This is a genomic window from Mesorhizobium sp. 113-3-3, assembly GCF_016756495.1.
Taxonomy (GTDB): domain Bacteria; phylum Pseudomonadota; class Alphaproteobacteria; order Rhizobiales; family Rhizobiaceae; genus Mesorhizobium.
On the sequence record NZ_AP023243.1, the window covers coordinates 2370192 to 2479497 of the forward strand.

At 63.9% G+C, this 109306-nt stretch carries 118 protein-coding genes (2 of these 118 only partly in view); 54 read left to right on the top strand and 64 right to left on the bottom strand.

The window, feature by feature from the left end; translation table 11 throughout:
• The 5 genes from JG746_RS11465 to JG746_RS11485 form a co-directional block, all read right to left on the bottom strand.
• Positions 1-1037 carry the 5' portion of a M24 family metallopeptidase gene (locus JG746_RS11465; RefSeq protein WP_202358227.1) on the bottom strand. 115 nt of this gene lie to the left of the window's left edge, so the window shows 1037 of its 1152 coding nt (coding positions 1-1037); the start codon lies at positions 1035-1037; its stop codon lies off the left edge, out of view.
• Positions 1037-1831, bottom strand: coding sequence for a peptidoglycan editing factor PgeF (gene pgeF / locus JG746_RS11470; RefSeq protein WP_202358228.1), 795 nt, complete (start codon positions 1829-1831; stop codon positions 1037-1039). The genes JG746_RS11465 and pgeF overlap by 1 nt, the downstream gene beginning before the upstream one ends.
• Before the next feature lie 116 nt (positions 1832-1947).
• On the bottom strand, positions 1948-3036 hold the full coding sequence (locus JG746_RS11475; RefSeq protein WP_202358229.1) for a class I SAM-dependent methyltransferase: 1089 nt from the start codon (positions 3034-3036) through the stop codon (positions 1948-1950).
• Complete coding sequence (gene lgt, locus JG746_RS11480; RefSeq protein ID WP_202358230.1) at positions 3033-3893, bottom strand: prolipoprotein diacylglyceryl transferase; 861 nt, start codon at positions 3891-3893, stop codon at positions 3033-3035. The genes JG746_RS11475 and lgt overlap by 4 nt, the downstream gene beginning before the upstream one ends.
• 132 nt (positions 3894-4025) lie before the next feature.
• Positions 4026-4259: a BrnA antitoxin family protein gene (locus tag JG746_RS11485; RefSeq protein ID WP_202358231.1), complete on the bottom strand. Its 234-nt coding sequence runs from the start codon at positions 4257-4259 to the stop codon at positions 4026-4028.
• 215 nt (positions 4260-4474) lie between these two features.
• Here JG746_RS11485 and JG746_RS11490 point away from each other — a divergent pair, with 215 nt between their 5' ends.
• From JG746_RS11490 to JG746_RS11500, 3 genes are all read left to right on the top strand, one after another.
• The gene (locus tag JG746_RS11490; protein WP_202358232.1) at positions 4475-4777 is read left to right on the top strand and encodes an accessory factor UbiK family protein; all 303 of its coding nucleotides are present in this window, start codon (positions 4475-4477) and stop codon (positions 4775-4777) included.
• Between the two features lie 339 nt (positions 4778-5116).
• Positions 5117-5617, top strand: coding sequence for a YbjN domain-containing protein (locus JG746_RS11495; RefSeq protein ID WP_013893499.1), 501 nt, complete (start codon positions 5117-5119; stop codon positions 5615-5617).
• Between the two features lie 18 nt (positions 5618-5635).
• Entirely contained in the window at positions 5636-5995 is a 360-nt protein-coding gene (locus tag JG746_RS11500; protein ID WP_202358233.1) for a tRNA-binding protein, read from the top strand.
• Here the strand turns inward: JG746_RS11500 and JG746_RS11505 are convergent.
• The 4 genes from JG746_RS11505 to JG746_RS11520 all read right to left on the bottom strand — a co-directional run bounded on the left by JG746_RS11505 (position 5992) and on the right by JG746_RS11520 (position 9983).
• Positions 5992-7014, bottom strand: a complete 1023-nt coding sequence (locus JG746_RS11505) for a glycosyltransferase family 4 protein (protein ID WP_202358234.1) — start codon at positions 7012-7014, stop codon at positions 5992-5994. The genes JG746_RS11500 and JG746_RS11505 overlap by 4 nt on opposite strands.
• 208 nt (positions 7015-7222) lie before the next feature.
• On the bottom strand, positions 7223-8638 hold the full coding sequence (locus JG746_RS11510; protein WP_202358235.1) for an ATP-binding protein: 1416 nt from the start codon (positions 8636-8638) through the stop codon (positions 7223-7225).
• A gap of 105 nt (positions 8639-8743) precedes the next feature.
• On the bottom strand, positions 8744-9463 hold the full coding sequence (locus JG746_RS11515; protein ID WP_115142172.1) for a response regulator: 720 nt from the start codon (positions 9461-9463) through the stop codon (positions 8744-8746).
• Positions 9450-9983: a MarR family winged helix-turn-helix transcriptional regulator gene (locus tag JG746_RS11520; RefSeq protein WP_202358236.1), complete on the bottom strand. Its 534-nt coding sequence runs from the start codon at positions 9981-9983 to the stop codon at positions 9450-9452. The genes JG746_RS11515 and JG746_RS11520 overlap by 14 nt, the downstream gene beginning before the upstream one ends.
• Before the next feature lie 254 nt (positions 9984-10237).
• Here JG746_RS11520 and JG746_RS11525 point away from each other — a divergent pair, with 254 nt between their 5' ends.
• The 3 genes from JG746_RS11525 (at position 10238) to JG746_RS11535 (ending at position 12374) form a co-directional block, all read left to right on the top strand.
• The gene (locus tag JG746_RS11525; RefSeq protein WP_202358237.1) at positions 10238-11131 is read left to right on the top strand and encodes a branched-chain amino acid aminotransferase; all 894 of its coding nucleotides are present in this window, start codon (positions 10238-10240) and stop codon (positions 11129-11131) included.
• A 145-nt stretch (positions 11132-11276) separates the two neighbouring features.
• A complete protein-coding gene (locus JG746_RS11530) occupies positions 11277-11594 on the top strand; it encodes a hypothetical protein (protein ID WP_202359323.1) in 318 nt (105 codons plus the stop codon).
• Between the two features lie 141 nt (positions 11595-11735).
• On the top strand, positions 11736-12374 hold the full coding sequence (locus JG746_RS11535; RefSeq protein ID WP_202358238.1) for an MBL fold metallo-hydrolase: 639 nt from the start codon (positions 11736-11738) through the stop codon (positions 12372-12374).
• A 433-nt stretch (positions 12375-12807) separates the two neighbouring features.
• On the opposite strand, the gene JG746_RS11540 is transcribed toward JG746_RS11535, so the two are convergent.
• The 3 genes from JG746_RS11540 to JG746_RS11550 all read right to left on the bottom strand — a co-directional run bounded on the left by JG746_RS11540 (position 12808) and on the right by JG746_RS11550 (position 14180).
• The gene (locus JG746_RS11540; protein WP_202358239.1) at positions 12808-13251 is read right to left on the bottom strand and encodes a BA14K family protein; all 444 of its coding nucleotides are present in this window, start codon (positions 13249-13251) and stop codon (positions 12808-12810) included.
• Between the two features lie 187 nt (positions 13252-13438).
• Positions 13439-13651, bottom strand: coding sequence for a cold-shock protein (locus JG746_RS11545; protein WP_008877668.1), 213 nt, complete (start codon positions 13649-13651; stop codon positions 13439-13441).
• Between the two features lie 316 nt (positions 13652-13967).
• Entirely contained in the window at positions 13968-14180 is a 213-nt protein-coding gene (locus tag JG746_RS11550; RefSeq protein ID WP_006202520.1) for a cold-shock protein, read from the bottom strand.
• Between the two features lie 502 nt (positions 14181-14682).
• On the opposite strand from JG746_RS11550, the gene JG746_RS11555 reads away from it, so the two are divergent.
• Positions 14683-15111 carry a Kazal-type serine protease inhibitor family protein gene (locus tag JG746_RS11555; protein WP_202358240.1) on the top strand — a complete coding sequence of 143 codons (429 nt, stop codon included), beginning with the start codon at positions 14683-14685 and terminating at the stop codon, positions 15109-15111.
• Between the two features lie 43 nt (positions 15112-15154).
• On the opposite strand, the gene JG746_RS11560 is transcribed toward JG746_RS11555, so the two are convergent.
• From JG746_RS11560 to JG746_RS11580, 5 genes are all read right to left on the bottom strand, one after another.
• Positions 15155-15373, bottom strand: a complete 219-nt coding sequence (locus JG746_RS11560) for a hypothetical protein (RefSeq protein WP_202358241.1) — start codon at positions 15371-15373, stop codon at positions 15155-15157.
• A gap of 94 nt (positions 15374-15467) precedes the next feature.
• On the bottom strand, positions 15468-15605 hold the full coding sequence (locus JG746_RS11565; RefSeq protein ID WP_179298059.1) for a hypothetical protein: 138 nt from the start codon (positions 15603-15605) through the stop codon (positions 15468-15470).
• A gap of 43 nt (positions 15606-15648) precedes the next feature.
• Positions 15649-15912: a hypothetical protein gene (locus JG746_RS11570; protein WP_202358242.1), complete on the bottom strand. Its 264-nt coding sequence runs from the start codon at positions 15910-15912 to the stop codon at positions 15649-15651.
• The gene (locus JG746_RS11575) at positions 15909-16178 is read right to left on the bottom strand and encodes a hypothetical protein (RefSeq protein ID WP_202358243.1); all 270 of its coding nucleotides are present in this window, start codon (positions 16176-16178) and stop codon (positions 15909-15911) included. Before JG746_RS11575 ends, JG746_RS11570 begins: the two co-directional genes overlap by 4 nt.
• A 168-nt stretch (positions 16179-16346) precedes the next feature.
• Positions 16347-16553, bottom strand: coding sequence for a cold-shock protein (locus tag JG746_RS11580; protein ID WP_202358244.1), 207 nt, complete (start codon positions 16551-16553; stop codon positions 16347-16349).
• 328 nt (positions 16554-16881) lie between these two features.
• Between JG746_RS11580 and JG746_RS11585 the strand changes: the two genes are divergently transcribed.
• Together JG746_RS11585 and JG746_RS11590 are read left to right on the top strand one after the other, a co-directional pair.
• Positions 16882-17106: a hypothetical protein gene (locus JG746_RS11585; protein WP_202358245.1), complete on the top strand. Its 225-nt coding sequence runs from the start codon at positions 16882-16884 to the stop codon at positions 17104-17106.
• A gap of 185 nt (positions 17107-17291) precedes the next feature.
• Complete coding sequence (locus JG746_RS11590; protein ID WP_202358246.1) at positions 17292-18926, top strand: tetratricopeptide repeat-containing sulfotransferase family protein; 1635 nt, start codon at positions 17292-17294, stop codon at positions 18924-18926.
• An 80-nt stretch (positions 18927-19006) separates the two neighbouring features.
• Here the strand turns inward: JG746_RS11590 and JG746_RS11595 are convergent, their stop codons facing one another.
• The 3 genes from JG746_RS11595 to JG746_RS11605 form a co-directional block, all read right to left on the bottom strand.
• Entirely contained in the window at positions 19007-19576 is a 570-nt protein-coding gene (locus JG746_RS11595; RefSeq protein ID WP_202358247.1) for a dihydrofolate reductase family protein, read from the bottom strand.
• Between the two features lie 90 nt (positions 19577-19666).
• Positions 19667-20020, bottom strand: coding sequence for a DUF1428 domain-containing protein (locus tag JG746_RS11600; RefSeq protein ID WP_202358248.1), 354 nt, complete (start codon positions 20018-20020; stop codon positions 19667-19669).
• 94 nt (positions 20021-20114) lie between these two features.
• Entirely contained in the window at positions 20115-20537 is a 423-nt protein-coding gene (locus JG746_RS11605) for a VOC family protein (protein WP_202358249.1), read from the bottom strand.
• Between the two features lie 237 nt (positions 20538-20774).
• Between JG746_RS11605 and JG746_RS11610 the strand changes: the two genes are divergently transcribed.
• Positions 20775-21389: a glutathione S-transferase family protein gene (locus JG746_RS11610; protein WP_202358250.1), complete on the top strand. Its 615-nt coding sequence runs from the start codon at positions 20775-20777 to the stop codon at positions 21387-21389.
• A gap of 49 nt (positions 21390-21438) precedes the next feature.
• Here the strand turns inward: JG746_RS11610 and JG746_RS11615 are convergent, their stop codons facing one another.
• From JG746_RS11615 to JG746_RS11645, 7 genes are all read right to left on the bottom strand, one after another.
• On the bottom strand, positions 21439-21612 hold the full coding sequence (locus tag JG746_RS11615) for a hypothetical protein (protein ID WP_202358251.1): 174 nt from the start codon (positions 21610-21612) through the stop codon (positions 21439-21441).
• 124 nt (positions 21613-21736) lie between these two features.
• On the bottom strand, positions 21737-22045 hold the full coding sequence (locus JG746_RS11620) for a HigA family addiction module antitoxin (protein WP_202358252.1): 309 nt from the start codon (positions 22043-22045) through the stop codon (positions 21737-21739).
• A 27-nt stretch (positions 22046-22072) separates the two neighbouring features.
• Positions 22073-22351 (bottom strand): type II toxin-antitoxin system RelE/ParE family toxin, encoded by a 279-nt coding sequence (locus tag JG746_RS11625; RefSeq protein WP_202358253.1) that lies wholly within the window; start codon positions 22349-22351, stop codon positions 22073-22075.
• 85 nt (positions 22352-22436) lie between these two features.
• The gene (locus JG746_RS11630) at positions 22437-23963 is read right to left on the bottom strand and encodes an ABC-F family ATP-binding cassette domain-containing protein (RefSeq protein WP_202358254.1); all 1527 of its coding nucleotides are present in this window, start codon (positions 23961-23963) and stop codon (positions 22437-22439) included.
• Positions 23964-24210: 247 nt separating this feature from the next.
• The gene (locus tag JG746_RS11635) at positions 24211-25116 is read right to left on the bottom strand and encodes a DMT family transporter (RefSeq protein ID WP_202358255.1); all 906 of its coding nucleotides are present in this window, start codon (positions 25114-25116) and stop codon (positions 24211-24213) included.
• 266 nt (positions 25117-25382) lie between these two features.
• Entirely contained in the window at positions 25383-28553 is a 3171-nt protein-coding gene (gene uvrB / locus JG746_RS11640; RefSeq protein ID WP_244730748.1) for an excinuclease ABC subunit UvrB, read from the bottom strand.
• A 125-nt stretch (positions 28554-28678) separates the two neighbouring features.
• Positions 28679-30304: a DUF2778 domain-containing protein gene (locus tag JG746_RS11645; RefSeq protein ID WP_202358256.1), complete on the bottom strand. Its 1626-nt coding sequence runs from the start codon at positions 30302-30304 to the stop codon at positions 28679-28681.
• Positions 30305-30823: 519 nt separating this feature from the next.
• Here JG746_RS11645 and JG746_RS11650 point away from each other — a divergent pair.
• From JG746_RS11650 to JG746_RS11660, 3 genes are read left to right on the top strand one after another with little or no spacing between them, the layout of a single operon-like run.
• Positions 30824-31693: a protein-L-isoaspartate O-methyltransferase family protein gene (locus JG746_RS11650; protein WP_202358257.1), complete on the top strand. Its 870-nt coding sequence runs from the start codon at positions 30824-30826 to the stop codon at positions 31691-31693.
• Positions 31694-31717: 24 nt separating this feature from the next.
• Entirely contained in the window at positions 31718-34426 is a 2709-nt protein-coding gene (locus JG746_RS11655) for a hypothetical protein (RefSeq protein WP_202358258.1), read from the top strand.
• A complete protein-coding gene (locus tag JG746_RS11660; RefSeq protein ID WP_202358259.1) occupies positions 34426-35361 on the top strand; it encodes a hypothetical protein in 936 nt (311 codons plus the stop codon). Before JG746_RS11655 ends, JG746_RS11660 begins: the two co-directional genes overlap by 1 nt.
• A 12-nt stretch (positions 35362-35373) precedes the next feature.
• Here JG746_RS11660 and JG746_RS11665 read toward each other — a convergent pair whose 3' ends face one another.
• Positions 35374-36303: a LysR substrate-binding domain-containing protein gene (locus JG746_RS11665; protein ID WP_202358260.1), complete on the bottom strand. Its 930-nt coding sequence runs from the start codon at positions 36301-36303 to the stop codon at positions 35374-35376.
• Positions 36304-36403: 100 nt separating this feature from the next.
• Between JG746_RS11665 and JG746_RS11670 the strand changes: the two genes are divergently transcribed.
• Positions 36404-37609 carry a clavaminate synthase family protein gene (locus JG746_RS11670; protein WP_202358261.1) on the top strand — a complete coding sequence of 402 codons (1206 nt, stop codon included), beginning with the start codon at positions 36404-36406 and terminating at the stop codon, positions 37607-37609.
• Positions 37610-37787: 178 nt separating this feature from the next.
• On the opposite strand, the gene JG746_RS11675 is transcribed toward JG746_RS11670, so the two are convergent.
• Complete coding sequence (locus tag JG746_RS11675) at positions 37788-39044, bottom strand: hypothetical protein (protein ID WP_202358262.1); 1257 nt, start codon at positions 39042-39044, stop codon at positions 37788-37790.
• A gap of 162 nt (positions 39045-39206) precedes the next feature.
• On the opposite strand from JG746_RS11675, the gene JG746_RS11680 reads away from it, so the two are divergent.
• Positions 39207-40232 (top strand): CapA family protein, encoded by a 1026-nt coding sequence (locus tag JG746_RS11680; RefSeq protein ID WP_202358263.1) that lies wholly within the window; start codon positions 39207-39209, stop codon positions 40230-40232.
• 310 nt (positions 40233-40542) lie between these two features.
• A complete protein-coding gene (locus JG746_RS11685; RefSeq protein ID WP_244730750.1) occupies positions 40543-41511 on the top strand; it encodes a hypothetical protein in 969 nt (322 codons plus the stop codon).
• A 13-nt stretch (positions 41512-41524) separates the two neighbouring features.
• On the opposite strand, the gene JG746_RS11690 is transcribed toward JG746_RS11685, so the two are convergent.
• On the bottom strand, positions 41525-42019 hold the full coding sequence (locus tag JG746_RS11690) for a YegJ family protein (protein WP_202358264.1): 495 nt from the start codon (positions 42017-42019) through the stop codon (positions 41525-41527).
• Positions 42020-42460: 441 nt separating this feature from the next.
• Between JG746_RS11690 and JG746_RS11695 the strand changes: the two genes are divergently transcribed.
• The 3 genes from JG746_RS11695 to JG746_RS11705 all read left to right on the top strand — a co-directional run bounded on the left by JG746_RS11695 (position 42461) and on the right by JG746_RS11705 (position 45222).
• Positions 42461-42703, top strand: a complete 243-nt coding sequence (locus tag JG746_RS11695; RefSeq protein ID WP_027055085.1) for a DUF1344 domain-containing protein — start codon at positions 42461-42463, stop codon at positions 42701-42703.
• A 198-nt stretch (positions 42704-42901) separates the two neighbouring features.
• Complete coding sequence (locus JG746_RS11700; protein ID WP_202358265.1) at positions 42902-44524, top strand: FAD-binding oxidoreductase; 1623 nt, start codon at positions 42902-42904, stop codon at positions 44522-44524.
• A gap of 74 nt (positions 44525-44598) precedes the next feature.
• Complete coding sequence (locus JG746_RS11705) at positions 44599-45222, top strand: hypothetical protein (protein ID WP_202358266.1); 624 nt, start codon at positions 44599-44601, stop codon at positions 45220-45222.
• Between the two features lie 5 nt (positions 45223-45227).
• On the opposite strand, the gene JG746_RS11710 is transcribed toward JG746_RS11705, so the two are convergent.
• The 4 genes from JG746_RS11710 to JG746_RS11725 form a co-directional block, all read right to left on the bottom strand.
• A complete protein-coding gene (locus JG746_RS11710) occupies positions 45228-45749 on the bottom strand; it encodes a hypothetical protein (protein ID WP_202358267.1) in 522 nt (173 codons plus the stop codon).
• 163 nt (positions 45750-45912) lie between these two features.
• The gene (locus tag JG746_RS11715) at positions 45913-47043 is read right to left on the bottom strand and encodes a hypothetical protein (RefSeq protein WP_202358268.1); all 1131 of its coding nucleotides are present in this window, start codon (positions 47041-47043) and stop codon (positions 45913-45915) included.
• Between the two features lie 6 nt (positions 47044-47049).
• Positions 47050-47484, bottom strand: a complete 435-nt coding sequence (locus tag JG746_RS11720; RefSeq protein WP_095773570.1) for a DUF4383 domain-containing protein — start codon at positions 47482-47484, stop codon at positions 47050-47052.
• Positions 47485-48271: 787 nt separating this feature from the next.
• Positions 48272-48640, bottom strand: coding sequence for a nuclear transport factor 2 family protein (locus tag JG746_RS11725; RefSeq protein WP_202358269.1), 369 nt, complete (start codon positions 48638-48640; stop codon positions 48272-48274).
• Positions 48641-48804: 164 nt separating this feature from the next.
• Between JG746_RS11725 and JG746_RS11730 the strand changes: the two genes are divergently transcribed.
• Positions 48805-49683 (top strand): LysR family transcriptional regulator, encoded by an 879-nt coding sequence (locus JG746_RS11730; RefSeq protein WP_202358270.1) that lies wholly within the window; start codon positions 48805-48807, stop codon positions 49681-49683.
• Between the two features lie 127 nt (positions 49684-49810).
• Positions 49811-50749 carry a diacylglycerol/lipid kinase family protein gene (locus JG746_RS11735; protein ID WP_202358271.1) on the top strand — a complete coding sequence of 313 codons (939 nt, stop codon included), beginning with the start codon at positions 49811-49813 and terminating at the stop codon, positions 50747-50749.
• Positions 50750-50842: 93 nt separating this feature from the next.
• Here the strand turns inward: JG746_RS11735 and JG746_RS11740 are convergent, their stop codons facing one another.
• Genes JG746_RS11740 through JG746_RS11750 form a run of 3 tightly spaced genes read right to left on the bottom strand, consistent with a single transcriptional unit; the run spans position 50843 to position 54584 of the window.
• On the bottom strand, positions 50843-51760 hold the full coding sequence (locus tag JG746_RS11740) for an NAD(P)-dependent oxidoreductase (RefSeq protein ID WP_202358272.1): 918 nt from the start codon (positions 51758-51760) through the stop codon (positions 50843-50845).
• The gene (locus JG746_RS11745) at positions 51757-52971 is read right to left on the bottom strand and encodes a mandelate racemase/muconate lactonizing enzyme family protein (protein ID WP_202358273.1); all 1215 of its coding nucleotides are present in this window, start codon (positions 52969-52971) and stop codon (positions 51757-51759) included. Before JG746_RS11745 ends, JG746_RS11740 begins: the two co-directional genes overlap by 4 nt.
• Positions 52968-54584, bottom strand: coding sequence for a GMC family oxidoreductase (locus tag JG746_RS11750; protein ID WP_202358274.1), 1617 nt, complete (start codon positions 54582-54584; stop codon positions 52968-52970). The genes JG746_RS11745 and JG746_RS11750 overlap by 4 nt, the downstream gene beginning before the upstream one ends.
• Positions 54585-54798: 214 nt before the next feature.
• Between JG746_RS11750 and JG746_RS11755 the strand changes: the two genes are divergently transcribed.
• The 3 genes from JG746_RS11755 (at position 54799) to JG746_RS11765 (ending at position 56547) form a co-directional block, all read left to right on the top strand.
• Complete coding sequence (locus tag JG746_RS11755) at positions 54799-55740, top strand: phosphoribosylaminoimidazolesuccinocarboxamide synthase (protein ID WP_202358275.1); 942 nt, start codon at positions 54799-54801, stop codon at positions 55738-55740.
• A gap of 99 nt (positions 55741-55839) precedes the next feature.
• Positions 55840-56235, top strand: a complete 396-nt coding sequence (locus JG746_RS11760; RefSeq protein ID WP_095201826.1) for an acyl-CoA thioesterase — start codon at positions 55840-55842, stop codon at positions 56233-56235.
• Positions 56236-56364: 129 nt separating this feature from the next.
• A complete protein-coding gene (locus JG746_RS11765; protein ID WP_202358276.1) occupies positions 56365-56547 on the top strand; it encodes a hypothetical protein in 183 nt (60 codons plus the stop codon).
• 178 nt (positions 56548-56725) lie between these two features.
• Here JG746_RS11765 and JG746_RS11770 read toward each other — a convergent pair whose 3' ends face one another.
• Complete coding sequence (locus JG746_RS11770; protein ID WP_202358277.1) at positions 56726-57094, bottom strand: winged helix-turn-helix transcriptional regulator; 369 nt, start codon at positions 57092-57094, stop codon at positions 56726-56728.
• Between the two features lie 92 nt (positions 57095-57186).
• On the opposite strand from JG746_RS11770, the gene JG746_RS11775 reads away from it, so the two are divergent.
• Both JG746_RS11775 and JG746_RS11780 read left to right on the top strand, forming a co-directional pair.
• Positions 57187-57792, top strand: a complete 606-nt coding sequence (locus JG746_RS11775) for an NADPH-dependent FMN reductase (protein WP_202358278.1) — start codon at positions 57187-57189, stop codon at positions 57790-57792.
• Between the two features lie 482 nt (positions 57793-58274).
• Positions 58275-59429, top strand: a complete 1155-nt coding sequence (locus tag JG746_RS11780; RefSeq protein WP_202358279.1) for a sulfite oxidase — start codon at positions 58275-58277, stop codon at positions 59427-59429.
• Between the two features lie 110 nt (positions 59430-59539).
• Here the strand turns inward: JG746_RS11780 and JG746_RS11785 are convergent, their stop codons facing one another.
• Positions 59540-60349: an MBL fold metallo-hydrolase gene (locus JG746_RS11785; RefSeq protein WP_202358280.1), complete on the bottom strand. Its 810-nt coding sequence runs from the start codon at positions 60347-60349 to the stop codon at positions 59540-59542.
• Positions 60350-60417: 68 nt separating this feature from the next.
• A complete protein-coding gene (locus JG746_RS11790) occupies positions 60418-60825 on the bottom strand; it encodes a winged helix-turn-helix transcriptional regulator (RefSeq protein WP_244730752.1) in 408 nt (135 codons plus the stop codon).
• 97 nt (positions 60826-60922) lie between these two features.
• On the opposite strand from JG746_RS11790, the gene JG746_RS11795 reads away from it, so the two are divergent.
• Positions 60923-61903 carry a quinone oxidoreductase family protein gene (locus tag JG746_RS11795; protein ID WP_202358282.1) on the top strand — a complete coding sequence of 327 codons (981 nt, stop codon included), beginning with the start codon at positions 60923-60925 and terminating at the stop codon, positions 61901-61903.
• 5 nt (positions 61904-61908) lie between these two features.
• Here the strand turns inward: JG746_RS11795 and JG746_RS11800 are convergent, their stop codons facing one another.
• A complete protein-coding gene (locus JG746_RS11800; protein WP_202358283.1) occupies positions 61909-62589 on the bottom strand; it encodes a TetR/AcrR family transcriptional regulator in 681 nt (226 codons plus the stop codon).
• A 194-nt stretch (positions 62590-62783) separates the two neighbouring features.
• Here JG746_RS11800 and JG746_RS11805 point away from each other — a divergent pair, with 194 nt between their 5' ends.
• Both JG746_RS11805 and JG746_RS11810 read left to right on the top strand, forming a co-directional pair.
• Entirely contained in the window at positions 62784-63248 is a 465-nt protein-coding gene (locus JG746_RS11805; protein WP_202358284.1) for a RidA family protein, read from the top strand.
• A gap of 333 nt (positions 63249-63581) precedes the next feature.
• Positions 63582-64784 (top strand): glycosyltransferase, encoded by a 1203-nt coding sequence (locus tag JG746_RS11810; protein ID WP_274609326.1) that lies wholly within the window; start codon positions 63582-63584, stop codon positions 64782-64784.
• On the opposite strand, the gene JG746_RS11815 is transcribed toward JG746_RS11810, so the two are convergent.
• The 4 genes from JG746_RS11815 to JG746_RS11830 form a co-directional block, all read right to left on the bottom strand.
• Positions 64761-66035 (bottom strand): RNA polymerase sigma factor, encoded by a 1275-nt coding sequence (locus JG746_RS11815; RefSeq protein WP_202358286.1) that lies wholly within the window; start codon positions 66033-66035, stop codon positions 64761-64763. The genes JG746_RS11810 and JG746_RS11815 overlap by 24 nt on opposite strands.
• Positions 66032-66436: a YciI family protein gene (locus JG746_RS11820; protein ID WP_202358287.1), complete on the bottom strand. Its 405-nt coding sequence runs from the start codon at positions 66434-66436 to the stop codon at positions 66032-66034. Before JG746_RS11820 ends, JG746_RS11815 begins: the two co-directional genes overlap by 4 nt.
• A 149-nt stretch (positions 66437-66585) precedes the next feature.
• Entirely contained in the window at positions 66586-66951 is a 366-nt protein-coding gene (locus JG746_RS11825) for a DUF1048 domain-containing protein (protein ID WP_202358288.1), read from the bottom strand.
• A gap of 2 nt (positions 66952-66953) precedes the next feature.
• Entirely contained in the window at positions 66954-67283 is a 330-nt protein-coding gene (locus JG746_RS11830) for a PadR family transcriptional regulator (RefSeq protein WP_244730753.1), read from the bottom strand.
• 280 nt (positions 67284-67563) lie between these two features.
• Between JG746_RS11830 and JG746_RS11835 the strand changes: the two genes are divergently transcribed.
• The 4 genes from JG746_RS11835 to JG746_RS11850 all read left to right on the top strand — a co-directional run bounded on the left by JG746_RS11835 (position 67564) and on the right by JG746_RS11850 (position 73284).
• Positions 67564-68442: a DMT family transporter gene (locus JG746_RS11835; RefSeq protein ID WP_202359326.1), complete on the top strand. Its 879-nt coding sequence runs from the start codon at positions 67564-67566 to the stop codon at positions 68440-68442.
• Between the two features lie 250 nt (positions 68443-68692).
• The gene (locus JG746_RS11840; protein WP_202358290.1) at positions 68693-70180 is read left to right on the top strand and encodes a family 16 glycosylhydrolase; all 1488 of its coding nucleotides are present in this window, start codon (positions 68693-68695) and stop codon (positions 70178-70180) included.
• A 35-nt stretch (positions 70181-70215) separates the two neighbouring features.
• Entirely contained in the window at positions 70216-71961 is a 1746-nt protein-coding gene (locus JG746_RS11845; protein ID WP_202358291.1) for a type I secretion system permease/ATPase, read from the top strand.
• 3 nt (positions 71962-71964) lie between these two features.
• Complete coding sequence (locus tag JG746_RS11850; RefSeq protein WP_202358292.1) at positions 71965-73284, top strand: HlyD family type I secretion periplasmic adaptor subunit; 1320 nt, start codon at positions 71965-71967, stop codon at positions 73282-73284.
• Between the two features lie 34 nt (positions 73285-73318).
• Here the strand turns inward: JG746_RS11850 and JG746_RS11855 are convergent, their stop codons facing one another.
• Together JG746_RS11855 and JG746_RS11860 are read right to left on the bottom strand one after the other, a co-directional pair.
• Positions 73319-74629, bottom strand: a complete 1311-nt coding sequence (locus tag JG746_RS11855; RefSeq protein ID WP_202358293.1) for a hemolysin family protein — start codon at positions 74627-74629, stop codon at positions 73319-73321.
• Positions 74630-74890: 261 nt separating this feature from the next.
• Complete coding sequence (locus JG746_RS11860; protein WP_202358294.1) at positions 74891-75598, bottom strand: LssY C-terminal domain-containing protein; 708 nt, start codon at positions 75596-75598, stop codon at positions 74891-74893.
• 110 nt (positions 75599-75708) lie between these two features.
• Between JG746_RS11860 and JG746_RS11865 the strand changes: the two genes are divergently transcribed.
• Entirely contained in the window at positions 75709-76428 is a 720-nt protein-coding gene (locus JG746_RS11865) for a gamma-glutamylcyclotransferase (protein ID WP_202358295.1), read from the top strand.
• A gap of 7 nt (positions 76429-76435) precedes the next feature.
• On the opposite strand, the gene JG746_RS11870 is transcribed toward JG746_RS11865, so the two are convergent.
• From JG746_RS11870 to JG746_RS11880, 3 genes are all read right to left on the bottom strand, one after another.
• Entirely contained in the window at positions 76436-77242 is an 807-nt protein-coding gene (locus JG746_RS11870) for an extensin-like domain-containing protein (RefSeq protein ID WP_202358296.1), read from the bottom strand.
• 196 nt (positions 77243-77438) lie between these two features.
• Positions 77439-78452, bottom strand: a complete 1014-nt coding sequence (locus JG746_RS11875; protein WP_202359327.1) for an extensin-like domain-containing protein — start codon at positions 78450-78452, stop codon at positions 77439-77441.
• 199 nt (positions 78453-78651) lie between these two features.
• Positions 78652-79077, bottom strand: coding sequence for a DUF3775 domain-containing protein (locus tag JG746_RS11880; protein ID WP_202358297.1), 426 nt, complete (start codon positions 79075-79077; stop codon positions 78652-78654).
• A gap of 142 nt (positions 79078-79219) precedes the next feature.
• Here JG746_RS11880 and JG746_RS11885 point away from each other — a divergent pair, with 142 nt between their 5' ends.
• The gene (locus tag JG746_RS11885; RefSeq protein WP_202358298.1) at positions 79220-79756 is read left to right on the top strand and encodes a tetratricopeptide repeat protein; all 537 of its coding nucleotides are present in this window, start codon (positions 79220-79222) and stop codon (positions 79754-79756) included.
• Here the strand turns inward: JG746_RS11885 and JG746_RS11890 are convergent, their stop codons facing one another.
• Entirely contained in the window at positions 79757-80032 is a 276-nt protein-coding gene (locus JG746_RS11890) for a hypothetical protein (RefSeq protein ID WP_202358299.1), read from the bottom strand.
• Here JG746_RS11890 and greA point away from each other — a divergent pair.
• Positions 80031-80504, top strand: a complete 474-nt coding sequence (greA, locus tag JG746_RS11895) for a transcription elongation factor GreA (RefSeq protein WP_008877613.1) — start codon at positions 80031-80033, stop codon at positions 80502-80504. The two genes, JG746_RS11890 and greA, sit on opposite strands and share 2 nt — an antisense overlap.
• Before the next feature lie 320 nt (positions 80505-80824).
• Here greA and waaC read toward each other — a convergent pair whose 3' ends face one another.
• From waaC to rfaD, 3 genes are read right to left on the bottom strand one after another with little or no spacing between them, the layout of a single operon-like run.
• Positions 80825-81814 (bottom strand): lipopolysaccharide heptosyltransferase I, encoded by a 990-nt coding sequence (gene waaC, locus JG746_RS11900; protein WP_202358300.1) that lies wholly within the window; start codon positions 81812-81814, stop codon positions 80825-80827.
• Positions 81811-82818, bottom strand: a complete 1008-nt coding sequence (gene waaF, locus JG746_RS11905; protein ID WP_202358301.1) for a lipopolysaccharide heptosyltransferase II — start codon at positions 82816-82818, stop codon at positions 81811-81813. The genes waaC and waaF overlap by 4 nt, the downstream gene beginning before the upstream one ends.
• The gene (gene rfaD, locus JG746_RS11910) at positions 82791-83741 is read right to left on the bottom strand and encodes an ADP-glyceromanno-heptose 6-epimerase (protein ID WP_202358302.1); all 951 of its coding nucleotides are present in this window, start codon (positions 83739-83741) and stop codon (positions 82791-82793) included. The genes waaF and rfaD overlap by 28 nt, the downstream gene beginning before the upstream one ends.
• 143 nt (positions 83742-83884) lie before the next feature.
• Here rfaD and JG746_RS11915 point away from each other — a divergent pair, with 143 nt between their 5' ends.
• The 5 genes from JG746_RS11915 to gmhB all read left to right on the top strand — a co-directional run bounded on the left by JG746_RS11915 (position 83885) and on the right by gmhB (position 88028).
• On the top strand, positions 83885-84121 hold the full coding sequence (locus JG746_RS11915; protein WP_202358303.1) for a type II toxin-antitoxin system Phd/YefM family antitoxin: 237 nt from the start codon (positions 83885-83887) through the stop codon (positions 84119-84121).
• 446 nt (positions 84122-84567) lie between these two features.
• Positions 84568-85200: a LysE family translocator gene (locus JG746_RS11920; protein ID WP_202358304.1), complete on the top strand. Its 633-nt coding sequence runs from the start codon at positions 84568-84570 to the stop codon at positions 85198-85200.
• A gap of 111 nt (positions 85201-85311) precedes the next feature.
• Positions 85312-86802 carry a D-glycero-beta-D-manno-heptose-7-phosphate kinase gene (gene rfaE1, locus JG746_RS11925; RefSeq protein WP_202358305.1) on the top strand — a complete coding sequence of 497 codons (1491 nt, stop codon included), beginning with the start codon at positions 85312-85314 and terminating at the stop codon, positions 86800-86802.
• Positions 86803-86809: 7 nt separating this feature from the next.
• Positions 86810-87382, top strand: a complete 573-nt coding sequence (locus JG746_RS11930) for a D-sedoheptulose-7-phosphate isomerase (protein WP_202358306.1) — start codon at positions 86810-86812, stop codon at positions 87380-87382.
• Positions 87375-88028, top strand: a complete 654-nt coding sequence (gmhB, locus tag JG746_RS11935) for a D-glycero-beta-D-manno-heptose 1,7-bisphosphate 7-phosphatase (RefSeq protein WP_202358307.1) — start codon at positions 87375-87377, stop codon at positions 88026-88028. Before JG746_RS11930 ends, gmhB begins: the two co-directional genes overlap by 8 nt.
• Positions 88029-88043: 15 nt before the next feature.
• Here gmhB and JG746_RS11940 read toward each other — a convergent pair whose 3' ends face one another.
• Positions 88044-88832 (bottom strand): glycosyltransferase family 2 protein, encoded by a 789-nt coding sequence (locus JG746_RS11940; RefSeq protein WP_202358308.1) that lies wholly within the window; start codon positions 88830-88832, stop codon positions 88044-88046.
• Positions 88833-89078: 246 nt separating this feature from the next.
• Positions 89079-89558: an Lrp/AsnC family transcriptional regulator gene (locus JG746_RS11945; RefSeq protein WP_202358309.1), complete on the bottom strand. Its 480-nt coding sequence runs from the start codon at positions 89556-89558 to the stop codon at positions 89079-89081.
• Positions 89559-89805: 247 nt separating this feature from the next.
• Between JG746_RS11945 and trxB the strand changes: the two genes are divergently transcribed.
• Positions 89806-90780, top strand: coding sequence for a thioredoxin-disulfide reductase (gene trxB, locus JG746_RS11950; protein WP_202358310.1), 975 nt, complete (start codon positions 89806-89808; stop codon positions 90778-90780).
• A 90-nt stretch (positions 90781-90870) separates the two neighbouring features.
• Complete coding sequence (locus tag JG746_RS11955) at positions 90871-91767, top strand: LysR family transcriptional regulator (RefSeq protein ID WP_010911008.1); 897 nt, start codon at positions 90871-90873, stop codon at positions 91765-91767.
• Positions 91768-91804: 37 nt separating this feature from the next.
• Here JG746_RS11955 and JG746_RS11960 read toward each other — a convergent pair whose 3' ends face one another.
• The 3 genes from JG746_RS11960 to JG746_RS11970 all read right to left on the bottom strand — a co-directional run bounded on the left by JG746_RS11960 (position 91805) and on the right by JG746_RS11970 (position 96928).
• The gene (locus JG746_RS11960; RefSeq protein ID WP_202358311.1) at positions 91805-92305 is read right to left on the bottom strand and encodes a methyltransferase family protein; all 501 of its coding nucleotides are present in this window, start codon (positions 92303-92305) and stop codon (positions 91805-91807) included.
• An 842-nt stretch (positions 92306-93147) separates the two neighbouring features.
• The gene (locus JG746_RS11965) at positions 93148-95199 is read right to left on the bottom strand and encodes an elongation factor G (protein ID WP_202358312.1); all 2052 of its coding nucleotides are present in this window, start codon (positions 95197-95199) and stop codon (positions 93148-93150) included.
• A gap of 199 nt (positions 95200-95398) precedes the next feature.
• Positions 95399-96928 (bottom strand): putative bifunctional diguanylate cyclase/phosphodiesterase, encoded by a 1530-nt coding sequence (locus JG746_RS11970; RefSeq protein ID WP_202358313.1) that lies wholly within the window; start codon positions 96926-96928, stop codon positions 95399-95401.
• A gap of 246 nt (positions 96929-97174) precedes the next feature.
• Here JG746_RS11970 and JG746_RS11975 point away from each other — a divergent pair, with 246 nt between their 5' ends.
• On the top strand, positions 97175-97570 hold the full coding sequence (locus JG746_RS11975) for a (R)-mandelonitrile lyase (RefSeq protein ID WP_202358314.1): 396 nt from the start codon (positions 97175-97177) through the stop codon (positions 97568-97570).
• An 87-nt stretch (positions 97571-97657) separates the two neighbouring features.
• Positions 97658-99190 (top strand): MFS transporter, encoded by a 1533-nt coding sequence (locus JG746_RS11980; RefSeq protein ID WP_244730755.1) that lies wholly within the window; start codon positions 97658-97660, stop codon positions 99188-99190.
• A 70-nt stretch (positions 99191-99260) separates the two neighbouring features.
• On the opposite strand, the gene JG746_RS11985 is transcribed toward JG746_RS11980, so the two are convergent.
• Complete coding sequence (locus tag JG746_RS11985; protein WP_202359329.1) at positions 99261-100463, bottom strand: pyridoxal phosphate-dependent aminotransferase; 1203 nt, start codon at positions 100461-100463, stop codon at positions 99261-99263.
• Positions 100464-100682: 219 nt separating this feature from the next.
• On the opposite strand from JG746_RS11985, the gene JG746_RS11990 reads away from it, so the two are divergent.
• From JG746_RS11990 to JG746_RS12000, 3 genes are all read left to right on the top strand, one after another.
• The gene (locus tag JG746_RS11990) at positions 100683-101573 is read left to right on the top strand and encodes an EAL domain-containing protein (protein ID WP_202358315.1); all 891 of its coding nucleotides are present in this window, start codon (positions 100683-100685) and stop codon (positions 101571-101573) included.
• Entirely contained in the window at positions 101570-102418 is an 849-nt protein-coding gene (locus tag JG746_RS11995; RefSeq protein WP_202358316.1) for an EAL domain-containing protein, read from the top strand. Before JG746_RS11990 ends, JG746_RS11995 begins: the two co-directional genes overlap by 4 nt.
• Positions 102419-102840: 422 nt before the next feature.
• On the top strand, positions 102841-103449 hold the full coding sequence (locus JG746_RS12000; RefSeq protein ID WP_202358317.1) for a glutathione S-transferase family protein: 609 nt from the start codon (positions 102841-102843) through the stop codon (positions 103447-103449).
• A gap of 153 nt (positions 103450-103602) precedes the next feature.
• Here JG746_RS12000 and JG746_RS37750 read toward each other — a convergent pair whose 3' ends face one another.
• Positions 103603-103890, bottom strand: coding sequence for a hypothetical protein (locus tag JG746_RS37750; protein ID WP_342216546.1), 288 nt, complete (start codon positions 103888-103890; stop codon positions 103603-103605).
• A gap of 162 nt (positions 103891-104052) precedes the next feature.
• The gene (locus JG746_RS12010) at positions 104053-104265 is read right to left on the bottom strand and encodes a cold-shock protein (protein ID WP_010910991.1); all 213 of its coding nucleotides are present in this window, start codon (positions 104263-104265) and stop codon (positions 104053-104055) included.
• A gap of 273 nt (positions 104266-104538) precedes the next feature.
• On the opposite strand from JG746_RS12010, the gene JG746_RS12015 reads away from it, so the two are divergent.
• The gene (locus tag JG746_RS12015; RefSeq protein WP_202358318.1) at positions 104539-104868 is read left to right on the top strand and encodes a hypothetical protein; all 330 of its coding nucleotides are present in this window, start codon (positions 104539-104541) and stop codon (positions 104866-104868) included.
• A gap of 20 nt (positions 104869-104888) precedes the next feature.
• Here JG746_RS12015 and JG746_RS12020 read toward each other — a convergent pair whose 3' ends face one another.
• Positions 104889-105458 carry a methylated-DNA--[protein]-cysteine S-methyltransferase gene (locus JG746_RS12020; RefSeq protein WP_202358319.1) on the bottom strand — a complete coding sequence of 190 codons (570 nt, stop codon included), beginning with the start codon at positions 105456-105458 and terminating at the stop codon, positions 104889-104891.
• A 181-nt stretch (positions 105459-105639) separates the two neighbouring features.
• On the opposite strand from JG746_RS12020, the gene JG746_RS12025 reads away from it, so the two are divergent.
• Together JG746_RS12025 and JG746_RS12030 are read left to right on the top strand one after the other, a co-directional pair.
• Entirely contained in the window at positions 105640-106611 is a 972-nt protein-coding gene (locus JG746_RS12025; RefSeq protein WP_202358320.1) for a lytic transglycosylase domain-containing protein, read from the top strand.
• A gap of 5 nt (positions 106612-106616) precedes the next feature.
• A complete protein-coding gene (locus tag JG746_RS12030) occupies positions 106617-107105 on the top strand; it encodes a GNAT family N-acetyltransferase (protein WP_202358321.1) in 489 nt (162 codons plus the stop codon).
• Positions 107106-107121: 16 nt separating this feature from the next.
• Here the strand turns inward: JG746_RS12030 and JG746_RS12035 are convergent, their stop codons facing one another.
• Positions 107122-107460 (bottom strand): hypothetical protein, encoded by a 339-nt coding sequence (locus JG746_RS12035; RefSeq protein WP_202358322.1) that lies wholly within the window; start codon positions 107458-107460, stop codon positions 107122-107124.
• A 159-nt stretch (positions 107461-107619) separates the two neighbouring features.
• Here JG746_RS12035 and JG746_RS12040 point away from each other — a divergent pair, with 159 nt between their 5' ends.
• From JG746_RS12040 to JG746_RS12050, 3 genes are all read left to right on the top strand, one after another.
• Complete coding sequence (locus JG746_RS12040; protein WP_342216548.1) at positions 107620-108045, top strand: lysozyme inhibitor LprI family protein; 426 nt, start codon at positions 107620-107622, stop codon at positions 108043-108045.
• A 128-nt stretch (positions 108046-108173) separates the two neighbouring features.
• Positions 108174-108911, top strand: a complete 738-nt coding sequence (locus tag JG746_RS12045; RefSeq protein WP_202358323.1) for a DUF899 family protein — start codon at positions 108174-108176, stop codon at positions 108909-108911.
• Positions 108912-109241: 330 nt separating this feature from the next.
• On the top strand, positions 109242-109306 hold the 5' portion of the coding sequence (locus tag JG746_RS12050; RefSeq protein ID WP_202358324.1) for a cupin domain-containing protein. Its footprint extends 400 nt past the window's final position; 65 of the gene's 465 nt are visible here — the first part of the coding sequence; the start codon lies at positions 109242-109244; the stop codon falls past the right edge of the window.

A 109306-nucleotide genomic window follows, 5' to 3' on the forward strand; every position in this document is an offset into this window, starting at 1 on the left:
ATGTGGGCAAACAGCGTCATATGCGGCGCGATCGGCTCGGGATTGCCCTGGTAGAACATCGGCATGTCCATCCAGGACGGCGTGAAGCGGGCGCCGACGGAGTAGCCGCAGGCATTCAGCCGGTGCTTGGTCAGGCCGTGCGCCTCCATGGTGCGGGCATGCGCGTCGAAGACGTCGCCGAACGTGTTGCCCGGCGTCATCGCCTTTTCCACCGCGAGAAGGGCGGCGCGCGCGGCGTCGAACAGTTCCTGATGGCGCTTCGACACCTTGCCGGTCAGCACGGTGCGCATCATCGGCGCGTGGTAGTGATGGAAGACGCCGGCCCATTCGAGCGTCAGTTGGTCGTTCTTGGTGAGCTTGCGGCGGCCGGCCTTGTGGCGGCACAGCAGCGCGTCGACGCCCGAACCGATGATGAACTCGTTGGCCGGATAGTCGCCGCCGCCGGCAAAGACCGCGCCTTGCATGGCGGCAAGGATCAGGGCCTCGTCGCCGCCCTGCTTGATCAGCGGCAGCGCCGCGTCCAGCGCGTCGTCGGAAAGGTTGGCGGCCTTCTCGGCCTTCGCGATCTCGGCCGGGCTCTTGAACAGGCGCAGCCGGCCGACGATGCCGGAGGCATCGGCGATCTGGCCGAAGGTCTGCAGCTGCTCGTCCAGCCGGCGGCCATTAAAGGCGGTCAGGCCATGGGTGTCATATTCGACGCCAATGCGCGCGCCGAGCAGATCGAGGTCGTTGAGCAGATTGCGCAGGTCGACCGCCGGGTTGGCGCCGTTGCGGTCGGTCCACAGCACGATGTTGTCGATGATCGAGGTGTGGCGCGCCTGGCGCAGGTCGGCCGAGCGGGTCAGAAGCACCATCGAGCCGTCGGCCTTGACCACCAGGCACTGGAAGAAACAGAAGCCGAACGTGTCGTAGCCGGTCAGCCAGTACATGCTTTCCTGTGCGAACAGCAGGATGGCGTCGAGTTTCTTCTCGGCCATCTCGATCATCAGCCGGTCGCGTCGCGCGTCAAATTCCGATCGTTCAAAATGCAGCGCCATTATTCACTCTCCAAAACGATGGCCGAAACCTGCCGGCCGTAATCGGGTTCCCCACGGTGCGTGGTGCGCCGGTAGGAGTAAAACAAACCTTCCTCGGCATAGGTGCAGCGGCCGAGGCCTTCAGCGGTCACGCCGGCCCTGACGAGCCGGTCGACCGTGTACCGGTTGAGGTCGAACATGGCGTGGCCTGATGTGGCCGAGGGCGCGAAGTAGCCGATGTTTTCCGCGTCGGCCTCGACGAAACGGGCGACGAATTCCGGCCCGACCTCGTAATTGTCGGGGCCGATCGAGGGGCCGAGCACGGCGACGGTGTTTTCGCGCCGGGCGCCCAGGCTTTCCATGGCGGCAATTGTGTTTTCCAGCACGCCCGTAAAAGCGCCTTTCCAGCCGGCATGCGCTGCGCCGATGACGCGCGCCCCGGCATCGGCGAACAGAACCGGGCCGCAATCGGCGGTCGAGGCGCCGATGGCGATGCCCGGGCGGTCGGTGACGATGGCATCGGCCTTGGGCCGTTCGCCGGCAAAGGGTTCCCTGGCGACAATGACGTCGGGGGAGTGGACCTGCCAAGCGGTCAGCAGATGGCTTGCCGGCACGCCCATCCAGGCGGCGACACGGGCGCGATTCTCGGCCACCAGCGCCTTGTCGTCATCCGACCCGGTGCCGATGTTGAGGCCCTGGTAGATGCCCGTCGAGACGCCGCCCGTGCGGGTGAAATAGCCGTGGCGGATGCCTTGTGCCTGCGCCTTGTCCAGCAGCGGCGACCGAATGGGATCCGGTTTGGTCTGATTCAGCATGCGGGCGTTGTTGTCCGTGTGGTCGGTTTCGTCAAGAAAAAGTCCGGAAGCAAGGCGGCTGGCGGTTCGGCCGCTCTTTTGCCGGACGGGAGATTGGGAGGGGCAGCAGTGAAAAGTCAATCCGCCGTGGTGAAGGGCCGGATCGGCACACCGCGCGGCAGCACGGCAAGCACCTTGAACAGCTCGCCCATGGCTTGCGGCCCGGCAAGTCGTTCGACATCGCCTGATATCTTGTCGCGGGCCGCCTGGCCGGCATCGGCGCCAAGCCGGCCGGCACGCTCGAGAATGCCCATGCCGAGCAGGAAACTGCCTTGTGTCGACAGATGGACGTCGAGGCCATGCGCGCGCGCGACCGCGGCCAGGGCAGCGAAATCGACATGCGAGGTGAGATCAGCCTCGCCGGGATTGGCCAGCACATCTTCGTGATTGTGCTTGCGCAAGGCCTGCAGCGTGTCGCCGACACCCGGCCGGAGATGACCATAGTCGAGAAACAGCCCGGCGCCACTGTTTCGAGCTATGCGCTCGGCAATGGCCGCCATCAGGGCGGTGCGGGCCGGCGCCACCTCGACGATCGCGCCTTGCGGCGCTTCAGCCGCATCGACGGGCAGCAGCGTCGGGTCGACCGAGCCGGCGCCGGCGAAGAAACAAAGGACATTCTGGTCGTCGAGGCCGACCATGCGCTCGCGCCAGCTGGCGCCGGCGCGGACGAACTGACGAATCGGCACGGCGTCGAACAATTCGTTGCCGACGATGAGCAACGGCTGATCGGGCAAGGTCTCGATGGTCTCGTGCCAGCGAACCGCGAAGGGCGTCGCGCCGAGCGTCTGTTTCTGGGTCTCGGCCAGGCGCGGGCTGGTCTCGATCATGGCGAATGCAGCGCCATTGGCCAGGTCAGGAACGAGCCGCGACAGGGTGCGCAGCATGTCCTTCATCAGCGTGCCGCGGCCGGGGCCGATCTCGGCGATGGTGACCGGCACCGGCCGGCCGATCGCTGCCCAAGCCTGGTAGAGCCAGACGGCGACGAGTTCGCCGAACATCTGGCTGATCTCCGGCGCGGTGACGAAGTCGCCGGCGGCGCCGAAGGGTTCGCGTGTCGTGTAGTAGCCATCCGCGGGGTCGAACAGGCACATGGCCATGTATTCGTTGACGGGAAGGGGACCGAGCGCCTCGATCAGGTCGACGATGCGGGTCTTCAGCCGCGTCATGTCGCCTGCGGCTGCGCTTGCGTCACCGGCTTTGCCGTCGCCATCGCCCAGATGCCGGCCAGAACCATCGGCGTGGACAGGATCATGCCCATGGTCAGCCAGTTGGTGCCGAGGAGATAGCCGAGCTGCTGGTCGGGTTCACGGAAGAACTCGACGAAGATGCGCGACAGGCCATAGCCGCAGATGAAGGCGCCGCCGACGAAGCGCGGCGTCTTCAACTTGAGGCGCGAATGGGTGAGGATGCGCAGGACCAGGAACAGCACCAGGCCCTCGAGCAGGGCTTCGTAGAGCTGGCTCGGATGGCGGGTAAATGGCCCGCCATTGGGGAATTCGATCGCCCACGGCACGTCGGTCGGCCGGCCCCAAAGCTCGGAATTGATGAAGTTGGCGACGCGCACCAGGCCAAGCCCGACCGGCACGCCGGCGGCCACGACATCGAACAGCGACCAGGTGCGGATGCCGCGCTTGATGGAAAACAGCGTCATGGCGAGGATGACGCCGAGCAGGCCGCCATGGAACGACATGCCGCCTTGCCAGACCGCGAAGATATCGAGCGGGTGCTGGATGTAGCGCGCCAGGTCGTAGAACAGCACGTAGCCGGTGCGCCCGCCAAGGACCACGCCGATCGCCGCCCAGACGATGAAGTCGTCGAGGTCCTCCGGCTTCATCGGCAGGATGCCGTCGGGCCACAGTTTCGGATTGGCGGCGAGACGCTTGGCATACCACCAGGCAAACAGCTTGCCGACGATATAGCCGACGCCGTACCAGTGCACCGCCAGCGGCCCGATCTGGATGAGGATCGGGTTGATGTTGGGGAAGGGCAACGAGGCCAGCGGCAGCAGGAAATATTCGTTCAACGGGGAGCTCTCGGTTGCGGTCGCGTTCGGGCGCGGACCATGCGGCAGGGTTTTGGCAGGGTCAAGGCAAGGTGGTCGCCGTCAAGTGCCGCGACGAATCCACTGCGAGCCATCGCGCCGTGAATGGTGAGATCAGCCCTTGGCGGCCACCCACTGCCGCAATGCGTCGTTGATCCTGTCCTGCCAGCCGGGGCCGTCTTCCTGGAAATGATCGAGCACGGCGCGGTCGATCCGGATCGAGACAAGCTCGCGCACGTTCAGTGCGGTCGAGGCTTCGCGAACGGGCGCTGCCGGCTTCTTGACCGGCTTGAAGGCCGCTTCGGCGGCTTCGAACGGATTTGTCGGTCGGCGCGGGGGCGTTGCCATTGGGTGACCCTGATTGGAGCGTGCCGCAGCACTGCGTGATGGCCACACAGTAGGCGATTTGGCGTCCTCAAGTACAGCTTGGGACCATCTGAAAGCTTCGCATTGGCATGGCATCGCCATGCGCCATAGCAACGCAGAGGCCGCACCGGCCCTCAACGTTCTTGCATTCCTCGCCCCGCGCCACTACGTCATTTCGAGCAAAGCGAGGATTTGCCATGTCGACCGGACCGAACCGCATTCTCGATGAATTCGCCAAGCTGATGACCGACGCCGCCGGCGCCGCGCAGGGCGTGCGCCGCGAAGTCGAGACGGCCTTCAAGGGCCAGGCGGAGCGTATCCTCAATTCGATGGACGTGGTGCAGCGAGAGGAATTCGAGGCCGCGCGCGAGATGGCCGCCAAGGCCAGGGACGAGAATGCCAGGCTTGCCGCCCGCATCGAAGCGCTCGAGGCCAAGCTCGCAGAACTCGCCGGTGATGCCGCACCAGCGGCGGCGGCGAGGCCCCGCGCAAAAAAATAATCGTTAAACTTTTCCACATAGTCCGAGCCTGAAAATCGCTTTGCCGTGAATCGCTTAACGGCATTGCATGAATCTTTGTGACAGCGCCTTTCCACATGCGAATGACGCAGTGCGAAAAATTGGGCTGTTCACGCGACTCCCGATCAATAGACTGAATTTGTTGCATGATTCGAAGCAGGGTCATGCGGCCGGGCGGTGGGGTCCGGTCTGGGGTCTTTGCGTCGAGACGTAGTCTTTGGCGCGAAGTAAAGTCCTGGCCGTCCGAGTTCTAGATCAGATTGTTCGTCGTGTGTGCCCCGCGGAGCGTGAGGCGCTCCCCCTGAACACAGGAAGCATTCCATGGAACTTCTCGAACTCGAATTCTCCCGCGAAATCCATCCGGTGGATGTTATCGAGCAGGTGGCCCACAACAATGACTGGTCCTTCGAACGGGCCGGCGACGATGAAATCTCGATCTCGGTCGCCGGCAGCTGGACCGACTATCACGTCTCCTTCTCCTGGATGGAGGATTTCGAGGCTCTGCATCTGGCCTGCGCCTTCGATATCAAGGTGCCGGAGACCCGCGCGCTGGAAGTGATGCGGCTGTTGTCGCTGATCAACGAGCAGATGCTGTTCGGTCATTTCGACCTATGGGAGCAGGAAGGCGCGATCATGTTCCGCCAGTCGCTGCTACTGGCCGGCGGGGTCGAGCCGTCGAGCCAGCAGGTCGAGGTGCTTTTGTCCTCGGCGCTTGAGGCCTGCGAGTGCTATTTCCAGGCTTTCCAGTTCGTCGTCTGGTCGGGAACCTCGGCCAAGGACGCGCTGGCCGGCGTGCTGTTCGAGACCTACGGCAACGCCTAGAGCCTTGGTAATGTCGAAATGAGTTCGAGCAGCGAGCGCAAGCCCGAGATCAGTTTTGCCGATTTCGATCGTGTCGACATCCGCGCCGGCACGATCGTCGAGGTCGAACCGTTTCCACAGGCACGCAAGCCTGCCTTCAAGCTGAAGATCGATTTCGGACCCGACATCGGCATCAAGAAGTCGTCGGCGCAGATCACCAAATATTATACGCCGCAGACGCTGGTCGGCCGGCAGGTGTTCGCCGTGGTCAATTTTCCGCCACGCCAGATCGGCCCGTTCATGTCGGAAGTGCTGACGCTGGGCTTTCCCGACGAGGAGGGCGCCGTCGTGCTCGGAGCGATAGAGCGCAAGGTGCCGGACGGCGGCAGACTGTTTTAGGCCGCCAGCTTGCGCGTCCTGCCGAGCGCTTCCTCGACCGTGTCGAGGAACATTTCCGCGCAGGCTTTCCAGCTGTAGCGCATAGCGCGTTCTCGTGCCTGCGCGCGGTCGACCTCGAGGGCGGCGAGCGCGGCCTCGCGCAAATCATTCGAAACCGCACCGCCAAAACCATCGCCGACAATGTCGATCGGCCCGGTCACCGGATAGGCGGCGACCGGCGTGCCGCTGGCCAGCGCCTCGATGATGACGTTGCCGAAGGTGTCGGTGCAGCTGGGGAAGACGAAGACATCGGCCGAGGCGTAGATCTCGGCCAGTTCGTCATTGGGACGATGGCCGAGGAAATGCGCGTTGGGATAACGGGCCTTGAGCTTGGCCAGCTCCGGTCCCTCGCCGACGATCACCTTGCTGCCGGGCAAATCGAGGTCGAGGAAGGCGGAGAGGTTCTTCTCGATGGCGACGCGGCCGACGCAAAGGAAGACCGGGCCGGGGAAGCCAAGGTCCTTCCTCTTGTCCGGGCGGAAATGATCGGTGTCGACGCCGCGCGTCCAAGGCCTCAGCTTGTTGAAGCCGCGCGCCGAAAGGTCGTCGGCGAGCGACTGGGTGGCGACCAGCGTGCCCTGGCCGGAATTGTGGAAATCGCGCAGCCAGCGATAGGCCCAGCTTTCCGGCACCGGCAGGCGGGCGCTGAGATATTCGGGGAAGCGCGTGTGATAGCTGGTGGTGAACGGCCGGCCGGCATTGCGGCAATAGCGCCGCGCCATGATACCGAGCGGCCCCTCGGTGACGATGTGGATATGGTCGGCCTTGTAGCCGTCGATCAGGCGCGCGACATGGCCCGGCGTGGTCAGCGCCAGCCTGATGTCGGGGTAGGTCGGCAGGGGGAGCGTGCGAAAGATGTTGGGCGTCAGGAAATCCACCGCGACGTCGAAGGATTTCAGCGTTTCGGTGAGCCGCTCCAGCGTGTGGACGACGCCGTTGACTTGCGGGCGCCAGGCGTCGGTGACCATCAATATGCGCATGGCGGCCCTTTGCTGGAAAGGTCGACGGTTGCCTTGAAACGATGCCGGAACGGCGTCCAGCCGGCTGCCCGCGCTTCGCTCCAGCGCACCCGGGCGGGCACGGGATCGAAGTGGGGCGGCAAGGCCGAATCAACTGATGTCGCGCGTTTCATGCGCGCTCTTGATCATGATTTCATGACGCGCGGATGAAGCCTGGTATTTGGTCTGCCTAGGCCGGAACCTTGATCACCGCGCGCAGGCCGCCGAGCGGGCTGTCGTCGAGGGTGATGTCGCCGCCATGGCTGCGGGCGATGTCGCGGGCGATCGACAGGCCGAGCCCGGTGCCGCTGGCGTCGAGGTTGCGCGCTTCGTCGAGCCGCACGAAGGGCTTGAACACGTCCTCGCGCCTGTCGGCCGGAATGCCCGGACCGTTGTCGTCGACGGTGACCACTAGCGAGCCACGGCCGTGATTGGCGCTGACCTCCACCGTTTTGGCATAGCGGAAGGCGTTGCCGATGACGTTGGACAGCAGCCGGGCGAAGGCGTTCGGCCTGACATGCACCGTCGGATCGCCGGAAAGCGTCGTCGACAGCTTGCATTTGCGCAAGGCGGCTTCGTCGCCGAGCTTCTGGAAATAGGCTTCGAGATCGAAACGTCCCGGGTCCTCCGAGGCTTCGCCGCGGGCAAAGGCGAGATAGCCTTCCAGCATCGACTGCATGTCGTCGATGTCCTGGTTGAGCGCCGCCTTGGTCTCGGTCTTGCCGCCGGCCAGCGCCAGCTGCAGCTTGAAGCGGGTGAGGATGGTTCGGAGATCATGGCTGACGCCGGTCAGCATGGCGGTCCGCTGGTCGATCTGGCGCTCGATGCGCTCGCGCATCTGGATGAAGGCAAAGCCGGCGCGGCGAACCTCCTCGGCGCCGCGCGGGCGAAAATCGCGCGGCATCGGCCGGCCCTTGCCGAAGCTTTCTGCGGCCTCGGCAAGCGTCAGGATCGGCCGGATCTGGTTGCGCAGGAAGGGGATGGCGATCATCAGGAGCACCAGCGACGTGCCGACCATCCAGATCAGGAAGATGTGGGTGTTGGAGGCATAGGCCTGGCTGCGCCTCACGAAGACTCGCAGCACCTTGTTCTCGAGCTGGATGCGCACCTCGACGATGTTGGAATTGCCGACCGTGTCGATCCAGAACGGCCGGTTGATCTGGCGGGTGATCTCGGACGAGAGAACATCGTCGAGGATCGAGAAGAACGGTTTTGGACCGGGCGGCGGCAAGGGATCCGGCGGCAAGAGATCGACCTTCAGCTGCATGCGGTCCTGGGCGATGCGGATGATGTTGGCGTAGTCGGCGTCGTGCGGGTAGGTCTCGATCAGGTCGATGATGGCGGCGATGTCGCGCACGGTGGCCTGCGACAGGCGTTGCGTCACCGTTGCCCAATGGCGCTCCATGAAGACGAAGGCGACCACCGATTGCAGCAGGATCATCGGCGCGATGACGATGATCAGCGAGCGCGCATAAAGGCGCTTGGGCATGTAAAGTGAAACGAGACGCCAGAACCGGTTCCAGATGCGCGGCACCGCCTTGAGCATTCGCGTGGCGCGTGCGCTCAAGCCGTCAGGTCCCGGCCCTTCCAGTTCCGTCGTCGCCATTGGCTCTTTTCATCCGTGGGCTGCCCTAGACTCTTTGAAACATGACCTTCTCCGAAAACAGGTTGCCGCTTTTCGGGATCATGCTCTAGGGCCGCCGCCGGTATTCTATTCCACGCTGAGCCGATACCCAATACCGCGCACGGTCTGCAGCCAGACCGGGTTGGACGGATCGCGCTCGATCTTGCGGCGCAGGCGGTTGATCTGCACGTCGATGGTGCGCTCGCCGACCTCCGAATCGTCGCCGACCAGTTCGTGGCGCGGGATGGTCTCGCCGGCCCGCGCGGCAAAGATCGCCAGGATCTCCTGCTCGCGGTCGGTCAGCTTCAGCGCCTCGCCGCCGCGCTTCAGTTCGCGCCTGGCAATCTGGAACGTGTAGGGGCCGAAGACCAGCTGCTCGACCTTTGGCGTCGTCGCCGGGCCGCCGCGGCGCAGGATGTTGTTGATGCGCAGGATCAGCTCGCGCGGGTCGAAGGGTTTCGGCAGGTAGTCGTCGGCGCCGGCCTCGAGTCCTGAGATGCGGCTGTCGGTTTCCGACAGTGCGGTCAGCATCAGGATCGGCACGTTCTTTTCGGCGCGCAGCGACTTGGTGAGATCGACGCCGCTTTCGCCGGGCATCATGACATCGAGCACCAGCAGGTCGAAGTCGAGGCCGGCGAGCTTGCGCCTGGCCTCGCCGGCATTGCCGGCGACGGTGACGCGAAAGCCGTTTTCAGTCAGATACTGCTTGAGAAGATTGCGGATGCGGGTGTCGTCGTCGACCACAAGCAGATGCGGCGCGTCGTCGTCCGGTGCGGCCGCCTGATCGACCCTCTCAGTGCTCTCCATGGCTTTTTCCTGACATTTTTGCGGACCCAACGTCGATCTGAGCTCTCAGTTCCGGATTGACCATCGCTTCGAGGAAGCGTTCCACCAAGGTCCGTTCGGTGGCGCCGGAATCTTCCAATGCAGCACGGATGCGGCGTGACTGTGGCCGCGCCAGGGCGAGCGCCAGCGCCCGGCCCTTGGCAGTGGGATAGAGTTCGCGCTGGCGGCGGTCGCGCGGACCTTGCAATTGCACGACATGGTCGGTGTCGATCAGCTGCTTGAGCACGCGCGCCAGGCTCTGCTTGGTGATCTTCAGCACGTCGAGCAGTTCGGCGACCGTCAGGCCCGGCCGGCGGTTGACGAAATGCAGCACCCTGTGGTGGGCGCGGCCGAAGCCATAGTCGGCCAGGATCTGATCGGGATCGGAGGTGAAGTCGCGATAGGCAAAGAAGAACAGCTCGATGATGGCGAAGTCTATGCCGTCCTCGACTGACATCGCGGTCCTGATCGGTTTTCCGGCGGCTGGGCTTCGATCCGTCATCATTTCTCCATGGGAACGGGAGATTATGTCAGTACTATTGACGTAATTTCCCTGCAATGGTAATTTTTGACAAGCTTTTGGGCGGATTGCGAACGAAAAGGCAAGGCAGACCGGTTTTTCCGGAACTTCCTGAGTTTGCCAGAGCGCGATTATCCGCTTACGCTTCGCAACATCGGCCGGCGCGTCCAATCACGGCCAAAAAGAACACGCAACGACACCAAGGATATGCGGGCCTTGGCCCGCGGGAGGTTACCATGGCATCCGTTCCCTTCGATCAACTGGACGGCTTCATCTGGATGAATGGCGAATTCATTCCGTGGGGCGAGGCCAAGATCCATGTTCTGACGCACGGTCTGCACTACGCCAGCGCGGTCTTCGAGGGCGAGCGCGCCTATGGCGGCGAGATATTCAAGCTCAACGAGCACACCGAGCGCCTGCATGAATCGGCGCGCCTGCTCGGCTTCAAGATTCCGTATTCGGTCGCCGAATTGAACGATGCCTCGACCACGCTGCTGAAGAAGCAGGGTTTCCAGGATGCGTATGTGCGGCCGATCGCCTGGCGCGGCAGCGAGCAGATGGGCGTTTCGGCGCAGAACAACCGCATCAACGTCGCCATCGCCATCTGGCAGTGGCCGAGCTATTTCGATCCGGCGCAGAAGCTGAAGGGCATCCGCCTCGATGTCGCGGAATGGCGCCGGCCCGACCCGCGCACGGCGCCGTCGAAGTCGAAGGCCGCCGGCCTCTACATGATCTGCACCATGTCCAAGCATGCCGCCGAAGCAAAAGGCTATGCCGACGCCATGATGCTCGACTGGCGCGGCCAGGTCGCCGAAGCGACCGGCGCCAACATCTTCTTCGTCAAGGACGGCAAGATCCATACGCCCAAGCCCGATTGCTTCCTCGACGGCATCACCCGCCGCACGGTCATCGGGCTGGCCAAGGATCGTGGCCTGGACGTGATCGAACGCGCCATCCTGCCGGAAGAACTCGAAGGCTTCGAGCAATGCTTCCTGACCGGAACGGCGGCGGAAGTAACGCCGGTGTCGGAGATCGGCCCTTACCGATTCGAAGTCGGCGAAATCGCCAAGAACCTTATGAATGACTATTCTGTGGCCGTTCAGCCGAAGCATGCGATCGCCGCAGAATAACGATAGTCACAGCTTTTCGCGCAAGCAGGGGCGGTTTTCGAGCCGCCCCTTTTATTTCAGCGTTTCTGCATTTGACTTTCATCCAATTCGGCGTCTCATGATGGTGTCGGCCCGGGAGGCTGGCAGCTATGGAGGGACTAATCATATGGACATGAACACGCTTCTTCCGATCATTATACAGGTGATTACGGGTATCATCGGTGGTCAGGCGGTCGGTGTTGCGCTCAAGAACGCGGCGATGGGCCAGCTTCCCAAAATCCTGGGTGGCGCCATTGGCGGCGTCGGCGGCGCGGCGATCCTCGGCAGCCTGCTTGGCGGCGGCGCGGTCGATCCGGCGGCGGCCGCTGCAGCGACGAGCGGTCTCGGCAGTGCGCTCAACCTCAACAACATCGTCGGCGGCGCCGGCGGCGGCGCGATCCTGACCGGCATTATCGGCGCGGTCATGGACGCCATGAAGAAGTAAGCCTGACGGTCTCAGGTTCGTTCAAATGGGCGGCTTCGGCCGCCCATTTCCGTTTCTGGGGCGACTGTCTGTTCGTCTTTCGAGGGGTGGACGCCTTTCACTGGCGCCTCTACATCACCCCTGAACATCGAAAGGACGATCATGGGTCAGCTCAATGCCGGCATCGTGCCGGTCACACCGTTTCAGCAGAACTGCACCATCCTGTTCGACATGGACGACAAGCATGGCGTCGTCGTCGATCCGGGCGGCGACATCGACAAGGTGCTGGCGGTGCTGAAGGACAATGCGATCACGGCCGAGGCGATCTGGATCACGCACGGCCATATCGACCATGCTGGCGGCGCCATGGAACTGAAGGAGGCGCTGGGGATCGACATCATCGGCCCGCATGCGGCCGACAAGCCTTTGCTCGACAATCTGGAAAACCAGGGCAGGCGGTACGGCATCGAAGGCGCACGCAACTGCGTGCCCGACCGGTTCCTGACCGAAGGTGAGACCGTGTCGTTCGGCGGCCATGTGTTCGAGGTGCTGCATTGCCCCGGCCACGCGCCCGGCCACGTCGTCTATTACAACCGCGCGGCCAAGTTTGCCCATGTCGGGGACGTGCTGTTCCGTGGCTCGGTCGGCCGCACCGACCTGCCGGGCGGCGACCATGCGACGCTCATCGCCTCGATCAAGGACAAGCTCTTGCCGCTCGGCGACGATATCGGCTTCATCTGCGGCCACGGCCCCGGCGGCCGTTTTGGCGAGGAACGGCGGACCAACCCGTTTCTTGTTTAGAAATCCAGAGTTTAGGAATTCAGACGCAAACCAACTTGATCTGGTTTGATTTCGAAAGCCGGCGCTGCCCCTCATTGTCCTGCCGGACATTTCTCCCCGTCTAGGACGGGGAGAAAGACGCCTTCACTGAGGATTTCACCAAGCTCCAGCGTTGCAGAAGGGCGCGAGCATCGCGGTCGGTTCCATTCTCCCCGTCACTATACGGGGAGAAGGTGCCGGCAGGCGGATGAGGGGCGGCACGGACTTTGCAGACCTGGCAGATCCCACGTCAGAGCGCCCTGAATTCAAAATCGTAGAACTCAAAAAGCGCTGGCCTTGCGGTCAGCGCTCTTTGTTCTGGGGCAGGGAAGCCCTTAGCGCTTTCGCGCTTCGGCATTCTGTTTGGTGCAAGTCGTTATCCCAAAACCGCTGCGCACTTTTGGGCGACATGCACTCAGTTCGCCGTGCAGAAATGCTGCTCGCCGTCATTGCCGGTGAAGGTGCCGGTGCGGGAGTTGAAGGAGCGGTAGCGGTCCGAGCAGTATTCGTACCAGTCACGCGTCCACGGTTCTGCATAACGATCGGCATAGACCACACGCGGCTCCACATAGTAGCGGCGGACCGGCGCCGGGCGGACCCGCACGTCGCGATCGTAGTAGCCGTCATTGTAGTAACCGTCATCGTAGTAGCGGTTGGCGTCAGGCGGTGGCCGGTCATTGGCCAGCGCGCCACCGATCAGGGCGCCGGCGGCGAGGCCGAGCACGCCGGCGGCAATGGCGTCGCCATTGCCGTGGTGGCGGTGATGACGCCATTCATCGGCATTAGCGGTGGGCAGGGCCACGAGCATGGTGGCCGCCATGGCGGCGGACAGCACGGCTGTCTTGAAAATTCTGTTCATCTGGGTCTCCTTCGTACCGGGCCGTGCAGTTTTGCAGGGGATGCGGTCCGGCTTTACCCAAGACTAATATGCGACCGTGGCTGAACGGAGGCTGAACGGATTTCGACCTGTTGGCTAAGAGGGGCGCCAAGAACCTGGCTCTGATCGAGCTGGGCTGCCCCGCCGGAGCCGACAGTCTGAAGCCGGCTCAGCCGACGGACAGGTTGACGGCCTTAGGCCCCTTGCCGCGCTTGTCCGGCTCGGTGTCGAATGTTACTTTCTGCCCATCTTCGAGACCGGGAAGACCCGACGCCTGCACGGCCGAAATATGGACGAAGACATCCTTCGCGCCATCGTCCGGCGTGATGAAGCCGAAGCCTTTGGCATGGTTGAAGAATTTGACGGTGCCGGTCTGCGGCATGGGAAGCTCCTTTGATCCCATAAACTCCAGTCTCGGGCCGGCAAATGCCCGAGAGGAAATTTGTCCTTTATTTTAGCGTCATCGGCAAGAGAAAGTTTTGCGGGCACTTAAAGCGCCTTAAACCCTTGTTATGATGCATGTCATTGATCCGGAGCCGTATCCACTTCCGGGCGGCATGCATTCATGCTGCGCCGCGGGCATGAAAAAGGCGCGACGAAAATCGCCGCGCCTTTTCAAAATCTGTCTGCGTGCCCACAGGCTGGGCGAGCTTGGAACCCTCGTTCGCCCGCCGTCAGGGACGCGCGGCGCCGATGGCTCAGGCGGCGCGGAGGTTGACCGCCTTCGGGCCTTTGCCCATGCGGTCCGGCTCGACGTCGAAGGTGACCTTCTGGCCGTCGACGAGCGTGCGCAGGCCCGATGCCTCGATCGCGGAAATGTGGACGAACACGTCCTTGGCGCCGCCGTCGGGCGTGATGAAACCGAAGCCTTTGGTCGCGTTGAAGAATTTAACGGTGCCGGTCTGGGCCATTGGGGAAACTCCTTCACCCGTTCAGTCTTTGGTGGTCCTGCCCGCCACCTGGCGTCGAGGGCAGTTCCCGGTGGTTGCTTTCGGCAGTCATGCATTGGCGCATGGTCAAACCCCCCGCCGAAAAACGGGGCCGTCAGAGATTCACAGTATCGGGGAAAGGTCGTCCAAAACGTTCCGCTCTCCGGGTCGCAAATGCCCGAACACGGAATTTATCGCACGGAAACGTGAAGGTTGCAAGATAGCGCCGCGGGCCGCCACACTGGGCGCATCCCGACGCAAGAATCGACCGATCTGAGCGTCGACGGGCCGCAGATAGGCTTCGTTGCCGGGCCGGTCATTGACCCACGGATGTGGGCGCGCATAGGCCAGTATTGCCAGCGGACGCCCGGCCATGGCTGCAACCGTGGCTTCCGGGCGAAGGCAGTGCATCCGACAGCGGGTTGCATTTGACAGGGGAATGGCGAGGATCGCGATCGGGGATGGGATCGAGGGAGAAATCAGCATGAAATTCCTGGCGTCGGTTTTTTCGCGGCAAGGGTTTGCCGTCCTGTTCCTGTCGGCGCTTCTGGCCGCCTGCACCGTGGTCGTCGATGACGGGCCGGGTCCGCGCCCGCGCCCGCCGCGCCCCGAACCGGAATTCTGCACCAGGCAATACGAGCCCGTCTGCGCCCGGCGCGGCGGCGACCGCCAGACCTTCGCCAATGCCTGCCTTGCCGACCGTGCCGGCTACCGCATCGTGCGCGACGGCCCCTGCCGCGGTGACGGCGGTGGCGGTGGCGGTGGCGGTGGCGGTGGCGATGAAGAGCAGACGTTCTGCACCCGCGAATACGCGCCCGTCTGCGCCCGCCGGCATGGCGAGATGCGCAGCTTTCCCAATGCCTGCGAAGCCCGCGCCGCGGACTATCGCATCGTCGGCGATGGCCCGTGCTGAGGTATTTTCTTCTCCCCTCGTGAGGCGCTTGCGCGGGGGTTGCCTAGGCCGGATAGGCTCCATCGGCCGGCCCGGCATAGAGCTCGCTGCCGTCTTCGTCCGAGATGCGCACACGGTCGGGGATCTGCGGCATTGCGAGCGTGTGGAAGAGCGCGGCGGCTCCCTGAAGGGCGGCGCGTAGGGTCGGTGCTTCCAGCGACACCTTGTCGAGCGTTGCCTCCTCGGCGTCGCGTGACCGGTAGAACTCGATGACGAAGTTCAAGCACGCCTCCGTGGCAGGACTTGGCATGGGGCTGTTGTCAGTTACATCGCCTGCCAAAGCAGGGGGAGGGGCGCGCGAGGCGCCCCCAGAGCCGTCAGCCCTTGGACTTCGGCTTCAGGCCGCTCTCGGCCTGCTTGACCGACGAACCGAACGGCGAGGCGGGCTTGGCTACCACCTTGTCCTTCTTCGGCTTGCGCGCTTCGCGATTGCTTCGCTGTTGACCCTTGGACATCTTGTTTGCTCCTCGTATGGTTCTGTCTGGCGTTGCTGGGGTGTCAGGCCGGATTGTTGGCGACAACCGGATTGTCGGCCGGCTCCAGATTGTCTTCCGTGGTGACCCGCTCGTGGGTCTCCTGCTCGCTGCGGATACGGTATTGCGGCGAGCCGTCCTTGACCGGCAGCCTGCTCTTGATCTGGAACAGTTCCGCCGTCTTCTGGACGAGGCCGGTGCGGCTCTTCATGCGCACCGTCTGGCCGATGGCGAAAAGGTGCGAGGGTGTGTCGGTGCGCGGACGCGCATTCTGCTGGAAACGGATCATGCTGCATTCTCCCGGTCGCGCTTCAGCGCGGTTTCGAGTTCGAGGTGGTCTATGGCGACAAGCTGGCTGATCGCGGGGTTCTTCACCGCCCTTGCGGGAAGGTGGATGAAGGTAGCGACGCGGCGCCAGGCGACGCGTGACATGCCCTCGATCAACTCTTCATCATGGTCAATGTCGTAGTCGCCGGGCGGCAACGGTCCTTCCAGGCCTCCGAGCATGAAGGATGCCGCGAAATGGGCGATGGAATGGGTGGTGCGGTCCGGCATTGTCCTCGCCTTGGTTGGTTCACGCCTTGGGCGTCACGTAAGACAGCGGCCTGAACGCAAAAAAGCGGGGACGAGCCCCGCTTTTCTATTTCCGGCAATCGCTGGAAATAAGCCGCTTTCGAGAGCTGCCAGTACATCCGTGGTCAGCGTTCATCGAATTCGGCCGGATCAGATCAGTTGCAGATTGGCGGCGGACTCGCGGCCCTTGCCGTCACGCTCCAGGTCGAACTGCAGCTTCTGGCCTTCGGCGAGGCCGGGAAAGCCGGCGCGCTCCAACGCGCTGACATGGACGAATACGTCCTTGCCGCCATCGGCCGGCTGAATGAAGCCAAAACCCTTCTGGCCATTGTAGAATTTCACGATTCCGGTGTTCATATCTGTCTTTCGCGGATTGAAAAAATCGTCGCAGGGCCAATGTGCCGTGCGTCTGGTATCGACGATTTGGAATGATATTGGCGGGTCGAGAACCTCTGACGCCGCGAGATGCCAATTCTGGCCAAAACGATTTTCTTTATATAGATCGATTGAGCTCCATGTTCAAGGTGTTTCAAAAATCAATCCCGCTCTGACTGAAAAATAGATCGCTATATACGTTTAGATATTTCTGCTATGGTTTGCGCATATTTCCAAAAAAATCTTGAGAATGCGCTGGGGTATTTCCTCCGCGCCCATATTTTTATTTATCCTAGAAGGAGGAAAAAGCATGGTGTCCACAAGAGGCTCAAGAGGTAAGACCGTCGCGGTCAATCCGGTCATCAAGCCAATCGCCATTCACGCCATTGCCGTTGGCCCCAACGGCCAGCCGATGATCGTCAAGTCGGCGCGGCTGACCATCAGAAGCGACGAGGCGGCAAGGCGAACGATCTCCGATACCGATGGCACGGTGAGGCGGGCGAGGCAGGTCGCGGAGACCAACCGCTTGATCTGATCCTTGGCGTCGATGGAAAGGGCGCGGAACCACGCCGAGACTTGAACCTGCCGCGCCAATGGCCTAGATCGCGGCAGGCGGACAAACACGGCAGGTTTCCCATTAACAGAGATCAGAGACGAGCGGCGGGTGCGGGAGTCAGGTCTGGCGCGGGCGGACAGCCGCCACTGGGCCTCGACCAGTATGTGCAGCAGGCCCTGCAGCTGCACCAGGCCGGGCGCCGGCAAGAGGCTGAGTCCATCTACCGGCAAGTGCTGACCCGCCAGCCCAAACACGCGGCGGCGGCGCATTTCCTGGGACTGCTGCTGCACCAGACCGGGCGCAGCGAAGAAGGACTGGACCTCATCGAACGCTCGGTGAGCCTGCAGCCGACGAATGCCGACTTCCTCAACAATTTCGGTACGGTGATGCGCGACCTCGGCCGCGTCGCCGCGGCAGTCGACTTCTTCCGCGGCGCGGTGGATCTGCGGCCGGAGCAGCTCGCCGCGCGCGACAATCTCGGCTCGTCGCTGAAGCAGCTCGGCCGCTTCGAGGAGGCCGAAGAGATCTATCGCGGCACCGTCACGCGCAATCCCTTTCATGTGCGCGCCCGCATCGGGCTTGCCGAAACCCTGCAGGAAGCCGGGCGGCTGGACGAGGCGCTGGCTGTCTTCCGCGAGGCGCTGACCATCCGCCCGAAGGATGCCGACCTGCTGCACGGGCTGGGCGTTGGGCTGATGGAAAAGGGCAAGCTCGACGAGGCGGCCGACCTGTTCCGGCAGGCGCTGGCGATCAACCCAGGCATGGCGACCGCCTGGCTGATGCTGACGCAGGTCAAGCGCCAGAAGGCGCGCGACGCCGAACTGGCAGGCATGGAAGCCCAGCATGCCAAGGCGCCGCAGAACAGCCTGGCGCGCATGCAGCTGTCCTTCGGCCTCGGCAAGGCCAATGACGATCTGAAGGATTATGGAAAGGCCTTCGACTATTTCGCCGAAGGCAATGCCATTCGCCGCAAGGGGATCAACTATGACCCCGTCAGGACGCGCGAGGAATTCGCGGCGATGAAGACGGTGTTCGATGCCGCCTTCTTCGAAAGGCACAGGCCGAGCCCGATCACCGATGACGCGCCGATCTTCGTCGTCGGCATGCCGCGTTCAGGTACGACGCTGGTCGAGCAGATCATCGCCAGCCATCCCCAAGTCTATGGCGCGGGCGAGCTCAGCATCCTGAAGAACGCGGTCGGCAGGCAGTTCCCGGCGACCATGCCGGGCGGCTTCCCCTGGGGCGTATCGGATACGGACGATGCGGATTTCACCGAGGCGGGCCAGGCCTATCTCGACATGCTGCATGCCCGCTATCCGCATATGCGCCACGTCACCGACAAGATGCCGGGCAACTTCCTGCTTGTCGGCTTCATCCACATGATGATGCCGAAGGCCAGGATCGTTCATTGCGCCCGCGATGCGGCAGCAACCTGCCTGTCGATCTACAAGGTGCATTTCCGCGGTGACAGCCACCGCTACGGCTACGATCTCGGCGAGCTCGCCGACTTCCACAATCTCTATACCGACATCATGGCGCACTGGCACAAGGTGCTGCCCGGCGTCGTGCATGATGTGCGCTACGAGGATTTCGTCGCAGATCAGGAAGGGCAGAGCCGGGCGCTGATCGACTATCTCGGCCTGCCTTGGGACGATGCCGTGCTGTCGTTCCACGAGACCGACCGGCCGGTGCGCACGGCTTCCGCCGCGCAGGTGCGCCAGCCGATGTATCAGGGCTCGGTCGACCTGTGGAAGCGCTATGGCGACCGGCTGAAGCCGCTGCTCGACAAACTGGACTGAAGAGCCCGGCAGATGTGCCGCTATTAATCAGGATGATGTCTGGTTGAAATCGTTGTCCTGATCTCTTTGGACAACATGCATTAGCCGGCCTGCGACTTCTGCTCGTAGCGCAGGAAGACGTTGCCGTTGCCGAAGGCTTGTGACCGGGCCAGCTTCACGTTGAGCCGATTGCCGATGCCTTCGAACATCGTCCTGCCGGCGCCAAGCATGATCGGCACGATGACGAACTGGTATTCGTCGATCAAATTCTCCTCGGCCAATTGAGCGACGAGATTGCCGCTTCCCAGGATTGTCAGGTGGTTGCCCGGTTGCTGCTTCAGTTCCCGAAGCTTCGCGGCCGGGCCGCTTTTGACCAACTCGGTGTTGTTCCAACTCGCCGTGTCGAGCGTGCGGGAGAACACGACCTTCGGCATGGCGTTCATGCGTTCGGCCACCACCGGTGCGATTTGGGCCGCCATCGGCGTCGGCCAGAACTGGATCATCAGCTCGTAGGTAACGCGGCCCAGCACCAGCATGCCACCGCCCTTGGCATTGTCGGCGACGAAAGCGTTCCATTCCGGATCCTGGCTGTGCGCCCAGTCCATGGCGCCGTGCCTGTCGGTAAAATAGCCGTCGAGAGAGATGCTGTTGAATACGATCAGCTTGCGCATAAGTCGGTCCTGCCTCGAGAAATGAAGACTGGTTCGGGTCCCGCCGTGGCGTCGGCACGCGGCAGCGGTCGGTCGGTCTGGATGATCGGTCTACAGCTCGATGAAAGGCTGGAAGCCGCCGAAGATCATGCGTTTCATATCGAACGGCATGGGACCCAAATCGGGTGTCAAACGCGGGTCGGCCATCACCTTGGCCATCACCGCGTCGCGGCGTTGCCTGGATTCATAGACCGCCCAGGCGAAGACGACGATCTCGTCGTCCTTTGCCTGAACGGCACGCGGAAACGAGGTCAGCTCGCCATAGGGCACGTCGTCGCCGATGCATTCGACATAGGCCAGAGCGCCGTGTTCCATCCAAATGGGGCCTGCGAGGTTGGCCAGCTTCTTGTAGTCATCGAGTTTGGCCTTTGGCACGGCAAGCACGAAACCATCGACATAGGACATAGGGTTCTCCTTGGCTGAAAAGATGAGCGCCGGGTCGGCGGGGATACGACCCGGCGCGGTGAGCGCGTCAGCCCTGACGGGCGACGCCTGCTCGCTACTTAACCGGTGCGTTCATCGCCCAGGCGACGCCGAACGGATCATTCAGCTGGCCCCAGCGGTCGCCCCAGAACATCACCTGCAGCGGCGTGACCACTTCGCAGCCGGCGTCGACCGCGCGCTGCCACCAGTTGTCGATGTCGCCATCGCCGAGATGGAGCTGCAGCGTGTAGCCTTGCGCCGCCTTGTGCGGATGGCCGTGCTCGGGATAGGCGTCGCAAAGCATCAGCGTCGAGCCGTTGACGTGGAGATGGATGTGCATGGTGCGGCCCTGCTCGTCGGCCGGGTAGGCAAAGACCTCCTTGGCGCCAAAGGCCTTCTCGTAGAAATCGGCGGCCTTGAAGGCGCCGTCCACCTGCAGGTAGGGGGTCAATCCGCCGAGCACTTCTGCCCTGGGCTGAATGGGGGTCTGGTCAGTCATGTCTTGCTCCTCTTTGCGTTCGGCTTAGCCTTGCGAACCACAGGACGCACGAGGTGACCGCAATCCTACAGCGCGGCACAAATTTTTTTGGGCCGGCTTCGGGCAGGCCGCGCAGACGGCGGTTTGAGCCGAAGGCGTGAAACGAACTTGCGCCAGCGGCCCCCAAACAGAGCGCAATTATCGCAGCTCGCGGGCTAGAACGGATTACGCGCCGCTTCCTCAATCCCTGAGACGACCATGATCCTCTATTACCAGACCCACTCACCTTTCGCGCGCAAGGCGCTGGTCTTCGCGCATGAGGCCGGCATCGCCGATCGGCTCGAGGTCATTCATCACGAGACCAGTCCGACCTTGCGCAACGCTCGTGTCTACGCCGAAAATCCGCTCGGCAAAGTGCCGGTGCTGCTGCGGTCCGGCGCATCGGCGATCTTCGATTCCGATGTCATCTGCGCCTATCTCGACACGCTGCATGACGGCCGCAAGCTTTTGCCGCAAGACGGCGAGGCGCGCTGGCAGGCGTTGCGGCTGCAGTCGGTCGCCCAGGGGCTGGCACAGACAGGCATCGCCCTGCGCTGGGAGACGGAAAGGAGACCCGAGCCGCTGCGCTATGATGCTCTTGCGCAGGGATATCGGGACAAGATCGAGGCGAGCTACGACTGGATCGAAAGCACGCTGGACGACGAAGCGCCGCTCCATATCGGACATATAGCGCTCGCCACCACGCTGTCCTGGATGGCGTTTCGCCAGCTTCCGTCGTTTCGCGCGCGGGCACGGCTGACGCGCTGGTTCGACGTTTTCGAAAAGCGTGCGTCGATGCAGGCGACGCCGCTTTCGGGCGACACGCATGATTGAGCATTGGTCGCCGCGTGGCGGCCCGCATCGATATTTTCCGACCGCATTGTCAAAGCGTCCTGCGGATCCGTGGGCCGCTTTGCGCGTCGATGACGATTTCCGGCCAGCCGATGTCCTTGCGCAGTTCGATCGGCAGGGACAACAATTCGCGCTCGCTGCGGTGGCGGGCGCGGTTCTGTGCGTAACGGGAGGCAACGCGACCCAGGGATGACAGAATGGACATGATGCTTTCTCCTCGGATGAAGCCGGCATCATCGTGTCGGCATCCCAAGGACGCCGCAGGTTCAGGCGATCCGACAGAGCGACGAAATTTTTGTTACGACTCCGGATTCAATCCAAGAGTGGACCTAGGCTACCTTAAGCGTCGGGATAGCTGAAACGTCAATTTCACGCTCGGCGTGCCAGGCATCGAAAGCCGCCTGCATCCGAAGCCAGATCGCGGCACCGTCGCCAAACAGCTTCCCAAGGCGAGCGGCCACAGCCGGCGAAACCGGCTTCTTTTCGCGGATGATGTCATAAAGCTGTTGCCGGGAGATCCCGAGCAGATTTGCAATTTCCACCTTGGTCTTTCCGGTTGCCGGGATAATGTCCTCAAGTAGCGCCCCCGGGTGGGAGGGACAACGCTCGATCGGACGCGTCGGCTCGTGCACGGTCATAAGTCGAACTTCTCCAATCTGGCCACCTCAGTGATATTGCTCGAAATCGACGCGGGCGGCATCATTACCGTCGAATTCAAATGTGATGCACCACGGGCCGTTGACATGGACCGTGTAGCGGATCGGATCGAAGCCTTTCAGCGAGTGGAAGTCGAAGCCGGGGAGGTTCATCTCCTCCGGCTTCTCCGAAGCTTCCAGGCGGTCAAGCCGGACAAGAATGCGCTTGTGCATTTTGGCGTCGATCTTACCGGTTTTTCCGGTTTGAAAGAGGTCCGACAGCGCCTTGTTCTTGAAGGACTTGATCATAGATATATGTAAACATATTGCTTACACTAATCAAGAGATGTAAGCAAATAATTTACAGACCGATTGAGGTATCGAGCCTTCGCCCTCAACTGCCCGCTTCAGCCACCTCGCGGAAAAAGTCCTCGGGGTCCTCGACCTCGGTCAGCTTCCGCTTCTCGATCAGCCAGAAGCGGTTGCCGATGGCGCGGATGAAGGAGCGGTCGTGCGAGGCGAGCACGCAGCTTGCCTGGTGTTTCAGCAATTCCTCCTCCAGCGCTTCCTGGCCATCGATGTCGAGATGGTTGGTCGGCTCGTCGAGCAAGTAGAAGTTGGGGTTGGCGAGCCTGAGCGCCAGCATCATCAGCCGCGCCTTCTGGCCGCCGGACAGCACGCCGATCCTTTTCTCCTGCATCTCGATAAGCACGCCGGCGCCGGCGAGCAGCGAGCGGGCGCGCTGCTCGCCGACATCGTAGCGGCGCGACACCATCGCCAGCGGCGTGTCGTCGCCGCTGATGCCCGACAACGCCTGGTCGCTGTAGCCGAGCACCGTCGACGGCGTCACCTTCACATTCGCGACCGTGTCGGGCTCGACGATGGCGTTGCGGATCAGGCTGACGAAGCGCGACTTGCCGACGCCGTTGCGGCCGAGCAGAACGATGCGGTCGCCCTGGCAGATATGGCGCTTGCCGGTTCGAAACAGCAGCGTGCCGTCGGGCGTTTCCACCGTGGCGTCGTCGAGCGTGATCAGCACCTTGGCGTGGGTGCCGCGATTGGCGAGCCGGATCGCGCCGGCCGACTTCTCACGATGCGCCGATACCGCCGCCTCTTCGAGCTTCTCCGCCCGTTCCCTGAGCTGCTTGGTCTTCACCGTCAAAAGATCGCTGCCGGAATTGATGCCGATGTTGTTGAGCTTGGCGGCCTGCTTTCGCAGCTGCTGGGCGACCTTCATGTCGCGCTCGAACTTGCGCGCCGTCGAGGCGTCGACCTCGTCCAGGGCCTGCCTCGCCGGCGAATAGGGCAGCGCAAACACCGGCGATTGTTCCGGACGCAGGAACAGCGTCCGGTTGGTGGCGGCGTCGAGGAAGGCGCGATCGTGGCTGGCAATGACCACGGGCACTTCGCGCGGCAGCGTGTTCAGCCAGCTTTCCAGCTGGCTGATGCGGGCAAGGTCGAGATGATTGGTCGGCTCGTCGAGCAGCAGCACGTCGGGATCGGTGACCCAGACGCGGGCGATCAGCGCCAGCCTTTGCCAGCCGCCGCTCAGCGCCCGCATTTCCCGCTCGCGCATCGCTTCGGGCACGTCGAGCGAGTCGAGAGCGACGTCGACGCGCCACATCTCGCTCTCGGCCTGCTCCGCCGGCATGGCATCGGCCACCACCTGTTGGAAGCTGCGGCTGAGAAAGGCAGGGGGAACCGACTGCTCGACATGGCCGACGCGCAGGCCGCGCGTGCGGGTGATGTCGCCCGAGGTTGGCTCCATCTCGCCGGTCAGGCATTTGAGCAAGGTCGACTTGCCGCGGCCGTTGGCGGCAACGATGCCGAGCCGGTCGCCGGCGCCGATGGTGAGGTCGAGGTTTGCGAAGAGTGGCGCACTCATGGTGACGCCGAGGGATTTGAGGCTGATCAGGGCCATTTGGATTTCTCTGGTCTTGGCCGACATGCGGCTCATGCACTTGGACGGTGCGCTTGCTGGCCATCAGGCTCGGCGTTGCGGCACCACGAAGGGCAGACCAAAAAATCGAAGCGGGAAAAACCCGGACCGTCCCTGGTCAGCCCTGCAAGCTGGCTTGCAGGGCAGAAATCGGGCCACGCTGACGATGGTGACGATGAAACGTAAACACGTGAGCCCTCCTTTCAAGACGTTCGAGTGTGCGAAGCGATTACACCAAGGGCGGGGCGGATGGCAAGGCCGCCGCTTTCACGCGGCGCGGGAATGGATCCAGCACCAGTATACAGCCGCCGATGATCGCCACCGCGCCGAAGGCCTGGATGATGGTCAGCGACTCGCCAAGCACGACGGTGCCAACCAGCACCGCGATCGTGGTCACGGCGAATTCGACGCTGATCGTTTTGGTCGCGCCGATGCTGGCCACCAGCCGGAAGTAGACGACATAGGTCAGCGCACTCATCACGCAGGCTAGAAGGACGAGGTAGAGGAAATCGACGGGACGCGGCATGGCCGGAACCGGCACGGCCAAGAGCAGCGGCAGCGTCATCAGCCCGCCGAACAGGAAGGCGGCGCCGGTGAGTTCGAACGAGCCGGCCGAGCGCAGATGGCGATTGGCGTAGTTGCTGCCGAAGGCGGCCGAGAAGGAACTGAACAGCGAGGCGGCGCAGCCGAAGGCGAAGGACGCTGTGATAGGCACCGAAGGGAAGCCGACCAGGACGACGATGCCCGCCGCGCCGAGCAGGAGGCCGGCCAGCCCGCGAACGGTGATGCGCTCGAGCCCCCATAACTGGCCAAGGATCATCGAAAACAGCGGGATCGCGGCAACGAGGATGGCCGCCATCGCCGTGCCGATGCGCGGCGTGGCGTAGGACAGGCCGATCAGCTGCGCCGCGACGGTCGTCGCACCGACCATGGCGAAGTGCCGCCAGCCGGCGCTGAAATCGAGCCGCCGCCGCGTCGCCGCCGCCAACAGGAAGAGCGTGATGCCGGCGATCAGCGAGCGCAAGGTCACGGCGCCAACCCAGCCGAAAGCGTGTACGACCTTGAGCAGCACCAGGAATGACAGACCCCAGGTGACGGCCAGGAAGGCGTAGGCTGCGATGTCCCTGGGTTTCATGGAGGCGGGGCGGGTGGGGCGCGTTGCTGGCAGAGGCAGGATTGCAGCCGTGCGTATCGCTTCCGCCGGCTGGCGGCAAGCGCGAGCTGCGAAGATGGAGCGCTTTCCTTTCTCCCCCTGTGGGAGAAGGTGGCCTCGCGAAGCGAGGTCGGATAAGGGGGTGTGCCAGGGAACGCCAGCGTCTCACTCCGCTGGAACACCCCTCAACCGTCTCGGCGCTGGCGCGCCGATCCACCTTCTCCCACAGGGGGAGAAGGAAGAGGCGCTCACTTCCCCGGCCTGCCGGTCTTGCCTGGCCGCCGCTTTTCCCGACGGGCGTCGCCTGGGTCCTCGTAAGAGCCGATGCCGGCGCGCTGGCGAACGATTGGTTTGCCGTCGCGATCCGCCGCGCCCCCCTCTGTCCTGCCGGACATCTCCCTCACGAGGGGGGAGATCGGCTGGGGCTTCGCCGGCACTTTTCCCTCGACCGGCTTTTCCGTGCGCCGCACCGTCATCTCGTCCAGCGAGTTCTTCTTGAACAGCGGCTTGACCGGCTCGCCGGGAATACCGAAATCGGAGCCGTGCGCTTCGGATGCCGACTGTTTCTTGAACAGCGAGCGCGACACCGCACCCGCGGGTGTCGGCATGTCGGTGCCTGGCCCCATGTCGTCGATCGAGGGTTTGGCGAACAGCGGCTTCGTCACCGGCACGGCGCCGTCGGCGCCCATCTCGTCGAGATCGGGCTTGCGGAAGAGGTTGGGCCGGGCGGCCTTGGCCGCCTCTTCGGCGGCGCGCGCCTCGTCGAGCTTGCGGAAACGCTCCTGTTCCTCGGCCGTGCGATGCTTGGCCACGCCCTTGTTGTGCTTGCCCTTTTCGCGGCCCGAGACCGGGCTTTCCATGTCGGCGTATTTGGCCAGTGGGTCCTCGGAGATGGACAGTTCCATCTCGCGCAGCCGCTTGATCTCGTCGCGTATGCGCGCTGCCTTCTCGAAGTCGAGATTGGCGGCGGCGTCGCGCATCTGCTTCTCCATCGCGTCGAGATGCGCCTTGAGGTTGTTGCCCATCATGGCGCCGGCGCTGTCGGTGAACTGCGAGATGTCGGCGCGGACGTGGTCCTTCTCGTAGACCGAGTCCAGAATGTCCGAGATGCGCGACTTGACCGATTCCGGCGTGATGCCGTTGGCGGCGTTCCACTCCATCTGCTTTTCGCGGCGGCGGCTGGTCTCGGCCATCGCGCGTTCCATCGAGCCGGTGACCTGGTCGGCATAAAGGATGACCTTGCCGTCGACGTTGCGCGCGGCGCGGCCGATGGTCTGGATCAGCGACGTCTCGGAGCGCAGGAAACCTTCCTTGTCGGCATCGAGAATGGCGACGAAGCCGCATTCGGGGATGTCGAGGCCTTCGCGCAAAAGGTTGATGCCGACCAGCACGTCGAAAGCGCCGAGGCGCAAGTCGCGCAGGATCTCGATGCGCTCCAGCGTGTCGATGTCGGAGTGCATGTAGCGCACGCGCACGCCTTGCTCATGCAGGTATTCGGTCAGGTCCTCGGCCATGCGCTTGGTCAGCACGGTGACCAGCGTGCGGTAGCCGGCGGCCGTGGTCTCGCGGATCTCGCCGACGACATCGTCGACCTGGCTCTTCGCCGGGCGCACTTCGACCGGCGGGTCGATCAGGCCGGTCGGGCGGATGACCTGCTCGGCGAAGACGCCGCCGGACTGTTCCATTTCCCAGCCGCCCGGCGTCGCCGAAACGGCGACGGACAGCGGACGCATGGCATCCCATTCCTCGAAACGCAGCGGCCGGTTGTCCATGCAGGAGGGCAGGCGGAAGCCATATTCGGCCAGCGTCGCCTTGCGCCGGAAGTCGCCGCGATACATGCCGCCGATCTGCGGCACGGTGACATGGCTTTCGTCTATGAAGACCAGCGCATTGTCGGGAATGTATTCGAACAAGGTCGGCGGCGGATCGCCCGGCTGGCGGCCGGTGAGATAGCGCGAATAGTTCTCGATGCCAGCGCAGGAGCCGGTGGCTTCCAGCATTTCAAGGTCGAAACGGGTGCGCTGCTCCAGACGCTGCGCTTCCAGCAGGCGGCCGGCACGCTCGAGTTCGACCAGACGCTGCTTGAGCTCTTCCTTGATCGACTTGATCGCCTGGTTGAGCGTCGGGCGCGGCGTCACATAGTGCGAATTGGCGTAGATCTTGACGCTTTTCAGCTCGCCGGTCTTCTGGCCGGTCAGCGGGTCGAATTCGGTGATCTGCTCGATCTCGTCGCCGAACATCGAGATGCGCCAGGCGCGGTCCTCAAGGTGGGCCGGGAAGATCTCGATCGTGTCGCCGCGCACGCGGAATGAACCGCGCACGAAATTGATGTCCTGGCGCTTGTACTGCTGGGCAACGAGGTCGGCGAGCAGGGCGCGCTGGTCGAGCCGGTCGCCGATCTGCATCTGGAAAGTCATCGCCGTATAGGTCTCGACCGAACCGATACCGTAGATGCAGGAGACAGAGGCGACGATGATGACGTCGTCACGCTCGAGCAGCGAGCGCGTCGCCGAGTGCCGCATACGGTCGATCTGCTCGTTGATCGAGGATTCCTTCTCGATGAAGGTGTCGGTGCGCGGGACGTAGGCTTCCGGCTGGTAATAATCGTAATAGGAGACGAAATACTCCACCGCATTGTCGGGGAAGAATTTCTTGAACTCGGAATAGAGCTGCGCGGCCAGCGTCTTGTTCGGCGCCAGGATCAGGGCAGGGCGCTGCGTCTCCTCGATCACCTTGGCCATGGTGAAGGTTTTTCCCGAGCCGGTGACGCCGAGCAGCACCTGGGTGCGGTCGTTGTTGTCGACGCCTTCGACAAGATCCTTGATGGCGGTCGGCTGGTCGCCGGCCGGCTCGAAGTCCGACACCATCTTGATGGCGATGCCGCCTTCCGACTTTTCCGGGCGGGCAGGGCGGTGCGGCGTCCACAGCACGCCGTCCTTGTGCAGCGGATTGCCGGATTCGATCAGTGCCGAGAGGGCGGCGACCGTCGCGGTGACGCCGCTCGACGTCATCGTCTCGGCCTCTTCCAGCGAGATGTCGAGGCCGGCAACCGGATTGAGGCCGGCCGCCGTGCGTTCACGCGCCGTGGCCGCGCCGCCCATCGAGGTGCCGCGCGCCGTGCGTCCGGGCGCGGCGGAGCGCTCGGGAATCTTCTTCGACGGCTTTGGCGCTTTGCCGCCGTCGCCCTTGCCGGCCTGGCGCCCTTCGCGTTCGGCTTCCTGCTCGATCTGTTCGGCCCAGTCGGCGATCGAACCGGTCAGCGGCGTGCCCGACAGTTCGGGCTGCGGCATCTCGGCGAAGCCGCCTTTGTGCAGCGGTTCCGAAGCGTCGAGGAAATCGGTCAGCGGGCTGCGCCGCTTCGGCGCGGCGCGGTCGTCATTCGCCGTCGGCGGCGTTTTTTTATCAGGGGATTTGGCCATGTCCCGAATATGGGAGGTCTTGGCGAAAATAGAAAGAGCGCGATGCGGCGCGGCGCATGCCCGGATGCGGCTCCTGACAGTAGGCTGTCAGGAGGAGGCAGTTGCCGGGGACCACCTGCCTGCGTTCAGGCGCCCCGGGCGTTGTCCGTCGCCACTTGAGTCGGCGATCCGTTCAGGCGCGGCACCACGACGAGGCGTGTGACCTTGCCCTTCTTGAAGGCGGCGAGGAAGCGGGCATAGTCCCTGAAGACCACGCAGCCATTGGACTCGGCGCGGCCGCCGCGCAGCATGTAGGTGTGGGCGAGCAGGCCGTCGCGGTTGTATTTGTTGCCGCCGCTCGTCGGCGTCAGGCGTATGGCCTCGACGCCATGGAAGCGGGATTCACGCAGCGACAGATTGTAGGTGTTGGGCGGCGTCGGGCCGCGATCCTTGACGTGGACATAGCGCGGCTGGTCGACCATGGCGCCGAGGCCGGAATGCGCCTCGAGCCGCTGGCCGTCCGGCATGTAGACGGTCTTGGCGCTGATGTCATAGACGGCGACGCCGTGGCCGGCTCCGCTGCCGCCGCCCGGTCCGTTGAACAGGTTCCTGAATGCCTGGCCAAGGCCGCCCGAAGGCGTGTCCGGCTTGGCATAGGCCAGCACATCGCCGCCATCGCCCGGCCGGCCGGCCCGGGCCGGCCTTGCCGGCTGGGCTTGCTGGACCGGCTTTGTCTGCGGCGCCGGCTTCTGCTGCGCGATCCTGGGCTGAGCAATCCTGGTCTGCGGCGCAGGTTCATCCTGTTCCACCACGGCCTTCGGCTGCCGCGGCGCGTCATATTGCGGGCGGTGGGTCGGCAGTGGCACGTCGTCGGTCAGCGCATCCGGCAGCGAGGCGGCGTCGCCGGGCTGTTGCGGCTGGGTTTCGGCAGGCTCAACCGTGATATCGGCCGAGGAGCCGGTCATCGGCAGCGGCGAGGCGAAGGCTTCGTCCTCGACCGGCAGCGACTCGACAAGGGCCAGCGCCAGCTGTGCATTGTCAGGCGTCTGCGACTGGGCAAAGCCCGCCGGCGCCGGCGCGGTCTGGACGACGGTATCGGCACGGGCGAAGCGTTCAGCCGCCGGAGCCGGCATGTTATCCGACAGGCTGGCCATCACCTGGACCGATGGCACAAGCGATGCCTCGGTGACCTGCGGCGCGGCCTTGGAAATCACCGGGCGGGCATCGGCAGTGGCGACAGGCTTGCCGGCAGCAAAGGCAGCGGCCAGCTTGCTCGGCGAGAGCGACGCTTCCATGCGTTCGAAGCGCTCCTGCGCTTTCGACTTCAGGATTGGCTGTTCCGGTCTTGCATGGGCCGCGAGGCGCGCGGACTTCTCACCCAGCGGGCTCACACTGGCCAGCTTGAAGCACGTGGCGCCGCATTGCACGGCATGGTCGTGCAGGGCCTGCGCGCCGCCATGGGCATTGGCCAGCACGAACGGCGCCGAGGATCTGAGGAAATGCTGTTTGAGCGGATCGGCCATCGCCAGCGAGCCCGGCATGGCCAGCGTTTGCGGCAGCCCGCCGCCCGACGTCGCCGACAGCGAGGCGCCGACGGAACTGAGGCCGGCCATGGTGCCGATCAGCCAGAGGCCGACAGCAGCACTGGCACCGGGCACCGCGACCCAGCGGACGATCCGTTTCGGGTTGAAGGAAGGGATGCGCTGCGCATCGACGAACTCGCCGCCCTCGCGCTGGTCCCAATTTATTTTGTGTTTACTCGACAACGCCATGCAACCAATCTCGCTCCAATCGGTTTTCCCCGTACGTGGCCTTGTCAGCCGCGACGACCATTCTGCGAGTGATCCCAGGGTGGTCCCCGACGCGTTTGCCGCGCCTGTCGTTGATTGCCGATTGCTTCAAAATATGGACAAAGTTGGTTAACCAATCCCTCTCAAATCCAACTTTGAGACGTGAACTTTGTGCCAAAAAAGGCTCGTCCACGATCATGCACGCGGTATTACAGCCCTTCCGAAGCAGGTTTGCTGCCTGTTTTTGACGGCCGAGTCAAGCACAACAGCCCTTGCTAATATAAGGAAAAGGCTCTCCAGCGAGCCCTGCGGCAATGCGGCGCGCCATTCCACGGTCCTGAAAAAGGCTGATGGCATCGGCAAAACTGTTGCCCGCGCGCCACATTTTTCCGGCCTGCACGGCCGCCCTTCTACGCCCATTGACTCGTTTTGGGAGCCGGTGCAATCGGGTTGAAGTGCTTGGTTTTGGGGTGGCAAAGGCCACTTTTGGAGGCTTTTTCCATGAAGCGTCGAGATTTCTTGACGCTGTCGGCGGGTGCGGCGGCGTTCTCCATTCTTCCAGCCACGGTCAGGGCCAACGTGCCCGTGCCCTACGACCGCAACGCCGAAGTGCCGTTCAACGACAAAAAATCGTTCATCGACTGGATGGTGGCCAATCGCGGCGAGGATCCGAAGTTTTTGGCCGAGCGCTTCGATCGCTTCCAGATCATGGTCTACAACAAGGACGTGCTGGACGACCGCAACAAGCGCGCCTTCCTTTTGACGCCGCGTGAGGAATTCGTGCTGCCGCAGAATCTGGGGCGCGCCTATGACCATGCCTTTCTCGACATCGGCTATGGCGTGACGATTTCCGGTCCGCACCTCGTCGGGCGGATGACGACGGCCATCGACGTGCAATTCGGCGAGGCCGTGCTCGAGGTAGGCACCGGCTCCGGTTACCAGTCGGCCTATCTCGCCAACCTCACCGACAAGGTGCACACGATCGAGATCATCAATCCGCTGGCGCAGCGCACGCGGCGCACCTATGACGGGCTGGTCGAGCGAGGCTACAGCGAGTTCGGTTCGGTCACCAGCCGCAATGCCGACGGCTATTATGGCTGGGAGAGTGTCGGCCCATTCGACAAGATCATCGTCACCTGCGGCATCGACCACATTCCGCCGTCGCTGCTGCAGCAGCTGAAGCCCAATGGCGTCATGGTCATTCCGGTCGGCCCGCCTGGCGCGCAGCACGTGCTCAAGGTGACCAAGCAGCAGCTTGCCGACGGCACGTTCAACATCGTCCGCTCGGACATATACAATGGCAAGGTCGTACCGTTCGTGCCGTTCACCAAGCTGGAAGGCGACCAGATCGTCGGCACGCACAACAGCTGAGCATTGCGGCATCAAGGGACCTGAATGGCTGCCGTCGCATCGAATTCCCGCCCGACCATCCCGTCCCTCGAGGCGCCTCGGCTGGCGCATTACCTGGCGGTCGGGCTGATCGCCGGCGCCATCATCGCGCTGCAGATCGCGGTCATGCGGGTGTTCGCCGTTGGCAGCTGGTCGCATTTCGGTTCGCTGGTGGTCAGTCTCGCCATGCTCGGCTTCTCGCTGTCCAGCGTCGTCATCTTCGCCGGCAAGGGCTGGTTCGACCGCCACTGGCAAGGGGCCGCCACCGCGGCCCTGCTGCTGATCGGTCCGCTCGCCGTCGGCTCCAATCTCGTCGCCCAGACGGTGCCGTTCAATGCCATCTTCCTGGTATCCGACCCGGCGCAGAAATGGCGGCTGCTCGCCAATTTCTTGCTCTATCTCCTGCCGTTCCTGGCCGGCGCGTTCTTCCTCGGCATCGTCTTCCTGAAAAGCCGCACCGCCTTCGGCCGCGTCTATTTCGCCGACCTCACCGGCTCGGGGCTCGCCGGCCTCGTGGTGCTGGTGTCGCTCTACCTGTTCGCGCCGGAAACCATCATCGTCGTGCCGCTGCTGCTCTGGGCGGCCGGTTCGATCCTGTGGTTCTTCGCGTTCGGCGCCTGGAAGAGCGTTGTCGCCGGCGTGGTCGTGGCGGCGCTGTCGGTCGCCGGCTATCTCATGCTGCCCGTGCTTCTCGGCATCCCGGACATCGCCGTGTCGCAGTACAAGGGCGTCGCCTATGCCCGCAATTTTCCGGATGGCAAGCGCATCTACCGCAGCGTCTCGCCTTTCGGCGACCTGCAGGTCTATGCCAGCTCCTACATGCATTTCGCGCCGGGCCTGAGCGACAACGCCGCCTTCGGCATGCCCGAAGTGCCGGCCAACACCTATGTCGGCATGTACCGCGACGGCGACGGGCCGGAAGGCATCATGCGCAATCTGGCGCCGGCCGAGCAGGTCTATTTCCGCTATCTGCCGATGCACTATCCCTATGTCATCAAGGACAAGCCCAAAACCTTCGTGGTGCAGTTCGGCGGCGGCATCTCCACGCAGGCCGCGCTCAATGCCGGTTCGACCTCGGTGACCGTCGCCGAGAGCAACCCGATGACCTTGCGGGCATTCCGCGACCCGGTGCTGAAAGATGTCACCGGCGATATCCTGGCCGAGCCGCGGCTCAAGGTCATCGACTATGACGGGCGGCTGTTCCTCGCCAACACGAGCGAGCGCTACGACGTCATCGACCTCAGCCTCGCCGACAGTGTAGGCCTGTCCAATCCCGGCGGCTTCGCCATCTCGGAGAAATACGCCTACACGCGCGAAGCGATGCTGAGCTACATGCACGCGCTGGCCGATGGCGGCGTGCTGTCGATCACCTTGTGGAACAAGGAAGAGCCGCCGAAATCGGTGCTGAAGCTCTATTCGACCGTCGCCGAGGCGGCGAAGACCTTCGACAGCCAGGGTGCGGCCAACGACATCTTCGCCGTGTCGAGTTACCTCTCGACCACGACCGTGCTGTTCAAGAGCGGCGGCTTCACCGAGGCCGAAATCAAGACGCTGCGCGACTACACCAGGTCGATGTCCTGGGAAGAGGTCTACTATCCAGGAATGATTTATGACGGCTCGAGCGCGCAAAAGGTACTCGACGATTACCGCGCCTCGATCTTCGGCAGCGGACAGGACGCGACACTGGCGCAGCAGCCGGCCGCCGATGCGACCGCGCCCGCCGACCCGACCGCTCCGGTCAACCCGGATTGCGATCCGACGGCGCCCGCCGATCCGACGCTCGACGCCTGCGCAGGCACCGTCGGCGATGCCGGCCCGCAAGTGTTGCCGGCAACGGAACTGCAGCGCATGGCCTGGCACGCGCTGTTGACCGGCGGTTGGGAGAAACTTGCCGGCGACTATGTCTTCGATGCGCGGGCGCTGAGCAACGACCAGCCCTATTTCGCCGCCTATGTGAAGGTCGCCGACCTGCCGCGCACGCTGGACAGGCTCGACCTGTTCCAGGACGATTGGGGCTATCTGTTGATCTGGGCGACGCTCGGCATCGCCTGCGTCACGGCGGCGTCGCTGGTGCTGCTGCCTGTGATCTTCGGCTGGCGCATCGTGTTCTCGCGCTCGCGCGGCAAGCTCGGCACCATCCTCTATTTCGCCTGTCTCGGCCTCGGCTACATCATGGTCGAGGTCGGGCTGATCAGCCGCTTCACCGTGGCGCTGGCCAACCCGACCGTGTCGGCCTCGGTGCTGATCTCATCGATGCTGGTGTTTTCCGGGCTCGGCAGCCTGTTTGCCGAGCGCATCTTCGACCGCGCCAGAACGCTGCTGCCGGTTGTCCTGCTGGCGGTCTGCGGGCTGCTGCTCGCCTATGGCTTCACTCTGACGCCAGTGTTGGACCGGATCGGCGCCTATCCCTATGTGGCGCGGCTGCTGCTCTGCTTCCTCTTGGTGTCGCCGCCGGCTTTCCTGATGGGCATGCCGATGGCCACCGCCATGACCTGGCTGGCGCGGCTCGGCAAGGAGCATCTGTTCGTGTGGGCCTGGGGCATCAATGGCTGTTTCTCGGTGATCGGTTCGGCCGCCGTGCCGATCGTCGCCACCAGCTTTGGCTTGAGCGCCGTGCTGCAATGGGCGGCGATCGCCTATCTCATCGCCATCCCGGCCTTCTTTGCCGTGCTGTTGCCGTCAAAGGCGACTGATATGCGGCTGGTGGCTGCCTGATGCCGGACCGCCGCGCCATCGTTGCCGGATTGCTGGCCACGGCGATGTTTCCGGCGGCGAGTTTGGGGGCGCGCTTGCGCAAGGCCATCTCGACCATCGTGCCGTTCAAGGCATCGCCCTTTCCCTATCGCGGCAAGCTGCCCGACGGCTCGGCGCCGTTTCTCGACGTGACGGCGGCGGACGGAAGGCGCGGCCACACCTCGCCGCGTGGCGGCATCTACTGGGAAGACGAGACCTATTCCGACCGCTCGACGCTGCTGGCGGTGTCGAAAGGGTTCGATCCGGCCAAGCCGGCGGTCGTCGTGGTGTTCTTTCATGGCAATGGCGCGACCTTGCAGCGCGATGTCGTCGGCCGCCAGCGGGTCGTTGCGCAGGTCGAGGCGTCGGGCCTCAACGCCGTGCTGGTGGCGCCGCAATTTGCCAGCAATGCGCAGGATTCCAGCGCCGGCAATTTCTGGACACCGGGCTATTTTGCCGAATTCATGGCCGAGGCGGCGCAAGGCCTGGCCAGGCTGACTGGCGCCAAGGCGGCAGAGTTCGACGCCATGCCCGTGGTGCTGGTCGCCTATAGCGGCGGCTACAATCCAACCGCTTTCGTGCTCAGGAATGGCGATATCGACGCCCGCCTGCTCGGCGTCATCCTGCTCGACGCCGTGTTCGATGAGGCCGACATTTTCGCGGGCTGGATCGCACAGCACAGGACGCGTTTCTTCGTCAGCGCCTATGGCAAATCCTCGGCCTCCGGCAATGCCGAGATCAGGCAGTTGCTGGCGGGCCAGGGCATCGACGCCAGTTCCGATCCGCCCCGTCGCCTCGAAGCCGGCACCATCGCCTTGCTTGCGTCCGATGCCGCGCATGACACGTTCGTCACGCGGGCCTTCGTGGGCAATCCGCTGCAGTGGCTGCTTGGCAGGCTGCACGGTTTTTCGCGATAAGACCTGCGCAATTCAAGCCGGCAGGGCACCGTCGATGCCGGTGCCGGCCGCGGCCTCGAGTGCCGCCGCCACCGCGGCGGCGCGGCGTGCCTTCGGGCCATGTTCGGGCCAGACGATGCGGCGCTTGATGGTCAGTGCCGGCACGTCGCGCGCGATCTCGACGAGATGGCCCGCGTCGAGATGGCGGCGCAACACCAGTTCGCTGGCCAGCAGCGCGCCCATGCCGGCGATCGCCGCTTGCGCCGCGACGATGGTCAATCCGAAGCGCGGTCCCTGGTCGATGTGCGGCCTTTGCCGTCCCGCTGCGGTGAACCAGTCCCGCCATGTGGGGTAGACATCGTCGCCCATCATCGGGTCGATATGCAGCAGCGGCAACCTGTCCAGCATTTCGGCCCTGTCCGGGCCGGCATGGCGTTCGACCAGCGCCGGCGCGCAGGCGGGAATGACCCGTTCGGTGAAGAGGTCGAGCGCTGCGATGTCCGATGCCGATCCCTTGCGGTAGCTGATGGCGAGGTCGACACCTTCCTCCGCCATGGCATCGAGCCCGACGGAAGCGACGATGCGGACCTCGAGCCGCCCGAGAGCCGGCCGCACCAGGGCGAGGCGCGGCGCCAGCCACAACGAGGCGAAGGACGGATCGGCCGAGATGGTGAAGGTCTCGGCCTGCCGTTCGAAGCGCAGCCGGCGTATGCCGGAGGCGAGCGCATCGAAGCCGCGATCGATGTCGGGCAATGCCGCCTCGGCGGCACGGGTGAGCACGATGCCATTGCCCTCGCGGCGCACCAGTTTGACGCCGAGCCGCTCTTCCAACTGCCGGATCTGGTGACCGATGGCGCCGGGCGTGACGCCCAACTCTTCGGCAGCGCGAGTCAGGCTGCCGGCCCTGGCGGCGGCCACCAGTGCCCGCAATCCGGAAAGCGGCAAGTCCCTCAGCATCGTCATGTTTTGAATCTACCTCAAAACTATGGGAAGGGAACTCGTTTGAACATGGGCTTTTCGCTCTCTAGCCTGGTGGAAGAAATTCAACCGCAGGGGACACCAGATGCTCGACACGCCAAAGCAAGCAAGCCAGCAAAGACACGCCGTCGCACCCATCCGCGCCATGCGCGCGGAAGGCGCACGCGTCGCTGTCGAGCTGGTGGACGGCCGCTCGGCAAAACTTTCGACGCGCTGGCTGCGGCTGGCCTGCGAATGCGGTGAATGCGGCGACACCGCCTCGGGCAAAAGGTGGCTGACGCCGGCCGATGTCGACAAGGCCATCCATGCCGAGAGTTTTGACCTCTCCACATCAGGGCAAGTCACCGCCATCTGGCAGGATGGGCATGTCTCGCGCTATGACGCGGCCTTCCTCACCAGTCATGCCGGCGGCTCAGGTCCGGTCCGGTTCCAGCCGCTTCTATGGCACAGCGATCTTGCCGGGCGGCTCGGCCGCTTCGCCTTCGATGCCGTGGTCGCGGATGACGAAGCGCTGTTCCAGTCGCTCAGGGCTTTACGGGATCACGGCATCGCCATGCTGACCGGCGTGCCGGCCGAAATGGAAGCAACAGTGCGGGTCGCCGGCCGCTACGGGCCGATCCGCGAGACCAGCTACGGCAAGGTGTTCGACCTGATCTCGCGGCCGGATGCGCGCGTGGCGGGCGAGACGGCGCGGGCGCAGATCCCGCATACGGATGAGCCGTTCCGCTATTCCCCGCCGGGCTTCATCTTCTTTCACGCCATCCGCACCGGTGCTGGCACTGGCGGCACGTCGCTGATGGTCGACGGCTTTCATGTCGCCGAGCTGATGCGGGCGCGCACGCCGGAGCTGTTCGAGCTGCTGACGCGGCACGGCGTCACCTTCCACCGCGAACATGAAGGCGAGGTGTTCTTCAGCGCCGAGGCGCATGTCATCAGCCTCGACGCGGCGTGCGCCGTCACCGGCATCCGCTACAATGACCGGTGCCTGGCGCTGCAATGGGCGCCCCTGGACCGGATCGACGGCCTGATCGAGGCGCTGGCCGAACTGACGCGGCTGATCTGCGACCCGCAAAACCAGTTCCAGCACCAGTTGCAGCCGGGCGAAGTGCTGGTCTTCGACAACCAGCGCGTCCTGCACGGCCGCAGCGCCTTCGACCCGACGCTCGCCGTGCGCCATCTCAGAAGCTGCAACATCGACCGCGACGGCGTGCACAGCGCGTTTCGGACGCTGGCGCGGCGGTTTGCGCCTGATGAGGCGGAGCAGGTGCTGTACCAGGGTGCGATTTTCTAAGGTGTATTGATATTCAGGTGATGCCGGCCTGCAAACGGCGGCTTCCTGCGCTTCCGGTGCTCACGTACCCAAAAGTACGCTCCGCTCCGGTTCTCGGAAGCCACCGTTTTCGGCTCGGCCTGACCTGAATCTCAACACGCCTTGCAGCGCACCCCCCTCGACTTGAGATGCCTCTCTCTCAGTTAAACCACAGCGCAAATGTCAAGAACCCGCCACCGCCGAACTCACGCTGGATCTGGTCGAAATCCTCGCTGGTCAGGATCCTGCCGCTTTCGAGATAGGGCGCGATTCCAGGGCCGGTGATCGACAGCACGAGGTCGAAAGTCTTCGGCTCGTCGAAGAAGCGCTTCATGTTGATGCCTTTGCCGGTGATGCGGAAATGCGGCAGCAGCGCGCGGCCTTCGAGCAGATCCTCGGCCATGCTCAAGGTGGCGAGCCAGGCCTGCACCTGCTCCTCGCCGACTTCGAGGCCGGTCAGCGGGTTCTCGCCCTTCTGCTGCGGGCCGGGCAGCCATTCGCGGTCATTGTCGGTCTCGGCGCGGATCGCCTTCCAGTCCTCGCGCGACAGCCGGATCATTTCGAGCAATTCCTGGCGCGCCGCCTTGCGGCGCTCCGGTTCGACCACCGGCCAGTTGATCATGTGCACCATCGAGATGAAATCGGCGATGCGCCATTCCGAGGAGAAGATGCTCGAGCCCATCTCGCTGGGCGGCGGCACGAGAATGTCCTGCAGCGGCAGCTTCGCGCGCGGGAACAGCATGTGGAACGAGCCGTCGAAGGTACTTCTGAAATCATGCGCCAGCCAGAAATCGGCCTGCGCCATCAGGAATTCGGCATAGCCCTGCAGCCAGTAGCCGTCGGCGCGGTCGAAGCGGAAGGTGAGCGCGGGTGCGGTATCGCCCTGTGAGATGCTGCCGCGCGACAGCGCGGCCATGATCGCCGCCATGCTTTCGTCCGGCGCGATGGCGCCGTCCTCGTTGAGGTCGATGCCGACATGGGTGAGGTCGATGACCATGCCGATATCGGCATCGGCCGGCACCGAGCCCAGTGTCGCGGCGGATTTCGCCAACCTGTCGCGGAAGGCGACCAAGATGGCGCGGAACTCTTCGTAGGTCAGCGGCTCGGGGTTGGGATTGGACGGCACCGGCAGCTGCATCAGCGGCAGCATGAAGGATTGCGGGCTTTCGAAACCGTGGCGATGCAGGCCGCTGGCCAGCAGCTCAAGTGCGGTGAAGAACTCGCCGGCGCCGGCGGCATAGGCCGATGCCGGATCTTTCGGCGCGGCGGCCTCGAGCGTCGACAGCGCGCTGTCGCGCGCGGTCACGGTCTTGGCCTCGAAAAGCGCGGTTGCCGCTTCTGGCACGGCTGCACTGGCCGAAGACCAGGGCAGAAGCACAATGAAAGCGGATGCCAGCAGGCCTGCTATTCGTGTCATCTTTTCCCCTCCCAAGCATTTGTCGCCGACAATCATACACAGATTTGGGACTATTTGAGGCATCGCGCCTGTCAGCGGCGACGCGCTGTCCGCATCGTTGATTGCCGACGGCTTCAACCAGCCCACCAGACAGTCTAAACAAGGCAAACGATTGGGCATTGCGTGTCGAACTATCCGCTTTCCTACAAACTGTCCTGGCTGCCGCGTTTCCTGAAGCCGTCGCTTGGCGGTGACGGCAAGGGTTTTGCGCCGATGGCGGGGACGCTGATGGCGACGCCGCCGATGCGAACGGTGCGGCTTGCCTTCATCGGTGACATCTCGGCGGTGGCCAACCGCCGTGCGCCGGACTGTGATCCGGCGATCAAGGCGATGCTTGGCTCTGCCGATCTGGTGATCGGCAATTGCGAAAGCCCTGTCGTGGACAGGCCGAGCGCGGTGCTCGGCACGAAGCTCGGCACGCATCATGCGATGAGCGAGCGGTTTCTGGCCGAGGCGCTGGCGGCGGTCGGTCTCGCGCACGAAAAACTCGTGCTGTCGCTGGCCAACAATCATGTCCTCGACCAGGGCGTCGCCGGTTTCGACGAGACGGTGGCGGCGTTGCAGCGGCTCGGCATCCGCAGCATCGGCCTTGCCGCCGATGGCCCGGTGCAGCCGGTCAAGGTCGGGCTGCTGGATGTCGGGTTTGCGGCCTTCACGCTATGGCGCAATGCCGATGAAGACCTGTTTGCCGGGCGTGTGTCGATGGGCAGCGATCTGGCCGGCTGGCCGCGCGGCTTCGACCTTCTCTGCGCCGTGCCGCATTGGGACTGGGAGTTCCGCCACTTTCCGCGCGCCGGAACGCGGGCATTGGCCAGGCACCTGGCCGGGCAGGGCGTCGGGCTGATCGCCGGCCATCACGCTCATGTCGTGCAACCGGTGGAGCGGATCGGCGAGACTGTCGTCGCCTATGGGCTCGGCGATTTCCTCGGCACTGCGCTCGCCCGCCAGCCATGGCCGGGGCGCATTGGCGGGGTTTTCGTTGTGGATGTCAGTGTGGATGAGGGGACGCATGGTGTGATTGCGGCTTACCGGATGCATCCGTTTGTGCGGCTGCGGGGCAGGGATCATGAGCGGCTGGTGTCGGTGGCGCACCTTGAGGATGCGATGAGGGGGAAGGTTGAAAGACGGCTGAGAGCAATCTTTCCTTAGAGCTTCAAGCGACAAGACTATCCTACAAGCGTCGCGCTGCCCCTCATCGCCCTGCCGGGCACTTCTCCCCGTATAGTGACGGGGAGAAGGACGCGGTCATCGATGGTTTCGCCAATTGCCAGCGTTGCAAATGAAGCGCCGCCGGCACGGCTATACTCCCTTCTCCCCGTCACTATACGGGGAGAAGGTGCCGGCAGGCGGATGAGGGGCGGCGCCGGCGTTCTTCTGAGAGGCACGGTCTCGCTGTCTTGCAGTCGATACATCCAAGAAATGCAGCTATCATGCGACAATATTGGCAGGGGGGGTGGCGGTGGAAACAGCGGATTTCATGCCCAGCGAGGCGGTCATCGCCGGCATCCGGAAAAACATCGAGGCCTATGAGGCCGCGCGGGCTTCGGCGGTGCGGCAGGTGCGCTGGCGGGTACCGCTGTTCGTCGGCCTGGTGCTGGTGGCCGTGGTGGTGATCGCCTGGCTATTCAACAAGGTCGCCGATCCCCATGAGCAATGGTTCTCGACGCCGCATGTGTTCCTCTATTTCATCGGCTTTGCCGCTTCGGTCCTGCTCTATTTCCAGGCCATGAAGCCGGCGACGCGGCTGCAGCAATCGTTCCGCGACACGCTGCTGCCGATCATCTTCGGCTTCATCAGGGATGTGCGCTACCAGCATGGCGGCAGGCCGAACTCGTTCGACCGGCTGCCGCGCGAGGCGGTCGGGCCCTTCAACCGGCAAGCCTTCGACGATGTCGTTTCCGGAAGCTACGAAGGGTTTCCGTTCGAGCTCTACGAAGCCGAACTGCGCGAAGGCACCGGCAAGGGCTCATCGACGGCCTTCAAGGGCGTCATCGTCGCCTTCGAGGCCGTCGAACCTTTTCCGGGAATCCTGGTGGCGACGCGGCGGACCAATGCGGTCGTCGGATTCTTCCGCAGTCTGTTCGGGTCCAAGCTGCAGGAGTTGTCGTCGGGTGAGCCGTTCCTCGATGCGGCCTATGAATTTCGCACCGACAATGTCGAGGCGGCGCGGCCGCTGGTGACCGGCAGGCTGGCGCAGGCGCTGAAATGGCTGGGCGAAACCTGGCCGGACGATCCGGCCCGCGTCGCGCTTAATGGCGGCGACGGTTTCCTGATGCTGCCGCAGGCGAAGAATTTCTTCGAGCTGCCGGAGATATCGGTGCCGCTCGATTACACCAGGCATGTCGCGCCGATGATATCAGACATGGGCGCCATGCTGGCGACAGCCGCACTGGTGCGCAAGATCGGCGCGAAGGACGAAGCCGGTTAGGCGACCGCCACGATCAGCAATCAAAACCGTATTTGCCGCGCATATAGTCGGCTTCTTCCTTCGGCATTCTCTTGAACATGACGCAGACGGTGAAGCTGCCGACCTGCCGCCCGTCTCGGGTGTAGCCCCAATCGGAGACATCGTTCCTGGTGAATTCGATATTCTGGCCGAGGACGACATTGCGAACTTCCTCCGGCTGGTTCGCCAATATGCCGACAAAGCCGGTCTCGGTGCGGCGGAACGGGATGACCCAGAAGTGCTCGGTGACGTTGCCGTCGCGCACCTTGACCTTCAGCTTGAACCGTTCGGTGCCGGCGGGAGGCGCTTCGGCCAGGGCCAGGAATTCATCCAGGCCGGTCAGCGCCTGCGTGGTCGCTGCCGTCATTTCAGGATCGCCCGGAGCAAAGGTAACCGTCTTGTCATCGCTGGGATCAGCGCCTTGCGCGCCGGCCCATCCCGGTGCAAGCGCCAGCATCAGGGATATGATGGTTCGGACTGCCAGTTTCATGATGGCCCCCCTCGTCGCAGCGGTTGGAATGATCCTGCATCCATTTCGATTTTGCAACCACAGCGCGAGTTTCCTTGCCTTTTTGTCATGGCGGTTGAGCTGATCCATGAAACAAAACTTGTATCAATGGAAGATCGGCAGGCTGTTGCGTGATGCGATCCGGGGTGGATTGTGGCGGCTGCGTGATGGCCGCGAAGCGCCCGCCGCATTCGGCTAAACGATTCTTTTCGTGGGTGAACGGCGCGCGTCGAGACAAACGATATGACTGGAAATCGCGTCAGCCGCAAGCAATGTGTCAGAATTAAGCCTATGATTTCCTTTGCGAAAAGTCACTCAACGTGATTTGCGGCCAGCAGGCTTCAGGGCCAGTGTCGGCTCGTTCGGTGCTGTCGCTGCTCAACGCGGCGGCCCGGAAAAGTGAAACAGCACGGAGTGCTATCGATGAAGAAGACCCTCGCAACCACCGCCGCTTTGCTCGCCTTCCTCGGTACGGCCTATGCCGCGTCCGTTCAGGGCACCATCCAGGCGGTCGATCCGACGACCAAGTCGATTACGCTCGACGACGGCAAGATCTACCAGCTGTCGCCGGACGCGAAGATCGGCAAACTGAAGGTCGGCGCCAAGGTGGCGGTAACCGTCGATGACAAGACCGGCATGGTGACGTCGATCAAGAAGGCTTCGTAGACACGAGCATCATGCGTCGGCAGATATGCTGACCTGATTTTCAAGACCCTGTTCCAATCCTGGCCGGTCCCCTCGGGGATCGGCCATTTTCCTGCTCCCGGTTAGCAGTCACCCTGAGGCGGTGGAACGTAGCGCCGAGGGCGCCCCTATGGTTTTTGCCAAAGAGCCGCGCTATCCCTTGGCCAACGGGGGATCTGCATGGCTGACGAACGGAAGGGGTTTCGCCTGTCGCGCCGGCTGGTGCTCGGCGCGGCCGTGGTCGGCGGCGCGGTGTTGTGGGGCAGCACCACAATGGCGCGGCTGGCGCGCGGGCCTTCAGGGCCGAAGAATGCCGGACGCATCGCCGACATCGATGGCATTGCCCTGCCGCTGAAGCCGATTGCCACTCCGCCGGCCTTTGACCCTTCGCTGCCCTGGTCGGCCAAAGGCGGCGACATCAACGATGCCAGCGGCTTGTCGCGGACGCCGGTCTATGGCGTGGTCGAGGTCAGCGAGGAGGACCATATCGCCAGGGCGTTGGCCTTCGCCCGCGCCAACGGGTTGAAAGTGTCGCTGGCGGCCATCCGCCATTCGATGGGCGGCCATGCCTTCGACGACAATGCGCTGGTGCTCGATCTCAAGAAATTCAACAAGGTCAGCGTCGACGCTACGGCCAGGACCATGACGCTGCAGCCCGGCGCGCGCTGGCATGACATCCAGAACATGTTGCATCCGCGCTTTGCGGTGAAAGCGATGCAGTCGACCGACATCTTCTCCGTAGGCGGCTCGCTGTCGGTCAACGCGCATGGCATGGACCACCAGGCGGGTTCGGTTGCCGGCTCGATCCGCTCGATGCGGGTGATGCTGGCCGACGGGTCGGTGACGACCTGCTCGGGTACGGAGAACAGCGAGCTGTTCCGCCACGTCGTCGGCGGTTACGGCCTGTTCGGCGTGGTGCTGGAGGCAACGCTCGACATCGTCGACAACGCCGTTTACCGCACCTCGCGCGAGATCATCAAATCGGACGATTTCCCAAAATTCTTCGCCGAGGTGCTGGAGCCGAACAAGGATATCGGCCTGTTCTACGGCCATCTGTCGACGGCGCCGGGCAATTTCCTCGAGGACATGATCGTCTACCGCTACGACAAGGTGGCCGAACAGCCGCCGGCCGACCAGCCTGATATCGGCGAGCCGGGCTCGGTCGGGCTGAAGCGGGTGATCATCAACCTGGCGAAATGGGGCAGCCTGTTCCAGGAGCTGAAGTGGTTCACCGAAAAGACGCTGGAGCCGAAATTCGAGAGCTGCACGGTGGCGCGCACGACGGCGATGGCGCAAGGCGAGGCCTGCCTCGTCACCCGCAACAACCCGATGCACGATTCGGTGCCGTATCTGTTCAACGACCTCATGGACGAGACAGACATACTGCACGAATATTTTATTCCACGCGGTGCGTATAATCCATTCATCACGGAGGCTCGCGAGATCCTGCGCAACCAGTCGCTGCCGGTGCTCAATGCCTCGGTGCGCATCGTCCACAAGGAGGATGTGGCGCTGACCTACGCGCCGGAGCCGGCCTATTCGCTGGTGCTCTACATCAACCAGCCGACCGATGCCGACGGCAATGCGAGGATGCGGGCGCTGACACGGGCGCTGATCGACGTGACGATCAAGCATGGCGGGCGCTTCTTCCTGCCCTACCAGCTGCATTATACGGCCAAGGAGTTGCTGGCCTCCTATCCTGAGCTGCCGGCCTTCCTGGCGGCGAAACGGCACTATGACCCGACGGAACTGTTTTCCTCGACCTTCTACCGTGCCATCAAGGCGCTGAGCGGGGTTGCGTAGGAAGTAGTTCCAGGAAAAGTGTGAAGCGGTTTTCCGTCCGGAACTGCTCAGGAATAGAGCAGGAGAACAAATCGATGCGGATGGTATCGGCGGCGGCCCTCACACTCATTGCGCTGTGCGCTGGACCGGCTGCGGCCGAGGACCTCAAGGCGTTCAAATTGACCATCGACGGCGTGGCGGTCGATATCGATCCCGGTGATAGCACGACCATTACGCTGCCCGGCGGCAAGCAGAGCAAGGTCACGCTCGAGCGCAACGACTTCGCCACCTTCTCCGGCGACAGCTTCTCCTTCGTCCATCCGAGCGGCATTTCGGTGACCAAGACCGATCTCGGCGAGAGCATCAGGCAATATCTGATGGCTTCGGCGCTCGGCACGATCGTCGTCGTGCAGGAATATGGCAAGATGAACCCGGTGTCGCTCAACCAGCTTATGCTGCAGGAGATGACCAGGGAATCGGTGCAGGCCGGAGCGGAACTGACGCAGCAGCCGACGACGCGCAAGCTCGCCGACGGCAAGGAACTGACCGGCATTCGCGCCGAGGTGAAGACGCGCACCGAGACCGCGTATTTCGAGATCGTCGGCTATGGTCTCGCCGATCAGGGACTGTTGTTCGTCACGCGCGTCGGCAGCGGGGACCTGGCCACCGAGCAGCCGCTGATCGACAAGTTCTGGGAGAGCCTGAAGCTCAAGATGTAAGAGGACTACAGTCCCGTCGGCATCAGGCCAGCCAGCCAGTTCACGGAGCGTTTGGCCGCATCGGCGGTCGCGGAAGCCGCGCGGCCAAGGTCGGTCTTGACCACGGCATAGCCGTTCTTGGTGCGGTAGAGCACGCCGGTCCCGCCGTCGACCACCTGTTCGTAGGCGACGGGCCGGGCGGCGTCCGCGTCGACGGTCGTCGTCGGCGAGCCGACAGGCACGCTCGGCCGATGGCTCAGTTCCGGCGGCAGCGGGCTTTGCGTCCGCACGACCCTGCTGGCGGGGTTCAGTTCCGGGCGGGATGCGGTGGCGGCCAGCTGCGAGGAGGATGACGAACCCTTGGTGCGGCAGATGCCGGACACCAGCGGATAGTTGAAATTGCGCTGGTGCAGAATCTGGCTTTTCATCGCGGCTTCGCATTCGGCGATGGTCGACCACTTGGCCGGCGTCTCGCCGATATATTCGCACAGCTTTGCGTCGCAGTCGCAGCCGACAATGGTCATGGCGACAAGGGCGGTCTTGATCACGGTCTTGTCCCTTCGAGATGCCCCCCGGCAGCCCATTCAGGTGCATGTCGCCCGTCAGGCAACATGCACCACTCCATCGCGCGCGAACAAGGCGGGATTTGGCCGCGATTGTGGAATGAGCATGGCGGTGCGCCTGATCTTTGCCGGGCGTGGCCGAAAGGCCTCAATAGTCGTAGACGTGTTCGAGCCTGGCGCCTGCCTTCATCAGTGAGGGCAGCACCAGATGCAGCTTGCGTACGGCAACGACCATGCCGGTGCGGCGCGTCGAAGGATCGGCCGGCAGCGGATAGCTGAACAGGATGTGCATGCCTTCGGGAACGGCGATCGAGTCGGTCGACAGCATGGTCACCATGATCTCGTCATTGCCGCCGATCTCGACGAAGGAGACGCCCTTGTCGATCAGCCGTGGGATCATGTCGGTGAAGACCTGATAGCGCCTGGTGACGAAGACTGTGCCATCGGCGCCCATGTCGCGTTCCAGCAAAGTGTCGGGCTCGTTGCGGGTGGCTTCGCCGACCGGGCCCTTGGCCCAGACATGGACGTCGAGGAAGGCCGGGTCGGAGGTCGCGGCGAGCGCCTTTTTGATCAGGTCGGCATAGCCCTGCTTGATGGTGTCGGCGAGACCGAAGGCGAGCTTGCGTTCGCTGGTGCGGACGGAGCTGTCTCCCGGCGCCGGCTGGACGGCAAACAGGCCGGCGCGTTTTTCGGCATAGGGGAACTGATACCACGGCACTTGGTCCAGAAATCCTGCGTACTCGGCCGCCACCTTGGCCTGATAGATGTCGGCGGCGGTGCGCTTGGCCGATGTCGCCTCGGTGACGCGGCCGACCGTGTTTTCATAGGCCCATTGCAAGATGTGCTCGATCGAGTGGCTGGTGCCGATGATGACCAGCATCTGGTGGTTGGCATAGTTGAACTTGTAGGGGGAACTGGCGCGGATCACCGTGGCGTAATCCTGCCAGAAGCGGCCGACATAGGACCAGTAGGGAAAGCCGCTCGGCTGGTCCTTGGCGACGAAGCCGGCATATTCGCGCGCGGCGTAGACGATCGCCCATTCGGGGTAGGTGAGGAAGGTCGATTCCTCCGGTCTTTGGTAGCCGGGAATTTCGGCGCGGACCTTGTCGGCCAGCGCCTTGGGCGGGGCGCCATCGGCAATGCCGGGCAGCGGCGTCTTGTCGAGCGACGGCGTCGTCAGGAAGCCGTAGCTCAGCCCGACGACCGGGATGAGGATGATGATGACGATCAGCCAGACGATCGTCTTGATGAGGCGCTTCAGCCAGCGGAACAGGAACATGGCCGGTCAGGCCGTGGCGAAGTGGTCGTGTATGCGCTTCGACAGCCAGAAGCCGACATAGACGGCGAAGCCGCCAATGACGAGATGCGGCAGGTTGGCGAAGAAGCGGGTGGGGAACTCGATGTCGTTGAGGGAGCGGAAACCGTTGATGAAGATGCCGGCATCGAGGCAGCCGGAGCCGGTTACCAGCCCGAGCACGCCGTCGAACAGGTAGACCGAGCCGAACAGCTTGAAATAGAACACCGCCTGGCGGTGCGAGATAAAGGCGGCGGCCAGCGCCCAGACGCCGGAGAAGGCGTGCAGCAGGTCGTCGTACCATTGCAGCGAGAACAGCCCGAACAGATTGCCGTTGGCATCGTTGAACGCCGGTATGTAACCGATGGCGACCACGGCGAAGAACAGGAAAGCGTAGGCAACGGCCAGCTTCTGGATGAGCGTCATGAAGTATCCCCCTTCAAGAAGTCCATTCGCTAACGCACCCCGCCGGTCGCCTGACGCGGGTTTCTGCGCTTCCGATGCTCACGGACCCAAATGTCCGCTGCGCTTCGGTTCTCGAAACCCACGCCATGCACCTCGGCAGAGCGCGTTATCAAACGGACTCCGACGTCGAACGTTAGCTGATTTTGCCGCCGGTTGCAGCCCCAAGCGGAAACACCGTAAAAATTGTGCGGGATGGAGAAACGACAGTCGGCGCCGGGATTTCTCCCAGCGCCTCCCTGTCAGATCAGGACACGGTCGCGGCAGCAACTTCCGCAAAGTCGTCGCGCCATGCCGGCCTTGATTTTGACGGTCCTGCCAGCCACCACCCCAAGGCAGTGTCCGTTCCAGACCACGCTGGTCTTGGCCCTTGCGGGCTTTGCCCTGCGTGCCATCGAAGGTTTTTGCCGTCCTTCATGGCAGCATCGGTCCGCCGTCGGCGTTGGCACGCTTTCCGCGGCCCCGTATGTCTCGGCTACCGTCCCTCGAAACAGGCAAGCCTGCTCTCGCTCCGGGCCGTACGGGCCTCAGGAAATCCGCCTTTCACTTTCGCCTTTCGGCTTGGCGATCAGTGGCCGCCTGAGATGGGTTTAACGTACGCCGGGTAAGGGCTTTCGGGAATGGCCAGAGGCCTGTGGATAGCGGGATTATCGGGGACCGTTTGGCGAGTGAAGGCACGGCCCACGATGTTGAGCCTTGAGACAGAAGCTGCCGAGCGGTGATCCAAATTTCTATCGCGGGACCGGCGCCATCACGTTTTCGAAGTCATCACCTTCTGAACGATCTTCCAGGTTCCGTTGACCTTCAGGCATGACAGGAGGTCCGTGAAGTGGCGTGGCGGTACCCGCAACCTCACCTTCAGGAGCGCGAGGTCTCTTTCGACGTCAAGTGACAGGATTTCGTCGTCACGCTCCGCGCCTTGCAGTTTTGGAGCCTTTGCGTTGCGGACGGCTGCCAGCCACATCGCAATTGGCGTCACGCCCACGTCGCCGTCGTCGGCGACCTTCGTCACAGAGCTCGAGGGATGAAATATGGATGCAAATTTCTCGGCATCCATTTCATAGGCGGCGTCAAAATAGGTCTCCGCCAAGGTGCGCAAAGCGCGAAAATCGGTATCCATAGTCACCTCGTTGTTACGTCCGACCATTCCATGCACGCCGTGATCACGTGGCGAGCACCAGGCAAGCCGGAGACGTCTCGACTTTCTTTCGATCAAACCTAGGACAAAGGGACTTATGAGGATAGCTATGCTGCCCGGGATGGAGTCATGAGCGAGAATCATAAATGGGAAATGAGCTGAATGAACTCGCGACGTTTGCGGTCGTCGCCGATGAGCGGAGCTTTACACGTGCTGCCGCGAAGCTGGGCATCTCGCAATCCGCGCTGAGCCACACGATCCGGAAACTTGAGCAGCGCCTCGAACTCAAGCTTCTTGCCCGTACGACCAAGAGTGTAGCGCCAACCGCCGCGGGCGCGGCTCTTTTGCAGGACCTGTCTCCAGCGCTTGAGCAGATTACGCGTGCGCTGGACAAAGCCCGAAGTGTCCAGCGCCGACCTGCCGGACGCCTTAGAATCGTAATGTCGCGGTCGGCCGCGGTGATGGTGTTGTTGCCGAGGCTCACGGCATTCGCCGAGGCTTACCCCGACATCGTTCTCGACGTGGTCACCGTCACTGGTCCCGTAGACATCGTCGCGGGCGAATTCGATGCGGGTATTCAACTCGGCGAGTACATCCAAAAGGATATGATTGCGGTGCGCGTCACGCGGGACCTGCGTTTGGCGGTGGTGGGATCGCCCGGCTATTTTGCGTCACGAAGCATCCCTCAAAAGCCCAAGGATCTGAATGATCATCGATGTCTGAACCTGCGTCTCCCGAGCGGTCCGTACCGGTGGCAGTTCGAGCAGGGACGCAAGACGGCTACAGTCGGTGTGAACGGCCCGCTGATAATCGACGATACCAATTTGGTGATTCAGGCGGCGCTCACCGGAGCCGGCCTTGGGCTCGCCTATGAAGAACAGGTTGCCGAGCATATCGCCGAGCACCGCCTCATCCGGGTGCTGGAGAACTGGACGCCGCCTATTCCCGGCTTCTTCATGTATTACCCCAGCCGCCAGCATCAGCCCGCTGCATTGACTGCGCTGGTAAGCGCGCTGCGATGCTGAAAGGGCGGTAGGCGGCGACCGGTATTTCGACGTTCGGACCGACACCGCCCCTTGCCCAGCCGGCGGGCGCGGGCTTCAATGCCGGCAAACGAACGGACATGGGTCCGGCGCCGGGGAGGGCGAGTAATTGAAAGTCGGGGTGGTTCTCAATCCGATAGCCGGTGGCGGCCGGCTGAAACGGCATTGGCCTGAAGTCGCAGCCTCACTGAAAAAACACTTCGGCGATTTCGAACTGCGCGAGACGCAGGCCGAGGGCGACGCCGAACGGTTGGCCATCGACCTCGCGGCCAGTGGTTTCGATCTGGTGATCGCCGCCGGCGGCGATGGCACCGCGAGCGAAGTGGCAGATGGGCTGCTGCAGGCATTCCAAGAGAGTGGCAGGACGACCGAGCTTGGCCTGCTTCCTTGCGGCACCGGCATCGATTTCGCGCGCGGGCTCGGCCTGCCGAAAGCGGTGGATGCGACCCTGAAGCGGATCGCCGGGGCAGAGGGACGCAAGGTCGATGCCGGCCGCATCTGCTACATCGACGACCATGGCGCTCTGGCCAGCCGCCACTTCATCAACATCGCCAGCCTTGGCCTGTCGGGCGCCACCGACCGCGCCGTCAACGCCGACAAACGCAAGGGCAAGATGTCGGCCAAGGCGCTGTTCCTGTGGCGCACCGTGGTCGAGTTCATCCGCTACCGCTTCCAGGACGTGCGGATCACCGTCGACGACGGCGCACCGGTCGAGGCGCGCATGGCGCTGGTGGCGGTGGCCAACGGCAAGTTCTTCGGCGGCGGCATGATGATCGCGCCCGACGCCGAACTGACCGACGGAGAGTTCGACATCGTCATCCTGCGAGCGGCGGGCAAGCTGAAGCTGATCTGGGACATCCGCCTGCTCTATGGCGGCCGGCACCGCAACCATCCGGCAATCACCATCCTGCGCGGCAAGAAAGTGGTTGTCGAACCGCTCGGCGATGTGGAAAGGAACGGCGCGCTGGTCGACATTGACGGTGAGTCGCCCGGACGCATACCGGCAACCTTCGAGATCCTGCCCGGCGCGCTGACGCTCAGATATTGAATCAAGGCGTTGCCAGATTGATTCAAGTCGTTCCGAAACTGAATCCGGCTATCGATTCAAGCAAATGAAATTGCTTGGTTTTCCGCTCGCTGGTCAGATTTCCAGTTTGGCCGGGAAGCCTGGCGCGCGCAGGTCGGTGCCGACGGCATCTTCCAGCAGCTTGACGATCTGGGTCGACCAGGCGCCGCCGCCATAGGCCGCCTTGCCTTGCTCGAAAATCGCGTTGACGCGCGATGCCAGCTCCAGCGGCACGCCGAAATCCTTGCCCATGCCCAAGGCAAAACCGAGGTCCTTCAGCGCCAGATCCATGGTGAAGCCGATGTCATAGGAGCCGTTGAGGACGAGCTGGCTTTCGGTCTCGTGGACGAAGCTGTTGCCGGAGGAGGCAACGATGGCGTGATAGGATTGGGCAAGGTCGAGCCCTCCCTGCTTGGCCAGCATCAGCGCCTCGCCGGCGGCGACGAGATGGATGAAGGCCAGCATGTTGGTGATGACCTTGATCACCGCCGCCGAACCAATCGGCCCCATCAGGAACGATTTTGCGCACATCGCTTCGATGGCCGCGCGATGGCGTTCGTAAAGCGCGGCATCGCCGCCGACCAGCGCGGTGATTTTGCCGACCGCCGCGAGATGCACGCCGCCGGTGACAGGGCACTCCAATGTCTCGACCCCTTGGGCCGACGCGAGGCCCGCAAGCCGCACGATCTCGTCACGGCCATTGGTCGACATCTCGATCCAGGTGCCGCCCTTGGGCAGGCCCTCGAGCAACCCGCCGGGCCCCGCAAGCACCGCCTCGCTGACCTTGGGCGAGGGCAGGCAGGTTATGGCATTGCCCGCGCGGGTGGCGGCCTCGGCCGGGCTGTTTGCAGCGGTGGCGCCGAGCGCGACGAGGCGCGCGACGGCAGCCGGGTCGCGGTCGAAGACGGTGACGGCAAAACCGTTGCGGATCAGGCTGGCGGCAAGGTTGCCGCCGAGATGGCCGAGGCCGATGAAGGCGTAGCGTTCTCTCACGGCATCAACGGTGTCTGCATCATCTGCAGATGCAAATCCTTGCCTGTGTAGGGGTGCGCATCGCAGACCGCTTCGTTGAGCTCGACGCCCAGGCCCGGTTCCTTCGAGGGGATGACATTGCCGTCCTGCCACTCGATCTTCTTCTTCAAGAGCGTGGCATGGAAACCGTCCCACTGTTTCAGCGATTCCAGGATGAGGAAGTTGGGCAGCGTCACCGCCAGCTGGATGTTGGCGGCGCCGACGATCGGCCCGCAATAGCAATGCGGCGCGACCTGGATGTGATAGGCCTCGGCCATCGCCGCGATCTTCTTGGTTTCGAGGATGCCGCCGGAGCGGCCGAGATCCGGCTGCAATATGGTCGCGGCGCGGTTCTCGATGACGCGGGCGAATTCGAACTTGGTCGTCAGCCGCTCGCCGGTGGCGATCGGGATCGACGTGCCCCGCGCGACCTGCGCCATCACTTCGGGCATGTCGGGCGGCACCGGCTCCTCGAACCACAAGGGATCGTAAGGCTCGATGGCGCGCGCCAGGCGCAGCGCGCCGGACGCGGTGAACTGGCCGTGCGTGCCGAACAAGATGTCGGCGCGGGTGCCGACCGCTTCGCGGATCGCCTTGACCATGCGGGTGGAGACGTCGATGTCGAGCAGGCGCGGCTGGTGGCCGTCGAAGGCGGTGTAGGGACCGGCCGGGTCGAGCTTGACCGCATTGAAGCCCTGCTCGACATATTCGAGCGCGCAGGCCGCCGCCATTTCGGGATCGTTGTAGACGTTCCTGCCGTCCGGCGCGTCCTCGGAGTGGACGGATCCGGTGTGCGGGTAGAGGTAGGTGTAGGAGCGCAGCGTCTCATGCACCTGGCCACCGAGCAATTTGTAGACCGGCTTGTTCGCCTCCTTGCCGATAATGTCCCAGCAGGCCATTTCGAGCGCCGAGAAGCACCCCATGCCGGAGACATCGGGGCGCTGGGTGAAGCCGGAGGAATAGGCGCGGCGGAAGAAGTTCTCGATGTCGTGCGGATCGCGGCCGACGAGATAGCGCTCGGCCATGTCCTCGACCATTTTCGCCGTGACATGGGCGGAGAAGCTGGCGTTGTAGGCCTCGCCATAACCGACCACGCCGCCATCGGTGGTGAGCTTGACGAAGATGAAATACTTGCCGCCGATGCCGGGCGGCGGGTTGCCGACAACCCAGGTCTTGACGTCGGTGATCTTCATTTTTGGTCCTCCAGAACCAGTTCGGCGCCCTTCCACCCGGTCATGACCGAGGCGGCGTTGGTGTTGCCGGTGATGTTGTCGGGAAAGATCGAGGCGTCGATGACGCGCAAGCCTTCAAGCCCATGCACTTTCAGGCGCGGATCGACGACGGCGCGCTGGGGATCAGGCCCCATGCGGCAGGTCGAAACCGGGTGATAGACGGTGCCGGAGCGTTTCCGGAAATCGGTGATCAGATCGGCGTCCGACTGGATCGACGGGCCGGGCAGGACCTCTTCCCTGATGATTTCCGCCATGGCCGGCATCGAGGCGATCTTGCGCACGAACTTCACCGCCGCCAGCATCTCCTCGACGTCGGCATTGGTGGAATAGGCATTGGCGGTGATCTTCGGGTAGTCCAGCGGGTTGCCGGAGCGGATCATGATCTCGCCCCGGCTCGACGGGCGGCAGTTGGACAGGCCGATGGAGAAGCCGGGCCACGGGTCGGGCGTCAGGATCGGGCGCTCGCCGCTCTTCGGGATGACGGTCGAGAAGGCCTGGAAATAAAGCTGCATGTTGGGGCGCGAGAACGCCGGGTCGGTGCGGAAGAAGCCGCCGCCATGGTTCATCGACAGCGACAGCGGACCGGAACGCGTGAGGATGTACTGCATGCCGACCAGCAGCTTGCCCCACCAGGGACGCAGGATCTGGTTGAGCGTCGGCACCTTGCCCTTGAAGGTGTAGTTGATGCCGACATGGTCCTGCAGGTTGGCGCCGACATTCTCGTTGGCATGGACGACCGGGATGCCCAGCCCTTTCAGAAGTGCCGAGGGGCCGACGCCGGACAATTGCAGCAGCTGCGGCGAGTTGATCGAGCCGGCGGAGAGAATGATTTCGCGGCCGGCCCGCGCCGTCTTGGTCTGGCCGTTCTGCAGATATTCGACGCCGATGGCGCGCTTGCCTTCGAACAGGATGCGGCTGGCCAGCGCGTTGGTCTCGACGCGGACATTGCCGCGCTTCATCGCCGGGCGCAGGAAGGCGCGCGCGGCGGACATGCGGCGGCCGTTCTTGGTCGAGATCTGGTATGTGCCGACGCCCTCCTGGGCAGCACCATTGAAATCGGGATTGAACGGCAGGCCGGCCTGCTGGCCGGCGGCGAGATAGCGCTTGGTCAGCGGGTGGACGGCGTTCGCCGTCTCGCTGATGTGCAGGGGACCGCCGGTGCCACGCCATTTGTCGGCGCCGGCCTCATTGTCCTCGAGTGCTTTGAAGGCCGGCAGCAGATCGTCATAGCCCCAGCCGGGATTGCCGGCGGCACGCCAGTCGTCGAAGTCCTCACGCGCACCGCGGATCCACACCATGGCGTTGATCGAGCTCGACCCGCCGAGCAGCTTGCCGCGCGGCCAGTGGTCGACATTGCCGCCGAGGCCGGGATCGGCTTCGGTCTTGTAGTTCCAGTTGACGGCCGGATCGAAGAAGGTCTTGCCGTAGCCGAGCGGCATCTGCACGTAGAAGCGCCGGTCGGTGCCGCCGGCCTCCAGCACCAGCACCGAGAAGCGGCCCGAGGCCGACAGCCTGTCGGCAAGCACCGACCCGGCCGAGCCGGAGCCGACGATGATGAAGTCGTAAGTCTGCATGATTGAAACGGGCGGCTCCGGAAATCTGGACGCAGCCTAGACGCGACGGGTTCGCGGCGTCGCAGTGCCTTCCGGCATGCGTTGTGAAAAATGCGACCGCGATGTCAGGTCGAGTTGCGGGGAATACCGACAATCGCGCTTGATATGCATGGGGTCGACAGCTTATGCGAGGGCATCATTTGCTCTGGCCACGCTGCGGAAGTCGGGAAATCATATGCGGACCCTGTCGGATGCCTTCATCCCCGAGCTGCCGGGCCACTACAAGGGCAAGGTCCGCGAAAATTACGATCTGGCGGACGGGCGGCGCATCATCATCGCCACCGATCGTCTCAGCGCCTTCGACATCATCCTGACCTCAATCCCGTTCAAGGGCGAGATACTCACCCAGACAGCGCGCTACTGGTTCGAGGAAACCGCCGATATCTGCCCGAACCATGTGCTCGAATATCCCGATCCCAATGTCGTCGTCGGCACACGGCTCGATATCCTGCCGGTCGAGATCGTCGTGCGCGGCTATCTCGCCGGCACCACCAGCACCTCGATCCTGACGCGCTACAAGCGCGGCGAGCGCGACATGTACGGGATGCGCCTGCCGGACGGCCTGCGCGACAATGAGAAGCTGGCCGCGCCCGTCATCACGCCGACAAGCAAGGCGGCGGATGGCGGCCATGACGAGCCGCTGTCGAAGGCCGACATCCTCGCGCAGGGCCTGCTCACGCAGGCGCAATGGGACACCGTCTCGGATTACGCCTTGAAGCTGTTCGCCCGCGGCCAGGCGCGCGCCGCCGAGCGCGGCCTGATCCTTGCCGACACAAAATACGAATTCGGCACCGACAGGAACGGCACGATCATCCTGGCCGACGAGATCCATACGCCGGACTCCAGCCGGTATTGGATCGCGGCGAGCTACGAACAGGCGCTCGCAAGCGGCACGCGGCCGGAGAGTTTCGACAAGGACTTCATCCGCTCCTGGGTGGCGGCGCGCTGCGATCCCTACAAGGACCCGATCCCCAGGATCCCGGACGAGATCGTCGAACAGGCCTCGCGCATCTATGCCCAGGCCTACGAGGCGATCACGGGCAAGGCATTCGTGCCTGACATGTCCGGAAAGACAGTTCTCGATCGCATCCGCTCGAACCTGGCGCGCTACTTCTAGCAGCCGGGCGAGGCTTTGCCGCGTTGACGCGTCCGCGCCGTGAGGCTACGGGATCGAGGGCAATCGATCTCAAGCCATCGACCTCGGGGGATTTCTCGCATGGTGCAGTACGCGGACGGACGGCCGATCGGTGACCTGACGCTGCGCACGCTGGCCATGCCCTCGGACGCCAATGCCGCCGGCGACATCTTTGGCGGTTGGGTGATGGCGCAGATGGACCTTGCCTGCGGCATCCGCGCCGCCGAGCGCGCCCGGGGCCGCGTGGTGACGGCTGCGGTCAAGGAGATGTCCTTCGCCAAGCCGATGAAGATCGGCGACACGCTGTGCATCTACACCCATGTCGAACGCGTCGGCCGCACCTCGATGACGCTCAAGGTCGAGGCCTGGGCGCAGCGCTATCTCTCCGACCTGATGGAAAAGGTCACCCACGCCGATTTCGTCATGGTGGCGCTGGACGGCGAGGGCAAGCCGAAGGCCGTTCCGGCCGAGGGGTGACGAGCCCGTCCTCGCGACTCCCATTCTCCCAATGCAGGCAATTGTAACATCGCCCGCGCGGGCGAAGCGTTGCGCGACATCCAATGGTTGCTTTCACGCCCGATCGTGCCGGGCGTTGGGGGAGAGACAATGCGTCAACACATACTGAACAGCTGGCTTGTGGCAGCCCTTGTCGCGCTTGCCTGCCTGCTCGGCGTAACCGCCTATGCCGAAGTCAAGAACGACCTTCCGCACACGACTTGCTTGCAAGCCGAGAAGGGTGACCGCAAGCCAGCCGCGACGCCCTGTGATCGCTTGGCGCCGAGAAGCTGACCCGCTGCTTTTGGTTCGCCTTTGATCCGCGATCGTCGTCGTCAAAGCAGCGTGTGTACAGGTCTGCCCCAAGCGCCATATCACAAGCTGCCAAGCTGCCTCTAGAGGGGCACGAATTCCCTACCCGACAGGCAATCTCACTCGATGCAAAACTTCGAATCCCTTGCCGTGCAAGGGTTCAGCCGTGCACGCCGTCGAATTTTTCGCGTGCCTCGCGCACACGCTGCGTGTTCCTGCGCGCCCATTCGCCAAGCGCACTGACCGGTACCAACAGTTCGTGACCGAGTTCGGTCAGTTCGTAATCGACGCGCGGCGGAATGGTCGGAAACACGGTGCGGGTGACAAAGCCGTCGCGTTCCAGGCCGCGCAAGGTGGTGGTCAGCATCTTCTGCGAGATGCCGCCGACAGCCGCGCGCAGCTCGTTGAAACGCAACGGTCCGTGGCCGAGCTTGCCGACCACGAGCACGGTCCATTTGTCGCCGACGCGCTGCAGGATTTCCGAAATCGCGCGGCAGTCTTCGGTGTTATGCGGGTGCCTCAGTAACAAAACGGTGCCTCCTTGCGTCGGCAGTTGACAGTATCTCATATATCGCCGGTATCTAAACGATACCAGCTTATTACTGGAATGGAGAGCCCCCCATGTCAAAGCCGAAAATCGCCATCATCGTCGGTTCGACGCGCGCCGCGCGCTTCGCCGACGTGCCCACCCAATGGATCGCCAAGATCGCCAAGGCGCATGCCGACATCGACGTCGAGGTTGTCGACCTGCGCGATTTCCCGCTGCCCTTCTTCGACGAAGTCGCCTCTTCCGCCTGGGTACCGTCGACCAACGAGGTGGCACAGCGCTGGCAGAAGAAGGTCGCCGAATTTGACGGCTTCATCTTCACCGCCGCCGAATACAATCACGGCCCGACGGCCGTGCTGAAGAACGCCATCGACTACGCCGCCAACGAGTGGAACAAGAAGCCGGCCGGTTTCGTCGGCTATGGCAGCGTCGGTGGCGCCCGCGCCGTCGAGCAGCTCCGCCTCCATGCCGTCGAACTGCAGATGGCGCCGGTCAAGTCGGCCGTCCATATCGCCTGGGGCGATTTCCTGGCCGTGCGCCAGGGCGAGAAGAAGCTTGAAGACCTCGAGCACCTGAACCAGGCGGCAGCCGCGCTGGTCAACGACGTCGCCTGGTGGGCCAAGGCGCTGAAGAAGGCCCGCGATGCCGACGTGGTCGACGAGGAAATCAAGGCGGCCTGATCGCCTTTTTGAGATTATCCTCCCAAGGGATACGGGGCGGCGCTTGCGCCGCCCTTTTCAATTGCGTGAAACCGCTCGTGGCCGGTGGCCCGGTACCAATCCGGATTGCGACACGCACGACACCAGCCCGAAGGCCAAGGACGGGCGGTGAGAGGCTTTGGTGCTGGCCAGACCGGGCCCGTCAGAGCGAAGACATCGCGCCGGAAGCGGGTCCCGAGCTGCGACGGAGCGGAAATCGGCCGCAAGGTCGACATATCCCGCCCAAGTTGTGGACACATCCTCTTTCAGGGCGCACTCTTCAAGCACGAAACCCAAGCCAGAGTTTCGCACAATGCCTCACATGCTTGAGACGCGTCGCTGATTGCATGACCCATCCGGATATTTCCGGGTGGGCAGTCGTTTCTTGTGCGCCTGTCCGAGATCAGGCTACGGCCCAAATAGCACGCTGCAGCCCGTTCCGGACCAACTGGGAGGGAAACAGCATGCCTCATCTTCAACGCAGAGAACTTATCCAAGGAAGCCTGGCCGTTGCCGCAATCGCGGCTCTCCATAGCTCGCGTTCTTACGCTTTTCCGACACGGCCCGGCGAGAAAACCATCGAATGGCTCGACAAAATACCGCCGAACCCTGTTCCGGAGGTGATCAAGAACCAACTCGTCTGGGAGGAACTTGATTCCTGGGTAACGCCCAACGACAAGTTCTTTTCAATCGCGCACTTCAACCGGCCGGTCATCGATGAGAGCACGTGGAAGCTCGAAATCGATGGCATGGTCAAAAAGCCGATGGCCCTGACGCTTGCCGACATCAAGGCCCGCCTACGCCAGGAAACCACGTTCACGATTGAATGTTCGGGCAATACCGGCCTTCCGTTTTTCAACGGCGGCATCGGCAATGCGCGCTGGGCGGGCACACCGCTCGCACCGATCCTGAAGGAGGCCGGGGTCCTCGACAGCGGCATCGAGGTCGTCTTCTGGGGTGCCGACGAAGGCGAGATCACGCGAGCCGACAACGTCAAGTTCAAGCAGAATTTCGCGCGCAGCATGTCGCTCGCCGAAGCCATGGATCCAAAAAACATCCTTTGCTACGAGATGAACGGCGCTCCCTTGCCGCCCGACAACGGCTTCCCGGCTCGGCTGATAGCGCCCGGCTGGTACGGGGTCGCAAACGCGAAATGGCTCAAGCGCATCGAGGTGCGCGACCAGCGCTTCGAGAACCGCTTCATGGGACGCGACTACGTCACGCTCCGCGAGGAAGACCATAAAGGCGAGACCGTGTGGGTGGAAAGCTCCGTCGGACGGGCGCGCCTCAAATCGGCGCCGGCCCGGGTCACTCAGGTCGGTAACAAGTACTGTATTGTCGGAGCCGCCTGGGGCGCGCCGGTCGACCGGGTCGAGGTGAAGATCGACGATGGACCGTGGTTGCCGGCGACCATCGACCATACGGAGGAGGCGGAATTCGCCTGGAAGATGTGGTCTCTCGACTGGCCCAAGCCTTCCGCCGGAGAGCACACCGTCACCTCGCGCGCGATCGACAAGAGCGGCAACATCCAGCCGGCGATGAGTGATCCGTGGATCGCCAAGAAACACACCTACTGGGAGAGCAACGGACAGGTGACACGTCGCATTCAGATCGGTTGACGGGAGCGCCGGTCAAGTCGGCCGTCGATATCGCCTGGGGCGACTTGCTCGCCGCGCGCCAGGGCGAGAGAAGCTCGAAGAAAGGGCGGCGCTTGCGCCGCCCTTTATGGTTATAGCGGCTCAAATCGAAAGCTGCCGCCGGACCGGACGACGCGGCCGATGCCGGGCGAGTCCAGATGCGCGCCGGCAACGAAGCAATGATCGTCCGCCGCAAGCGCCAGCAGCCGCAACCGGCTCTCGCGCGCCTGATCCTGATCCGTATCGAATTCCCACGTCACCTCGGGCCGATCGAACTGAAGCGACGGGACGTGAACGGTGTCGCCCCAGATCAAGATGCGTTCGCCGCCGCTCGAAGCGCGAAAGCAGCTGTGACCCGCTTCATGGCCATGGGCGCCGATAACGTCGATATGTGTCCCGAGACGGTCTCCGGCTTCGAATGGTTCCGCCATGTCGTGAAATCGCTTCAGCCGCGCTTCGGCGCGGAAGAGGCCAAGTTCTTCACTCGGAACGAGCAGGCGCGCCAGGCGCGGGAAAGCGTCCTGGCCGTCGGCGAGCACAAGACCCTGGATGTGGTCGAGATGCGTGTGGGTGAAGCAGACGGTGCTGATTCGTCCGGCATCGATGCCGGCTTCGTCCAGCGCCTGGGGAAGCCGGCCCATGGTCGGGTGCCAGGCATTCGCGGCACCAGTATCGATCAAGATGACCTCATGCCCATCGTCAATCGCGAAGGCGTTGACGGAGAGCCTGAGTTGACCGCCAACCAACGCGACCTGCTCCGGCAAGTCATCGCCGAATGGCTTGTCGCCGTTTTGCCGGAGCCGCCTGATCGGCATGTCGACATAGCCGTCGCGCAAGGCGGTGATGCGCAGGTCACCAAGAATGTAAGTCTGATAGAGTTCGCCCGATGCGATGCGGTGCATTTGCTGATCCGTTCTGCAGACAGTCTGCGATGGGCGCCGGTGTGGGTAACCCGCAATGTCAGTTCGATCTAGGCCATGTGTGCGTGCCGCACCTGCCGTGGCCGGATGATGCAGTCGGCGAGGCGGTGCGTCTCGTTGAGTTCGTCGGCATGGTGCTGGCCCCACTGGCAGAGCGCCAGCAGGATCGGCTCGAGGCTGAGGCCAAGGCTGGTCGCCGAGTATTCGACGCGGGCGGGCACCTCGGCGAAGATCTCGCGGCAGACGAGGCCGTGCTCCTCCATTTCGCGCAGCTGCTGGATCAGCACTTTCTGGGTGATGCCAGGCATCAGCGCCTTCAGTGCCGACAGCCGCCTTGGGCCATCGAAGAGATGGTAGAGGATGACCGCCTTCCAGCGCCCGGCGATCACCTTCAGCGCGCGCTCCGCCGGCAGCATCGGCAGCCTTTTGATCGGCATTTTCGTGGGCGAACCGGCCATGGTCACCTCCTGGTCAGCAGGGGAGAAATGAGTGTGTAGTCGCGGTCTCGCAGATAGTGGCAAACCAGCGCCGATGCCAGTGCGACCGGAGTTTGCCATGAAAGCCGTTCAATTCAGCCGCTTCGGCGGTCCCGAGGTGCTCGAGGTCGTCGATCTGCCGGCGCCGGTACCGCAGGCCGGCGAGGTGCTGGTCCGGGTGCGGGCCGCCGGCATCAACTTCTTCGAGGTGCTGATGCGCGCGGACCGTTACGCGGTGACGCCGCAACTGCCGATGTTTCCAGGCGTGGAGGTGGCCGGTGTCGTCGAGGCCATCGGGCAAGGGGTGGATGTGGCGCTTAAGGGAAAACGCGTCGCGGCGCCGTTGTTCGCCTCGCAACGTCCTTTTGGCGGGTATGCCGAGCAGGTGGTGATATCAGCCGATCTCGCGGTGCCGCTGCCGGATGACGTCTCGTTCGAAGAAGCGACGGCGCTGATGGTGCAGGGGCTGACGGCGCTGCATCTGCTGCGCCAGAGCCCGCCTGCGGGCAGGACGGTGCTCGTGCCGGCCGCCGCCGGTGGTGTCGGTTCGCTGCTTGTCCAGCTTGCAAAGGCAAAGGGTGCGGGTAAGGTGATCGCGGCTGCCGGCGGCGCGGGCAAGATCGAGCTTGCCCTGTCGCTCGGCGCTGATGTGGCCATCGACTACACCAATCCGGATTTGACCGCGCGCGTTCGTGAGCTGACAGGCGGGCAGGGCGCCGACATCATCTACGACACGGTTGGCGGCGCGTTGACGGCGCTGTCGTTGCAGGCTTTGGCGCCTGGCGGTGAACTCGTGTTCGCGGCGCTCGGCCGCTACGGGCTCGAACCTTCCGATCTGGAAGCCATGATCGGCCGCAACCAGTCACTGAGGGGGTTCGCGCTGCTGCCGCTGCTGCCGCAGGAGGTGTTGCGGGCGAGCCTGTCGGAACTGTTCCAACTGGCCGCGACCCGCCGGCTGCGGGTCGCGATCGGTGGCCGTTTCCCGCTCGACCAGGCCGGCGAGGCGCACCGGCTGCTCGACGAGCGCCGCTCGACCGGCAAGGTCGTGCTGGTGCCCTGACGGCCTTATCCCGGGGAGAGACCGTCGAGCAGGAAGTCGAGGCCTTTGCGGAAGGCGCCGTCCCAGTCACTGTCCAGGAGCAAGCGAGAGCGTTCGATCGTCGGGTAGCGTTCGCTGGCCAGTCGCTGCTGCGCTTCTGCCCTTTCGTCGTCCGAGAGGTCGAAGCTCGCGCGAGTGACGGTGGCGCCCATCACATAGTTCCAGAGCGACCATATGGCGGCGTTCACATCCGCGTCCGCGACGCCGGCACTGGACAAAATCTTACTCATGCGCTCCAGGCGACCGAGGATGCTCGGGCCGAGCGCCCGGCGCGGCAACAGGGACGCCGACCAGGGGTGGCGCAGCATGCCGGCGCGCCAGTCTTCCAGCATGTGGACGATTTCCGCGCGCCAGTTTTCAGGCTCGACCATTTCGGGCGGTCCGCGATAATCGAGCACCGAATCGAGAGCCAGGTCGAAGACGTCCTCCTTGCTGTCGACGTGCCAATACAGGCTCATCACGCCCGAGCCGAGGCGATCGGCCAGCCGGCGCATGGTCAATGCGTCGAGCCCTTGCGCGTCCAAAAGGTCGATCGCCGTCGCCACGATACGCTCGCGCGACAGAGGCGGTTCCCCTGATGGCTGCTGCACGGGCTCGCCTGTCCGTCGGGACCGTTTGCCGCGGGCGCCGCTGCGTTTGGCTGCCATCCGTCTTCCTCGCTGGTCGGAACCTCATTTTTGGCAGGCAACGTCAGGAATGTCGATCCTGAACAGTTGACTCGTACGCCGTACTATAGGATGGCTCGTACACCATATGGTACATTGTACTAGAAATGGTCGGAAACTCAATGGTGCCGGCTTCGGGGGGCGTCGCTCGCAGGCCGCGAAGCTCGAGAGAAATCATGTCACGCGCAATCAAGCATCTGCTTATCGGAGGACTAATCATCATGACCACTGCGGCAACGGCCAATGAACTGACCATCGTCAATCCGCGCACCCTCCATGACCCGTCGCCGAACGGCTACAGCACGGCGGTGATCGCGCCGCCCGGAGCCCGGGTGGCCTATATTTCCGGACAAGGCGGCCAGGACAGCGCGGGAGGCTTGTCGCCCGATTTCGCCGTCCAGGTGAAGCAGGCCTACGCGAATCTGCGCTCAGCACTTGAGGGGATCGGTGCGAAACCCGATCAGGTCGCCAAGCTCACTGTCTTCGTCGTCGACCACGACATGTCCAAGCTCGAAGTGCTGACAAGGAGCGTCAAGGAGATGTTCGGCGACGCGTTGCCGGCGCAGACCCTGGTCCCCGTTCCCAAGCTTGCCATCGACCCGATGCTGTTCGAGGTCGAGGCCGTGGTCGTGCTTGATTAGCAGCGATGCGTACCGCGCTGGTTTTGTTCCTGCGCAACGCCACGCCCGCTGGACACTCACTGAAGCGACCACCAGCGGATGTCAGGAAAGACATCGCTGTCGCGCGTGGCCTGTTGGGCATGCTCGATCACAACGGAGAGCAAAAAAGGCGGGCATCACTGCCCGCCGTAGTAGAGATATGGCGCGCCGGGGACTTGCTTCAAGACCCTGCGGCCGACGTAGAACTCCCGCCTTGTCCATCGTCACCGAAACGGGAGTTCGCGAATGCGGGTATTGCTGTCGACATATGGCTCACGCGGGGATGTCGAGCCCATGGCAGGGCTTGGCGCCGAATTGCAGGCGCTTGGCGCCGAGGTGGTGGTGTGCGCTCCGCCGGATGATGAATTCGCGGCGGTGCTCGATCGCGCGGGCGTGCCGCTGGCGCCGGCCTTCTCCTCGGTGCGGCAGTGGGTGACCGAGGCGTTGGCCGACCGATCGGCGGTGAGCCTACCCCAGCGCGCGGCCCAGGTGCTTGCCGGGCAGCTCGACGCGGTCGCCGAGGCCGCAAAGGGATGCGACCTGATCCTAGCGGCCGGCCTGTTCCCCTCCACCGCCGCGGCACGGCTGGTGGCCGAGCAAATGGGTATCCGCTACGTCTATGCAACTTTCTGCCCGATCTGGCTGCCATCCACGCATCACCGGCCGCGAGCCTATCCGGAACACCCTCTGCCGGCTGACGTAACCGACAGCCGGGTCCTTTGGGATCTGAACGCGCAGGCCATGAACGCGATATTCGGCGGAGCGTTCAACGCGCATCGCGCTTCGATCGGACTGCCGCCGGTGGACAATGTCCGCGACCACGTTTTCACCTCTCGGCCATGGCTGGCATCGGACCCGGTCTTGAGCCCGTGGCAGGTGACCGATCTTTGCGATGTGGTGCAGACCGGCGCATGGATATTGCCGGACGAACGCCCGCTTCCGGCCGATCTGCTGGCATTCCTGAATGCCGGACCGGCGCCGGTCTATGTCGGCTTCGGCAGCATGCCGATGCAGGCAGCGAAGGACGCAGCGCTGGCAGCCATCGCCGCGATCCGCGATCAAGGACGCCGCGCGATTGTCCTGCGCGGCTGGGCGGACCTTGTTCTCAATGACGATCGCGACGATTGCTTCATCGTCGGAGACGTCAACCAACAGGCGCTGTTCCCTCGCCTTGCCGCTGTCGTCCATCATGGCGGCGCCGGCACGACGACAACGGCGGCCCGGGCCGGCGCCCCCCAGATCGTCGTGCCCCAGATAGCCGACCAGCCCTATTGGGCGGGCCGGGTGGCCGAGCTCGGCATCGGCGCGGCCCATCAGGGCCCGGCTCCGAGCTTCGAATCCATGTCCGCCGCGCTCGGCCGGGCGCTATCGCCTGAGGTCTCGGCGCGTGCGACCAACGTCGCCCGTACGGTTCGTTCCGACGGAGCGGCAGTCGCCGCGAAGCGGCTTCTCGATGCCGAGAAAGGGGCGGCTTCCGGCACCGGTGCGAGGAGGTCAGGAACGGATGCCTTGAGATGAACCCGCGCGGGCGAGCAGCAGGGCGCGCTCCCTCTCATTGCCGGTCAATTCCGCGGCCTGCCGGAATGCGGCGCGGGCTTCCGCCTGATGTCCCAGTTTCTCCAGGAGATCGCCGCGCACCGTGGGCAGGAGATGCGAGCCCTTCAGGCGCGGCTCGTCCTTCAAGGCCTCGACGATGGCGAGGCCCTGCGCCGGCCCGAACGCCATGCCGACTGCCACCGCCCGGTTGATTTCGACGACGGGCGAGGGGGCCGCCAAGGCAAGGGCCTGATAATAGGCCGAGATCGCGATCCAGTCGGTGTCGGCGGCCGTTGCCGCGCGGCTATGGCAGGCGGCGATCATCGCCTGCAAGAGATAGGGGCCGGGTGTCGATGTCAGGGCCATCGCACGGTTCAGGCCGTCGAGGCCGCGCCGGATGAGCGACCAGTTCCAGCGGGCGCGGTCCTGGTCGAGCAGCAGGATCGGTTCGCCCGCCTTGCCGATGCGAGCGGGGAAGCGCGAGGCGTTGAGTTCCATCAGCGACACCAGGCCCTGCACCTCGGGCTCATCAGGCATCAGCGCCGCCAGCGAGCGGCCAAGGCGCAGCGCCTCGCCACAGAGATCGGCGCGCAGCCAGTCCGGCCCCGTCGTTGCCACATAGCCCTCGTTGAAAGTGAGATAGACCACCTCCAGCACGACGGCGAGACGTTCGCGCCGCTCCTGCCCGCGCGGCGTCTCGAAAGGGATGGCGGCATCACGAAGGGTGCGCTTGGCGCGCACGATGCGCTGGGCGATGGTGGCTTCAGGCACCAGGAAGGCGCGGGCGATCTCGGCCGTCGACAGCCCGCCCAGCAGGCGCAGAGCAAGGGCCGCGCGCTGCTCGGCCGGCAATACGGGATGGCAAGCGGTGAAAATCAGCCGCAAAAGGTCGTCGTCGATATCCTCGTCGAGCGCTGCCTCGATGTCGGGCATTTCGCGCTCCAGTTCGGCGAGGTCGATGGCGAGTTCGCGATGCTTGCCGTCGATCATGGTGGTGCGGCGCAGCCGGTCGAGCGCCCGGTTCCTGGCGACCTCGGTCAGCCAGGCGGCCGGGTTGCGCGGGATGCCGTCCCGGGGCCAGCGCTCCAGCGCCAGCAGGAAGGCATCGCCGGCGACCTCCTCGGCCAGCCCGATATCCCTGAGATAGCGGACGAGCCTGGCGATGAGCTTGGGCTGCTCGATCCGCCAAACCGCTTCGATGGTGGCCGCTTCGATGGTGGCTGTGGCCGTCAACCCATCAGCTCGCTAAAGCCTTCCGCCACCTTCTGGACGTCCTCGGGGAAATCGCTCATCTCGAAGACGCGGCGAACCTCGATCAGGTCATTCTCCCCGGCGGGGCAGCGGCGCGCCCATTCGATGGCTTCTTCACGCGAGCGTACGTCGATCACCCAATAGCCGCCCAGCACTTCCTTGACCTCCGCGAACGGGCCATCGGTGACAATGGGCTTGCCGGCCTTGAAGCTGATCCGCGCGCCCTCGGACGGCGGATGCAGCCCGTCGAGCGCCAGCAGAACGCCGGCCTTCTTCAACTCTTCATTGTATCGCATCATTCCTTCCACCGCCTCGGCGCCGGGCCTGACGTCGGCCGCCGCCTGTGCGTAGCCGCCGGGGATCATCAGCATCATGAACCGCATGGTCTTCTCCTTGGTTGGGTTGGTTCGATGATACGACGAACGAAGGGTGACGGAATCGACAGCGGTGCGAGGAAAAATTCAAATCCCTGATAGTCGGTCGAAGCCGCTCCGGGGCTTCAGCGCCCCGGACGCTTATCGATGGATATCCGTTACGGCGCATTGTCGGCGACGCGGTCAATGGCGTCGATCAGCCGTTTCCGCTCCTTGTTGATCCACTGGCCCTCCGCGTAGTTCTGGAGAAACGTTTCGACAAACTCGACAGGGTTCTCGCCGACGATCGCGCGGATCGGGGTTCCGTGCGCCGCGCTCTGTTCGAAGAGGTCGATGAGATCCTCCAGCATCGACACCATGGTGTCCCCGTTGGTGATCGCCCCGAAATACATGAGGTACCGGTCCAGCGCCTCGATCGCCGCGCGATAATTCGCCGGAAGCTTTTCCGTGCGCGCCTTGTACTGCCAGTAGCGTTTCTTCTGCTCGATCGACCCTGTGATCTTCTCGATCCATCCTGTGACCATGTCTATTTCCTTTCCGTGTTGAGCTGTTCGAGCCGTTCCGCGAGGAAGTTCCACGTCCTCCAGAACTCTTCGAGGTCGTCCCGTCCCCGGGCGTTGATCGAGTACACCTTGCGGGGCGGGCCCTTCTCGGACGGGATCTTCTCCACGTCGACGAGACCCTTCTGCTCGATCCTGACGAGCAGGGCGTAGACGGTGCCTTCGGCGATGTCCGAGAAGCCCTGGTTTCGCAACAGCGCCGTGATCTCGTAGCCATAGGCGCGCCGCGCGGACAGGATCGCCAGGATGATGCCCTCCAGCGTGCCCTTGAGCATCTCCGTCATCTGCTTGCCCATGGAAGTACCTCTCATGCTACTCAGTGATGATGAGTAGTGGTACTTAGCATCGCTTAATAGTGATCGTCAAGCCCTGCCTTCTCGACCGGCCGGCGCCGCCGCCGGTACCGGACAAGTTGTTGCAAGGCCTGCCGTGGAAGCCTCGGCCGATCGAGTTGGACCGTCATATGGGCGGGGCTGCCATCTGGCCCTGTGCTTTTGCCCTGATATGTCAGCGTGCATCCGTCACCTCGAGTAAGCCCGCGTGAAATCATCCAGCCTGGCCGGCGTCGTCTCCCCCATGATCCCGGTGCTCGTCTGCGCGCTTGGCATCTTCCTTCTGTCCGGCATGGATGCGGCGATGAAGGTGCTGGTCATCGCGGTCGGCGTCTACAACACAGTGCTGTGGCGCAGCATGCTGGCGACCTTGGTCGCGGGCGCGGGCTGGCTGGCGGGGCCGCGCTCGCTTCCCGCCGTCTCGGTGCTGAGACTGCATGCGCTGCGCGCCGCGATTGTCGGCATTGTCCTGCTGTGCTTCTTCTGGGGGCTTGCCAGACTGCCGCTGGCGGAGGCGATCGGGCTGAGTTTCGTGGCGCCGCTGTTTGCGCTGCTGCTGGCCGCGCTGCTTCTGGGCGAAAGGATACAGCGCAAGGCGATCTGGGCCTCGCTCGCCGGCATTGCGGGCGTCGTGATCATCGTGGCCGGCCAGTTCGGGCAGAAGACCTATGCCGGCGATGCGCTGCTCGGCACCGCGGCAGTGCTCGTATCGACAGTGTTCTACGCCTACAATCTGATCCTCGCGCGACGACAGGCGCTGCTGGCCAAGCCGATCGAGATCATGCTGTTCCAGAACCTTTGCGTCGGGCTCATGCTTGGTCTTGCCGCACCCTGGCTCGCCATTGCGCTGCCCAGCAATCTCTGGCTTCCGCTCGCCGGGGTGACGGCCCTGTCGCTCGCCGGCCAGTTCCTGATGAGCTGGGCCTATGCGCGCGCCGAAGCGCAATATCTGATCCCGACCGAGTATTCAGCCTTCATCTGGGCGATCGCGCTCGGCTGGTTCTTCTTCGACGAGGCGGTGACCTGGACGACGCTGGCCGGAGCCGGCCTCATCGTGGCCAGCTGCCTGATCGCCGCGCGCTCGAATCCGAGGCTTGCCGAGCCGATCGAAGTCGCGGTTTGAATTGCCGTGCGCAAGTAGATCGGCGCCTACTGTATTTTTATTAAATGTTTCGCCGGTCGAATTACGATCTGTAGACCATTCGTCGGATTGTTGTGCTTCCAGCCCGGAAAACATCACTGAATGGTCGATGTGATGGGGAACTCTGTGGCAAGTTCCTGGAGCGGTATCGTGCCGGCAATTTTGGTCCGGATGCGGTCGCCTGGAATCGAGCGATCCGAGCGGGCCCGGCATCACGAGGAGGATTTATCCGATGAGCTTCTTCGTCAATGCCCTGGGCGTTCCTCTTCCCTACAGCGGCGCTTCCACCCATTGGTATTCGGCGGCAGGGGCCGGGCCGGACTTGTACGGCAGCTCCGGAAACGACTCCTTCTACGGAGCATCCGGTGTCACCATGCATGGTGGCGCAGGCGATGACATCTATTACCTCTATGCGGCGAGCAACAAGGTGGCGGAGGCCGCCGGGGCAGGCATCGACACGATCAGCACATGGATGAGCTACAAGCTCCCCGACAATGTCGAGAACCTCGTCGTCACAAACGCCAACAACTATGCTTTCGGAAATGGTTTGGACAACATCATCACCGCCAAGGGCGGGCACCAGACCCTGGACGGCGGCGCGGGAAACGATGTCCTGATCGATGGTGGCGGCGGGTACGACACTTTCATCATCTCGAAAGGCAATGGCAGCGACCTGATCGCGAATTTTGCCGCCACCGACACGGTCCGTCTTAGCGGCTATGGCTTCACGTCGTTCGACGCCATCCACGCCAACATGATCCAGGCGGGTTCGAACGTGCTGTTGAACCTCGGGTCCGGCGAGATCCTCGAGTTCAAGGACACGACCATCGACAAGCTGCAGCCCAGCCAGTTCGAATTGCCGATCGACAAGTCCGGAATGCAGCTCTCCTTCAGCGACGATTTCAACACGCTGAACCTCCACAACAGCCAGGGCGGCACGTGGGACACCAACTTCTGGTGGGGCGCGGCGAACGGCAGCACCTTGAGCAGCAACAACGAGCTGCAATGGTATATCGACGCCAATTACGCACCGACGAGTTCCGTCCACCCGTTCAGCGTGAACAATGGCGTGCTCACCATCACCGCGGCGCAGGCGCCGGCTGACATCAAGCCGCTGATCAACAATTTCGAATACACCTCCGGCATCCTGACGACCCACGACACCTTCTCGCAGACCTATGGCTATTTCGAAATAAGGGCCGACCTGCCCGAGAACGCCGGTGCCTGGCCGGCCTTCTGGCTGCTTCCGGAAGACGGTTCATGGCCGCCGGAACTCGATGTCGTGGAGACGATCGGCCAGGCCCCGAACTCGTTGATCATGACGGCGCACTCGAATGAAACGGGGACGCACACCAAGGTGACGTCGACGGTGAGCGTCTCGGACCCCGCCGGTTTCCACACCTATGGCCTGCTCTGGACGCCGGACAAGCTCGTCTGGACCTATGACGGTGTAGAGGTCGCCGAAGCGGCGACGCCCTCCGACATGAACAAGCCCATGTACATGCTGGTCGATCTCGCTGTCGGCGGCCTGGCCGGCACCCCTCCGGACCATCTGGCCACGCCGGCCGAGATGAAGATCGACTACGTCCGCGCCTATACGCTGGACAGCGCGCCCGCGAACGCCCTGAACGTCACCAGCAGCACCACCACGACGCAGAATATCGCCACGCACAGCAGCAGCACGCTGCACGGCGGTTCCGAGTTTGGGGGCCACGCGTAAGGTCTCGGGAACATGCAGCGTCGGGGAATGTGGAAATGACTGGACCGTCCGGCCTGCGTCCGGTCTTCATGCGCGCCATCGCCGATGTCGGCGTCTTCTCGCTGTTAATCAACATCCTGCTGTTGGTGATTCCACTCTACCTGCTGCAGGTCTATGACCGCGTGCTGCCGTCCTCCAGCGTCGAAACGCTTGTCTATCTTTCGGTCATCGCGGTTCTCGCGCTCGCTTTCCTCGGGTTGCTGGACGCGATCCGCGCCGTTTATACGCAGCGCGTCGCGGCGACCCTCGACCGGAAACTGGGCGCCAGCACATTCGCCGTTTCGCTTGGCGCTAGATATGCCGGGGGCCTGTCACCGCTGCGCGACCTCGCCTCTGTCTGCGCCTTCATCCGGTCGCGCGGCGTGGCGGTGTTGTTCGACCTGCCTTTTGCGCCCGTCTTCCTCGCCTTGCTCTATCTCATCCATCCCGTGCTGTTCTGGGTGACGGTCGCCGGCGCAGCGCTTCTGCTTTTGCTGGTCGTGGCCAACCAGCTTGCCATCGGCAGGAACGACGCCCTGTCGGCCGAGCGTTCGGCCCTGGCCAGCCAGGCGGAACAGGCCTTTGCCCGCAATGCCGAGACGCTGCGCGCCATGGGCATGGTGGAGAACGCCGCGCGGGTCTGGGGACGGCACGTGGCGGCAGCGCTCACCTTGCACGACCGTTCCTCGAGTGCCAATGCGATCTTCAGCGGTGCCTCTCGGGCGCTGCGCATGATGCTGCAACTGGCGATCCTCGGCGTCGGCGCATGGCTGGTGCTCAAGGGGCAGATGACGGCAGGCATGATCTTCGCCTCCTCGCTGGTGTCGTCGCGCGCGCTGCAGCCGCTCGACCAGTTGATCGGCGCATGGCGACAGATCGCCGACGCCCGGCGCGCGTGGAAACGGCTGGAGACGGCGCTTGCGGCGCGTCCGGCCGAAGCGCGCAAACTGATCCTGCCCGATCCGGCAGGGGCGATTTCCGTGCAGGACGTTTTCTTCATGGCGCCGAATGCGCAGCCCGGCACCGAACCCATCCTCAAGCGGCTGAACTTCCAAATTGGCGCCGGCCAAGCGTTGGCCATCGTCGGCCCGAGCGGCGCCGGCAAGTCGACGCTGGCGCGGTTGCTGGTGGGTGCTGCCCGGCCGACCGGCGGCGCGGTCAGGATCGACGGCGCCGACCTCAGGACCTGGGACGAAAACCAGCTCGGAAAGCATGTCGGCTACCTCGCGCAGGAGGTCGAGCTCTTTCCAGGATCGATCGCGCAAAACGTCGCCCGCTTCGACCCAGATGCGGATGATGCCGCGATCGTCGAGGCGGCAAGGCGGGCTGAGGCGCATGAGCTGATCCTGGCGCAGCGGGACGGCTACCAGACATTGATAGGTCCGTCGGACAGAATGCTGTCGGGCGGCGAACGCCAGAGGATCGGGCTGGCGCGCGCCTTCTACGGCAATCCCAGAATTCTCGTCCTGGACGAGCCGAGCACCCACCTCGACGGCACGGGCGAAGCGGCGCTCGAGGCGGTCCTCGCCGCCGCGAAGGCGGCCGGCGTCACCATAGTCGTGATCACGCATCGCCCTTCGATCGCAGCGTCCTGCGACCGCGTGATGCTTCTGCGTGGCGGCGCGATCGAAGCCTTCGGCCCAAGCAGCGAGGTGCTGCGGCATTCGGCTGTTGGCAAAGGCCTGCCCGCGCAGCCGAATACGGTGGTGACAGGGTCCTTCGCCACGACGATCCGCACGCACAACGTCCGTTTCGGGTCGTAGATGATGGCGGTGCAGAGCCTCGCCTGGGAGGGCAACCCGCGTACCAACATAAGGCGTGTCGCATTCGCCGGATACGCGGCGACAGCGCTGTTTGCGGGTTGCTTTGGCTATTGGGCCGTCAGCGCGCCCTTGTCTGGAGCGGTGATCACGCAAGGCACGATCTCGGCGACCGGCGGAAACATCCTGATCCAGCATCCCGACGGCGGCCTCATCGAGGAGTTGCTGGTCCATGACGGCGATCGCGTGCAACAGGCCCAGGATCTGATCGTGCTGGATCCGACAGCCGCGCAGACCGAGCTCAACCGGCTGACGAGACAGTCGATCGCACTCAGGGCCAGTGCGGCGCGGCTCGAGGCGGAACGCGACGGGTTGGACAGGCTAGCGCCAATCACCAAACCAGCGCCAGCTTTGCTCCAGTCCGATTTCGACGCCTTGATTCGAGAACAGCAAAAGGAATTCGATGCCAGGCTCGCCCGGTTCCGATCGGAACAATCGATCCTTGCCCAACGCCTGGCCATGCATCGGCAGTCAGTCGTGGGATTGCAGTCCCAGAAGGAGGCCGTTCAGCAGCAAGCCGAAATCGTGAAGAAGGAGCTCGGCATCAAAGCCGGCCTGCTGGACAAGGGTCTCACAAATCGTACCGAATACTCGCAGCTTTTGCGCAGCGAGGCCGATCTCGTCGGGCAGGCCGGGATGCTGGAAGCCAATGTCGCGGCGGCCAACACCCAGATCGTCGAAGCCCAGGAGCAGATCGAGCGCCTGACCACGCAACGCGTGGAGGAGGCGCTGACGAAGCTGGACCAGGTTCGTTCCAACCTAGCCGACATCGAGGAACAGATCAGGGCGGCCGAGGCGGTGCTGCGGCGCACGAGGATCAAGGCACCGGCCGCGGGCATCGTGGTGTCTTCGACCTATAATGCCAGGGGCAGCGTGATCGCGCGCGGCGAAAAGATCATGGAGATCCTGCCGACGGCACCGGGTCTGATTGTCGAAGCAAGGCTGCGGCCGAAAGACGTCGATCAGGTCCGTGTCGGCCAGCCGGCGAAACTGCGATTGTCCGCCTTGAACACGCGGCTCACCCCGGAGGTTTCAGCCACCGTGGCACAAATTTCCGCGGACCGGCTCGTCGACGAGGCCACGCACGAGCCCTATTACCGCGTCAAACTCAGGATTGCCGCCGACCTGCCACCCGGGGTGAAGCCCGAGCAGCTTTATCCGGGAACGCCGGTCGAGGCGTTCATCAGCACTGGCGATCGGACTTTCCTAGAATATCTGGCACGGCCGATGCTCGATTCCTTCGCTCGCGCGTTCACGGAGCGGTAGCCGGCCGCGCAATCCGAAGTCGACATTCAAACATTCAGCGTACCGCCTCGCGGTGGGTGCCGGGCAGGCGGGTGGCGATCAGCTTGTCGATGCGGCGGCCGTCGAGGTCGACCACTTCGAAGCGCCATCCTTGCGCGTCGACGCATTCGCCGGTCGCCGGCAGATGGTGCATATGCGACAGCACATAGCCGGCGACCGTCTCGTAGTCGCGGTTTTCGGGAAGGTCGATGCCCAAGATCTCGGCCATTTCGTCGGCCTGCATATAGCCCGCCAGCAGCCATGAGCCGTCCTCGCGCTTGACGGCGTTTTCTTCGTCGCCGGCATCGAGGTCCGCCCGGAACACGCCGGTGATGGCTTCGAGAATATCGGCAGGCGTGACGATGCCTTCGAAATGGCCGTATTCGTCATGCACCAGCGCCATCGGCACGTCGGATTCCTTGAGCTTGTGCAACACGTCGAGCGCGTCGGCCTGGTCGTAGACGATGGGAGCGGCGCGCACATGCTTGCGCGGGTCGAGCGTGCGGCCGGCAAGGATCGCGGCCAGCACGTCGCGCGTCTGGACGACGCCGACCATGACATCGACGCCGCCGTCACCCGCGGGCAGGCGCGAATGCTGGGTTTCCATCAGCAGCTTGCGGATCGTCGTGTCGTCGGACTGCAGGTTGATCCAGTCGACCTCGGTGCGCGGCGTCATCACCGCACGCACGGCGCGGTCGCCAAGCCGCATGACGCCGGCGATCATGCGCCGCTCGTCGGATTCGATGGTGCCGTGATGCTCGGCCTCGGCGACCAGCATCTTGATCTCCTCGTCGGTGACCTTCTCCTCGCTTTCGCCGCGCTGGCCAAGCAGCCACAATATGGCGCGGCCGGAGATGTCGAGCAGGAATACAAGCGGCGCCGAGATGGTGGCGAGGATGGTCATGGCCGGCGCGGCGCGGGCGGCGACCCGCTCGGGATCGCGCAGTGCGATCTGCTTGGGCACGAGTTCGCCGACGATCAGCGAGAAATAGGTGATGATGGCAACCACGATGCCGACGCCGAGCGGATCGGCGACGCTTTCGCGCATGCCTGTCGTGGCCAGGAACACGGACAACCGGTCGCCCAGCGTGGCGCCGGAGAAGGCGCCGGAAAGCACGCCGACCAGGGTGATGCCGATCTGCACGGAGGAGAGGAACTTGCCGGGGTTGGAGCCAAGATCCAGCGCCCGGCCGGCGCCGTTGACGCCACGGTCGATCATCGCCTTGAGCCGTGCCGGGCGCGATGAAACGATGGCGAGTTCGGACATTGCCAGAAGGCCGTTCACACAGATGAGGACGACCACGATAGCGATTTCGACGTATAGCATGAGGGCTCAATAGCATTGCGGCGGGCCGCTCGAAAATAGCGGGCCGCCATTTTTAGAATATGACATGTGTCTTTCAGGCATTATCCCGGGCCCGCGCCGAAAAGTGTTCGACGAGAGCGTCGACGACCACACGGATCTTGGCGCGCCAGATTGCGTGTCACCCGCAGATGGTATGCACGACGAGGTGCCGCAGGCCTTGCAGCATCTAGAAAAAGGGCCGTTCGGCAAGATCGTGATCCGCACGCCCGACCCGGCGTCCGATCATTGCGGCTGCTTCAGCACGCCGATGATTGCCTTGCCGTCGGTGAAAAAGGGATCGCCGCCGCCATTGCGGCCGGTCCTTGTGGCGCCGATGCCCGGCAATTCGCTGGTCGACGCCAGCAGACCGGCTGCGTTGAGGTCGCCGATCAGGAAGTCGCGTTCGGCGTCGATGTCGGGACCGATGTGATGGGTGATGGCGCCGGTGTCGTGGCTGAGGCCGACGCCGCGATCGAAGCTGGCGGCGCCCAGCCAGAGCGGGCGGCCGTCGTCGCCGACCGTATCGGTTTGCCAGAAACGGACGTGGTGGCGCCGGTCGGCGCTGTCGCCGACCGGCTTTTCGAAAGCGAGGTCCTGGGCACGGCCCTCGAACAGCAGCCGGCTCATCGGCGCGTCGGGATAGGGACGGGAAAACAGGACGCTTTCGCCGATGTCGATGGCGGTTCTCAAGGTGACGGCATCGGCTGTGTCCCAGCCGGCGACGGCGAAGGCATGGACCACCTCCTTCTCCGTGCCGACAAGGCCGACATTGATCGGGTCGCCGGGAATGCCTTGCGGCGTGTGCGTCACCATTTCGAAGCGCTGGTCGCGAAAGCCGCGCTCCCGGAATGTCCAGAATTCCGGCGCCGCGACATAGGCAAGCGCGACCCAGGCGCCGAGCAAGGACGCCAGCCAGATCATCGCGCGTCGCCGAAGGCTTCGTTGGCTCATGAGGGAGGCTCGATTCGTGCGGTATCTGTTGCCTGACAGTCCATGGAAATCAATGGCCACCGATGCGCAGCTGGTCTATCGTCGGTCGTCGTTTTTGCACGGGGGCAGGAATGAAGGGGAAACCGGCAGGCCGCGGACCGATGGCGTTGACCGCCGACCTTGTCGCCAGGGTCGAGCGCATCGAACCGGATCCCGGCCCCGAGCCTGGAACAGCCGAGCATACCGACGCGGAGTTCGACGGCCTTGTCGAGCAGCTCTTGTCGCAATACCGGCCCGAAGCGCTGTGGGTGTTTGCCTACGGCTCGCTGATCTGGAATCCTGAATTCGTTCCTGTCGAGCAGCGCCCGGCCACGGCGCCAGGATGGCACCGCTCATTCTGCCTGAAACTGACCCGCTGGCGCGGCACCCGCGAATTGCCGGCGCTGATGCTGGCTCTCGACCGTGGCGGCAGTTGCAACGGCATTGTCTACCGGCTGCCCGTGGAAGATCATTTTGGGCAACTCGGGCAGTTGATGCGCCGCGAGATCGATGCCAATCCGCCAACCAATGTGCCGCGCTGGATCAGGGTCCGGACGAAGGAGGGTCCGCTACGCGCCCTGGCCTTCGTCGCCGCGCCGGACGGCAGGGCCTATGCCGGACGGCTGGCGCCGGAGCAGGTCGCGGATACGCTGGCGCGGGCCGCCGGGCATTGGGGCTCGTCGGCGCAGTATCTGTTCCGGACCGTCAGCAAGCTGGAGGAAAGCGGTATCCACGACCGGAACCTCTGGCGCGTCCAGGATCTGGTGGCACGGCAAATCATCGCCTCCACCGCTGGCGCGGAACCCGCCTGATCATTCGCTACCGGCAGGCGCGGTAGCCGCTCTTGCGGTTCTTGACGTCGAAGTGGAAATGGTTGCGGTGGTCGTAATTGTAGCCGGGCCCAAGCACGGTGGTGAAATACTGGCAGCCATCGGCGCGGACATTGTTGAGGAAGCCGCGGGTGCGGAAGGCGAACAGGCCGGGCTTGCGCACATCGATGTCGTCGCCATTGTTGAGCTCGATGCTCATCACGTCGAGCGCATTGCCCTTGCCGTGCTCGGACAAGACGCCTTCGCCGGCGATGTTGCGGCAGGAATAGCTCGAGCCCTGGTGGATGGTCTTGACGCCGGAGAAGTAGCGCCAACGGGCGGAGGGAACGAGTTCGTTCTTCGTCCAGGCGGCGAAGGTGGCGGCCATGTCGCAGGTCAGCGTCGCGGCGGGCTTCATCTCGACACTGCCGATGGCCGTGACCTTTACAGGATAGTCGATGCCGCACTGGCCTTCATGGATCGGCGCCAGGTCGGTGTAGGCGACATCGAGGCGCTTCAGCTGCTGGCGGCAATCGATTTCGCTGGCCGGTATCTGTTCGACCGGCGACATCGGCTCATCCATACGCGGATAGGCGGCCTGCGTCATGTAGGGATTGGAAGGAACAAGCTTCTGCATGCCCGCATATTGCGGCACGGCCGCGGTTTGCGCGCCGACATCGACCGCCGGCTGCAAGGACAGCACACTGCCGGTGTTGCAGGCCGAAACCGCCGCGAGGGTAAGGCCGGCGGCCAGCAGCATCGCGGGTTTCGATCGGCGCGCGGTGGCGGAAAACACGGCGCGAAATTTGCCGGCCATTGGCGGAATCCTAGTTCGAACCTGATCGCGATCAGGCTCTCACTTTGCCTGACCATGATCTTTTCCGAAAACCGGTTCCCACTTTTCGGGATCATGGTTCGGATATCCGGCATTTTAACGATCAAGGGTAAAGGAAAACTCAGCGCCCGCGTTCACGCCTGCGGCTGAATTGAGGCACACAACCTTTCGGCTTAACTCACTGGCAGAAGGTGCCGCCGTGGCGGCGGGGCTCGAGATCGAGATGGAAGTGCAGCGCGTGGTCGGCGTCGGCGCCCGGTCCGAGCACGGTCTTGAACGGACCGCAGGCGGCCTTGCGCACGGCGTCGAGGAATTTGGCGTCCTTTTCGGGCGGCGCCGGGCCGACCTCGATCTTCGTGCCGTCGGATAGGGTGAAGCTGGCGATGTCGAGCGCGTTGCCGAAGGCGTGCTCCGACAGTTTCCTGGTGCCGTGGCGGGGGCGGCAGACGAAGGCCGAGGCCTGGTTGATCGATTTGAGGTCGGCGCCGAATTCGGCTTTCGCCGCCGGCTGGATGACATTGGCGGCGAACCGCGCCGCCGCTTCGGCCATCGGACAGTTGAGCTCAGTGCCGGGGGCAATGACGATCGACTTGCCGAGGCTCTTCAGCATCAGGGGATAGGGGATCGAGCAGCCGATTTCGGGACTGCTTTCCGCCTTGTGCTCCTCGAATTCGACGCCGAGCGCCTTCAGCCGCTCGCGGCAGGCGACTTCCTCGACGGGCATTTTTTCGCCGGGCCGGTCGGCCGAGCGCGGGTCGGGAAGCATTTTCTCATCGCCGGCATCCGCCGGTTTTGTCGGTGGCGGGGCTATGGCGGGAGGCCCAACCTCTGGTTCCTTGGTGTCGGGCCTTTGTGTCGGGATGGGCACCTCGGCTGGCGGCTCCGGCTCGCTTTCCGTTTCGGGGCCTGACGGCTTGGGAAGTGCCTGCTTTGCCTGACGAGACTTTTCCTCATTGAGCTGGTCGGAGGCGTCCGGGGCCTTCGGACCTTGCGTCTTTTGCTCTTCCGCCGGTGCGGCGTCGGCCTTGGGCGTGTCCGTGGGACGCGGCTCGGGAACCGGAGCATCGGCGGGCGAGGCCTGCTGCTCCTGCGTTTCCTGTGGCGTCTGCTTTGGCGGCTGTTTGCCCCGCGTTCTCACGCGCTGTTTGCCCCTTGGCGGCTGGTCCAGGCGCTGTGTCGACGACTGATCGATCCGAGGGGATAGCGGCTGGTAATGCCGGTGACGATGTCTGGCGTCGGCCGGGGTCGCCAGCAGGACCGCAGCCGCCAGAGGCAGCGCCAAGGTGCAAAGTCGGGAAAAGCTCAGCGTTGCCATCGCTTCGAAACGGCGCCGGCATGCCGAGGTTGCCTGGACGGACACTTTCCCCCGATCACAATCGGTTACCGCCGCGTTACGCGCCGATCGCTTCGAGACCTTCCTCCAGCCAGTCGGCGAGCAACGGCATGCCAAGCAGGTACTTGGCCGTGCGCTTGTTGGCGCGTTCGCGCGCCGCCGTCACGGCATCCACCCATTCCGAGGCGTCGTAGTCGCCGCGGCCGACCCAGGCGAGCGCGACCAGTTCGGCGGCTTCATCGACATTGAGGTCGTCGATCAGCTCGCGCAGTTCTTCCTCGGTCAGGTTTTCCGAACTTTCCTCGGCAAGGCCGTCATGGTGATGATTGTCGTGCGTGTCGCCGTCGAACTCGATCTCGTGTTCTGCCCCGTCGGCATAGTCCTCGTTGACGGCGGCGCTCAGCGCCTTGGCCTTAAGGATGAACAGGCGCACGGTGTCGGGGCCGATCGTAAGGTCCCAGTCCTTTTCAAGCCGCTGCTGCACGGGCCGTCTCCGTCCGTCGTTTGCCGGATGATAGCGGATTTCAGGCATCCGTCACCTGATGTTGTCCCAAACTGCTTTTTTCGGGATGAAACGATCGGCACGCGGCGTTAGTGTTGCATTCTCAACCCTCCAGGAGGCTTCGATGCATAAAAGAGTGCTGATCCAGGCGGCGAGCGCGCTTCTCGCTCTGCAGTTCCTCGCTGTTCCCGCTTTCGCCGCCGGCAGCAGTGGTGGCAGCGACCAGACCGTCACCCAGTGCAAGAAGGGAGAGGTCTGGGACAAGAAGAAGAAAAAGTGCGTCGCACCGCAGGAAGGCATGCTGGACGACGACAGCATCTATGATGCCGGCCATGCGTTGGCGATGGCCGGGCGCTATGACGAGGCGATCTCGGTGCTCACCCTTGCCGCCAACAAGCAGGATCCGCGCATCCTCAACTATCTCGGCTATTCGCACCGCCACTCCGGCCGTGTCACCGTCGGCCTCGGCTATTACGAGGAGGCGTTGCGCATCGACCCGAACTACACGCTGGTGCGCGAATATCTGGGCGAGGCGCATCTGCAGATCGGCGACCTTGCCGGCGCCCAGCAGCAGCTGATGGAAATCGAGAAGCGCACCGGCAAGGGCTCGCGCGAATACGGCATGCTGTCCGAGCAGATCGAGCATTTCATGCGGAGCTGATCAGGCCCCCAAAGATTTACCGAAGCGGCCGCGAGCAATCGCGGCCGTTTTTTCATTGCCTCCTGCCTCGTTGGCCGCCTCCTCTGGTGAAAGCGGGGATGATTTTTGCAAAACCGCTTTTTTGGGCGTGAAAAACCCGCGAAGATTGCTATATTGGGGGAAATTGCGGTGAAACGGTTCCGTTAGCCCGAGGCTGCCGGACCGTTTTCTTTTTGTACCCAACGACAAGGCCTCCCCCGAAACGCGGGGGTGGCGGCAGGAAAGGTCAGGCATCATGAACAAGGTCCCGATGACAGGCGAGGGGTTCGCGTCATTGAAGGAAGAACTGCGTTGGCGCCAGCAGGAAGAGCGGCCACGCATCATCGAGGCGATCTCCGAGGCGCGCTCGCATGGCGACCTGTCCGAAAATGCCGAATACCACGCCGCCAAGGAGGCGCAGAGCCTCAATGAGGGCCGTGTCAACGAGCTTGAGGACCTGATCGCGCGCGCCGAGGTCATCGACGTCACCAAGCTCAGCGGCGACAAGGTCAAGTTCGGCGCCACCGTCGTGCTGGTCGACGAGGACACCGAGGAAAAGAAGACCTACCAGATCGTCGGCGACCAGGAAGCCGACGTGAAGTCCGGCCGCATCTCGATTTCCTCGCCTATCGCGCGCGCTCTGATCGGCAAGGAAGTCGGCGACGCCATCGAGGTCAACGCGCCCGGCGGTGCCAGGGGGTATGAGATCGTCCAGGTGCAGTTCATCTAGGGGATTTGGGGCAGGGCTTGGCCCTGAGTTGCGCCATACCAATCCAAGGTTGGCGCCGCCCCTCATTGCCCTGCCGGACGTTCGTCTTTCGAAAAGCCAAGCAATTGGCTTTTCGTCCGCTACGCGGACCACTCCTCAACTCCCCGTATAGTGACGGGGAGAAAGACGCCTTCATTGACGGTTTCGCTCACTTTTCAACATTGCAAGAAGCCGCGCCGGCGCTGCGCGCAGTTGCCTTCTCCCCGTCACTATACGGAGAGAAGGTGCCGGCAGGCGGATGAGGGGCGGCGCTGGCCTTCCGATTGAATTGATTGAGAAAATCAATTCTTGGCAGCGGTCGCTTGACCAAGTGTCTGGCGCTCCAGCAGCCTCCCCACTTCCGCCATAACGTCAGCAGGCGTCACACGCCCCTCTACCGCTGCCAGTAGTGTCGACGCAAATTCCCCGCGCGGGCCGGTCAAACCCGGCTCCGTCGCCAAGAACACCGCGACCGTCGGCAGGCCGAAGGCGCTGGCGAGATGGGTCAGGCCGGTGTCGGCGCCGATGACCAGGGTCGAGCGGCCGAGGATGGCGGCGATGTCGGCCAGCGGTGATTTTGGCACCACGACCGTGGACGGCACGGCCCTGGCGATGGCTTCGGCGACAGACTTCTCACGCACGTTCGACCATGTGGTGACCGGAACCATGCCGCGCTCGACCAGCAGGCGGGCGGTTCCGATCCAGTCTTCGACAGGCCATTTCTTGTCCTCGCGGCTGGTGCCGTGCAGCAGGAAGGCGGTCTTTCCGGTGATGCCGGCCAGGCCAACGGGTGGCGGCACGATGCCTGAAGCGAGCGTCGACAGATCGGGCTGGTAGCCCAGCGCCAGCCCGAACAGCCGCCTTGTCCGCTCGATGGCGTGCAGGTCGCGCGGCACGCCATAGGTGACGTCGTAGAACAGGGTCGCCGAAGGTTCGCGCGCGCTCGACCGGTCGAAGCCGGCGATCGGTGCGCGCGCCTGCCGCGCCACCAGGGCCGATTTCAACAGGCCCTGTGCGTCGATGACCAGGTCGTAGCGGCTTTCGCGCAATGTACGGCGCAACGCGGCCGCCTCGCGCCAGGTGCCGCCGCTGAACAGCGCCTTGCGCCAGCGCCGGATGGCCACCGTGTGAATCGTGCCGATCGCCGGGTGCAGGGCGACAATGCCGGCAAACGCCTCCTCGACGCACCAGTCGAAGGACACGTCCGGCCGATGCAGGCTGGCGTCCTCGACGGCCGGAAAGGTGTGGATGACATCGCCCATCGACGATGTCTTGACGATCAGGACCTTCATGCCGCGGCCGGAAGTTCCAGCAGCCGCTCCGCCGCCGCCGCGACCTGGCCGACTTGCAACGTCTTCAGGCAGTTGAGATGGCCGAGCGGGCAGACCTTCTGGTGGCAGGGCGAGCAGGAGAGGTGCAGCCAGACCAGCTCGCGCCGCTCCGCCAGCGGTGGCGTGTTCTCGGGCGAGGTCGAGCCGTAGACGGCGACGATCGGCGTGCCGACGCCGGCCGCGACATGCATCAGCCCGCTGTCGTTGGACACCGCCAGCCTTGCCGCGGCGATCAGGTCGATGGCATCCTCCAGCCGCGTCTGGCCGGCGAGGTTGACGACGCCGGGGGCAAGGGCCGCGATCTCGGCGGTGACGTCGCGGTCGTTTTTCGAACCAAACAGCGCGACCTTCAACCCCTTATCCATGAACTCGCGGGCAAGGCCGGCATAGCTTTCGCTCGGCCAGCGCTTGGCCGGGCCGAACTCAGCGCCAGGCATAAGGGCCACGAATTTCTGTGGCGCCAGGCTGAAACGGTCGAGCAGGGCGGCCTGGCTGCCGGCATCCACGGTCAGATGGGGGGCGCGGAAACTGCCGCCCTTGGCGAGGCTGAAATAGGCCTGCGCTGTGCGCCGTTTCACGGCGTCCGGCAGCGGTACGATGTCGGTCAATAGGCCATAGCGCATCTCACGCAGATGGCCGACACGCCGCGGAATGCGGGCAAAGAAGGGGATCAGCGCCGATTTCCAGCTGCCCGGCAGGACATAGGCCATGTCGTAACGGCCGCGCAGCAGGCGGCCGAAGCGGCGGCGAATGGTGAATTCGAGCGCGCCGGGCTTCAGAGGCAAGTCGATCTGCTGGCGGATCTCGGGCATGCGCTTGACCAGCGGTGCCGCCCAGGCCGGCGCCAGCACGTCGATCGCGGCGTTGGGATGGAGTTCCTTCAGCGCCGAGAACAGGCACTGCGCCATCACCATGTCGCCCACCCAGCGTGGGCCGATCACGAGGATCGTTGGGCTTTCAGCCATTCGACATAGTCTCTGACACCGGTTTCGACTGTCCGGAACTGGCCATTATAGCCGGCCGCACGCAAACGGGACATATCAGCTTGGGTAAAACTCTGGTAGCTGCCCTTGAGGTGGTCGGGGAAGGGGATGAATTCGATCTCGCCCTTGCCAATCGTGTCGATGACGGTTTCGGCGATGGCGCGGAAGGGCTGGGCGCGGCCGGTGCCGCAGTTGAAGATGCCGCTCGAGCCGCGCTTCCACAGCCACAGATTGACGTCGGCGACATCGCCGACATGGATGAAATCGCGGCTCTGTTCGCCAGGGCCGAAACCGTCATAGGCGCCGAACAGCTTCGGATTCTCGCCGCGTTCGACCTGGTTGAACAAATGGAAGGCGACCGATGCCATAGCGCCCTTGTGCGCCTCGCGCGGGCCGTAAACGTTGAAGTAGCGCAGGCCCGCGACCTGCGAGTGATCGGTGTCGAAGACCGTGCGCCTGACATAGTCGTCGAAGAGTTTTTTCGAATAGGCATAGACGTTGAGCGGCCGCTCGAGCGCCGGATCCTCGCGAAACTCCGAACCGCCGCCATAGACGGACGCGGAGGAGGCGTAGAGGAAGGGCACGCGCAGCGCCTGGCAGGCATGCAGCAGCCGCTTCGAATAAGCAAAATTCACCTCCATCATGAACTTGCCGTTCCACTCGGTGGTGGTCGAGCAGGCGCCTTGGTGGAACACCGCCTCGATGCGGCCGAGCCCCCCGGCCTCGATGCGTGGCAGGAATTCATCCTTGTCGAGATAGTCGGCTATTTTCAGATCGGCGAGATTGGCGATCTTGTGGCCGTCGGTCAGGTCGTCGACGACCAGGATGTCGTCATGGCCCTCGGCGTTGAGCGCGGCGACGATGTTGGAGCCGATCATGCCGGCGCCGCCCGTGACGATGATCATGAAGGCCTCTGGTTGATTGCGATTCCGGTCCTTATAAGGGAGGCCAGCCGGGCTGTCGACAAAGCAGGCAGTCGCCCGTCTCGTCCTTTTCAAACTTGTCTGTTTTGTCCATTTTGTCTATTATGGGCAAAACGGAGTGCCCAATGAAACACTACCCATCGACCGATCTGAAACAGAATCTCGGTGACGTGCTTGCCGCCGCGAGCCAACAGCCTGTGTCCATCACTCGTCACAACAAGCCGCGATATGTCCTGATGAGCATCGAGGCCTACGAGGCTCGCTTCGGGAGCGACAGCCGCCGAGTCTACGCGGCGGAGGATGCTCCGTCCGAACATGTCGAGATGCTTGAGGAATACGCTGCGGAATTGGACCGTGATTAAACCCGTCGCCGCGGACGTCTGGCGATATCCGTATCTGTGGCATCGCCAGCATGGAGACGGCTAGACCGAAGGCCGCAAGACGCGGCCTGTCGCCTTCGTCGCCGTTCTTCCGGGAAAAGCCGGAGGCACGAACCTTTTTATCCTTGCAATCACCTCCACCCAGCCCGGCCGTGATCGCGTGGCCGTTGGCGTCCCAGAAATTGAACGCCACCGCGCTGGCCTTGACCCTATCCCCCTTTGGGTCATAGTCGACGAGTACAACCACGATATTCTGGAATCGTCGGCCTATTTTGAACCGGGTGCGCGCATCGGTGCTTTCAGTCCGTCATTCCACAGAAAAGTCATGTCGGCTTTCATTGCAGCTGTTCGCGCAGGCCAATCCAAAGCAATCCCACGGGCTGACTGAACGGTCGCAATCGGGCAGGGCAGGATCATGAGGGACAAACATGCCGTCGACTGAACTGCTCATTGCGTTTTTCGCCACCACGGCGATCTTCGCCTACATCCCCGGTCCGGCCATGCTTTATGCGGCGGCGCAGACGGTGGCGCGGGGGCGCTGGTCGGGACTGACGGCGGCACTCGGCATCCATCTCGGCGGCTATGTGCATGTCTTTGCCGCCGCCGCCGGCCTGTCGGTGCTGTTCCATGCCGTGCCGCCGCTCTACATGGCGGTCAAGCTGGTCGGCGCGCTCTATCTGATCTGGCTCGGTGTTTCGCTGTTCCGCAAGCGCGTGGAAGGCGATGTGGCGCTGCCCGCCATCGAACGGAAATCGGCCCGCCGCGCCTTCTTCGAGAGCATCACCGTCGAGGTGCTCAATCCCAAGACGGCGATCTTCTTCATGGCCTTCCTGCCGCAGTTCATCGACGCCTCGGCGACCTTTCCGGTTTGGCTGCAATTCGTCGTTTTGGGAACCATCGTCAATCTGATGTTCTCCTCGGCCGACCTCGTCTGCGTGTTCCTCGCCGGCCTAGTGATCGGCCGGCTGCGGCGTTCGAGCCGGGCGCAGCGGCTGATGCAGCGGGCCGGCGGTGCGGTGCTGGTCGGGCTCGGCGTCCACGTTGCCCTGCAGAAGAGCTGACGCGGCGCCGTTGCGCCGGTTCGAATTGCGGTATATCGGCAGGCATGAACGACCGCCTGTCGGCACCCTATATGTTTCAGCGACTGTTTTTCCCCGCGCGTTGCCAGTGATATGATCAAGCACAATCCGCCTTCTCCCGAACCCCTGCACCGCGCCATTGCCCGCTTTGGCGGCGTCACCGTGCTGGTGGTCGGCGACCTTATCCTCGACCGCTTCGTCAATGGCGTCATCGAGCGGATTTCGCCTGAGGCGCCGATCCCGGTGCTGCATGGGCGTGGCGAGACCTCGGCCATGGGCGGCGCCGGCAATGTCGTGGCCAACATCGTCTCGCTTGGCGCGCGGGCCATTCCGGTTTCGGTGATCGGTATGGACACGGCCGGCGACAGCCTGGTGCGCATGCTCGGCGAGCTTGGCGCCGAGACAGCGGGGCTTTCGCAGCAGCGCGGCCGCATGACCTCCTCGAAGAGCCGCTTCAGCGCGCTCAACCAGCAGGTGCTGCGCTTCGACGAGGAAGAGATCAAGCCACTGGACGAGGCTGAGCGGGCGGAGCTGGTCCGACATTTCCGTGCAGCACTCGCGGGAGCCGACATCGTCATCCTGTCCGATTACGGCAAGGGCATCCTGCTCGATGGCGTCGCCGCCGAGCTGATCGCCATTTGCCGCGAGGCCGGCAAGCCGGTGCTGGTCGATCCCAAGGGCCGCGACTATGCGCGCTATGCCGGCGCGACCGCCATCACCCCCAACCGCAAGGAACTTGGCGAGGCCGTCGGCCACGCGGTGTTCGCCGATGACGAGATCGTCGCGGCCGCGCGGGAGCTGATAGCGGCCCACGGCTTCGACTTTGTCGTCGCCACCCGCAGTGAAAAGGGCATGAGCGTGGTCGGCCCGGATGAGGCGCGCCACATCGCCACCCAGGCACGCGAAGTGTTCGACGTCTCGGGCGCCGGCGATACGGTGATCGCGACCTTCGCGCTGGCGCTCGCGTCGGGCGCCGATCCGGTCGCTGCGGCCTCGATCGCCAATGCCGCCGGCGGCGTCGTGGTGGGAAAACGCGGCACCGCGCGGCTGACGGTCGAGGAGCTTACCGGCGCGCTGTTTCGCTCGCACGGACCGACCGCCCACAAGGATGCCATCCTCGATGCCGCATCGGCCGCGCGCATGGTGGCGGCCTGGAAGGAAGAGGGCCTGAGCGTCGGTTTCACCAATGGCTGTTTCGATATCCTCCATGCCGGTCATGTCAGCCTGCTGCACGCGGCGCGCAGCCAGTGCGACCGGCTGGTGCTCGGCCTGAACAGCGATGCCTCGGTGCGGCGGCTGAAAGGGCAGGGCCGCCCGGTCAACGACCAGCATGACCGCGCCTGCGTGCTTGCCGCGCTCGCCTCGGTCGATGCCGTCGTTGTCTTCGAGGAGGACACGCCGCTGGCGCTGATCGAGGCGCTGCTGCCCGACATCCTGGTCAAGGGCGCGGATTATACGATCGACACCGTGGTCGGCGCCGATGTGGTGCAGAAGGCCGGCGGGCGCGTCGTGCTGGTCGATCTCGTCGCCGGCAAGAGCACCACCGGCACCATCGGCAAATTGCGCGCCGGCTCTACAAGCTGAGGGTTTCATGTCTGAACTGAACGACTATCTGGTCCGCTCGGCGGCCGCGATCACGGCGATGGTCGAGCGCGATTTGACCGGCGAGATGGAGCGGGCGGCGAGCGCCGTGGTGGCGGCACTTTCATCGGGCAAGGCCTTGCTGATCGCCGGCAATGGCGGCTCGGCCAGCGATGCAATCCATATCGCCGGCGAACTGGTCGGCCGCTTCCTCAAGGAGCGCAAGGCCTACAATGTCATCGCGCTGCCGGCCAATGCCGCGGTGCTGACCGCCTGGGGCAATGATTACGGCTTCGACACGGTGTTCTCGCGCCAGGTCGAGGCACATGGGTCGGCCGGCGGCGTGCTTCTGGCGATCTCGACCAGCGGCAATTCGCCGAGCATCCTCGCCGCCGCCGAACAGGCGCGGATGATGGACATGACGGTGATCGGCCTGACCGGCGACACCGGCGGCAAGCTCAAGCCGTTCTGCGATATCCTGCTCAACGTGCCCTCGACCTCGACGCCGATCATCCAGCAGGGGCATCTGTGCCTCTATCATCACCTCTGCGAAGTGGTCGAAGCGCGCCTGTCGAATGGCTGACAAGACGGGGACGCCAAACAAGCTGACCGAGCCGGGCCTGTGGGTCGAGCGCATCGGCGGCCGGGCCCTCCCGCCGCACCTGCCGGCGCTGTTCCTCGACCGCGACGGCACCATCAACGTCGACACCGACTATCCCAGCGATCCGGCCGAAATTGTGCTCAGGCCACAGATGCTGCCGGCGATCGCGGCCGCCAATCGGGCCGGAATCCCGGTTGTCGTGGTCACCAACCAGTCCGGCATCGCGCGCGGCTATTTCGACTGGAGCGCCTTTGCGGCGGTGAATGGCCGCGTGCTTGAGCTGCTGGCCGATCAGGGCGTGTTCGTCGACATGGTGCTCGCCTGCGCCTACCACGAGGCGGGTGTCGGGCCGCTCGCCATATCAGATCATCCGATGCGCAAGCCCAATCCGGGCATGCTGGCCGAGGCGGGCAACCGCCTTGCTCTGGATCTCCAGCGCTCGCTGATCGTCGGCGACAAGCTTGCCGACATGCAGGCTGGAAAGCGCGCCGGTCTCGCACAGGGCTGGCTGGTCGACGGCGAGGCGGCGGTTCAACCCGGCTTCGCCATCAGGCCCCTGCGGGACAGCGGCGACCTCGGTGACCTCATCGCAGCCATTGAAGCGCTCGGCCGGGCCAACCGGTCCTGACCCAGGCCTGAGAGCTCACGCAGGATCGTCCGAGGCCTCGTAGAGTTTTGCCTCGGTGGCGAAGGAATAGATCATCACCGACATCGAGTAGACGAAGCCGTGCCGGCCGCACAGGAAGTAGCGCTTGGCCAGGTAGAATTTCAGGAAGTTGCCGAACGGCGACAGCACCAGCCGCACCAGGCCAGGCTTCTTGCCTTTCTCGACCAGCGTGACGGCCTTGAGGCTGGAATAGGCGTTGGCCCGGGCGAGATCCTCCTCGACCGATATTTCACGGCGATGCAGCAGGACCCCCTCCTGGATCGTCCCGGTCTCGCCAGGCACGTGGAAGGCTTCGTGCACCCGCGCGGTGAGATCGATGGTGGCGCCCTGCCTGCGGAAAAGCCGCATCAGCCTGTTGTGCAGCACCCAGCGGTGCGCGTAGCCGTAGCCCTTCAGCCAGTCACGGCGGCGGATGTACCAGCCGCTGATCTTGTTGTCGGAGCCTTGCGTGATGGCCACGATCGACTGCCGCAGCTGGTCGTCGACGCGCTCATCCGGGTCGATCGAAAGACACCAGGGCTGGGTTGCATGGTCGAGCGAGAATTGCCGCTGGCGGGGGAAACCCGGCCAGTCATTGCGCAGCAGCCTTATCGGGTAGCCCTTGGCGATGTAGCTTTCGACGCATTCGATCGTGCCGTCCGTCGAACCGGAATCGACGATGATGATCTCGGCGCAGAAGTCGATGCTTTCCAGGCACGGGCCGATCATGTCGGCCTCGTTCACGCAGATGATAAGCGCCGAGACCGGGCTTGCAAATCGAGTCATGGTCCCCTTCCCATGGCAGGCCCCCCCAGAGCAACGCTGCTTTCGCCATTTGTTCCCAAAGCAAATCCGCGCGGAAAACCGTTACACACTTTCCCTGGAATTGCTTGAGAAACCAATCAAGCGGTCAGTCAAGCGGCGAAGTCCGGCAGAGCCGTCCAGCCTTGTACATCAGCGTCTGTCGAATACCAACGCGGCGGCGGTGTGGCGAAGGCAGGAATTCGCCGGCGCACGGGCGTTCACCAGGCCTCAGGAGCGCTCGAAGGAAACCAGGCCTTCATCCTTGACCCGGCGGATGGTGAGCGCGGTGCGCACCGTGTCGACGTTCGGCGTCGAGGTCAGCTCCTCGATGACGAAGGTCTGGAAGGTGCCGAGGTCGCTTGCCACGCAGTGCAGCAGGAAATCGGATTCGCCCGAGACCATCCAGGCATCGCGCACGATCGGCCAGCCGCGCGTGCGCTCGGCGAAGGTGCGCAGTTCGGCATCGGCCTGATGGTGCAGGCCGACCAGGCAAAAGGCGACGACATCGAGGCCGAGCGCCGGCGCATTGAGCAGCGCGCGGTAGCCGCGGATGATGCCGGCCTCCTCCAGCCGCTTGACCCGGCGCAGGCAGGGCGGGGCCGAAATGCCGACGCGGTTCGACAGCTCGACATTGGTCATGCGCCCGTCCGCCTGCAGCTCGCGCAGGATCTTCCAGTCGATGGCGTCGAGGTCGGCTTTCAGGGGCATGGCTGTCTCAGCTCGGCGCAAGAATCTTTCGCGATTTTGTAATTAAACGACTTTTGTGTCGGCGCCAGCCCTGATCAACGCGATTTTTGGACGGTAACGAAAGCGGCGATCACGCGAATAACTGCTTGGGCCGAAGCTTTCCGGGGACGACGGCCCGTTCGTCTTGCTGGCGTGGTTGGCAACCCTTACATTAAGCGCGAATTCCACGTCTTTTTCCAAGGCACTGTCCGCCCCGCAGAGGTTCTAGATGACCACCAAGCACGCGCCTGTTCTTATCATCGGTTCCGGTCCGGCCGGCTATACGGCGGCGGTCTATGCCGCACGCGCCATGCTGAAGCCGATGCTGGTCGCCGGCCTGCAGCAGGGCGGCCAGCTGATGATCACCACCGATGTCGAGAACTATCCCGGCTTCGCCGATCCCATCCAGGGGCCGTGGCTGATGGAACAGATGCTCAAGCAGGCCGAACATGTCGGCACCGATATCATCAACGACATCATCACCGAGGTCGACCTCAACGTGCGGCCGTTCCGCGCCAAGGGCGATTCCGGCACCACCTACACCGCCGACGCGCTGATCATTGCCACCGGCGCGCAGGCCAAGTGGCTGGGCATTCCGACCGAGCAGGATTTCATGGGCTTCGGCGTCTCGGCCTGCGCCACCTGTGACGGCTTCTTCTACCGCGGCAAGGATGTCGCGGTGGTCGGCGGCGGCAATTCGGCGGTGGAGGAGGCGCTCTATCTGTCGAACCTCGCCAAGAGCGTCACGGTCATCCACAGGCGCAGCGACTTCCGCGCCGAGCGCATCCTGCGCGAGCGGCTGCTGCAGAAGGACAATGTCCGCGTCATCTGGGACACGGTGGTCGACGAAATCACCGGCCGCCCCGGCAAGGCGCCGCTGCCGCCGTCGGTCGAGGGGCTGAAGCTCAAGCATGCGGTGACCGGCGCCGAAAGCCACCTCAAGGTCGACGGCGTGTTTGTGGCGATCGGCCATGCGCCGGCGGTCGAGCTGTTCGTCGGCAAGCTGAAGCAGAAGCCTAATGGCTACCTGTGGACGGCGCCGGATTCGACCCGCACCGACGTGCCCGGCGTGTTCGCGGCCGGCGACGTGACCGACGATGTCTACCGCCAGGCGGTGACGGCGGCGGGGCTCGGCTGCATGGCGGCACTCGAAGCGGAAAAGTATCTGGCCGGCATCGAGGTGCATCGCGAAGCCGCGGAATAAGGGCCACTTTAAACTGTTAAAAAAACGGCTTAGAAACGCCGTGTAAAAGCCTGATTTTTCATTCAGACGCCAAACAGAACGAGGGGAATCATGGCGTTGGACTGGGACAAGCTACGCGTGTTTCACGCTGCGGCGGAAGCGGGGTCGTTTACGCACGCGGCCGAGACACTGCACCTGTCGCAATCGGCGATCTCGCGGCAGGTCAGCGCGCTCGAGCACGATGTCGGCGTGCCGCTGTTCAACCGCCATGCGCGCGGCCTGGTGCTGACCGAGCAGGGCGAGATGCTGTTCCGCACGGCGCATGACGTGCTGATGAAGCTCGAGACCATCAAGTCGCGCCTGACCGAGACCAAGGATCGGCCCTCCGGCGTGCTCCGCGTGACGACGACCGTCGGCCTCGGCGCCGGCTGGCTGACCGAACGGGTGCAGGAGTTCATCGAACTCTATCCGGAAATCAGCCTGCAGCTGATCCTCGCCAATGAGGAGCTCGACCTCACCATGCGCCAGGCCGATTGCGCCATCCGGCTGCGCCAGCCGCAGCAACCGGACCTGATCCAGCGCCGCCTGTTCACCGTGCATTTCCACCTCTATGCGGCGCCCTCCTATGTCGCCAAGCATGGCAAGCCGGCCTCGGTCTCGGAGTTGAGGAACCACCGCATCGTCACCTTCGGCCTGCCTGTGCCGTCGCATCTGTCGGAGCTGAACTGGCTGGAGACGGTCGGCGATTTCGAGGGCGGCCAGCGCGTGCCGTCGCTGCAGATCAACGACATCCTGTCGATCAAACGCGCGGTGCAGGGCGGCGCCGGCATCGCCATGCTTCCCGACTATGTGATCAACAAGGATTCCGGCCTGGTGCAGCTTTTGCCGGAAACCGAGGTGCCGTCCTTCGACACCTATTTCGCCTATCCCGACGCGATGAAGAACCAAGCCAAACTGCACGTGTTCCGCGACTTCATCATTGCCAAGGCGCGCAGCTGGTCCTTCTAGCCCAAGGCGATCAACGGCAGCAGCGGTGAGCGGCGGCCTATTCGCTCCGCCATGGCGTCAGGCGTGGCAGCCAGCCAGGGACGTTGCGGCGGTAGGTTTCGTAGTCGGCGCCGTAGCGGCTGGCGAGCGTCGGTTCCTCGTAGAGCCTGACGAAGGAGCTCATGACGACAGCGCCGATGACGGCATAGGCGACAAGCGTCCAGCTCGAGAACAGCAGCGCCTGGCCGAGGATGATCGACAGCACGGCGACATACATGGGGTTGCGGACATGGCGGTAGATGCCGCCGATCACCAGTTTCTCCGTCGGCGCTACAGGGGCAGGCGTGCCCAGCCCCTCGAGCGCGAAGCGGGCGAAGGCATGCAGCAGGACGACGGCAGCGGCGACGATGAGGATGCCGCCGGCAGGAACGAAGCCCGGCACCGTGGACCACGGCAAGCCCCAGCGATCGCTGAGCAGCCAGGGGACAAGTCCGGCAACCACACCTGGCGCTGCGATCAGGAAAATGCCGCTGCCGGCAATCGCTGAAAAAGGACGCATTGGCTGTTTCCCGCCTGGCTGCCTCAGAATTGAACGGCCACTGCCTGATTCCAGGTCATCAGGCGGTTTCCGGCTTTTGAGAGCAAAATCGGCCGGGAATGACGTTTTCATGACGACAATGACCCAGTCGCGTGCCCAATTTCGGCGATTTTGCTGGTCCTATTGGCTCTCTGAATGGGTTAGACCACAGCCTGCGTCTTTTTGCATGCGTGTGTTGCAAAATAGATGCTTGTTTCTTGGGCATGAAGAGCAGATATATAGATCATCTCCTGGGCGCGTTCTCCTCCCATTAGCGCCCTCGAGTGTTCCCCTCTGGAGGTTAGCCTTAACAGGCACTTCCAATCAAACTCAGCCGGATCTTCACTGATCCGGCTTTTTTGTTGCCCGGATCCTGCCTGGATGGCTGAGAATTTCACGAGAATTGCCACGTAACAGTGTCATGTAACCTCTGGTAACATGACAACGCTGCCTTCCGCTGCTATGAAGAGCACAGGACGCGGTGTGGTTCGGACGGGAGATGGGGGCATCACTCGTACGGCCCGGGCTCAGGCGGCTACCGCGTCCGAACCTATTCCCGCCGAAAGCGGCGCCCGTACATGCGGCGGACCTGCCGTTTCCCCTCCCAAGAAAACGGTCCGCAAACAAAACGACGTCCGGCTCCCCGGGCGTCGTTTTTGGTGTTTGTGGACGTTGTCAGTCCAAGCCGCGCTTTGCTTTTGACGCGACATGCATTGCTGCTGCCGCGTCATGGACTTCGACAATCCTCAACGTTGGCGCCGCCTCTCACTGTCCTGCCGGACATCTCTCCCCGTGAACGGGGAGAGAGTGGCTAATCGGCGAAATCAGGCAGCCTTGCCGTTGGTATTCATCGCTTCGTCGGCGAGGCGACCCGTGAGTTCGGCCATATGGTCGAAGGCGGCGCGATAGCTGGCGACGCCCGCGGTCGCCGAGCGCAGTTCGATGATCAGATCGCCGATCTCGGCCTGCGGCATGGTCGCCTCGACGACATCCCATCCGGGCCATCCCGGCCGCGCGTCATAGCCGAGGATCTGGCCGCGCCGCTGCGGGATCAGCGCGATGATCTTCGATGTCGCGTCGGATGGCGTGACGATCTCGACCTTCATAACCGGCTCCAGCAGCACCGGCGAGCAGGCGGCCATACCTTCCTTCATGGCGAGCTTGGCCGCCATCTGGAAGGCCATGTCGGAGGAATCGACCGCATGGTAGGAGCCGTCCGACAGGTTGACGGCGACGTCGACGACGGGGAAGCCGAGCGGGCCGGTCTTCAGGTAATCGCGTATGCCTGTCTCGACCGACTGGATGTAGGTCTTCGGCACGACGCCGCCGGTGATGGTGTCGGTGAACTGGAAGCCGGAGCCGCGCGGCAGCGGCTTGATCTCGATCACCACATCGCCGAACTGGCCATGGCCGCCCGACTGCTTCTTGTGGCGGCCGCGCTGCTGCGCCGATTTGCGGATCGTCTCGCGATAGGGCACCGCGGGCGCGTGGCCTTCGACCGGGATCTGGTTCTTGCCCTCCAGCCGCTCGCGCACGACCCGCAGATGCATTTCGCCATGGCCCGACAGCACCGTCTCAGCCGAGTCCTGGTTGTGGCGCAGGCTGAGCGAGGGATCTTCCTCGGCCAGCCGCTGGATGGCGGCCGACATCTTGACCTCGTCCTTGCGTTCCTTTGGCCTGAGCGCGAAGGCGAAGACCGGCTGCGGCGGCTCGAACGTGAACAGCTGTTTGGTGCCGCCCTTGGCCGAGGTCAGCGTCTGGCCGGTCTTGACGTCGTCCAGCTTGCCGAGCGCCACTGTGTCGCCGGCCTTGGCGGTGGCGAGCTTGAACTGGTCCTTGCCGAGCATCTTGTAGATGCCGGAAACCTTGGCGGTGTCGCCGCCGGGCAGCCAGAGCTCGGAGCCATCGGCGACCTGGCCGGACAGGATGCGCGACACCGACAGCTTGCCGCCATGCGGCGTGTGGATGGTCTTCATCACCTGCACCACGGTGGCGCCGCCGTCCGGGGCGCCAAGCCGCTTGCGGGTCGCCTCGATGTCGGGCGCGTCGTGGCGGATCGCCTTCAAGAGGCGCAGCACGCCGTTGCCCTTCTCGGCGGTGCCGATCAGCACCGGCGTCACCACGCCTTCGCGCAGATCGGCGGCGAGGTCGTCGAAGATCGCGTCCTTCGGCGGCTCGATTTCCTCGAGCAGCTGTTCCATCAGCTGGTCGTCATGGTCGGCCAGGGTTTCCAGCATCGAGAAGCGCGCTTCCAGTTCGCGCGCCTTGTCGTCGCCCGGTATCTCAGCCACCTCGCTTTCGGCATATTCGCGGTAGATGTAGGCGCGCTCCAGCGCCAGATCGATCGAGCCGATGACGACGCCGTCCTTGCGCAGCGGAATCTGGCGCAGCAGGAGCGGCACAGAGCTTGCCGGCTGCAGCATCTTCAGCGTGTCGCGCACGCCCGCAATCGCCTTGTCGACCTTGTTGAGGAACAGGATGCGCGGCACGCCGAGATCGTCGAGCTTGCGCATGATGAGCTGCAGGGCAGGGATCTTCTTTTCGTCGGCCTCGGCCACGACCACCGCGAGGTCGCAGGCGGCCAGCACCGGCTCGGCCTCGAAGGAGAATTCGATCGAGCCGGGACAATCGACGAAGGTGATCTGCTCGCCCATGAATTCGGTGGTGGCGATCGTCGCCTCGACGCTCATGGCGTGCGCGCGCGCTTCCGGCGAATGGTCTGAAACAGTGCTGCCTGATGAAACGGGATTTTGTCGGGGGATGGCGCCCGTACGGGCCAATATGGCTTCGAGAAGTGTCGTCTTACCGCTTGCAAAGGGACCGACTATGGCAATGCATTTCGGTCCCGTGCGTCGTCCTCCGGCGCGAGTACCCATGGCTGACCTCCACTCAGGCGTTTCCCTAGGGACCGACTGCTTGCATGGTTCAGGCGTGGTCAATCGGTCCTGAGCGGCGGCCGGCCTGTTCGACCGTCGCGGGCGGGGTTCTTTTCCTGTTGCCACCTGCCCTGAAGCATCGTCCCACTTGTTTGCCGGCAGGGCAAGGAAAATAGAAATCCGCTGCCGTGCGGTGTCCTCAGGCGCTCAGCGCCAGGGGTCCGGCATCGATGGCCTGCAAGGGCGCCACCTTGTCGCGCGGCGCCGGCATGCCGAAGAAGTAGCCCTGGAAACGGTTGCAGCCGGCGGCCTTGGCCAGCGCGAACTCCTCCTGCGTCTCCACGCCTTCCGCAACGATGGTGACGTCCTGGATGCGCGCGATCTGCGCGAGCGCCGACACGAAGATCTGCGCCACCTGATCGTGGGCGAGACTGCGTATGTAGGAACGGTCGATCTTGATGCTGTCGATGGGCAGGGTTTTCAGATAGTTGAAGCCGCAATGGCCGGTGCCGAAATCGTCGAGCGCGATGTGGAAGCCGAGACCGCGCAACGCTTCGAGGCGCCGCAGGATTTCCGGCGTGGCGGCGGTCGCCACGGTCTCGGTGATCTCGATGATGAACTGTGTCGCCGAGCGGCCGGTTTCCTTCAGCACGCGGTCACACATGGTGACGATCTCGTCGCGCTTCAGCTGCTCGCCGGAAACATTGATGGAGATGCGGCGCCCGGGGAAATGGCCGACATCGGCGCAAGCCCGCTTGAACACCCATTCGCCCAGCATGTCGATCAGGGTCGAGCGTTCGGCGATGGGGATGAACTCGGCCGGCGAGATCAGCCCGCGAACCGGATGACGCCAGCGGATCAGGCCTTCGAGAGCACAGGTGGACCCGTCCGGATTGACGATCGGCTGGTAGTGCAGCTCGAGTTCGCCCAGATAGACCGCGGCGCGCAACTCCCGCTCGACCAGGCGCCGGTAGCGCTTGTCGGACAGCATCTCCTCGTCGAACACGGTGACGCGGCCACGACCGGCGGCCTTGCTTTCATAGAGCGCCAGGTCGGCGACCAGCATCAACTCCGCCGTGTTGGAGGCATGGATTGGCGCCAGCGCCACGCCGACCGAGATGGAGAGCGGAATGGTCTTGCCTTCATGCGATTTGCCGGCGCGCATCGTATCGAGCAATTGCCTGATGTCCTTGTTGATGACGCCGAGGTCGCCATGCGGAATGATGACGCCGAATTCGTCGCCGCCCAGCCGCCCGACCATGCCGCCGGCAAAGACGCGTTCCGACGTCTTGACCAGGTGCACCAGAGCGAGGTCGCCGAACTGGTGCCCGAACGTGTCGTTGAGCTGCTTGAAGTGATCGACGTCGATCAACAGCAAAGTCGCCTCGCGCCGGTCGCGCATCGTGCCCAGGCTGTCGCCCAGCGCTTCGAGGAAGTAGCGCCTGGTCATCGCCCCGGTCATGGCGTCCCTGGTCAGGAAATGATGTTTCTCCGCTTCGGCCGCCGCTGCCGAGCGCAAGCGATGGACGATGCTGCTGCGCATGTACATCAGCGCCAGCAAGGCAAGGCCGGTGGCCAGGGTCGAGACGGCGAAGGCGACGCCCGAAGGCAGGTTGTGCGAGATGTCGAAAGCGCCGAGCGCGGCCGCGCCGATGCTGAGCACAAGCAGGGCCTGGATGCCGCGATAGATCCGGCCGCTATGGTCCTTGATCGTCGCCAGTATGCTCATCCGCCGGCCCCCGCAATGCGGGCTCACGGCTAGTGGCGAGCCGTTAAGAAGACATTGAATTCGCCGTTGTTTCGCCCCGTGCCGTCATGCGCGAAAGGTTCATGGTTAAGAAGAGAAAACCGGTTCTTCCGCCAGGCTGCCAAACAGCCGGTTGCGCCTCGGGCGATATCGGCCGACAATGTGTTTGCCTCGACGAGCTGCGGCGTTTGCCGCCGGTCGCTTCACCACCAGTTTCAGGATCAGACGATGAAGATCATTGCTTGCGGCAGCGTGCCGACCATCATAGCGCCGGAAAAATACTTCACCGGCCGGGTTCTGCAGACGCCGATCATCGAGGCGGAGGCGCCGGCGCGGCTGAGAGCGACGCTGGTCAGCTTCGAGCCGGGCGCGCGCACGCACTGGCACACACATCCGCTCGGCCAGACGCTCTATGTCACCTCGGGCGCCGGGCTTGCCCAGACATGGGGCGGCCCGGTCCAGGAGATCAGGGCAGGCGACGTGATCTGGTTTTCGCCGGGCGAAAAGCACTGGCATGGTGCCGGGGCGAAGACGGCGATGACGCATATGGCCATGCAGGAAGCGCTCGACGGCGTCCATGCCGATTGGCTGGAAGCGGTTTCCGGCGAGCAATATGGCGGCTGAGTTCTATTCGGGCCGAAACGACCCGAGGAACAGCGCCGAGAGGTTTGCTGCCGGTTCGCTGCCGTCGTAGATGGCTGCGAAATCTGAATGTTTGGACAGACCATGCCGAAGAACCGCCTGCCGCTCGTCGCCGCCGTCTATCTTGGCACGTTTGTCGCCTTGCTCGATGTCAGCATCGTCAATGTCGCGCTGCCGACCATCCAGCAGGCGCTGCACACCGATTTCGGCGGCCTGCAATGGGTGGTCGATGCCTACACGCTCTGCCTGTCGGCCTTCATGCTGTCCTCGGGGCTGATCGGCGACCGCTACGGCCGCAAGCGCTCATGGCTGGCCGGCGTCGGCATCTTCGTCGCCGGTTCGCTGATCTGTGCCATCGCACCCAATTTGCCGGCGCTGCTGGCCGGCCGTGTGGTGCAAGGCATTGCCGGCTCGCTGCTCATTCCAGGCGCGCTGTCGATCCTGACGCAGGCTTTCCCCGATCCGCGCGAGCGGGCCGGCGTCATCGGCGGCTGGGCCTCGTTCGCCGCCGTTTCGCTGGTCGTCGGCCCGGTGCTGGGCGGCATTCTGGTGCAGACGGTCGGCTGGCAGAGCATCTTCCTGATCAATTTGCCGCTCGGCCTTTTCACCATCGCGCTCGGCGCCGTGTCGATCGAGGAGACGGCGCATCCCGAACATGCCCATCTCGACCTTGTCGGCCTGGCGCTCTCGATCCTGTGGCTTGGCGCGCTGACCTTCGGCCTGATCTCCGCCGGCGAGAGCGGCTGGGGCGATGCCCGGACCATAACGGCCATCATCGCCGGTGTGGTTGGCCTGGTGGTCTTCCTTGGCTTCGAGGCGCGCACGCCACGGCCCATGCTGCCGCTCGGCCTGTTCCGCGACGTGCGCTTCGCCGTCGCCAACGTCGCCTCGTTCGCGCTCGGCTTCACCTCTTATTCCAGCGTCTTCTTCTTCTCGATGTTCCTGCAGCAGGTGCAGGGCTGGTCGCCGACGCAGACCGGGCTGCGAATGGCGCCGGCCTTCCTTGTCCAGATCGTGGTGTCGCCGTGGATCGGCCGGCTGAGCGCCCGCTATGGGCATTCGCTCCTGATGACGGCGGGCTATATCTTGGTCGGGCTTTCGATGCTCGGCATGTGCTGGGCCGGGCCGTCGACGCCATACGCGGTGCTGTGCACCCTGTTCATCATCAACGGTCTCGGCAACTCGCTGGCGATCCCGACCGGCAGTGCCGCCGCCATGTCCTACGCGCCACGCGAGCGCTCCGGCATGGTGTCGGCCGTCATCAACGCCACCCGCCAGAGCGGACTGGCCATCGGTATCGCGCTGCTTGGCGCGCTGATGAGCATGCGGGCGACCAGCCTGCTGACCGGATATCTCGATGATGCCAATGTGCCCAATGCCGAAGCCGTGGCTCGTGCGGCCATCTCACGGCATGATTTCACAACCGAGGCGGCAATCGGCGAGGGTGGCGTGCACCAGCTCTTCGCCACCGCCTATGCCGGCGGCTTCCACGCCGCCATGCTGACAGCGGCGATTGCCGCGTTCCTCACCGCCGCACTGCTGGTCGTGGTTCTGGCGCCGGCCGAGGCGCGTTCGGCCAGGCAAGCAAAGCAGCAGGCGTAAGGCGCTTGGCCTCTAACAAGAAACCCGGCGATGATGGCGCCGGGTTTCTCTTGTCGTCAGGTCGGTCCGATCAGGTCAGCGATGCCGTGAAGCGCTGGATGCGCGTGCAGGCTTCCTCCAGCAGCGCATCCGACGTCGCATAGGAGATGCGAAAGTTGGGGCCGAGGCCGAAGGCCGAGCCGAACACCACGGCCACGCCTTCCGCCTCGAGCAGTTCCGAGCAGAAGGCCTCGTCGGTGTCGATCACCTTGCCGGCCTTGGTCTTCTTGCCGATCAGCTGGGCACAGGACGGATAGACATAGAAGGCGCCTTCCGGCGACGGGCAAGAAATGCCGCGCGCCTGGTTGAGCATCGAGACGACGAGGTCGCGCCGCCCTTGGAAGATCGCCTTGTTCCTGGCGATGAAATCCTGCGGACCGTTGAGCGCCTCGACGGAAGCCCATTGCGCGATGGTGCAGGCGCCCGAAGTCTGCTGGCCCTGGATCATGTCCATCGCCTTGATCAGCTGGACCGGACCGGCGGCATAGCCAATGCGCCAGCCGGTCATGGCATAGGCTTTCGACACGCCGTTCATGGTCAGCGTACGCTCATAGAGCTTCGGCTCGACCTCGGCGATGGTCTTGAAGACGAAGTCGCCATAGGTCAGGTGCTCGTACATGTCGTCGGTCAGCGTCCAGACATGCGGATGCTTCAGCAGCACATCGGCCAGCGCGCGCAGTTCAGCCTGCGTGTAGGCCGCGCCCGACGGGTTCGACGGCGAATTCATCAGCAGCCATTTGGTCTTCGGTGTGATCGCCTTTTCCAGCACTTCGGCCGTCAGTTTGAAGCCGTTCTCGATCGAGGTGTCGGCGAACACCGACGTGCCGCCGCAGATCGCCACCATTTCGGGATAGCTGACCCAGTAGGGGCGGGGGATGATGACCTCGTCGCCGGGGTTCAGAGTCGCCATGAAGGCGTTGAACAGGATCTGCTTGCCGCCGGTGCCGACAATGGTCTGCTCCGGTCTGTAGTCGAGATTGTTCTCGCGCTTGAATTTCTTCGCGATCGCCTCGCGCAGCGGCACGATGCCCGACACCGGCGGATACTTGGTTTCGCCACGGCGGATCGCCTCGATCGCCGCGTTCTTGATGTTGTCCGGCGTGTCGAAATCCGGTTCGCCGGCGCCGAGGCCGATAATGTCACGGCCGGCATTTTTCAGCTCGCGCGCTTTCTGCGTCACCGCGATGGTGGCGGAAGGCTTTACGCGGGAAAGGGTGTCGGCAAGAAAGGCCATGACCAGATATCTCTCCTTGAGAAGATCGGCGCGGCCAGGAGCGGCCGCGGCGCTTCTCATGTCGCATGATTTCGCACAGTGCAAGCATTGTCCGCTGATCCAGGCCTCAAGGAGCCGTGATTGCAGCTTGCGGCTGCAACAGAAAATTCATTAACGGGCGGTAAGGGCTTGAGTGGCAGGATCGCAATCCATTCCGCCATTTCGCGGAGCGAGGAACCTTTGTCACGCAGCATCGGGCTTGCCCATATCATCCGCCATGATGACGGCACCTCGTCAGGTGTCTGGGGTATCTACACGCTGCAAAGCGCCTTCCAGCCGATCTTCGCCTTCAAGGAGGGCAAACTGTCGGTTGCCGCCTTCGAAGGGCTGATCCGGCCGTTTCGCGATGGCGAGCCGCAACCGCCGATGGCCTTCTTCTCGACCTGTCCGGCCGCCGACCGTCTGCATGTCGAAGCGCTGACCAGGACATTGCATCTGCTCAATGCTGGCGCATGCCTGCCGCTGGAGGCGTCGATCTTCGTCAATTTCGACCCGTCGGTGTTCACCGAGCGGTCGATCGCCGACAATGCCTTGCGCGAAATGCGGCTGGTGCTGCACGAGGCCGGCATCGATCCGGGCCGCGTCGTTTGCGAGGTGACCGAGCAGCGATCGGCGTCGCAGGAAACCCTGCACGGCTTCGTCGCTGCGCTCAGGGCCAACGGTTTCCGCATCGCCGTCGACGACTATGGCGCCGACGATTCCGACATCAACCGCATCAAGGAGCTGCGGCCCGACATCGTCAAGTTCGACGCCGCCTGGATCACGCAGCTGATGGAGTCCGGCGCCGGTTTCGCGCTGTTGACGACGATGGTGAAAAGCTTCGAGGACCAGGGCATCCGTACGGTGTTCGAAGGCATCGAGGAAGGGTGGCAACTGGAGCTCGCCGAAAAGTCCGGCGCCTCGATGGTCCAGGGTTTCGTGCTGGCGCGGCCGGAACTGGCGCCGACGAGTTTCCGTGTTTTCGGGAAAACCGCGGACCCGGTTGCCGCCGCAAGCGATGCCACCGCCCCCGCCGTCGCTCCGCGTACGGCACGACCGGCAAAAGCCTTCGGGCGCAGGGTCGCGCCATGAGGTTCGAGCGGCGGCGCAGTGTCGGCGACGCGATCTTCGCCGACGAGATCGGCATCGAATACGGCATCCATGGCGAGTTCCGCCTGCGCAGCGCCTACCAGCCGATCTTCGCGCCGCTTGGGCGTTCTCTGCACGCTGTGGCGGTCGAGGGCCTGATCGAGCCGCACCGTGCCGGCAGGGCTGGGTCGGCACGGGCGTTCTTCGAGAGCGTCGCCGCGGCGGACCGGCTGTTTGTCGAGACCATGTGCCGGATGCTGCACTTAAGGAATTTTCACAATATCGGCGTCGACGGGCTCGATCTGTTCTTCAACTACAATCCGATGGTCAACGACCATTCGGGGCGGGCGCTGGCCGAAATCCGGCTGATGAGCCGGCACCTCGGCGATCTCGGGCTCGCCCCCGGCATGCTGGTCTGCGAAATCACCGAACAGGCGGCGGACGACGTGCTTCTCGCCCGGTTGGTGCGCGAAATGCGGCGCGACGGCATCCGCATCGCCATCGACGATTTCGGCACCGGACATTCGACCGAGGAGCGGGTGAGCCTGCTGCAGCCCGATATCGTCAAGATCGATGGCGGCTGGTTCGCCGAGTTCTGCCGCCACGCCGCCGCCGAACGCTTCTTCCGCCCGCTGGTTTCCAGCCTGCACGACCGCGGCGCCAGGGTGCTGGTCGAAGGCATCGAGCAGCCCGTCCACCTGCGCGTCGCGCTCGACGGCGGCGTCGACCTGCTGCAAGGTTACCTTCTCGCCCGGCCGGCGCTGGCCGGCACCATCTTCAACGAAGAGCCGCTGTCCGTCGATGCGTTGCTGGGCAGGGAGAACAATGTCGTGCCGCTGTTCGGGTAAGCAGCTTCGGCGGTTAGCGAAAGCGGTGCCGCAGCGTCCTTGGCGCATGTATTGTCTTATGCTGCGCTGGTCGACCCCCACTCCGTCGAGCTTCGCTCGACACCTCTCCCCCGATCGACGGGGTAGAGGAAGGGCGCGAGCCTATTGCCGCCAACGCTTTTCCAACGAGGCTCCTTCCTTTCCCTCCGGAGGGGGGAAAGGTGGCGCTGCGAAGCAGCGACGGATTGGGGGAACCACGCGGCAATCAAGCCTCGGGCTGATCAGTCATGCCAATCATAGAAGATGTGTGCATAGCGTAGCCGTTTACGGGGAGAAGGACGCTCTCATCAGCGCCGCTGATAATCTCGCCAAAACAAATCATTGGTTGAAGGCACCGCGGCTGCGATAATCGCCTGTGCAAGGCAGCGCTTCGGGGACCGCCCATGATACTCTACAGCATGATCGACAGCGGCAATTGCTACAAGCCGCGCCTGCTGATGGCCAAGCTTGGCCTCGCCTTCACCACGATCGAGGTGAGTTCGCATACTGGCGACACGCGCAAAGCCGATTTCGTCGCCAAGAACCCGAACGCCATGGTGCCGCTGCTGGAACTCGATGACGGTCGCCGGCTGGCCGAGTCCAACGCCATCCTGCTCTATCTCGCCGAAGGCACGCGCTTCCTGCCGGCGGATAAGTATGAGCGCGGGCTTGCCTATCAATGGCTGTTCTTCGAGCAATACAGCCACGAGCCCTATATCGCCGTGCGCAAGGCGCTGCTGACCTTTCCCGAGCGCGCCGGGGATGCGACACCCGAGCGGCTGGCGGTGACGCTGGAGCGCGGCAACAAGGCGCTCGGCGTGATGAACAGATATCTGGAGAACAACGCCTTCTTCGCCGGTGGCGCCTTCAGCGTCGCCGACATCGCGCTCTATGCCTACACGCACACGGCCGAGCAGGGCGGCTTCCAGCTCGACGCCTATCCGGCTGTCGTGGCCTGGCTTGGCCGCGTCGAGGCGGATCCGGGGCATGTGCCGATCGGGTGGGTGGGTTGAGACCTTCTCAATAATTATACTCTGGCGGCCACCTAGCGCGATTTTCTGCGCTTCCGGTGCTCACGTACTTAAATGTACGCTCCGCTCCGGTTCTCGAAAACCACGCTTTCTGACTCGCCAGAGCGAATTCTTGAAAAGGTCTCGGCGCCGCGGCTAGAGACATCGACAGTTTCCGGCTCGAACCTCGGCCAACGCCTTTTCGGCAAACCCGTCCAGTCGACCTGCCTTTGCATCGGCCTCAATCTGCTTGTCCCATACGTCAGCCTGCAACGCCTCGAACCATTTGGCAAAGGCCTTTAGTTCTTTGGTGCTCAGAGCTGCGATGGATCTCTCGATCTGTTCGAGCTTGGTCGTGTATTGAAAATAACCTGATCGGCGTTGCGAGGCGAAATGGCTCAACCCCAGACAAACAAAAAGGCGGGATAAATCCCGCCTTCCCATGCTTGGTAGCCTGATTGGGAGCGTCCGGTCCGGGCTGGCAGCTATCTGCTGATCCAGCGTTTCGGGTCTTTCCGCTCCGGGCCCGCTTCTCGCGCGACCGTCAGTACATCCGTGACTTGCCGCGCGCCCCGAGCTCTCGCCCGGCGCGCGCCATTCGCAAAATCAGGCTGCCTTGCTCAGAGATCCAGCGGACGACTTGCCAGTGCGGCGGTCCTGCTCGATCTCGAAGTTGATCTTCTGGCCTTCGACCAGGGTCGACAGTCCAGCGCGCTCGACAGCGGAGATGTGGACGAAAACGTCCGCGCCGCCCGCGTCAGGCTGGATGAAGCCGAAGCCCTTGGTGGCGTTGAACCACTTGACCGTTCCAGTTGCCATAAAAATAGTCCTTGCATTTGCTTTGGTTTGACCGGACCGAAGTCCAGCCGGTGTGCATCGAGATTTTGGAGATAGACGTCAGCAAACGCGAAGATCGCGAGGCCCGGATCGATCGGCCGAAATATCAATGGGGCTGATATAGTCTGCTTTCGTTCCAAAAACAAGACTGCGTGAGAAAGCCGTGATTGGGAACTGCCCAACGGCCGCCCCAATCTGGTGAAACCGTTGCGGCAGATCGCGCCGTCCGTGGGCGGCGGATCAGGGGAGGAGACCATGAAAACCATAGTGCTTGCCGCCTGTCTCACGCTGGTGGCCGCCGAGGCGCAGGCGATCTCGCGCTATGACCCGACGCATATGAGCTGCGCCAAGGTGCAGTCGACCATCGCGCGCCAGGGCGCGGTCATCCTGCGCTACCAGTCGAAGCGGGTGCCGGGACTGCCGCTCTATGACCGCTATGTGCAGAGCCAGCAATTCTGCACCATGGGCGAGGTGAGGACGCGCGCCTATGTGCCGAGCGCCGACACCAGGTCGTGCCCGGTCTATAACTGCAAACGGCCGGACAATGACCGGCATTTCCGCCGGCGGTTTTTCCACAACAATTAGGCTGCTTCCGCGCCGGCGGTTCAGAAGCCGAAGGACACCTGCGCCGGCGGCGGCGGGCCGACTCGCACGCCTTCCATGGCCAGCATCTTCTCCTTGGTGACGGAGCCGCCGGGCGCCGAGAAGCCGCCGATCTTGCCGCCGGCCGCCAGGATGCGGTGGCAGGGGATGACCAGCGGCACCGGGTTGGCGCCAAGGGCTGCTCCGGTTTCGCGCGGCAGGCCGGCATGGCCGGCACGCTTGGCGAGTTCGCCATAGGTGGTTGTCTCGCCGTAGCTAAGTTTGCGCGCCGCGTCGTAGATGGCCAGGCGGAAATCGTCGACGCCGTCGAGATCGACCGGAACATTGGTGAAATCGACGTCCTCTCCAGCGGCGTAAGCCTTGATCGAGGCGATGAGTTCGACCACCCATGGAGGCTGCGCCGTGGAGGCGGAAACGCCGGCATGACGCATCAGCCGCCGCTCCACCGATTCACGGCTGCGTTCGGGCAGGCAGAGCCGGATCAGGCCCTTTTCGCTCCAGGCAATGCCCATGAAACCGATCACTGTTTCTAACACTGCGTGGCCGGCTGTGATCGACGGTGTCGTTTCCATGATGCGCTCTTTTCCGCAAAGCGGCGGAATCCGGGATTCCCGCCGGTACATATCAGGAACAATATGGCATCACCGCCCGCGTCTCGCCACCCGAAAACCACCAGATGGCCCCGATTGCTACCCTGGAATCGCTGGTGTAAGGGATTTCTTAACACCCCGACGAACCGGACCCGAACGCGGCTTGCCAGCAAAACAAACCCTTATCGCGATCGGCGTGATCGTGGCGGCAGCCGGCATGAGCGGCTGCACCTCGACCTCGCAGATGAAGCCCGCGCCGTCCCTGACCGAAACCGCGACCGTTGCCGGCAGCGATGCCGGCTTCACCATCCCGCTGCCGGAGACGGTTTCGGTGCTGCCGCAATCCTCGGGCATCGCTCCCGTCCAGACCGCCGAACTCGCACCTGGCGCCGTCATTTCGGAAGGTGAGGCAGCCGCCGCGCCGGCCAGCCAGCCGGCCGCCGCGACCGCGGCCTTTGCCGGCGCGACGCCGAAGGCTCCGGCCGTGCCCGCCATCATGATCGCCAGCCCCAGTGCCTGGCAGGCGCCGCCGCCCTCCAAGGCAGGCCAGCCGGTGAAGGCAGCTCAGCCCGTGATCAAGTCCGCCGAGACCTATACGACAGCCGGCCTCATTGTGCCGGCGGTCGCCGGCAGCGGCCAGAAACTGCCGGGGGTGCAGCAGGTCGCCTATGTCGTGCCGCAGAATCCGGCTTCCCTGGTGCAGTTCCCCTCCGCGCCGGTTGGTCCGGTGCAGGAAGAGCACACCGGCGTGCGCGGCGACGTCGACCGGCTGATCGTCAAATACGCTGCCCTCTACCAGGTGCCGGTCGATCTGGTGCGCCATGTCGTCAACCGCGAGAGCACCTTCAATCCCAAGGCCTACAACAATGGCCATTGGGGGCTGATGCAGATCAAGCACGCGACGGCGCGCGGCATGGGCTATGACGGGCCCGCCAAGGGCCTGTTCGACGCCGAAACCAATTTGAAATACGCGGTCAAATATCTGCGTGGCGCCTGGCTGGTGGCGGGCGGCAACGCCAAGAAGGCCGACTGGCTTTACCAGACCGGCTACTATTTCGATGCCAAGCGCAAGGGCCTGCTCGAGGCGACCGGCCTCGGTGTCGACCGCAAGCGGCGTCCGCAACCCGACGCCTGAGCGCGATGCCTGAACCACGCCCGCCGGCCCCAAACGACATCCGGCTGCGCAAGCTTCTCGACGAGACACTGGTTGCACCGCACTGGCCTGATGGTTTTGCCATGCGCTGCGCAGAGCCCCCAGACCTGCATGCCTTGCATGCGCTGTTGAGCGAAGTGTTCGATGACGGGGCCGACGGGCCGTTCGCAGACTGGTGTATGCGCCTCCTCGACGATCCCGAATTCGACCCGGCGCTGTGTTTCCTTGTCATCGACGCCAAGGGCCGGCTGGCGGCGGCGGCGCTGTGCTGGACTTCCGCTTTCGTCAAGGATCTCGCCGTTCATCCCGAGGCGCGCGGCAAGGGCATCGGCGAAGCGCTGATGTGGCAAGCCTTCGCCGCCTTTCGCGATCGCGGTGCGGCCCATGTCGACCTCAAGACCAACACGGTCGAAAACGCCGCCGCCGTCAGGCTCTACGAGCGGCTCGGCATGTTCGAGGTGGATTGGTATAGTTGACCTGTGACCACGCGCGTCAGATATCCGGTGCGTTGCCGATCTTCTTTTTGATCACCAGCGCCCAGGCGCGGCCTTCGTCGCCGCCCCACAGCAGCCAGGCGATGGTGCCGGCAGACGGGTTGTCCTCATTGCCGTAATTCTTGCCGCGCTTGTCGACCTCGTGGCGGGCGAAGTAGCTGACCATGCGGCGGATGGTGGACGGTGCGAGCTTTTCGCGGTTCATCAATTCCGTGGCGCGGGCGACGCCGATCTCGGTGCCGCCACGGCCGAATTGCGCGCGCAGCCGCAGGCCCTTGGCGGCATTGTCGGCCACCACTTGCAGGCAGCGCAGGTCGATCTCGTCGGCTTCGTGCATTTGGTCTCCCCAATCAGCTAGCCCTAGCCGGCGGGAGCAATGCGGGAAAGGCGGTCGGGTTCCGCGGCGCGAAAGAAACTATCCACCAAGGCGGGACGTCGCATCTTGCCCGAGGCGGCTCCGCGGTTAAGCTTCGTCTCGACTGAAACAGGAGGAAACATGATGCGGCTTCTGCTCTCCAGCCTTGCCACCCTGATTCTTGCCGCGCCGCTCCTTGTTGGCGTGGCACATGCAGCCGACGACTGCGCCAACGCGTCGGATCAGGCCACACTCGACGCCTGCGCCGGCAAGGATTTCGACGCGGCCGACAAGAAACTCAACGACGCCTACAAGCAGATCACGGACAGGCTGAAGGACAATGCGGGGTCGAAAAAACTGCTGGTCGACGCGCAGCGCGCCTGGGTCGCCTTCCGCGACGCCGAATGCAACTTCCAGGGCGGCCCGCCCGAAACCGCCGGCAGCGTGCGTCCGATGGCCGTCGCCAATTGCCAGGCGGGGCTCACCACCCTCAGGCTGAAGGATCTGCAGGACTATCTCCATTGCGAGGAAGGCGTGCTGGACTGCCCGGTGCCGGCGGCGCCTTAGGTTTTGTCCCTCTCGCGAGAAGCGGATCCTTCGTCCGCAAAAATGTCGGGACCGGTTGCCGCCAAACGTCCTTGGGTCGCAGAGCAACCGCGCCGGGACGCCGGCGCGACGACTTAAGGGAGCCGACCATGATCACCTTTCCCAACGAATCCGCCAGATACCGCACCGCCCGCGAAAAGCTCCTGAAGAAGGAAATCGAACTGCGCCGCGCCATGGAAGCCGTGGCCGAGGCGCGGCGCGCGCTGCCGCCGGGCGGGCTGATCCGCCAGGACTATGTCTTTGACGCGCTTGGCGCCGACGGCAGGCCGGGGAAGACAAAACTGTCGGAACTGTTCGCGCCGGGCAAGGATTCGCTCATCCTCTACCAGATGATGTTTCCGCGCCATCCGCAGGAGACGCGCGATGTGGCGGCGAGCGGCGGCACGGCGAAGCTCGCCCGGCCGGACCAGCCATGCCCGTCCTGCACGGCGCTGCTCGACCAGTGGGACGGCGCCGTCGGCCATCTCGAAGCGGCCGGCTTCAATTTTGCCGTGGTAGCGAAAACCGCGCTGGAAAACCTGGTGACCCTCGGCCGCGACCGGGGCTGGAAGAACATGCGGCTGGTGTCGTCGGCCGCCAACAGCTTCAAGCGCGACTACAATGCCGAGACGGCCGACGGCGCGCAGATCCCGCTGCTGTCGGTGTTTCATTGCGATGGCGACGGCATCAGGCATTTCTGGTCGTCGGAGCTTGGCTTCGCGCCGAGCGACCCCGGCCAGGACCCGCGCGCCATCGGCACCTGCGAGATCCTGTGGAACCTGATGGATTTCACGCCGGAGGGAAGGCCGGATTGGCATGAGCAGCTGCAGTATGGGTGTTGCCATTAGAGGGTGGGGCGAGGTTTTGAGTTTGACTGATCGACGCCGGCGCTGCCCCTCATCCGCCTGCCGGCACCTTCTCCCCGTATAGTGACGGGGAGAAGGGAGTTGGCCGCGACGCTGGCGCCATCCTGACGTTGACGATTGGCGAAGCCATCAATGACAGCGTCCCTCTCCCCGTCACTATACGGGGAGAGGATGCCGGCAGGCAGGTGAGGGGCGGCGCTGGCGTCGACAATAGATCATCTCAAAAATAAGAGCCGTCATCCGTTGAAGGGCGCCCCTTTGCGCCAGGCGCTTGTCATCTAAACTGCGCCCACCAAATCGAGGAAACACCCCATGCCCAGGATCGACCTCGCCGCCGTGCCCGTCCGCAAAGGCTCCGGCTACCCCGCGCCCTTCGA

Excerpts from the sequence above, each read along its gene's own strand:
- pgeF (WP_202358228.1), bottom strand. The coding sequence starts at position 1,831 with ATGCTGAATCAGACCAAACCGGATCCCATTCGGTCGCCGCTGCTGGAC.
- JG746_RS11475 (WP_202358229.1), bottom strand. The coding sequence starts at position 3,036 with ATGACGCGGCTGAAGACCCGCATCGTCGACCTGATCGAGGCGCTCGGT.
- JG746_RS11485 (WP_202358231.1), bottom strand. The coding sequence starts at position 4,259 with ATGGCAACGCCCCCGCGCCGACCGACAAATCCGTTCGAAGCCGCCGAA.
- JG746_RS11490 (WP_202358232.1), top strand. The coding sequence starts at position 4,475 with ATGTCGACCGGACCGAACCGCATTCTCGATGAATTCGCCAAGCTGATG.
- JG746_RS11495 (WP_013893499.1), top strand. The coding sequence starts at position 5,117 with ATGGAACTTCTCGAACTCGAATTCTCCCGCGAAATCCATCCGGTGGAT.
- JG746_RS11500 (WP_202358233.1), top strand. The coding sequence starts at position 5,636 with ATGAGTTCGAGCAGCGAGCGCAAGCCCGAGATCAGTTTTGCCGATTTC.
- JG746_RS11505 (WP_202358234.1), bottom strand. The coding sequence starts at position 7,014 with ATGCGCATATTGATGGTCACCGACGCCTGGCGCCCGCAAGTCAACGGC.
- JG746_RS11510 (WP_202358235.1), bottom strand. The coding sequence starts at position 8,638 with ATGGCGACGACGGAACTGGAAGGGCCGGGACCTGACGGCTTGAGCGCA.
- JG746_RS11515 (WP_115142172.1), bottom strand. The coding sequence starts at position 9,463 with ATGGAGAGCACTGAGAGGGTCGATCAGGCGGCCGCACCGGACGACGAC.
- JG746_RS11520 (WP_202358236.1), bottom strand. The coding sequence starts at position 9,983 with ATGACGGATCGAAGCCCAGCCGCCGGAAAACCGATCAGGACCGCGATG.
- JG746_RS11525 (WP_202358237.1), top strand. The coding sequence starts at position 10,238 with ATGGCATCCGTTCCCTTCGATCAACTGGACGGCTTCATCTGGATGAAT.
- JG746_RS11530 (WP_202359323.1), top strand. The coding sequence starts at position 11,277 with ATGGACATGAACACGCTTCTTCCGATCATTATACAGGTGATTACGGGT.
- JG746_RS11535 (WP_202358238.1), top strand. The coding sequence starts at position 11,736 with ATGGGTCAGCTCAATGCCGGCATCGTGCCGGTCACACCGTTTCAGCAG.
- JG746_RS11540 (WP_202358239.1), bottom strand. The coding sequence starts at position 13,251 with ATGAACAGAATTTTCAAGACAGCCGTGCTGTCCGCCGCCATGGCGGCC.
- JG746_RS11545 (WP_008877668.1), bottom strand. The coding sequence starts at position 13,651 with ATGCCGCAGACCGGCACCGTCAAATTCTTCAACCATGCCAAAGGCTTC.
- JG746_RS11550 (WP_006202520.1), bottom strand. The coding sequence starts at position 14,180 with ATGGCCCAGACCGGCACCGTTAAATTCTTCAACGCGACCAAAGGCTTC.
- JG746_RS11555 (WP_202358240.1), top strand. The coding sequence starts at position 14,683 with ATGAAATTCCTGGCGTCGGTTTTTTCGCGGCAAGGGTTTGCCGTCCTG.
- JG746_RS11565 (WP_179298059.1), bottom strand. The coding sequence starts at position 15,605 with ATGTCCAAGGGTCAACAGCGAAGCAATCGCGAAGCGCGCAAGCCGAAG.
- JG746_RS11570 (WP_202358242.1), bottom strand. The coding sequence starts at position 15,912 with ATGATCCGTTTCCAGCAGAATGCGCGTCCGCGCACCGACACACCCTCG.
- JG746_RS11575 (WP_202358243.1), bottom strand. The coding sequence starts at position 16,178 with ATGCCGGACCGCACCACCCATTCCATCGCCCATTTCGCGGCATCCTTC.
- JG746_RS11580 (WP_202358244.1), bottom strand. The coding sequence starts at position 16,553 with ATGAACACCGGAATCGTGAAATTCTACAATGGCCAGAAGGGTTTTGGC.
- JG746_RS11585 (WP_202358245.1), top strand. The coding sequence starts at position 16,882 with ATGGTGTCCACAAGAGGCTCAAGAGGTAAGACCGTCGCGGTCAATCCG.
- JG746_RS11595 (WP_202358247.1), bottom strand. The coding sequence starts at position 19,576 with ATGCGCAAGCTGATCGTATTCAACAGCATCTCTCTCGACGGCTATTTT.
- JG746_RS11600 (WP_202358248.1), bottom strand. The coding sequence starts at position 20,020 with ATGTCCTATGTCGATGGTTTCGTGCTTGCCGTGCCAAAGGCCAAACTC.
- JG746_RS11605 (WP_202358249.1), bottom strand. The coding sequence starts at position 20,537 with ATGACTGACCAGACCCCCATTCAGCCCAGGGCAGAAGTGCTCGGCGGA.
- JG746_RS11610 (WP_202358250.1), top strand. The coding sequence starts at position 20,775 with ATGATCCTCTATTACCAGACCCACTCACCTTTCGCGCGCAAGGCGCTG.
- JG746_RS11615 (WP_202358251.1), bottom strand. The coding sequence starts at position 21,612 with ATGTCCATTCTGTCATCCCTGGGTCGCGTTGCCTCCCGTTACGCACAG.
- JG746_RS11620 (WP_202358252.1), bottom strand. The coding sequence starts at position 22,045 with ATGACCGTGCACGAGCCGACGCGTCCGATCGAGCGTTGTCCCTCCCAC.
- JG746_RS11625 (WP_202358253.1), bottom strand. The coding sequence starts at position 22,351 with ATGATCAAGTCCTTCAAGAACAAGGCGCTGTCGGACCTCTTTCAAACC.
- JG746_RS11630 (WP_202358254.1), bottom strand. The coding sequence starts at position 23,963 with ATGGCCCTGATCAGCCTCAAATCCCTCGGCGTCACCATGAGTGCGCCA.
- JG746_RS11635 (WP_202358255.1), bottom strand. The coding sequence starts at position 25,116 with ATGAAACCCAGGGACATCGCAGCCTACGCCTTCCTGGCCGTCACCTGG.
- uvrB (WP_244730748.1), bottom strand. The coding sequence starts at position 28,553 with ATGGCCAAATCCCCTGATAAAAAAACGCCGCCGACGGCGAATGACGAC.
- JG746_RS11645 (WP_202358256.1), bottom strand. The coding sequence starts at position 30,304 with ATGGCGTTGTCGAGTAAACACAAAATAAATTGGGACCAGCGCGAGGGC.
- JG746_RS11650 (WP_202358257.1), top strand. The coding sequence starts at position 30,824 with ATGAAGCGTCGAGATTTCTTGACGCTGTCGGCGGGTGCGGCGGCGTTC.
- JG746_RS11655 (WP_202358258.1), top strand. The coding sequence starts at position 31,718 with ATGGCTGCCGTCGCATCGAATTCCCGCCCGACCATCCCGTCCCTCGAG.
- JG746_RS11660 (WP_202358259.1), top strand. The coding sequence starts at position 34,426 with ATGCCGGACCGCCGCGCCATCGTTGCCGGATTGCTGGCCACGGCGATG.
- JG746_RS11665 (WP_202358260.1), bottom strand. The coding sequence starts at position 36,303 with ATGACGATGCTGAGGGACTTGCCGCTTTCCGGATTGCGGGCACTGGTG.
- JG746_RS11670 (WP_202358261.1), top strand. The coding sequence starts at position 36,404 with ATGCTCGACACGCCAAAGCAAGCAAGCCAGCAAAGACACGCCGTCGCA.
- JG746_RS11675 (WP_202358262.1), bottom strand. The coding sequence starts at position 39,044 with ATGACACGAATAGCAGGCCTGCTGGCATCCGCTTTCATTGTGCTTCTG.
- JG746_RS11690 (WP_202358264.1), bottom strand. The coding sequence starts at position 42,019 with ATGAAACTGGCAGTCCGAACCATCATATCCCTGATGCTGGCGCTTGCA.
- JG746_RS11695 (WP_027055085.1), top strand. The coding sequence starts at position 42,461 with ATGAAGAAGACCCTCGCAACCACCGCCGCTTTGCTCGCCTTCCTCGGT.
- JG746_RS11700 (WP_202358265.1), top strand. The coding sequence starts at position 42,902 with ATGGCTGACGAACGGAAGGGGTTTCGCCTGTCGCGCCGGCTGGTGCTC.
- JG746_RS11705 (WP_202358266.1), top strand. The coding sequence starts at position 44,599 with ATGCGGATGGTATCGGCGGCGGCCCTCACACTCATTGCGCTGTGCGCT.
- JG746_RS11715 (WP_202358268.1), bottom strand. The coding sequence starts at position 47,043 with ATGTTCCTGTTCCGCTGGCTGAAGCGCCTCATCAAGACGATCGTCTGG.
- JG746_RS11720 (WP_095773570.1), bottom strand. The coding sequence starts at position 47,484 with ATGACGCTCATCCAGAAGCTGGCCGTTGCCTACGCTTTCCTGTTCTTC.
- JG746_RS11725 (WP_202358269.1), bottom strand. The coding sequence starts at position 48,640 with ATGGATACCGATTTTCGCGCTTTGCGCACCTTGGCGGAGACCTATTTT.
- JG746_RS11730 (WP_202358270.1), top strand. The coding sequence starts at position 48,805 with ATGGGAAATGAGCTGAATGAACTCGCGACGTTTGCGGTCGTCGCCGAT.
- JG746_RS11745 (WP_202358273.1), bottom strand. The coding sequence starts at position 52,971 with ATGAAGATCACCGACGTCAAGACCTGGGTTGTCGGCAACCCGCCGCCC.
- JG746_RS11750 (WP_202358274.1), bottom strand. The coding sequence starts at position 54,584 with ATGCAGACTTACGACTTCATCATCGTCGGCTCCGGCTCGGCCGGGTCG.
- JG746_RS11755 (WP_202358275.1), top strand. The coding sequence starts at position 54,799 with ATGCGGACCCTGTCGGATGCCTTCATCCCCGAGCTGCCGGGCCACTAC.
- JG746_RS11760 (WP_095201826.1), top strand. The coding sequence starts at position 55,840 with ATGGTGCAGTACGCGGACGGACGGCCGATCGGTGACCTGACGCTGCGC.
- JG746_RS11765 (WP_202358276.1), top strand. The coding sequence starts at position 56,365 with ATGCGTCAACACATACTGAACAGCTGGCTTGTGGCAGCCCTTGTCGCG.
- JG746_RS11775 (WP_202358278.1), top strand. The coding sequence starts at position 57,187 with ATGTCAAAGCCGAAAATCGCCATCATCGTCGGTTCGACGCGCGCCGCG.
- JG746_RS11780 (WP_202358279.1), top strand. The coding sequence starts at position 58,275 with ATGCCTCATCTTCAACGCAGAGAACTTATCCAAGGAAGCCTGGCCGTT.
- JG746_RS11785 (WP_202358280.1), bottom strand. The coding sequence starts at position 60,349 with ATGCACCGCATCGCATCGGGCGAACTCTATCAGACTTACATTCTTGGT.
- JG746_RS11790 (WP_244730752.1), bottom strand. The coding sequence starts at position 60,825 with ATGGCCGGTTCGCCCACGAAAATGCCGATCAAAAGGCTGCCGATGCTG.
- JG746_RS11795 (WP_202358282.1), top strand. The coding sequence starts at position 60,923 with ATGAAAGCCGTTCAATTCAGCCGCTTCGGCGGTCCCGAGGTGCTCGAG.
- JG746_RS11800 (WP_202358283.1), bottom strand. The coding sequence starts at position 62,589 with ATGGCAGCCAAACGCAGCGGCGCCCGCGGCAAACGGTCCCGACGGACA.
- JG746_RS11805 (WP_202358284.1), top strand. The coding sequence starts at position 62,784 with ATGTCACGCGCAATCAAGCATCTGCTTATCGGAGGACTAATCATCATG.
- JG746_RS11820 (WP_202358287.1), bottom strand. The coding sequence starts at position 66,436 with ATGCGGTTCATGATGCTGATGATCCCCGGCGGCTACGCACAGGCGGCG.
- JG746_RS11825 (WP_202358288.1), bottom strand. The coding sequence starts at position 66,951 with ATGGTCACAGGATGGATCGAGAAGATCACAGGGTCGATCGAGCAGAAG.
- JG746_RS11830 (WP_244730753.1), bottom strand. The coding sequence starts at position 67,283 with ATGGGCAAGCAGATGACGGAGATGCTCAAGGGCACGCTGGAGGGCATC.
- JG746_RS11835 (WP_202359326.1), top strand. The coding sequence starts at position 67,564 with ATGATCCCGGTGCTCGTCTGCGCGCTTGGCATCTTCCTTCTGTCCGGC.
- JG746_RS11840 (WP_202358290.1), top strand. The coding sequence starts at position 68,693 with ATGAGCTTCTTCGTCAATGCCCTGGGCGTTCCTCTTCCCTACAGCGGC.
- JG746_RS11845 (WP_202358291.1), top strand. The coding sequence starts at position 70,216 with ATGACTGGACCGTCCGGCCTGCGTCCGGTCTTCATGCGCGCCATCGCC.
- JG746_RS11850 (WP_202358292.1), top strand. The coding sequence starts at position 71,965 with ATGGCGGTGCAGAGCCTCGCCTGGGAGGGCAACCCGCGTACCAACATA.
- JG746_RS11855 (WP_202358293.1), bottom strand. The coding sequence starts at position 74,629 with ATGCTATACGTCGAAATCGCTATCGTGGTCGTCCTCATCTGTGTGAAC.
- JG746_RS11860 (WP_202358294.1), bottom strand. The coding sequence starts at position 75,598 with ATGAGCCAACGAAGCCTTCGGCGACGCGCGATGATCTGGCTGGCGTCC.
- JG746_RS11865 (WP_202358295.1), top strand. The coding sequence starts at position 75,709 with ATGAAGGGGAAACCGGCAGGCCGCGGACCGATGGCGTTGACCGCCGAC.
- JG746_RS11870 (WP_202358296.1), bottom strand. The coding sequence starts at position 77,242 with ATGGCCGGCAAATTTCGCGCCGTGTTTTCCGCCACCGCGCGCCGATCG.
- JG746_RS11885 (WP_202358298.1), top strand. The coding sequence starts at position 79,220 with ATGCATAAAAGAGTGCTGATCCAGGCGGCGAGCGCGCTTCTCGCTCTG.
- greA (WP_008877613.1), top strand. The coding sequence starts at position 80,031 with ATGAACAAGGTCCCGATGACAGGCGAGGGGTTCGCGTCATTGAAGGAA.
- JG746_RS11890 (WP_202358299.1), bottom strand. The coding sequence starts at position 80,032 with ATGATGCCTGACCTTTCCTGCCGCCACCCCCGCGTTTCGGGGGAGGCC.
- waaC (WP_202358300.1), bottom strand. The coding sequence starts at position 81,814 with ATGAAGGTCCTGATCGTCAAGACATCGTCGATGGGCGATGTCATCCAC.
- waaF (WP_202358301.1), bottom strand. The coding sequence starts at position 82,818 with ATGGCTGAAAGCCCAACGATCCTCGTGATCGGCCCACGCTGGGTGGGC.
- rfaD (WP_202358302.1), bottom strand. The coding sequence starts at position 83,741 with ATGATCATCGTCACGGGCGGCGCCGGCATGATCGGCTCCAACATCGTC.
- JG746_RS11915 (WP_202358303.1), top strand. The coding sequence starts at position 83,885 with ATGAAACACTACCCATCGACCGATCTGAAACAGAATCTCGGTGACGTG.
- JG746_RS11920 (WP_202358304.1), top strand. The coding sequence starts at position 84,568 with ATGCCGTCGACTGAACTGCTCATTGCGTTTTTCGCCACCACGGCGATC.
- rfaE1 (WP_202358305.1), top strand. The coding sequence starts at position 85,312 with ATGATCAAGCACAATCCGCCTTCTCCCGAACCCCTGCACCGCGCCATT.
- JG746_RS11930 (WP_202358306.1), top strand. The coding sequence starts at position 86,810 with ATGTCTGAACTGAACGACTATCTGGTCCGCTCGGCGGCCGCGATCACG.
- gmhB (WP_202358307.1), top strand. The coding sequence starts at position 87,375 with ATGGCTGACAAGACGGGGACGCCAAACAAGCTGACCGAGCCGGGCCTG.
- JG746_RS11940 (WP_202358308.1), bottom strand. The coding sequence starts at position 88,832 with ATGACTCGATTTGCAAGCCCGGTCTCGGCGCTTATCATCTGCGTGAAC.
- JG746_RS11945 (WP_202358309.1), bottom strand. The coding sequence starts at position 89,558 with ATGCCCCTGAAAGCCGACCTCGACGCCATCGACTGGAAGATCCTGCGC.
- trxB (WP_202358310.1), top strand. The coding sequence starts at position 89,806 with ATGACCACCAAGCACGCGCCTGTTCTTATCATCGGTTCCGGTCCGGCC.
- JG746_RS11955 (WP_010911008.1), top strand. The coding sequence starts at position 90,871 with ATGGCGTTGGACTGGGACAAGCTACGCGTGTTTCACGCTGCGGCGGAA.
- JG746_RS11960 (WP_202358311.1), bottom strand. The coding sequence starts at position 92,305 with ATGCGTCCTTTTTCAGCGATTGCCGGCAGCGGCATTTTCCTGATCGCA.
- JG746_RS11965 (WP_202358312.1), bottom strand. The coding sequence starts at position 95,199 with ATGGGTACTCGCGCCGGAGGACGACGCACGGGACCGAAATGCATTGCC.
- JG746_RS11970 (WP_202358313.1), bottom strand. The coding sequence starts at position 96,928 with ATGAGCATACTGGCGACGATCAAGGACCATAGCGGCCGGATCTATCGC.
- JG746_RS11975 (WP_202358314.1), top strand. The coding sequence starts at position 97,175 with ATGAAGATCATTGCTTGCGGCAGCGTGCCGACCATCATAGCGCCGGAA.
- JG746_RS11980 (WP_244730755.1), top strand. The coding sequence starts at position 97,658 with ATGTTTGGACAGACCATGCCGAAGAACCGCCTGCCGCTCGTCGCCGCC.
- JG746_RS11985 (WP_202359329.1), bottom strand. The coding sequence starts at position 100,463 with ATGGCCTTTCTTGCCGACACCCTTTCCCGCGTAAAGCCTTCCGCCACC.
- JG746_RS11995 (WP_202358316.1), top strand. The coding sequence starts at position 101,570 with ATGAGGTTCGAGCGGCGGCGCAGTGTCGGCGACGCGATCTTCGCCGAC.
- JG746_RS12000 (WP_202358317.1), top strand. The coding sequence starts at position 102,841 with ATGATACTCTACAGCATGATCGACAGCGGCAATTGCTACAAGCCGCGC.
- JG746_RS37750 (WP_342216546.1), bottom strand. The coding sequence starts at position 103,890 with ATGGGAAGGCGGGATTTATCCCGCCTTTTTGTTTGTCTGGGGTTGAGC.
- JG746_RS12010 (WP_010910991.1), bottom strand. The coding sequence starts at position 104,265 with ATGGCAACTGGAACGGTCAAGTGGTTCAACGCCACCAAGGGCTTCGGC.
- JG746_RS12015 (WP_202358318.1), top strand. The coding sequence starts at position 104,539 with ATGAAAACCATAGTGCTTGCCGCCTGTCTCACGCTGGTGGCCGCCGAG.
- JG746_RS12020 (WP_202358319.1), bottom strand. The coding sequence starts at position 105,458 with ATGGAAACGACACCGTCGATCACAGCCGGCCACGCAGTGTTAGAAACA.
- JG746_RS12030 (WP_202358321.1), top strand. The coding sequence starts at position 106,617 with ATGCCTGAACCACGCCCGCCGGCCCCAAACGACATCCGGCTGCGCAAG.
- JG746_RS12035 (WP_202358322.1), bottom strand. The coding sequence starts at position 107,460 with ATGCACGAAGCCGACGAGATCGACCTGCGCTGCCTGCAAGTGGTGGCC.
- JG746_RS12040 (WP_342216548.1), top strand. The coding sequence starts at position 107,620 with ATGATGCGGCTTCTGCTCTCCAGCCTTGCCACCCTGATTCTTGCCGCG.
- JG746_RS12045 (WP_202358323.1), top strand. The coding sequence starts at position 108,174 with ATGATCACCTTTCCCAACGAATCCGCCAGATACCGCACCGCCCGCGAA.